This window comes from Nocardia sp. CY41, from assembly GCF_009829325.1.
In the GTDB taxonomy this organism is placed as follows: Bacteria; Actinomycetota; Actinomycetes; order Mycobacteriales; family Mycobacteriaceae; genus Nocardia.
Genome location: NZ_VUOS01000010.1, coordinates 1 through 115,343 on the forward strand (window position 1 = coordinate 1; position 115,343 = coordinate 115,343).

A 115,343-nucleotide genomic window follows, 5' to 3' on the forward strand; every position below is an offset into this window, starting at 1 on the left:
CACCAGTACCGCCGCCTGGCCACCCGCTGGGAACGACGCACCGACATCCACCAAGGATTCCTCGACCTCGCCGCCGCCCTCATCTGCTGGCGAAGACTCCGCAACCGAACCTGATAGGCGCTCTAAGCAGTATGGTCCCTACCCCCGACAGTGTTGAATTCCAGCGCCTGCGGCGCTGGGTGTTCGCGGCCCCCTCATGGCTCGCGTCCGAGCGACCGCCGCTGGCGACTTCGTCGCGGACGCGGCGGCCGCTCGAACGCGAGCCGGGCCGCGAACGGCGCATGCTCGGTCTCGCTCCGCTCGAAACCGGGAGTTCAGGTGGGTGGTTGCGTCAGGTGGTAATCGTGCATCCAGCGCAGGGCAGGAGGGGACGTGAGATATCTGGCCGGATCGCTCGGGACAGAAGTTCGGTCGACCGGCGGTGATGCCACTTCGGCAGGTGCGGAGGACGGAGGTCGCACTACCCTCGCAGCTGACACCGAGGACCCGATAGGGTAGCGACAAAGCGTGTGACATGGGCGGACGGGCTTCCCCGGCGTCGTACTGCCATGGCGAACCAGCATGACGGAGGGCCTTCGATGGGGTTGTTCACGAAGCGCAAGCGGCGGCCGAGCCGCAGGGCCGAGGCGAAAGCCCTCAAGCACAAGGCCGCGATCGAGGCCAAGCTCGCCGCGAAGAACGACCGCAAGGCACGCCGCGCCGAGGCCCGTACCCAGCGCAGGGTGGCCAAGGCGCAGATCGCGGCCTTCCAGGCGGAGGAGAAGGCCGCGCTGAAGGTGGCCGCCAAGGCCGAACGCGATCCGTTCAGCGCCGGTCAGGTGAAGAAGTATCTCGGCGTGGCGCGGGTGCTCATCCCGGTGCTCGCCCCCCTCGCCTACCGCGGGGCCACCTTCCTGCGCGGGCAGTTGGACACCCGCCGCGCCCAGCAACTCGGCGTGGGCATCGACCAGCTCGGCGACTTCAGCGGACACGGAGCCAAGCTGCAGGCGCGCATCACGAATGCCGAAGCGGCCCTGGCGAAGATCGGCGCGCAGGACGGCAAGGACAAGGGCGAGACGCAGAAGTTCGTCACCGCCACCAAAGACCGTCTCGGCAGCCTGACGGCGGCGGTGCACACCTCCGACCAGATGCCGGCCAACCGCCGCCGGTCGGTGCACGCGTCCATCTCCCACGAACTGTCCGGGATCGAGTCCGACATCCTGGCGCGGCTCGGCGTGCGCTGAGCGTTCCCGGCCCGATGTCCCCGCACCCGATCACCGGCCACCTGCGTGGTGGCCTGGTCGGCGTGCTGGTGGGCGTCCTGGCCGTGGCGGCGCACGGGGCGGCGGGCGGAGGCGCGCCCGGCACCACCGAACTGACGTTGCTGTTGCTGATCGCCGCCGGGTTCGGTTCGGTCGCGGGAACCGTGCGGGCGCACCCGTCCGTCGTGGCCGGGTTACTCGGCGCCGGTCAGCTGCTGAGCCACGTCGCGCTGTCGGTCCTGCTCGGCCACGACCACGCCGGAACCGGCTCCGGCGCACCATCATCCCCCTTGCCGACGGGAGGGATGCTGTTCGCGCACATCGCCGCGACGATCGGCTGCGCGGCGCTGATCGCACTGACCGAGCGGCTCTACGCCGCCGCCTCCGGCGCACTCCGCGCGATACTCGCGCCGCCGCGGCGCGCGCGGATCGTCGGCGCGCCGCTCTGGCCGTATTCCGGCCTCCCGCCCTATCGCTGTGCTCCACTCGGTGCGCTCGGCCCGCGCGCGCCGCCGGTGTCGGCCTGACCGCCCGACACCCCTTTCCCTTCGCACAGGAAGCTTCAGCATGCACAGCTCTCTTTCGCGCGCCGTCGGAACGACCTGCACCACAACGGCACTTGTCCTGTTCGCGGCCGGCACCGCCGCGGCCCACGTCACGGTGGACGCTCCCGGCGCGACCCAAGGCGGATACGCCGTCGCCACCTTCCGGGTGCCCACCGAATCGGACACCGCGGGCACCACAGCGCTCACCGTCACCCTGCCCAACCTGAAATCGGCGCGGACCGAGCCGATTCCCGGATGGTCGGCCAAGGTCGAACGCAACGACAAGAAGGAGATCACCGCGATCACCTGGACCGCCGATCCCGGCGCGCCGGGTATCCCGCCCGGCCAGTTCCAGCGCTTCGCGGTGTCCGTCGGCCCGCTGCCCGCGCAGGATTCGGTGAGCTTCCCCGCCAAGCAGACCTATTCCGACGGCAAGGTGGTCAGCTGGGACCAACCGGTCGAGAAGGACGGCGACGAACCGGAGCATCCGGCCCCGTCCATCACCCTGGCCGCCGGGAAAGAGGATTCGGACGGGCACAAAGTGAGCAGCGAAGCCGCGGACGAGGACTCCGAGCACGAGGACGAGACAGCCCGCTGGCTCGGCGGGATCGGTCTCGCGCTCGGCCTGCTCGGTGTCGCGCTGGGCGTCGGCACTGTCATTCGAGGACGTCGCGCATGAACCGCCGACTCCTCGTCGCCCTCGTCGCCGGCCTGTTCCTGCTCGGGTTCGGTATCGCCGCAACCGGCGTCGCCACCGCGCACTCCGCGGCCACCGGAAGCGTCCCGGACGACAACGCGACAGTGGACGCCGGGCCCGAGCGCGCCAGCGTGACGTTCAACGAGGCACTGCAGCCGAGTTTTCCGTCGCTCACCGTCGTCGGGCCCGACGGCAACCTCTGGTCCAAGGGTGATCCCGTGGTCGAAGGCAATACGGTGAGCGTCGTCTTGGGCGAGTTGGGGCCGACCGGCGAATACACCATCGCCTACCGGGTGACCTCGGCCGACGGACACCCCGTCAGTGGCAAACGGCACTTCACGCTCAGCAAGCCGGGCAACGGCACGCCGGGACCGAAACCGAATGCGAAGGCTCACGACAGCTCCGACGGCTCGGACGGAATTCCGCTGTGGGTGTTCGTCGCCGGGGCGGTGGTGCTGTTCGGTGGCGGACTCGCGTTCGCGTTGTTCGGCGGCAGGAGCCGCGACCAGAAGCGGTGAGCGACGTGAAGACCGGCGGCCGAGGCGGCGCGCGCCGCGCCCCCGGCCGGATGCCATGGCCCGCTCTGCTCCTGGCCTTCCCGGCCGGGTTGCTCGGGGTAGCGCTCGCCTGGGTGCTGATCCTGCCCGGCCCGCTGCCCGGCGAGGCCGTGGTGCGGGTGGTGGCCGACGGCGTCGGGGCGACCGCACTCGGATTGGCGGCGCTGCCCAAGGTGACGCCGCGGTTGACGACACCGTGGCGGCTGCTCGCGGTGCTCGCCGGAATCTGGGCGGTCGCGGAATTCGCCGTGCTGATCTTCGAGGCAGCCGAGGTGGTCGGCGTTCCGGTGCGCGAACTCGGCGCCGAAGAGTTCGCCACCTATCTGGTCGAGGTCAGCGGCGGGCAGATCGGGATCGCGATCCTGGTCGGCGTCGTGACGGTGGCCTGCGGGGCGGCACTCGCCTTCCGGCGGCCCGGGTCCGCCTCCGCGGATCTGGTGCTGGTATTCGCCGCGGTCGCACTGGCGTTGCGGCCGATCACCGGACACATGTCGCAGCAGGCGTTCGGGTCGGTGCTCGCCGCGGTGCACGCGCTGGCGGCGGGCGCCTGGTTGGGGTTGCTGATCGCGCTGGCACTGGTCGTGCGGACCCGCGGCGAGTGGGCGGTGGCACTGCCGAGATATTCGGCGGTGGCGCTGCCCTTGGTGGCGATCGTGGCGGTGACCGGCCTGCTCAACGGGCTGATCCGGGTGGGAGGGATAGCTCCGTTCGTCAGCACCGGCTACGGCCGGATCCTGCTCGCGAAGACCGTGGTGCTGCTCGGCTTGCTCGCTCTCGGCTGGTGGTGGCGGCGCAGCTGGGTGCCGAAAGCGGCCGACCACCGGATGGATGCCGACGAGTCGTTACGCCGCGCGGTAGCCGAGGTGATCGTGATGGCGCTCGCCTTCGGCCTCGCCGCCACCCTGGCGGTGACAGCCTGAGCCGGATCGTCGCGCCCCGGTTAGGGTCTGCTCATGACCGAAGTGAAGATCGTCGAGGATTGCGTGGCCTCGGCCGAGTCAGCGTTCGCCTACGTGAACGATTACCGGAACCTGGCGCGATTCCTGCACGGCATCCAGTCCTTCACTCCGGTCGGCGAGCAGACCGAAGGGGTCGGCGCCACATTCGACGGGCACATGAAGCTGGGTCCCGCCTCGCTGAAATCGCGGATCCGGGTGATCCGGTGGGAGGAGAACTTCGCGATCGGCGTCGAGTCGATCAAGGGTTTCGACGTCGAATCCACGTTCCTGTTCCACGCCAAGGGCGAGGACTTGTGCACCGTCGACGCGATCGTGGACTTCCGAGTGCCCGGCGGCCTGGCGGGCCGAGCCCTCGGTAAGACCATCGAACCGTTCGTGAAGATCGCCGTGCAGCACACGACGCACAACCTGGTGACGCAGATCGCCGCGTTCCACGCGGGCTCTGTCAACTAGCCGCGACTTCGTCGCGGCGTGTCCGCGGCACCTTTCATGGCTCGAAACCGGGAGTTGGGGTCCGCTGGGCGCGTCAGGGTTCGATCATCGGCCCTCCGCACGCGGTTCAGCATGGCCGGCAGGGCGAGCAGTTGCGCCAGTAGGTGTCGCGTGCCAGGCCGCGCTATCGATCCGCTGTCCGTCGGCCGCCATGAGGCGGGATCGTGGCCGCGACTTGTGCGGTTCCTCGAAGCGAATGGGCGTAGTTGCGCCGGTGGTGGCGGTATCGCGATGCTGGAGGCGTGAGCGCTACCCCCTCGTTCGGACAAAAGGTCGGCTACATCTTCGGCCGCACCCTGCCGGAATCGATGTCCGACTGGGTGCGCGAGGACCTGGTCGGGCCCGGGGCCACGCGGCGCTATCTGCTGCGATTCCTGGTGCCCGTGCTTCCGGTGCTCATGCTCTTCCTGCTGCTGCCCGGCCCGTTGTGGATGGGTCTGGCGATGATGGCGCTGCTGTACATTCCGCTGATCTACTTCACGGTGGCGCTGCTGTACGTCTACCGGCGCCATCGGCTGATCAAGCACGGTCTCGACCCCGCGCTCGCGGACGCCGACGCCCGCCGCCGGGACGAGCGCGAACGGCTCGACTACGAGCGCAGGCACGGACGCGGATGAGTCGCGCCGGAAACTAGCGGTGACTTATACCACAGGCATAGCCTTGTGGTATGGAAACCCCCACGTTCAGGCAGCGGGTCGCCTACGATCTGGGCCGCGAGCTCCCCGAAGAGCTGCACGAGTGGGTCACCCACGACCTCGTCGGGCACGGGGCCATGGAACGCTATCTCGTCCGTTTCCTCGGGCCGATCATCCCGTTCTTCGCCTTGGTGCTGCTGTTCCCCGGGCCGATGCCGCTGAAGATCGGCTTGATCGTGATGATGATCGTCCCGATGGTCGTCTTCACCGTCGCCCTCAGCTACGTGTGGCGCCGCTTCCGCTTGGTCCAGCACGGCCTGAACCCAGACCTGGTCGACCACGGCAAGTGCACCGAACACGACCGCGACCTGTACGAACTGCGCTACGGCCACCGATAACGCCGCCCACCGCCTCGCGCGCTGACAACCACGCGCGCCGCCTGTGCACGCCTACGGAACGAAGCCGATCCACCGGGTAGCGCCCACCCCATCCACCTCCGACGGCCCGGCAATCCGGACCGTGCCGGTCGCCTCCAGGACCACGCCCGAGCTCCCTGCTCCGCAACAAAGGAGCAAGCGACCGCCCTGCGCCACCGCAACAGGTGAGCCCGGGTAATGCGACAACAATCACACCCGACCTGACGAAAACACACCAGCTCCACCCCGAATTTCGCGCGCCGCGAGATCGAGCCTCCGCCCTCCGCGGCTTAGTCCACGTTCGACTGACCGCCACGGCGGATTTGCGACACCGATCAACCGCTACCGGCCCCAGCAAACTTCGGAAAGCCCGCTCACCGCCACATGCCACCACACCTGCTCACCCACCGGTTTCGCCTGAAGCAAGACAGAGCACCCACCGTTCACAGCCAGGCTTCCATTCGCGTTACTGCCGTGCAGGCGACGAAGCCAGGTGCGCCGGCCATGCTGAACCGCGTGCCAGGGCGCCGACTTCGAATCCTGACGGGCCCAGCGCACCACAACGACAGGTTTCGAGCGAAGCGAGACCGAGCATCCGCCGTTCGCGGCCCGGCTCGCGTTTCCGCGGCCGCCGCGTACGCGACGAAGGAGCAAGCGGCGGTCGCGCAAACGCGAGCCATAGAGGGGCCGCGAACACGCCGCGACGAAGTCGCGGCAAAATAGCCCAGTGACCGAATCGCAGAATGTAATCGCCACCGCCGACCTGGCCGACGAGATCGGCCCGGAGATCCGCAGCTGCGATACGCAGTTCATCCAGTTCGGCGGGCGGGCTGCGTTCTCCGGACGCATCACCACCATCCGCTGCTTCCAGGACAATCTCCTGGTGAAGCAGACGCTCGGTGAGCCGGGCGAGGGCAAGGTGCTGGTGGTCGACGGCGGCGCGAGCGTACACACGGCACTGGTCGGCGACATCATCGCCGGGCGCGGCGTCGAGAACGGCTGGGCGGGCGTCGTCGTCAACGGCGCGGTTCGCGACTCGGCCATTCTGCGGACCCTGGACATCGGTATCAAAGCGTTGGGCACCAATCCGCGCAAGAGCACGCAGACCGGCAGCGGGGACCGGGATGTGCCGGTGGAGTTCGGCGGAGTGACGTTCGTGCCCGGCGACATGCTCTACAGCGACCACGACGGCGTCGTGGTGCGCGCCGAGGACTGAGCCGGTGCGGCGGCGCGGCCGGGCCGCTCCGGCCGCCGCCGCGGGCCGTCAGGCGGACACGATCGCCTTGTGACCGGCGAGAGCCACCACGTCGCCGATCTGCAGTTGCCTCCCGCGCCGCAGTTCGACCTCGTCGTTCACCCGCACCAATCCTGCGGCGATCACCGTCTTCGCCTCCGAACCCGAGTCGATCAGGTTGGCCAGCTTCAGAAACTGGCCGAGCCGAATAACGTCGTCATCGATCGGTACTTCGACTGGTTCCGACATGGGGTAATACTTACTCCCTCACCCCAACTCGCCGAACACCGCCCCACACGCCCAGCGATCTCGGGGCAACTCGAGCCCGCACCGGCATCGCACCGAAATCCGGCCGCTCCTTCCGCAGGTATCGAAATTCACGCCGATTCGCTCGGTTCTGTCGCGCGGTCGGCGCGGAATCACGAAAGTTCGTGTTCGGCTCCGACCTGCGGCATACTCGTCGCGACGAAGTACCGCCCGCACAAACACCGCACAAACACGCGCTCCGCAGGCTTGGCAAATCCGACACACTCACGTACACACTGGTTCCGTGACCTCCACGCAAGCCCAGCAACACCTCGATACCGCACCACGCGCGGATAAACCGACTCCGCCGGTTCCCCACCGGGGTCACGGACGACTTTCGGAAGTGCCGCATATCGCGGGATTGACGCTCGGTGTATTCGCGGTGCTGTGCTTCCTCTGGAGCCTCTCGCCCGGCCTGCGTTTCCTGACCCAGGTGCCGCGCCGCTATATCGATACGTATTACTTCGACGCGCCGGACACGAACCTGATGTGGGCGTTGGTCGTCGGGCTGACGGCAGGCGCGATCGCCAGCCGCAAACGGATCGCCTGGTGGTTGCTGGTCGGCTATCTCGCGATCTACGCCGTGGTCAACGCCGTCACCTTCGCCGATCGGGGCAGTATTCACGCGCTGGTGGCGATGGTGCTGCACCTGGGCACGATCGGCGTGCTCGTCGCGGCCTGGCCGGAGTTCTACACCAAGGTGCGCCGTGGCGCCGGATGGAAGGCGCTCGGCGTGCTGGCCTGCGGTTTGGCCATCGGCGCGCTGCTCGGGTGGGGCTTGGTGGAATTGTTCCCCGGCAGCCTCCCGCAGGGCGTACAGCGACCGGGCTGGGCGGTCTATCGCGTGACCGCTGCCGTGCTGGCGGACAACGAGCACTTCGACGGGCATCCGCCGCCGTTCGTCAACTTCCTGCTCGGCCTGTTCGGCGCGGTCGCGCTGCTGGCCGCGGTGGTCATCCTGCTGCGCTCGCAGCGGGCGGCGAACGCCATGACCGGCACCGACGAGTCGGCCCTCCGCGGATTGCTGGAGCGCTCGGACGTGGAGGATTCCCTCGGCTACTTCGCCACCCGCCGGGACAAGGCGGTGGTGTTCGCACCCAGCGGCAAAGCGGCGGTGACCTATCGGGTAGAGCTGGGTGTGTGCCTGGCCAGTGGCGACCCGGTCGGCATCCGCGAGGCATGGCCGCAGGCGATCGATGCCTGGCTGCGCCTGGCCGATCGTTTCGGGTGGGCTCCCGCGGTGATGGGCGCGAGCGAACTCGGTGCGACGGCCTACCGCCGCGCGGGCCTGTCCGCGCTGCGCCTCGGCGACGAGGCCATTCTGGACACCAGGAACTTCTCGCTGGCGGGGCCGGAGATGAAGCCGGTGCGCCAGGCCGCGAACCGGCTGCGCAAACACGGCGTCATCGTCCGTATCCGCAGGCACCGCGACATCCCCGCGGAGGAGTTCGCCCGGATCATCGCCCGCGCCGACGCCTGGCGCGACACCGAGACCGAGCGCGGGTTCTCGATGGCGCTGGGCCGCTTGGGCGATGCGCTGGACGGCGACTGCTTGCTGGTCGAGGCCGTCAACCCGCAGGACCGGGTGCTCGGCATGTTGTCGTTGGTGCCGTGGGGCCGCACGGGTGCCTCGCTGGAGTTGATGCGCCGCGACCCCGGCGGGCCCAACGGCGTGATGGAGCTGATGATCTCGCAGCTCGCGCTGAACTCCGAGCAGTACGGCATCACCAAGGTGTCGCTCAATTTCGCCGTGTTCCGCTCGGTGTTCGAAGAAGGCGGGCGGATCGGGGCCGGTCCCGTGCTGCGCTTGTGGCGCGGCGTCCTGCTCTTCTTCTCCCGCTGGTGGCAGCTGGAGGCGCTGTATCGGTCGAACGTGAAATACCAGCCGTACTGGGCGCCGCGCTTCTTCCTGTTCGAAGAGCGCAGGCAGCTGCCGCGCGTCGCGGTGGCCAGCGCGCTGGCCGAGGGATTCCTGCCCCGGTTCGGCAAGGAACCCGACGCCGCCGCCCACACCGGTGAGCATGTCGCGGTGCCCGCCACCGTTACCGGGCTGCACGCCGACGGCAGTCCGCCGGATATCACCGAGGCGGAGGCCGAGGAGCAGCTGCCGCGCAGGCCCGAACAGGTCCGCGTGCGCATGGACAAACTGGCGCGCTTGGCCGATGCCGGTATCGATCCCTATCCGGTCGCCTATCCCCCGACGCACACCGTCGCCGACGCGCGGCGTTCGCCCCGGGGCACCACGGTGCGGGTCTGCGGCAGGCTGCTGCGCATCCGCGACTACGGCGGTGTGATCTTCGCCGTGGTCCGCGACTGGACCGACGACATCCAGCTGGTCATCGACCGCGACCGGGTGGGCGCCGCGCGCAGCACCGAGTTCGGCGAGTTCTTCGATCTCGGGGATCTGATCGAGGTGAGCGGGCAGATCGGGGCGAGCAGGCGCGGTGAGCTCTCGCTGCTGGCGGCGGACTGGCGGATGTTGGGCAAGTGCCTGCACCCGTTGCCGGACAAGTGGAAAGGGCTGGCCGATCCCGAGGCCAGGGTGCGGCAGCGCTATGTCGACATGGCGATCAACACCGAGATCCGCGAGGTGCTGGCCAAGCGGAGCGCGGTGGTGCGTTCGCTGCGGGACTCACTGAACTCGCTGGGTTTCCTGGAAGTGGAGACGCCGATCCTGCAGCAAGTGCACGGCGGCGCGAACGCCACGCCGTTCCTCACCCACATCAACGCCTACGATCTCGACCTGTACCTGCGCATCGCGCCGGAGCTGTATCTGAAGCGGCTGTGCGTCGGCGGTATGGAGAAGGTGTTCGAAATCGGGCGCACCTTCCGCAACGAGGGCGTCGATTTCAGCCACAACCCCGAGTTCACCATCCTGGAGGCCTACGAGGCGCACAGCGACTACGAGCGCATGATGCACACCTGCCGGAGGCTGATCCAGAATGCCGCGATCGCGGCAAACGGCGCCATGGTGGCCCTGCGGCCCAACGGCGACGGCACTTTCGAGGAGGTGGACATCTCCGGCGACTGGCGGGTGCAGACGGTGCACGGCGCGGTGTCGGAGGCGATCGGCGCCGAGATCACTCCCGAGACCGGTGTCGAGGAGCTGCGCGAGCTGTGCGAAAAGGCGGACGTGCCCTATCAGCACGGATGGGACGCCGGTCAGGTGGTGCTGGAGATGTACGAGCACCTGGTCGAATCCCGCACCCAGGAGCCGACGTTCTACATCGACTTCCCGACGTCGGTGTCCCCACTGACCAGGCAGCACCGCAGCATCCCCGGTGTCACCGAGCGGTGGGACCTGGTGGCCTGGGGCGTCGAACTCGGCACCGCCTACAGCGAACTCACCGATCCGGTAGAGCAGCGCCGCAGGCTCACCGAGCAGTCACTGCTCGCGGCCAACGGTGACCCGGAAGCGATGGAACTGGACGAGGATTTCCTGCAGGCGCTCGAGCACGCGATGCCGCCCACCGGCGGGCTGGGCATGGGCGTGGACCGGATCGTCATGCTGATCACCGGCCGCAGCATTCGCGAGACCTTGCCTTTCCCCTTGGTGAAGCCCCGCTGACCGTGCCTTCGCGTTGGAAGGGTTCTCATCGAGCGAACCGGACCGCTACCCTTGGAGATTCGGCTCCGGGAGGAGGCCGCTACACCAAAGGGGTTCGAATATGTACCTTGACCTGCTGACGAACGCGAGTCTGCTGGACCACACCGTATGGGCCAGCCCCGACACGTGGAACTCCGCGCTCGAGTTGGCCGCCAAAAAGAAGAAGAGCAGGGGCGGGGGCGGCCTCATCATCGGCGCGATCTGCTGCCTGCTGGTGGTCGCGCTGATCATCGGCGGCATCTATCTGCTGACCAAGCGCAAGAAGAACTCTTAGCGGCAGACGTCGACGGCCCGTCGGACGCGGCGCGACCCGGGCCGCCTCGTGTCCACGGCGTCGTGTTTCCGATGTCGACTGGACAAGCAGATCGGCGCGGTGGGGGCTCGGTGCGACCCACCTCATCTATCCATACCGGAGCGACCGGTTCAGATCCGGTCGATCTCGGTGAGGTCGACGTCGATATCGAACGGCACGGTCAGCTTCAGCCGATCGTGATGAATACCGGTGAGTGCGTATGCTTTCGTCGCCGGGTCCAGTTCGTAGACATACGCCACCGGTCGGCCGTCGACGTTCTCGACCCGCCAGAAATGCGCAATGCCCGCCCGGGCGTACAGCTGTGGTTTGCGCTCTCGATCACGTGTGCGCGACTCAGCGGACACGACCTCCACTGCCAGGACGACATCGTCGGCCTGATACGAGGTCAGCTCGGGACCACCGTCGCGATCGGCGTGAATCACTATCAGGTCCGGCTCCGGGCGCTGGTCCCGTCCCAGCGTCACGGTCATCTCCCGGCGCACCCGCAGGTGTTCCGGCGCGAGCCCGCGAAGCACGGAATCGAGCAACGTGACCGCCAGCATGTGGAACTTCGCCTGCGGACTCACGAAGACGAGACTTCCGTCGATCAACTCGGTGTGTGGGGGAAGGTCTGGCAGGCGATCGAGATCCTCGGCTACGAACCCGCCGGGCGGCGGACGCAGCCACTGCGGAAACGGCTCGACGGTCATGGCATCGAGTATCTCACCGCAGGTGGCCGTACACAGCGGTCGCACCGGGGCGAGCTGAGACCGGCCAGGCGGATGCGGCAGAGTGGGTGGGTGCAGTTGATTCTCGTTCGCCATGCCCAGCCGGTCCGGATGCTGAGTTCGGGTGGGCCCGCCGACCCGGAGCTGGCCCCGGTAGGCGTGGAGCAGGCCGAGCGGGTGCCTGCGGCGCTCGGCCATCACCGGGTGTCCCGTGTGGTGAGCAGCCCGCAGCGCCGGGCCAGGGAAACGGCGGCGCCGACCGCCGCGAAGTTGGGTCTCGGCGTCGATCTCATCGACGACCTCGCCGAATACGATCGCGATCTGCCTGCCTACATCCCCATCGAGGACGCCAAGGTCGAATTCCGCGACGCCTACGACCGGATCAAGGCCGGTCACCTGCCGGTGCAGGTGGACGGTGCCGCGTTCAAGGCCAGGGTCCACGCCGCCGTCTCCGATATCGTCGCGGCCGCCGACCCGGCGGACACTGTGGTCGCGTTCGCGCACGGCGGGGTGGTCAACGTGCTGCTGCAAGAGGTCCTCGGGCTGGAGAGACCGCTGACCTTCCCCATCGACTACTGCTCGATCACCAGGATCCTGTTCTCCCGCACCGGGCGGCGCACGGCCGCCACCGTGAACGAGAACGGCCACGTGTGGGATCTTCTGCCCCGCAATATCGGCCCGCGCTGAGCATTCCCAGCCGATTGCCAGGTCTGTCGCACCGGTGTCCCAGTGACGGAATCTTCGATAGGACCGGTGAGCCGCTTCCGACAGTGGTTCACGGTTCGAGAGAAAGGAATTCCGTGTCGCTCTCCAAAACCGCTACGCCGCTGCGGCGTCTGGCTCGGGTCGCCGTGGCCGGGTCGTTGATCGCCGTCCCGCTCGCCGCCCTCGCTGCGAACGCTTCCGCCGAAACCCCGTCCGTCCAGGACCAGGTCCAGTTGGTGGACGCGCCGCAGCAGGGCGCCGACATCGACGGCAGGCCTCGCCATTTCGAGCACCATGAACGGCACGACGGCCCGCGCCGTGGACCGGACGACCGGCCGGGTGACGGACCGTGGCGTGGTGGCCCGCCGCACCGGTTCCACCAGTTCCAGCAGTTCCTGCCGCCGACCGGTTCGAGCTAGCCGGCCGGCCACATCGAAAAGGGCCCACCTCCGAGTCCGGAGGTGGGCCCTGTGGTTTCGCTGCGGCTCAGGCCATTCCCGCGATCCAGTTGTGCATCCAGGAGATGGCGGTCTGACCGCCACCGACCGGGTAGCTGCCGTACAGGGTGTGGGCCTGCGACTTGTAGAAACGCTCCAGGTCCTTGGCGCGCTGCTGGTTGGCCGAGTCGGTCAGCTGCGCCTGCAGAGTCGGGACACCACCCGAGCTCATCAGGTCGCCGATGATGTTGCCCGCCTCGATCTGGTAACGCCACATGTTGGCGGGGTTGGCGTCCGACGCCTGGGCCAGGAACCCGGCGAACCGGGTGACGAAGTCCTCGGTCGCGGTCGCGCAGTAGAGGTCGTCGAGCGCGCAGATGGTGCGGGTGCGATCGCTGACCCAGCCGAAGCCGCCGACCCGCGGGCCGCCCGCGCCCGCACCGGGAGCGACCGGGCCGACCTGGATGTCGGTGGGCGAGCGACGCGGATCGGAGATCAGGCCGACGCCTGCGACGCGGTCGGCAGGCACGACACCGAGGCCGGTGCCGAGTTCGGCGGCGAGATCGCCTGCGGCGTCCGCGCCCTGGCTGTAGCCGACCAGGGCGATCTTGGTCGCGCCGCACTGCTGCGCCATGTTCGCGATCAGACCCCGGGCGTTGTCGACCGCCTCCTTCTTGGAGTTGCCGTAAACCTCACCCTCCCACGGGAAGGCGGTCGCGGCATAGGTCACGTAGTCGACCTCCGTGGAGGACGGGAGGCCGCGAGTGACGCCGGCCAGCATGCCGGGCTGCGGGGTCTTGTCCCGTCCGGTCTCCCAAGTACCCGGGATCGCCACCACGTACAGGCTCGGGCAACCGGGCGCGGCGCTCGCCGACGCACCCCCGAAAACCAAGCCGGACATCACGGTCGCGGACGCGCCCAGAGCCGCGACGACCTTCTTCCACTGCATACCGCTCCAAACCTCGCCCTCGTCGAACTTCCCGCCGAGTTGCCGCGTCCATGCTGAACTCACCGGATGTCGTTCCAGTGCACGCCGGGTGAACACCATCACCCGACCGGTATGACGTGCACCCAAAACCGCATCCCAAGATCAGCAGCACGCCGGAGATCACAATAAAGCCACGAACGCCGCAATGCCATTCGAACTCTGCAGTGTGTCGGATTTCCGTTCCCCGTGCGATTCGAAGCCCGCGGATCGAGGGGGCGGAACGTCCCGGGCACGCGAAAGGCGCCTGTGGACGAGTTGTCCACAGGCGCCTTCGTTTCCGCTCCGGTAAGAGAGGGGACCTAGCGCTGAGCCACCATGGTGGGGGTGATCGGCGCCGGAAGGGCGGTCTCGCCTTCCAGGTACCGGTCCACGCCCGCGGCCGCAGCGCGGCCCTCGGCGATGGCCCAGACGATGAGCGACTGGCCGCGGCCCATATCGCCGGCGACGAAGACGCCGGGAACGTTGGTCGCCCAGTTCTTGTCGCGCTGCACGTTGCCGCGCTGGTCGTAGCCGACGCCCAGATCGGTGAGCAGGCCCGGCTTCTCGGGACCGACGAAGCCCATGGCCAGCAGCACCAGGTCGGCCTCGAGGGTGAAGTCGGTGCCCTCCACCTTCTCGAACCGGCCGTTGACCATCTTGACCTCGTGCGCGTCCAGACCGGTCACCTTGCCGTCCGCGCCGACGAAGCGCTCGGTGTTCACCGAGAACACCCGCTCGCCGCCCTCTTCGTGCGCCGAGGAGACCCGGTACATCAGCGGGTAGGTCGGCCACGGGGTGGACGCGGCCCGCTCCTCCGGCGGACGCGGCATGATCTCGAACTGGTGCACGCTGGCCGCGCCCTGGCGGTGCGAGGTGCCCAGGCAGTCGGCGCCGGTGTCGCCACCGCCGATGATGACGACCTTCTTGCCCTTCGCATGGATGGGCGGCAGGCCCTTGTCGTCGGTGACGTCGTCGCCGAGCTGCACCCGGTTGGCCCAGGGCAGGAACTCCATCGCCTGGTGGATGCCGTCCAGGTCGCGGCCGGGGATAGGCAGGTCACGCGCCAGGGTGGCGCCACCGGCCAGCACGATCGCGTCGAACTTCTCGCGCAGCTGCTCGGCGGTGATGTCGACGCCCACGTTCACGCCGGTCTTGAAGATGGTGCCCTCGGCCTCCATCTGCGCGAGACGGCGGTCGATGAAGCGCTTCTCCATCTTGAATTCCGGGATGCCGTAGCGCAGCAGACCGCCGATGCGGTCGGCCCGCTCGAACACGGTCACGGTGTGCCCGGCGCGGGTCAGCTGCTGCGCCGCGGCCAGACCGGCCGGACCGGAACCGACCACGGCGACCTTCTTGCCGGTGAGGCGGGTCGGGTAGACCGGGGTCACCCAGCCCTCGTCGAAGGCGTTCTCGATGATCTCGACCTCGACCTGCTTGATCGTGACCGGATCCTGGTTGATGCCGAGCACGCAGGACGCCTCGCACGGCGCGGGGCACAACCGCCCGGTGAATTCCGGGAAGTTGTTGGTCGCGTGCAGCCGGTCGATGCCTTCGCGCCACCGGTCCTTGTAGACCAGGTCGTTCCACTCGGGGATCAGATTCCCCAGCGGACAACCGTTGTGGCAGAACGGGATACCGCAGTCCATGCAGCGGCTGGCCTGGGTCCGCAAGGTCTGGTGGGAGAAGTTCTCCTCGTAGACCTCTTTCCAGTCCATCAGGCGCAGCGGCACCGGCCGCCGCTTGGGCAGTTCCCGAGAAGTGTGCTTCAGAAAACCCTGGGGGTCAGCCACGTGCGGCCTCCATAATCGCCTCGTCCACGTCCTTGCCGCTCTTCTCAGCTTCGGAGATGGCGAGCAAAACCTTCTTGTATTCGCGCGGCATGACCTTCACGAAGTGGTTCACCTGCTGCGACCAATCGCTCAGGATGCGCTCGGCCACAGCGGAACCGGTCTGGTCACGGTGCTGGGTGATGATGTCGTGCAGCCAGGTGAAATCGTCACCGGCCAGCTGCTCGACGGCGTCGGCCTGCTCGGGGTTGAGCCGAGCGGCGAAGGTGCCGTTCGGGTCGAAGACGAACGCCACGCCGCCGGACATACCGGCGCCGAAGTTGCGGCCGGTCTCGCCGAGGATGACCACCCGGCCGCCGGTCATGTACTCGCAGCCGTGGTCGCCGACGCCCTCGACCACCGCGGTGGCGCCGGAGTTGCGCACGGCGAACCGCTCGCCGACCACACCGCTGAGGAACACCTGGCCGCTGGTCGCGCCGAACAGGATCACGTTGCCGGCGATGATGTTGCGCTCCGGGACGAACTCGCCGGGCGCGTTCAGCGACGGGCGCACCACCAGCCGGCCGCCGGACAGGCCCTTGCCGACATAGTCGTTCGCGTCACCCTGTACGCGCAGCGTGATACCCGCGGGCACGAAGGCGCCGAAGCTGTTGCCCGCCGAGCCGGTGAAGGTGATGTCGATGGTGTCGTCGGGCAGGCCCGCGCCGCCGTAGAGCTTGGTCACCTCGTGGCCGAGCATGGTGCCGACGGTGCGGTTGACGTTCGTGATCTTGGTCTCGAACTTCACCGCCTGACCCCGCTCCAGCGCGTCGCGGCTCTGCACGATCAGCTGCTGGTCCAGCGCCTTGTCCAGGCCGTGGTCCTGGGACTTGGTGCAGCGGCGGTCCTGGAACATGAACGCCGTCTCGACGTCGTCCAGGATCGGCGACAGGTCCAGCTTGCTGGCCTTCCAGTGCTGCTTGGCCCGCGAGGTGTCGAGCAGGTCGACGCGGCCGATGGCCTCGTCCAGCGTGCGGAAGCCCAGCTGCGCCAGCAGCTCCCTGACCTCCTCGGCGATGAACAGGAAGAAGTTCTCGACGAATTCCGGCTTGCCGGTGAACCGCTCGCGCAGCACCGGGTTCTGTGTCGCGACGCCGACCGGGCAGGTGTCCAGGTGGCATACCCGCATCATGATGCAGCCCGAGACCACCAGCGGCGCGGTGGCGAAGCCGTACTCCTCGGCGCCGAGCAGCGCCGCGATCATCACGTCGCGGCCGGTCTTCATCTGGCCGTCGACCTGCACGACGATGCGGTCGCGCAAGCCGTTGAGCAGCAGCGTCTGCTGGGTCTCGGCCAGGCCGAGCTCCCAGGGACCGCCCGCGTGCTTGAGCGAGGTGAGCGGCGAGGCGCCGGTGCCGCCGTCGTGACCGGAGATCAGCACGACGTCGGCGTGCGCCTTGGACACGCCCGCCGCGACGGTGCCGACGCCGGGCTCCGCGACCAGCTTCACGTGGATGCGCGCCTGCGGGTTGGCGTTCTTCAGGTCGTGGATCAGCTGCGCCAGATCCTCGATCGAGTAGATGTCGTGGTGCGGCGGCGGCGAGATGAGGCCGACGCCCGGCGTCGAGTGCCGCACCTCGGCGACCCACGGGTACACCTTGTGCGCCGGAAGCTGGCCGCCCTCACCGGGCTTGGCGCCCTGCGCCATCTTGATCTGGATGTCGGTGCAGTTGGTCAGGTAGTGCGCGGTCACGCCGAAGCGGCCCGAGGCCACCTGTTTGATGGCGCTGCGCCGCCAGTCGCCGTTCTCCTCCGGCTCGAAGCGCGACGGCGACTCGCCGCCCTCGCCCGAGTTCGACCGGCCGCCGAGGCGGTTCATCGCGATCGCCAGGGTCTCGTGCGCCTCGGCCGAGATGGAGCCGTAGCTCATCGCGCCGGTGGAGAACCGCTTCACGATCTCCGAGGCCGGCTCGACCTCCTCGATCGGGATCGGGCTGCGCGCCTTGTGCTTGAACTTGAACAGGCCGCGCAGCGATGCCAGCCGCTCGGACTGGTCGTCGACCAGCTTGGTGTACTCCTTGAAGATCGAGTACTGGCCGGAGCGGGTGGCGTGCTGCAGCTTGAACACCGTGTCCGGGTTGAACAGGTGGTATTCGCCCTCGCGCCGCCACTGGTACTCACCGCCCACCTCGAGTTCGCGGTGCGCGCGCTCGTTGCGGTTCTCCAGGAAAGCGACCCGGTGCCGCTGCGCGACGTCCTCGGCGATCTCGTCCAGGCCGATGCCGTCCAGGTGCGAGCGCAGGCCGGTGAAGTACTCGTTCACCAGCTCCTGCGACAGGCCGATCACCTGGAACAGCTGGGCGCCGTTGTAGGAGGCCAGCGTGGAGATGCCCATCTTGGACATCACCTTGAGCACGCCCTTGCCCGCGGCCTTGTTGTAGTTGGCGACCGCCTTGCGGTAGTCGGCGGCCAGGTCACCGGTGCTGCCCGGCATCTCGAGCGCACCGCGCTCGAGCATGTCCTCGATGGTCTCGAAGGCCATGTAGGGGTTGATCGCGGCGGCGCCGAAGCCGACCAGCGTGGCCATGTGGTGCACCTCGCGGGCGTCACCGGCCTCCACGACCAGGCCGACCATGGTGCGGGTGCGCTCGCGCACCAGGTGGTGGTGCACCGAGGAGGTCAGCAGCAGCGACGGGATCGGCGCCAGCTTCTCGTTGGACTCGCGGTCGGACAGCACGATGATCCGCGCTCCACCGTCGATGGCGGCCGACACCTGGGTGTTGATCGCCTCCAGCGCCTTGCGCAGGCCCTTGCCGCCCTTCTTCACCGGGTACAGGCCGCGCACGACCACCGAGCGCAACTCGGGGTGCGATCCGTCGTCATTGATGTGCACGAGCTTGGCCAGCTCGTCGTTGTCCAGGATCGGCTGCTCCAGCGCGATCATGTTGCAGGACTCCGGTCCCGGGTGCAGCAGGTCGGCCTCCGGGCCGATGTTGCGCTTGAGGCTGGTGACCACCTCTTCCCGGATCGCGTCCAGCGGCGGGTTGGTGACCTGCGCGAACAGCTGGGAGAAGTAGTCGAACAGCAGCCGCGGGCGGGACGAGAGCACCGCGATCGGAGTGTCGGTGCCCATCGAGCCGAGCGCTTCGCCGCCGGTCTTGGCCATCGGCGAGATCAGGAGGTTGAGCTCCTCGGTGGTGTATCCGAAGATCTGCTGGCGGATCAGCACGCGGTCGTGCGACATGTGCACGTGCGGGCGGTCGGGCAGGTCGGCCAGGCGGGAGACGCCCGCGTCCAGCCACTGCTGGTACGGCTGCTCCGCGGCGAGCTGGGACTTGATCTCCTCGTCGCCGACGATGCGGCCCTGGGCGGTGTCGACCAGGAACATGCGGCCCGGCTGCAGGCGCGCCTTCTGGACCACCTTGGACGGGTCGATGTCGAGCACGCCGACCTCGGAGGCCATCACGACCAGGCCGTCGTCGGTCACCCAGATACGGCTCGGCCGCAGGCCGTTGCGATCGAGCACGGCGCCGACGACGGTGCCGTCGGTGAAGCACACCGACGCGGGGCCGTCCCACGGCTCCATCAGCATCGAGTGGTACTCGTAGAAGGCCCGCCGCTGCGGGTCCATGGTCTCGTTGCGTTCCCAGGCCTCGGGAATCATCATCAGCACGGCGTGGGGCAAGCTGCGGCCACCGAGGTGCAGCAGTTCCAGCACCTCGTCGAACCGGGCGGTGTCGCTCGCCCCCGGGGTACAGACGGGGAAGATCTTCTCCAGCCGGTTCTTGCCCGCGGAGTCGACGCCGAAGACGTCGCTGCGCAGCAGCGCCTCGCGGGCGCGCATCCAGTTCTCGTTGCCGGTGACGGTGTTGATCTCACCGTTGTGCGCCACCCGGCGGAACGGGTGCGCCAACGGCCAGGACGGGAAGGTGTTGGTGGAGAACCGGGAGTGCACGATGCCCAGGGCGCTCTCCACGCGGGAGTCCTGCAGGTCCAGGTAGAACGCGCGCAGCTGCGGCGTGGTGAACATGCCCTTGTAGACGAAGGTCTGCCCGGACAGGCTCGGGAAGTAGACCGACTCCCTGCCGACCGCGCCCTCACCCGCACCGGCCGACCCCAGTTCGCGCTCGACCCGCTTGCGCACCACGTAGGCGCGACGCTCCAGATCCATCTCCGACAGCGGATCGGAAGCGTTCTTCGGCGAGGCGATGAAGATCTGCCGGAAGCTCGGCATGGCGTCGCGCGCCAGCGCGCCCAGCGACGACTCGTCGATCGGCACCTCGCGCCAGCCGAGGACCTCGAGGCCCTCTTCCTTGACGATCTTCTCCACGCCGTAGGCGGCGCGCGCGGCTTCGCGACGGGCCTGCGGCAGGAAGGCGATGCCGGTGGCGTAGGAGCCCTCCGGCGGCAACTCGAAGTCCACGCTGGCGCGGAAGAAACGGTCCGGGACCTGGATCAGGATGCCCGCGCCGTCACCGCTGTTGGGCTCGGCGCCCGCGGCGCCACGGTGCTCCAGGTTCAACAGAGCCGTAATAGCCTTGTCGACGATGTCGCGGCTGCGTCGGCCGTGCATGTCGACGACGAATGCGACGCCGCAGGCGTCGTGCTCGTTCGCCGGGTCGTAGAGCCCGATGGGTCCAGGTGACCGGTGGCCAGGAAGTTGCGTCATGCCTCTGCCTTCAGGAAAGTCGGCCTTCGAAGAAAACGGCCTTTCGTCGAACGCCTCCGTACAAGACTGCGCCCGTACGTTCCGAAGCCAGCCGCGCTGATGGTCTTCGGCGTGCAGTCAGGTCTGCAGTTTTTTTCCACCCGCTTCTGTGACGTAGTGGGTGCCCTTCGGTAACGGATCCCTAACAAGATCCTTACCTCCGAGCGGGTGCTCGCCCGCTACGCTGAGCACCTGGCTAGGGCTGCCCGAGCGGGCGAGGTAGCCGAACGTTCTGTGTTCGGCGTAAGAGCAAACGATAAGTCAGGTCCAGGGCCCAACCAACTTAGGTAGTGCTAATAACCAGGTTTAGCTGGGCTTCTGCATTAGGTCCTCCACGTGTGCGCGTCGTCCAGTGTAAAGCAGCGAGTACCGTGCGATCGATCCCCATGGCACCCGGTGCCACCTGGGAATACCGGCGCGCGACACCCATCCGAGACCTTCCTCACAAAGCCCGGAAACCGCCCTCACCTGCGTCGAAGTGGATTTCCCCGGTTCGCCGCGCGGCAAACCAAGCGGCAGCGGCTAACTCGACGATCGGGTCGTTGAGATATTTCCGACACGGGCGTGACAAGCCATGAATGTGATCCGACCGTCCGGCCTCTTTTGTCCGCTGTGTCATTCAGCACATAATCAGCAAATATCGGAGAGTGGTGTTGGACACAGTGTTCGCCGTAGTGCCGACGAGCGGCCGGCGATTCGGTCTAAGCGGGGCAGAGGGATACGGCGGCCCGCACCAGCGCCGCTCGATGCAGGGCGTCGCCGTGCCCCGTGGTGAATACGCCGAAGACGCTGCGCGCCAACCGTTCCGCGCAATCCGGCGCGGTCAGCTCGGCTCGGCGCAGATCGAGCTGGTCGAGAATCTCGACGTTCACCCGGTCGATGACCGGACGCACGGAGGCGAGCCCCTCGGGCGCGGTGGGCGCCGCGGCCGGGTCGAAGCGCCACTGCAGCATCAGTCCGCGTTGCACCGTCTTGTTGGCCTCGATCTGCCCGAAGAAAACCTGTCGCACCCAGTTCTCCGGCAGGTCACGGCCATTGCCGAGACGAGCCATCGCGTCGTAGACGGTCGCTTCCCGCACCGGATCGTCGATGGCGGGCTCCGTGCCGAGTTCGCCCGCCGCCACCCACTTCGCCGCGGCGACGGCGTCCGCGGTGTCCAGCCGCTCCAGCACCAGGGCGACCAGCCGGTCCAGCGACCGGTCGTCCGGCGCCGCACCCGCGCTAGCCGGCCACATCAGCAGCGCCGCGGCCAGCAGCGTCAACCCGATTCTGCGCACGCCGCGACCTCCTCGGATCCCTCGCACGGAAACGAATCACCGCGTCAGCGTAGGCACACGCGCCTCCGGAGCCGTAGACGACGTTCGGACGACCTGTGAGCCTGGCCACATCCGGCCTTCCCTGCTCGCTGCGCCCCCGGGGAGCCTGTCACGCTGTCACAACGAATCCGTGACAGTTTCGTCGCGCCCGTGTCAGCGCCTGGGACGTAGAGGATGTGCCTTCCGATGACCGTCACCAGCTTGTTCACCTGGCTCGGCGGGGGCAGGAACAGCGCGATCACCGATCGTCACGAGCGTGCGGGATACACCGTCACGGGGGCGGTCGTGCTGTTGTTCGGGGTGATCTCCGGTGTGGTCGCCGCCCTGGCCGCGGGCTCCGCATGGCCGTGGTGGGCGGCGCTGTCGGCAGGCGTCGTGGTCGCCGCACTGACCGGCGCGCTCGCCAGGGCTCTGACTACGCCCCGGCCCAGTGGCGGGCCGGATCGGCTCGGCCTGATCGCGCGTCTCGTGGTCGCGGTGCTGGCGGGCGGATTGCTCGCCGAGCTCGCCGCGATCGTGCTGTTCAGCGGATCCGTCGACCGGCTGCTGGACGAGAAGGCGCAGCGTTCGCTCGATTCGGCGCCGCGCGTCGTCGCGGCGCAGACGGAACTCGACCGGGCGAAAGCCGACCGGGCCGCGCTCGAACAAGCGATCGGCATGGCGCAGAACGATATCGATCACGCCTTGGTGATCGCCCGCTGCGAGATCAACCCGACTCCGGAGTGCCCGCGCACCAGGATCACCGGCGTGCCAGGACGCGGGCCGGAGGCGCAGACGGCCAACGACATGCTCGACGACGCCCGCAAGCAGCTCGCCACCGCGCAAGGCCGGGTCGATGCCGCGGACCGCCGGATCGACGCGGGCCAAGCCGCCCTGTCGACCGCGCGGACCGCCGCGTTCGACGACGCCGACCGCGGGCTCGGCGCGCGCTGGCAGGCGATGAACGACTACACGGTGCGCGACGCGCTGCCGCTGCGCGTGCTCACCATCGTGGCGTTCGTCGCGCTGGCCCTGCTGCCGTTGGTCCTGCGCTGGTGGCGCGGCGAGACATCGTTCGACCGGCACAACGCGGCCCGCACGGTGCACGACCGCGCCGAGCGGGAAGCCGACGCGGTGATCGCGCTCAAGCAGGCCGAAGTGCGCGCCGAGACGGAAACCCTGCGCGCCGAGCAGGAACTCACCGCCGCCCGCCTCGCCGTCGAGGCGGACACGGCCATCGACCGGGAGCGCCAGCGCACCCGCATCATCGCGGCCATCGGCGGCATCGAGATCGGCATCACCGAGCCGCCGCGCCGCCCCGAACTTCCCGCCGTCGCGGCGGACGACCGAAAGGACAGCGCCGTGCCCGACGAGGCGACGCACCTACCCGCTCCCGCCGCCGCGCATCCGCCGGTGCCCGCCGTCGCACCCGCACCGGCCGTGCCGAGCGGTGGAGGCGGCCTCGAGCTGCCGCTGATCGGCACGGTCCCGTTCACCGACACCGCGGCGCGTTTCATCCGGCCGCTGGTTCCGTCGTTCGTCGCCAACGCGATCGACACGGCGACGCATCCGTTGCGCACCGCGCGGCAGGCGTTCGAAGAGGTCGAGGAGATCACCTTCACGCTGCGGCGCACCCGCAAGGTCACCGTCGACGGCCAGACCTCGCATCCGCAGGCCGTCGGCTATCAGCTGCAGCCGGGCACGCCCGACATCGCGCACGCCCAGCACATTGCCTCCACCGTCGTGGACGCCCACTACTCCGCGCCGCCCACCCCCCGCTACTCCTCGCTTCCCCCCACCGGCGCCGCCGGCTACGGTCTGCCCACCGGCGCCCACCGGGACGAGCTGCCGGGCCACCACCGCCCCGAACTTCCGGAGGCCATCCGCCGCGAACTGCCGCCGGGGCGCTGACCGCACCGCGCCGACAAGCGGTCAGCCTGATCGAAAAGCGGCCGTAGTAGCGCTGGCGCGGCTGCTCCGATTGCCGTCGAGCAGCGGGCCGGGTCGATCGGCGCGGGCACCGCTGTCTCCGGCGACTCGACCACCGGCAGCGCACCAGACCGTAGGCCGGCCGGACGCCGCCGACTCCGAGTCGAGCAAATGGGCGTCGAGCAGGTGGGCTTTTGTGCGGTCGCCACACGGTCGGGCGCGTGATCCCGCGCGCGCGTCGCCGAAGCGGTCCGCGCGATCCGCGCCGGATGCGGACCGGTCGAACGCGCCCTGGACCGGGCGCCGGTCGCCCATGTGCGTGGCCGCGACCTGCGGCAGTGAGCCTCGTCTCCGCATACGCTGCACCCATGCAACACAGGGAGGTGACGCTCGCCGCGGCGCCGTGGGGGTCACGATTGCTCGGGACCGCCGAGGAGTCGTCGGGGCTGCGGCGCATCCGCATCCAGCTGTTGCTCACTGTGCCGACCCTGCTGGGGAACCTGACGGGCATGGTGGTGTCGATCGCGCTGGTCGGCTTCGTCTTGCCGGGGCCGTCGGTGTTCACCCGGGATCTTTTGCTGCTCGACGTGCTCGCCGCACCGCTGTACGCGACCTGCGCGCTGCTGCTCGGGCTGTGGTGGGGCACGACTCGCGGGCTGCGGGCGCTGCGGTGGGCCACCGATCCGCTGCATGTACCCACCGAGGAGGAGCAGGCCGCGGCCACCGCGACGCCGCGCAGGCTGGTGCGTAACCAAGCGCTGCTGTGGTTCGGCGGACTGGTCTTGCTGACCACGCTGTACGGCATGGCCGAACCGCGGCTGATCCCGAAGGTGGCCTTCGGCATCGCGCTCAGCGCCATCGTGGTGTGCGCGAACAGCTACCTGATCATCGAGTTCGCGTTGCGACCCGTCACCGCACGGGTGCTGGAAGCCGCGGCTTCCGGTCGACGTCGCGGCATCGGCGTCTTCGGACGCTCGCTGGTGGTCTGGGTGGTCGGTTCGGGCGTACCCGTCGCCGGGATGATGGTGCTGGCGGTGCTCGCGCTCGCCATGGACGACGTCACCAAGGCTCGGCTGGCGGTCTGCGTGCTCTCCCTCGGCGGGGCGACATTGATCTTCGGTCTGCTGCTGATGACGCAGACCCTGGCCGCGACCGTCGCGCCCATCCTCGGCGTGCGCCGTGCGATGCGTCAGGTGGAGGACGGCGATCTCGATGTGGCGCTGGCGGTGTACGACGGCACCGAACTGGGTGAGCTGCAGAGCGGTTTCAACCACATGGTCGAGGGACTGCGCGAGCGGGAGCAGATCAGGGACCTGTTCGGCAGACACGTCGGGCGCGAGGTAGCCGCCGCCGCGCTGGCGGGTGATCCGACGCTCGGAGGCGTGGAGACCGAGGCGGCGGCCCTGTTCATCGACATCGTCGGCTCGACGACCATGGCCGCGACCATCCCGGCACCGGAGATGGTCGCTCTGCTCAACCGGTTCTTCGGCATCGTGGTGGACGAGGTGGAGCGCCACGGCGGGCTGGTCAACAAGTTCGAGGGCGACGCCGCCCTCGCCGTCTTCGGCACGCCCGCACCACTGGCCGACGCCGCGGGCGCGGCGCTGGCCACGGCCCGCGCGATCCGGCCCCGGCTCGACGCCACCGCGACCGATTTCGTCGCGGCCATCGGCGTGGCCGCGGGCCGGGTGGTGGCCGGCAATGTCGGCGCGCATCAGCGCTACGAGTTCACCGTCATCGGCGACGCGGTCAACGAGGCCGCCCGCCTGTGCGAACTGGCCAAGCAGGAGGGCCTGCTGCTCGCCTCCGGCGCCACGATCGACGCCGCGGACGCGCTCGAAGCCGGACACTGGCAACTCGGCGCATCCGTCACCCTCCGCGGCCGCCTCACACCGACCCGGCTGGCCCGTCCCACCTAGATCTTGTCCCGGCACGTCGCGATGCGGTACGCGCAACGCCCGCTACCGCCGCCCACGCTGCCGCCGTCGCGGCTGACCGGTTGGAGCGGCGGCTACCTCGGCGGCGGCAGCCGACCCGAACGCGCCCACATGTCTCCTAGACCTTTGCACGTCGCGATGCGGTATGCGCAACGCCCGCTACCGCCGCCCACGCTGCCGCCGTCGTGGCTGACCGGTTGAGCGGCGGTTACCTCGGCGGCCGCCGCCGGTCCGAACGCGCCCACATGTCTCCCAAGACCTTCGCACGTCGCGAGGCGGTATGCGCAACGCCCACTACCGCCGCCCGCGCTCGCGCTGCCACCGTCGCGGCTGACCGGTTGAGCGGCGGCTACCTCGGCGGCGGCAGCCGACCCGAACGCGCCCACATGTCTCGCGCGGCTCCACGGCGACGTTCAGTGCCCGGGCCGTGACGCCACCGAGTTCGAAGTGGTTCCCGGTCCACCGAGACCGGGGGCGACCGATGATCACGGGCAGTCGGCAGCACCGGCACCGATCGCATGGCGCCGGATGAACGAGAGGTCATCCCCTCGTGCCGGGCGCACGAGCGCGGCGCGCCCGGCAGGAACTCCGGTCCGGTCCGCTAGCCCGCGAGAACGGGGTCGACAGGCAGCTGCGAGTGCCTCACCGACCGCCGTGACACCGGCGCGGAACGGCATGGTCGCCCAGCCAGGGGACGGCCCCTGCCCGCGCCGCCGCAACTACGACTTCGCGCGGAAGCGTCCGGAACCGGCGATCACGCACGGGCGCCGCGCAACCGGAACGCCACCAGCGCGGCCAGCAACAGGATCGAGGTGGTGCCGATCGCCGCGAAGTGGATGCCGGAGACGAACGCTTCGTGCACGGAGGCGAGGAACGCGTTCCCGGCGGCCTCCGGCAGTTCCCCGGCGAAGGCCGTGGCCGCGCCGAGGGATTCGGAGGCGACGTCCGCCTGATCGCCCGGCACCTGACTCAGGTCGAGACCATTGCGGAAGATCGCCATGACCACGCTACCGAGAATCGCGACGCCCAGCGCGACGCCGGTTTCGTACGCGGTCTCCGACACCGCGGCGGCCGCGCCCGCGCGAGCGGCCGGCGCCGAGCCCACCACCAGGTCCGACGACACCGTCAGCGCGACCCCGACCCCCGCCCCGATGAACAGGAAGCCGAGCACGAACGGCGTCGTGCTGGTGGCCGCGTCCGTACTCAGCCGGCCGAACAGCGTCGCACCCGCCGCCGCCGTGATCAGCGCGCCGCCGAGCACCGCGCCGGGCCGGAACCGCCGCATCAACCAGGCCGCGACGAGCGAGGCGATCATCCCGGCCAGCAGGCCCGGCAGCAGCAGCAAGCCGGCCTGCGTCGGCGAGCGGCCGAGCACCAGCTGAAGGTACTGCGAGCCGAAGAACAGCACGCCGGCCAGCGCGAACACCGCAAGCAAGTTGGTCAGCACCGCCGTGCGGAACTTCGGCAGGGTGAACAGCGCCAGATCCAGCATCGGCTGCGCGAGGCGGCGCTGCCGGTGCACGAAGCCCACGCCCGCGAGCAGGCCGACCGCACCGACCGCGACCGCTCGCGTATCCGGACCGTGTGCCGCGAACTCCTTCACCGCGTACACGATGGGTACCAGCGCGAGCATCGACAGCAGCGCACTCGGCAGGTCGAAGCGACCGGGCTTCGGATCGCGCGATTCCGGGATCAGCATCGGACCCAGCCCGAGCAGCACCAGCATGACCGGCAGGTTCACCAGGAACACCGAACCCCACCAGTAGTGCTCGAGCAGCCAGCCGCCCAGCAGCGGTCCGGCCGCGGCGCCACCACCCGCCATCGCGCTCCAGACCGCGATCGCGACGGTGCGCTGCCGAGGGTCGAGGAACATCGACCTGATCAGCGCGAGCGTCGCGGGCATCAGCGTCGCACCCGCGACACCTTGCAGCACGCGGGCCGCGATGAGCATTTCCGGTGTCACCGACCAGGCCGCCAGCACGGAGGCGACACCGAATCCGGCCGCGCCGAGCAGCAGCAGTCTGCGCCGCCCGATCCGGTCGCCGAGGTTGCCCATGACGACGAGCAACCCGGCCAGCACGAACGAGTAGACGTCGATGATCCACAGCAGCTGCGGCGTGGTGGGCGCGAGATCGGCGCTGATCGCGGGCACGGCCAGATCCAGCACCGTCGCGTCGACGGCGAGCAGGAGCAGGGCGAGCGCGAGCACCGACAATCCCGCCCACTCGCGCGCTCCCGCGCGGGGGGTGGTGGCCGTTCGTATGGCCTGGGGGGTCATGACTTTCTCGACTTCCGTCGTCCGTTTTACCGTCCAGACGGTATAGTACCAATCTAACCGTCCGGACGGTATAGTCGGCGGTGTGACAGCTGACACCCGCGACCGCATCTTGGACGCGCTCGAGACCTTGCTGCTGGAGAAAGGCATGTCGCATGTGACCCTGGAAAACGTCGCGGCCACCGCGGGCGTCTCCAAGGGCGGCTTGCTCTACCACTTCAAGAGCAAGGACGCGCTGCTCGCGGGCTTGGTCCGCAGGCTGGCCGACCGTGCGGGCAGGCAATTGGACACCGCGGTCGCCAGGGGCGGTTCGGTAGCCGAGTGGTACCTGCAGACGCCGAACCCGGACAACGCGGCGGAAGCGGTCGAACTCGAGCTCTACCGGTCCATGCTCGCGACCATGCGCACCATCGACGCCACCCCGGAACCCGACGAGGTGCAGCAGGCGCTCGTCGAGATGATGAACTCCTGGTCGGACGGTCTGGACGAGGAGGTCTCCGACCCGGTACAGGCCGACCTCATCCGGTTGGTCGGTGACGGTGTGTACCTGCGCGCGTTGCTCGGCCTCCCACCCATCGATCCGGTTCGCTACCGGCACGTGGTGGACCGCCTACTACGGCGCTGAGGGCTAGACTCGGCCCGTGCTGCCAGCCGCCGAACCGGCCGGCGCCGTCGGGGCGGGAACAGATCCGGTACCGGGGTCTCCTGGAACGACGGTGCCGATCCGACCGCTGAGTTTTCGCGAACTGCTCGATGTGCCGTTCGCGCTGATCCAGGCGAACGTCCGCGCCTTGGCCGGGCTGAGCGTGACGGGCCTCGTCCTCGCCGAGACCGTGGTCGTCGCGGTGACCGCGGGCGTCTCCGAGCTGACCGACGGCTCCGACCCGGGCACCGCCTGGGCGGCGATCCTGTCCACCGCGGCTTGTGCGTGGTTGCTGCGGTTCGTGTTACGCGGCGCCACCGCTGCCCTCGGCCTCGCGACCGTCGGCGGCGCGCCGATCGGCCGCCGGACCGCGCTGCGCCGATTCGGTGCGACGCTCGGCCCGTTGCTGATGTTCCAGTTGTTGTTCACCGTGGTGGGCGTCGCCGTGCTGGCGGTGGGCAGCGTGCTGATCGTGACGCTGCCGCTCGCGGCGATCTGGCTGGGCCGGCTGCGCGCCGGCCGTTGGGTCGCCGTGCCGGTGCTGTTCGTCGAGCGCACTTCGCACCGGGACGGTATCGCACGGGCGAAACTGCTCGCCGAGGGCGCGGAGTGGTCCACCACCGGGCTGTGGATCCTCCAGCGCGCCTTGTTCGCGCTGCTGGCGGTCCCGCTGCTGGCCATTCCGCTGTTCGTCTCGGACTTCTCCGGCACCCACCGGTGGCCGGTGATCGTGCTGACCACGTCGGCGGTGCTGCTGCTGACGGCGTTCGGCGAAGTGGTCGAGAGTTCTTCGCGGGTGGTGTGCTACGTCGACCGCCGGTGCCGCCGGGAAGGATTGGACATCCTTATCCGCAGGCAGGAGGCGCGATGAGCGCCCCAGTGCCGCCGGAGGTCCCGTCGGCTCAGCAGTCGGCCGAAGTCACGCCTGCCGAAGGCGCGCCGAACGACACGGTACCCGGCATGCCGCGGCTCGGCGCCGCCGCCGATCATCGCGCCGCCGCCGAATCGGCCGCGCAGCACAGGGATTTCGACCGGGCCCTGCGCGAACGGTTCCGTGCGGTGCTGCGCGGCCTGGAACAGGGCGGTGTGCTGGAGGTGCGACGGTCCCGCACCGCGCGGGAAACCGCCGACGACGTGACCACCGCCTTACCGCTCGAGACCGCCACCGAGATCCAGCCCGCCGCGCGCAGTTTCGACGAGGTGGTCTACGGCGGACGCCGCGCCACCGAGGACGAATACCGCAGGCTGGAGTACGCCGACCGGTTCTCCGCTTCCGCGCCGCCGCCCGCGCCGGAACCGGTGGAGATCGCGGCGGTGGAGAAAAGACCGCGCGTCAAGCGCAGACTGCCACCGCTGCCGAAACTGCTGCGCGACCCGCGGTTCTGGGCGGCACTCGCCGCGGCGGCCGCCTTGCTGCTGCTGGTCTACGGCGCCCTGCAATCCTGCGGCGCGCCGACCGCTCCTCCGGCGCCGCCGCCGCAAACGCCTCCGGATCTGCCCGATGTCCCGCCGCCGGACGCCCCCGGCTTCGGAGCGGGGGACGACCCGATCTGGGACCGGCTGCCCGCGCCGGTCTTCTACGGCGGCGTGCAATTCCTGATCGCCGCAGCGCTGGTGGTGTGGTGGCGTGCCCGCAGGCGGGGGGCCCTGGTGCGTGAGCCTCGGCCCGTCGAGGTGGCGGCCGACGAACTGCTCGCCGGACAGGCCGCCCTCTACCGCCGCTCGAAAGACCACGATCACGTCGCCGGGAAGCTGCGGGCGGCCACGCTGCGCCGCATTCGCACCCCGCTCGGCATCACGGCCGACACCCCGCCGGACCGGGTCGTCGCCGCGGTCGCCGCGCGCATCGGAGCCCACCCCGCCCAGATCGGCGCGGCCTTGTTCGGCCCGGTGCCCGACCCGGGAACGCTGCAGGTGGTGGCCGCCCAACTCGAATGGATCGAATCGGAGGTCGGATGAGACGCCTTTGCCCAATCCTCCCCCGGCCCACGGCATGCGGGAACACCCGCGAACCACAGGAGATCGAATGACCAGCACCGAGACCACCCCGACAGCCGAGCAGGCGGGCGCCGCGTTCCACGCCCTGCGCGCCGAAATCGGCAAGGCGGTGGTCGGCAACGACAACGCGGTCATGTATTTGGTGCTCGCGCTGCTGTGCCGCGGCCATGTGCTGCTCGAAGGCGTGCCCGGTGTGGCGAAGACACTGCTCGTGCGGGCGCTGGCCACGGCGCTGGACCTCGACCACGCCCGGGTGCAGTTCACTCCGGACCTGATGCCCGGTGACGTCACCGGCTCGCAGATCTACGACCCGCACTCCGCGGAGTTCACTTTCCGGCAGGGTCCGGTGTTCACCAACCTGCTGCTCGCCGACGAGATCAACCGCACGCCGCCGAAAACCCAGTCGGCGCTGCTGGAATCGATGGAGGAACGGCAGGTCTCGGTGGACGGGAAGCCGCAGCCGCTGCCCGATCCGTTCGTCGTCGTCGCCACCCAGAACCCGATCGAGCAGGAGGGTACCTACCCGCTGCCGGAGGCGCAGCTGGATCGGTTCCTGTTCAAAGTGGACATCCACCTGCCCGGCCGGGACGACGAGTTCCGCATCCTGCAACGGCACGCGGAGGGCTTCGATCCGCGCGACCTGACCGCCGCGGGCCTGCGTCCCGTCGCGGGCGCGGCGCACATCACCGCCGCCCGCGCCGCGATCGCCCGGACGACGATCACGCCCGAGGTGCTCGCCTACACCGTCGACGTGTGCCGGGCCACCCGCACCTCGCCCGCCGTGCAGCACGGCGCGTCGACCCGCGGCGCGACGGCGCTGATGGCGGCCGCCCGCGCCTTCGCCTGGCTCAGCGGGCGCGGGTTCGTCACGCCGGACGACGTGAAGACCGTCGCCGTCGCGGTGCTGCGGCACCGCCTGCATCTGCGCCCGGAGGCCGAACTGGACGGCGTGACCACCGAGAGCGTGCTGTCGTCGCTGCTGTTGTCGGTTCCGGTTCCGGTGTAGCGCATGGTCGTCACCGGTCGGCTGGCCGCCGCGGCAGGCGTGGCGGCCCTGTTCGTCACCCTGGTCCTGCCGTCCTCGGCCGGCGTGGCGGTGGTGACCTGTGTCCTCGTGGCCGGGCTGCTCATCGACCTCGGGGCGGTGGGACGGGCGCGCGATCTCGCGCTCTCCCGCGAAGCGCTCACCACGGTACGGCTCGGGCGCTCCGCCGAAGTGGAACTCGTCGCGGTCAACACCGGAGCCCAGGTGCTGCGCGGCACGGTCTGGACGACTGGCCCGACAGCGCGCGCCCCGAGCACCGGACGCACCGGCTCGACCTCGCCCCTGGCACCAAGGTCCGATTCCGCACCACGCTCACCCCCACCTACCGTGGCGATCGAGTCGCGGGCCAGGTCACGGTGCGACTGCTCGGCCCGCTCGGACTGGCGGGGCGGCAGACCAGGCGCGTCGTGCCCGCACGAGTCCGCGCGCTGCCCGCATTCCGCGCCGAACGGCTGTTGCGCTCGAAAGTGAAGAGGCTGCAGCACCTGGAGGGCAGCAACGTGGCCAATCTGCGCGGACAGGGCACCGAATTCGATTCGTTCCGCGAGTACGTCGCCGGGGACGACGTGCGCGCCATCGACTGGCGCGCCACCGCCCGCGCCACCGACGTCCTGGTCCGCACCAGGCGCCCGGAGCGCAACCGGCACATGCTGATGTTGCTGGACACCGGCCGGATCAGCGCGGGCCGGGTCGGTGACGGTACCCGCCTGGACGCGAGCATCGAGGCGGCACTGCTGCTCGGCGGTCTGGCCGCCGCCGCGGGGGACACCGTCGATCTGCTCGCCTTCGACCGCCGACCGCGCGCCGAGGTCCGCGGGGTCGGCGGGAAAGGATTGCAGCTGAAGCTGATGCACGCGATGGCAGGCATCACCCCCGCCCTCGTCGACACCGACAGCGCCGGACTCGTGCGGGCGGCTGTTCAGCGCACCCGCCGCCGCAGCCTGGTCGTCTGGTTCACCAGCCTCGACGGCGCCGCGGTCGAGGAGAATCTGCTGCCCGTGCTGCCGGTGCTGGCGCAGCGGCACCGGGTGCTGATCGTCTCGGTGACCGACCCCGAGATCGCCGCGGCCGCCACCCGCCGCGATCGCCTCCTCGACCTGTACGCCGCGGCCGCCGCCGAATCCGTGCTCGCCGAGCGCGCGCTGGTCCAGGAGTCGCTGCGCCGCACCGGTATCGCGGTGGTAGCCGCGTCCCCGGAACGGTTGCCCGAGGCGCTCGCGGACGAGTACCTGGAACTGAAACAGTCCGGGGCGCTCTGAGTTCCGGCCGTGGACTTGCCGAAGGGCGTCCTCGCGGGGCCGCCGAGGAGGATCATGACCCCATGGCCTCAGATCTCGCCGCCTTCGTCCGTGGACTGCCCAAGGCGGAGCTGCACCTGCATCTGGAAGGGACGCTGGAGCCGGAGCTGAAGTTCCGCCTCGCTCGGCGCAACGGCATCGAGCTGCCGGAGAAAAGCGTGGACGAGGTGCGGCAGACCTATCGCTTCCACGACCTGACGTCGTTCCTGCAGGTCTACTACCCCGCGATGCGCGTGCTGCAGCGCCCGGAGGACTTCCACGACCTCGCCTACGACTATCTGCGCCGGGCGCACGGTCAAGGCGTGCGCCATGTCGAGCTGTTCTTCGATCCGCAAGCGCACACCGGGCGCGGGGTCCCGTTCACCACGGTGATCAGCGGATACCGCTCGGCGATCGCGCGGGCGCGGCGGGAGCTGGGGATATCCGCCGAGCTGATCCTGTGCTTCCTGCGCGATCATTCCGCGGAGTACGCCATGGCGACGTTGCTGGAAGCGCTGCCGTACAAGAGCTGGATCCTCGGCGTCGGCTTGGATTCCGACGAGCGCGGCAACCCGCCGAGCAAGTTCGCCGCCGTCTTCGAGCGCGCCCGGGCGGAGGGTTTCCTGCTGACCATGCACTGCGACATCGATCAGCCGGATTCGATCGAGCACATCCGCCAAGCGCTGGAGGACATCGCCGTCGACCGCCTCGACCACGGCACGAACATCGTGGCGGACGACCGTCTGGTCGAGCTGGCCAAGTCCAAAGGCATCGCGCTCACCTGCTGTCCGGTGTCGAACTCCTTCGTCACCGCCGAGATGAAGTCCGAGGAGATCGTCGGCCTGCTCGATCGCGGGCTGACGGTGACCGTCAACAGTGACGATCCCGCCTACTTCGGGGGCATACGTGGCCGACAACTACCTCGCGCTCGCCGAGCAGGCTGGGCTCGGCGTCGATCGACTGGCCGAGCTGGCCCGGAATTCGTTCCGCGCTTCTTGGCTGACGCCGGCCCGGCAGGACGCTTTCCTCCGTGAAGTGGACGACTACGTCGCGGCGAACGGCTGACCGGGGCGCGATGGCATCGGCGGGAACACCGGGAACAGCGGCGGCGGCAGCACCCGGCGCTGTCGTTCGGCGATGACCGCACCGAGAATCTGCGGCGGGGGGTAACCGGCCGGCGGCGCGACGCGCAGCCGCCCGCACACCTGCGCCACGAGTTCGGTGCCCAGCTGGTGTTGCGCCACGGGAGTCAAGGTTCGCAAGCGCGTCAGATACTGCCGCACGGACAACGCGAGATCCTCCGGCAGTCCGGACAGATCGAGTTGCGCACTCCAACCGGTCAGCCACGGCGGCGCGAGCGCGAGCGCGGGCGGCGGCAGGGAGCGTTGCGCGTGCACGACCACGGTGCCCGCGAGCACGTCACCGATCCGCCGCGCCTGCGGTGAGCACATCGAGGTGAGCACCGCGATGGCGCCGAACCCGCCGAGCATCCAGAAATCGACGATCGCGCCCGCCAGGCCGCGTGTGAGCGCGTGCCGGAAGTCGATCGGCCCGCCGTCCTCGCGCACCACGCGCAGCCCGAGCATCAGCTTGCCCAGCGTGCGGCCGCGCCAGACGGTCTCACAGGTCACCGGATAGCCGACCAGCACGGTCACGACGATGACCAGCATCACCACGTCGAGCCAGGCCGAGTCCACGCCCGCGGGCAGCAGCAGCGTGACGACGGCGAACAGCAGCACGAACCCGAGCGTGCACTGCGCCAGCACGTCGATCAGGAACGCGGTGGCCCTCGTGGGGATCCGGGCGATCGGCAGTTCCAGGGCCACTGCTTCGCCGGTGGTGAACTCAGCCATGTCGATAGCATTCTTGCGACCGGTGGGAGTGGGAGGCAACCGAATGGACGTGGACGCATACAGCCTGGCGCACCGCAGGGCGTGGGACCGGCTCGACTACTTGTCCAAGCGGAGCAAGCTGACCGGCGCGGAGGCCGACGAACTGGTCCTGCTCTATCGCCGCACCTCCCAGCAGCTTGCCCGGTTGCAGGCGCACAGCCCGGATCCGGAGCTGATCGCCGGACTGAGCGCGCTGCTGGCGCGTGCGCGCGGCCGGGTGCTCGGCACGCGCGCCGACACCTGGCAGGAGATCGGCCGGTTCTTCAGCCACCGCTTCCCGGCGGCGCTCTACCGGTCGTGGCCGTGGTGGGTCGGCGTCGCCGCGGTGTTCCTGTGCGTATCGGCCGGCTTGGCCGTCTGGGTGGAGCGGTTCGACTCCGCCCGCGACATCCTCGGAATCCCTTCCGACACAGGCAGTCTCACCGCACCGGGCGGCGCGTTCGAGACGTATTACTCGGAACACCCGCAGGGCGCCTTCGCAGCCCAGGTATGGACGAACAACGCCTGGGTGACCGCGATCGCCCTGTTCACCGGCGTATTGATCCTGCCTGCGGTCTACCTGCTGTTCATGAACGCCCTCAATCTGGGCGTCACCGCGGGGCTGATGTCCGAGGCGGGGCGGCTGGATTCGTTCTTCGGCTTCATCCTTCCGCACGGCACGCTGGAGCTGACCGCGGTGTTCGTGGCGGGCGGCGTCGGCCTGAAACTCGGGTGGACGCTGATCGATCCCGGACGGCTCAGCCGGGCGGAGGCCGTGGCCAGGCAAGGGCGGGCGACCGCGACGGTCGCGCTCGGACTGGTCGGAGTGTTGCTGGTGTGTGGCTTCATCGAAGGATTCGTGACACCGAGCCCGCTGCCCACCCCGATCCGCCTCGCGATCGGGTTCACCGCCGAGACGTTGTTCCTGGTCTATGTGTTCGTCGTGGGCCGCCGCGCGGTCACGGAACCGGGGAACTCGAGTGCCGAGGCGGCCGGCGATCAGGCAGACAGTGTGACGCAGCCAACATTCAGCACACGTACCGCGGTGGGATCGGGATAATCGGCAGCTAAGCGGCGCCGGATCGGTTCGAAACTCCCCCAATTGAGTTCCGCTGGCCGCAGCGAGTCGCTGCTCTAGCTGCGGCCAGCGTTACCGTCAACTCTACACAATCGTTATCCCTACGCAACCCTCCCCGCCGAGGTCAAGCGTATAAAGCAGCGGGCCAGCAAACCCTCGGGACACCCGCCTGGCACCCGCATCCAGCTAACCGCTTGCGACCCGCGCGACCGAAGTTTCGGGAACCCGGCAGTACTCCGGCGACACCGCCGGAATACGCTCCCGGAGCCTCGTCCGGCAATGGATCCCAGCGCTCTCGCGGCGTTAGCCGAGCTATTGGATAGACCCCTCCATGGTTTGCTGAGACCGGTCCCCACCTGCACGTTCATTTGCACGAAAGATCAGTTGCTGACCCTCCAGCAATAGAAAGAGACCACAAGTTTGTTTACGCGGTAATAAACCGGGTAAAGACATAGCGGCACGCGAGGAAGACCGGGCAGTTCCCCGACAGGCTCCGCATTAACCGGGGAGCGAAAAGCCTCCGGTTCACCTGTCCGGACCCCTCGATTCAGCACCTGGGCCGCAACCATTACGAGCCATGTGATCTTCGCCTCACCTGCTGCTCCAGGGCCGCGCGCCGCGCGAAAACGATGCCGCGACATGCCACTTGGAGAGACGCACGTCACAGACAAGAGGACTCAACCGACGCGCAATATCCCCGTGATGGTGCCTTGCAGCAGACGACCGGAATGCGTGATCAGCGGAGCGGTTTGCAAAGGGTCGTCGATGATGGTGCCGGGGAGGGGTTGGGAAGCGGTGACCGTACCGGTTTCGGGATCGATGACGGTGGAGGCATACCCGTCCAGGGGGGTGGTCTGGTCGAGACCGACTCGCGCGACCGTGTAGAGCGCGCCGTCGGCGGTGGACAGACGTGGTACGGCCGCACTGCGAACCCGGTTCTCCCACACGACATGACATCCGTCGTCGGCCACATCGACGCGCGTCATCCCGCCGGTGAACGGCGCGCTCGGCGGCACCGCCGGTCCCGCACCTTCGGGCAGCGCCGGATACGGATAGCCGTAGGTGCTCGCCACGAAGACCGAGCGGCCGATCGCGACCGGCGAATTCTCGCTTCCCGGTCCGCCTTCGCCGAGCACCGGAACCGCGCACATCAATTCGCCTGTGCCCGTGCGGTAGACCAAGGCATGCACCTGTTCGTCGGCATTGTCGACGATGGTCAGATAGTCCGCGCCGGTCGCGGGGCCGAAATAGGTGGGTGTCGAGCCCGTGCCCCAGCTGAGCTGTCCGGGCTTACGGGCCGATCCCCGGTCGTAGACCGCGCGCCACGCGATCTCCGGGGCACCGGCCGCACCGACCCGCAGTTCGTACAGCGCATGCGTCGTCGCCACCGCGACCTGCCCGCCCGGGGCAGCCGAGATGCTGTTCGCCACCTGCTCCCCCGGCGGCAACGTCGTCTCGGCGATCCGCCCGGCAGCCGTGACGAACCCGACCACTCCCCGGCCGGTCGCGAACCACACATTGCCCGACCAGTCCGGCACGAGTCCCGTCACGTTGTCCCCTGGTGGGATCACCGACTCCAGATCGGCGGCCGCTTCGCTGATCAGCCGCCAGGTTCCCGCCGCGTCACGCTCGTGCCGCACGCGGAGCAACCGGTCCGAACCGTCGACTACCACCAGGCGGTCGTCCTGGTCGAGATAGGCGTACACGCCACCGAGCAAACTGCCTTTGGTCAACGGCAGTGCGGCGAGCGATCGCGCCGACGGACCCGGGGCCGCCGGATCGAGCAGATGCACCGTCGGCGTCTGCCCCGCGATCGCGGTGCACAACGCGACCACGAGACGGTCCGATCCTTCCAGCAGCGTCGGGCACGCCGAAGCCAGCGGGTACGCGGCGACCGCCGCGGCACCGGTGCCAGGACCGGCGAGCGGGGTCACGTCCGACGACCCCGCGTCGCCGTGCATGGTGGCGGTGCCGGTGGGGCCGAGGAAGGGATTCGGCGAGGCGATCGGCCCCCACGGCCCGGCTGCCGAGGCGGGCTGAGCGGGCAGCAATGTCAGCGCGCAGGCGGCGAGGAGGGTCATCGGTCGGCGCATCGCGGATGGTCCTTCGCTAGACGACGCGGTATCCGAACGGACACCGGGGAAACAGTATTCGGACCTTCGCCGCGCCGCCCGGAAGGCCCGGCTCGATACGATGACGCGCATGAACTCCGTCCGAGCCCGCCTGTTGTCCACGCTCGCCGGTCAGCTCGGGAATCCGCACGGCGTGCTCGGCAAAGGCGTCGCCTTCGTGCTCAATCGCAGCAACAGGGCCGCCATCACCGGGGCGGTGGCGGCGGCGTGCCTCGCGCCGGGCGGCGCTGCGGCCGACGTGGGCTTCGGTGGTGGAGCGGGGCTGCCCCTGCTGCTCGACCGCGTGGGCGCGGGTGGGGTCGTGTACGGCGTGGAGATCTCCCCCGACATGCTGGCGCGCGCCCGCGCGAGTCACCGTGGCGACCTCGATGCCGGAAGACTCCGGCTGCTCGAGGGTTCGCTCACCGCGCTGCCGTTGCCGGACGACAGTCTCGACGCCGCGATCACCGTCAACACCGTCTACTTCGTGCCGGACCTGGCGGCGGCCTGCGCGGAACTCGCGCGGGTGGTCCGGCCGGGCGGCCGCTTGGTGATCGGCATCGGTGATCCCGGCGCGATGGCGAAGCTTCCGTTCACGTCGTACGGCTTCACCCTGCGCCCGGTGCCGGACGTGATCGCGGCGCTGGAGCAGGCGGGCTGCGCGGTCGAGCATCGACGGTTGGCCGGCACGCCGATCCCGCACCATCTGCTGGTGGCCACGCCGCGCTGACTACATCAGCGCGCCGCCGTCGACCCTGATCTCGGTGCCGGTCATGTATTTGCCGTCATCGGAGGCGACCATGGCGACCACCCCGGCGATGTCCTCCGGAGAACCGAGCGCGCCCTTGTTGAGCCAGCCGGTCATCCGCGAGAACAGCTGCGGGTCGAAGCCCTCGGGCTGGTCCAGGATGGATTTCGTGGTGATGCCGCTGGTGATGCCTGCCGGGACGATGTTCACCGCGCGCAGACCCTGCTTGGCGTACTCCAGGGCGATGGCGTGCGTGAAGGCGTTCACGCCGCCTTTGGACGCCGCGTACGAGGCGAGGTAGGGCGCCGCGCTGAAGGCCGCGGTCGAGGAGAGATTGACCACCACCCCGCGCCCGGTATCCAGCAAGGCGGGCAGCGCGGCCTGGGTCATCAGGAAGGTGCCGGTGAGATTCACCCGGATCACCCGGTCCCACACCTCGAGCGGCATTTCGTGGGTGCGCGCGGGCCGGAGGATGCCCGCGGCGTTGACCAGCACGTCCAGCCCGCCGAGGAATTCGAGCGCCGTCGCGAGCGCGGTGCGCACCGATTCCGGATCGGCGATGTCGACCTCGACCGTTCGCAGTCGTTCGGCGCCGTCGCCCGCCTTTTCCGCGGTGGTCGCCAGACCCGCCACATCGATGTCGGCGGCGACCAGCTGCGCCCCTTCGTCCAGCAGCCGCAGGGCGATGCCCTGACCGATGCCGGATCCCGCTCCCGTCACCACCACGCGGCGGCCGTCAAATCTGCGCATGCCAAAAATTAGAACACGTTCTCATCGAGCGTCAAGGGACTTCGCCGCTTCCGGCGATCCGCAACACCATGGCCGCCGCCGCCGCGCCGTACGCCCGACTGGCCGACGCCGGACGACTCGCCGGGTAGTTGGAGCGATGCGTGACCACGACGCCGTTGGGCAGCGTGACGGTCCGGTCCGGCACGGTCGCGACGCAATTACCACCCGACTTGGCCACCAAGTCCACGATCACGGTTCCCGGCCCGAGCAGGTCGAGCTCCGCCCGCCCGAGCAGGCGGGGCGCGGGCGATCCGCGATGCACGGCGGTGCAGACGACGAGGTCGGGCGGCATGGCGGCGAGAGTCTCCAGCAGCGCCGCGTTGTCGTCCTGATTCGGCACGAATCGTCCGGCGCCGGCCGCGACCGCGGCTGCCCGCTGTTCGAGACGGTTGCCGATCGCGGTCGGCTGCTCGTCGACGAACGTACGCGCGGCCGAGATCGCGGCGAGCCCGGCGGCCCCGCACCCCAGCACGAGAGCGCGGACCGGGCGAGTGAACCGTCCGGAGGCGAGTAGTCGCCTGCCTTCGGCGTAACCCTCCGCGCCCGCGATCCGGCTCATGGTCGACAGCGCATCGATCTCGGTGGTCGTGTCGTCGCGCGGCACCTCGTCGAAGGCGACCGATTCGACGCCACGGCGACGCAACCGGTCGATCTCGTCACGACGGTAGTGCGGATCCTGGAAGCCGACCAGCGTCGTTCCCGCGCGCAGCGGCATCGAGTCCAGATCGAATGCGGGCGGTTTCACCCAGACGACGATGTCCGCGCGCTCGAAGACCGTCGTGCCGTCTGCGACCACGACCGCCCCGGAAGCGCTGTACGCGGCGTCGGCGTAACCCGCGCCGCGACCGGCGCCTTCCTCCACCAGAACTCGAAGACCCCCCGTGGAAAGTGTGCGCACGCCGTCGGGAGTGAGTGCCACACGAGTCTCCCGCGGCGCGGTCTCGCGCAGCACGCCGACGATCACCGGGCGGCCTTGCGCCCGGGCACCAGGGCGGTCAGGCCGCGATCGGCGAGCGCGTCGCGATAGGTCAGCCCGTCGGCGATGTCGCGGATCAATCGCTCGAGCCGGTCGAAAAGCTCCTCGATCAAAGCGGGCGATTCGTGGCGGGGAGCTTTGCGCGGAGCGAGGACGTTCAAACGGACGCCGGGACGCAGCGAGCCGGTCCGGTCCAGCGCGACGCTGTCGACGCCGGCCACGGCCAGCAACAGGTCCTCCACCTGGGCACTCGTGCGCACCCCCGCCCTCTCGAGCAGCGCGCGATCGAAAACCACGGAGACGAACATTCCCTCGGGGTGGCCCAACGGCCGCAGCACGTCGGCCCCGAGCCGGGTGTTGATCGCGGCGATATGCGCACAAGCCCGCTCGATCTGCGCACGCATCAGCGCGTGGTTGCGGTCGAAGTAGTCGTCGGGGGTGTGCTCGAGGATCGCGCGAGCCAGATGGGTGGTCTCGCGCTGGAACGAGATGGTGAGTCTTTCCCGGATCCGCTCCAGCCACGCGCTGTCACCGGTGCACGCCGCACCCATCTTGCAGGGGCCGAAAGCGTTGTAGGCCTTGGAGTTACCCGTGACGGTCAGCATCACGTCGTACAGCCGCCGGACGCCGCGCTCGGTCGCCACGTGCAGCGCGGCGATCGGGATGTGCGAGGCCACCAGCCGGTCGAAGGCCATGTCGCAGATGACCGGAACACCGCAGTCGAGCAGTACCCGCCCGATCTCCGCCAGCTCGGTCGCGGTGTAGTCCGCCACCACCGGATTGCCCGGCAGCGTGAGCAGCACGCCGCACAGCTCGCCGGTCGCACGCAGCCCGTCGAGGCAGCGGGCCAGCCGGGCGGGATCGATCTTGAACGCATCGTCCGAGCCCACCGGGCACGGCACGATCCGCAGACCGAACTTCTCCACATGAATGCTGGAACTCTTGTAGAAGCCCTCCGGGCAGACGATCACCCCGCCCGGCCTTGCCAGCGTGGCCACCGCCTCCTCCAGCAGCATCGTGCTCGAGTACGGGCAGACGATCACCTCCTCCGCGCGCACCCGGACGCCGGGCACCCCTTCCACCGGATGCGACAGGCGCTCGAACAGCTTGCGTGCTGCCAGCTCGCGCAGGATCAACGGCTGCCGCTTGTCGTAGAGGCGGCCGTCGAGATACTCCGCGGGGGGCGCGATGTGCAGACTCTCCCGCCACGCCCGGTCCAGCGCCGCGACGGCGTGCGCGTCCGGGGCCCGGCCGGTTTCCCCGTGGTAGGCGTCGATGACGCCCGAGTAGCGACGGCCGCCGGTCCCGGCGAACCACGCGTCCCGCGAAATCCGCTCGCGCACTTCCCGTTTCCTGGCCTCGGAGCGGTTGGTCAGCGTCGCCAGGTCGGCGAGCGGATGGGTGAGCACGTGGCTCTGGGTCACGGAACCTCGCCTTCTGAAGAGTCTCCCGGTGCGGGCATGGTGTTCCATTTCTCCTGGAGTGCGGCGCGGAACAGCCTGCGGCAGTCGCCCTCGGCGAGTCGTTCGAACTCCGCCAGGGGCGGTTGAGCGACGATCTGGTCGACCACGATGGCCGAACCGGCGCGCCGCAGGTCGTACAGTTTCTCGAACCGCCGGACCGCGAACGCGACATCGTGCTTCAGCGCGGAGAAGCGCGTCGCGACCCTGGCCTGGCGCGAGTAGTCGTACTCGCCCACCGCGACGTAGCGGTCGTCGACCACGAGCATGCTCTGTGCGTTGCGGGCGTATTCGCGTTTGACCAGCACGCTCTCCACGCCGGAGCGAGCCTGTTTCCATAGTTTGTCGTCATAGGGCCAGACATCCGAGATGTCATCGAGCACATACATCCGGCGCACATCGATCTTCGGCGGATGAGCGTTGTCGGCCAGGCGCAGGATCGCCGCGTGATAGTCGTCGCCGACGTCCCCGCCGATCGTGCCCAGATCGGCGGTATGGATCGCGCGGACCGACGTGGTGGCCTGTTCCAGGATGGTCAGCCAGTCGGTGACCGTGTTCCATTCCCATACCGTGGCGCTGCGCGACGGAATCTGCGCGAGGATCTCCTCGGCGCGTTCCAATTGCCGATCGGCGACCAGGCGCAGCGGCTCGATTTCCGCTCGCGCGCCGGAGGCGTCGATCAGGCTCTGCGCGATACCCAATGCGCGCGCGACCAATTCGGGGTCCTTGCCCAGCAGAACGTTGAATCGCATCCGCAGGTCGTAGTAGGCGCTGCTGGTCGGATCGGTCGCGGGATCGGCGCTGCCGTCGGTGGGCAGTTCGGCGCCGAGGGCGAGGCTCAGGCGTTCCCGCAGCGCGAGCGGCGGAATACGGCTGCCGTTCTCGATCTGCTGAATCAGACTGCGGGAGCAGCCCGCTCTGGTAGCGAGCGCGGCCTGGGTGTAACCACGTTCTAGTCGTAGCCTGCGGACCAGGTTGCCGACCTGCTCATGCGAGCCCGAGTCAGCCATCCCGTGCCTCCCATCCTGCGCCGTGCATACGCATGCTCACGGAGTGTCACGATGTGACATTCTAATCATCAAATGTCAAGAGGCAGGCGATCAATCGCGCTCACGGAATTTCGTTGTGCACCGGAGATCCAACCGCCTGATCACTCTTGCGAAGGAAGACTGCCACATGCGCTCAGAAACGTGCTACGCGAGTGTCAACCGGCATCGAGAATGGATGACCGTGCGGAGTTGCCGTGCAGTTTGGGCAATTTGATTATTTTCGATCATCAAAGCTGTTCTCATATCATCACGAAGCGTTAAAGCTTCGTTGACAGCACGCCGTGGCCGTACCTAGCCTGGTTCTCGAAGCCACCGCAATTCGGTATCGGCGCAAAGGTTTTCCTCCTTGCCGACCTCGGTGGACCGATAACTCTAGGAGGTGCCGGATACGGATACCTCGTCATGGCGCGGTCCGGGCCGCATCCACTGCGGCAGGGTGCCCCTCCCACCCATCACCCATCGCGCCGACCTCCCGACGATTCGGGCACCGAACCATCCAGGCACGGACGAATCCACCGCGTTCGGGCCATGACCGAGCACGGTCAGCGCACCGGCGGCGGGTCCGCGTCATCCCGAACAGAGTGAATGAGAGCGGATCATGGCACTCGACATCACCGATTCGATCATCACCAGCGACATCACCCCGGAAATCGCACGGCTGCTTCCCTCTTCCTCCGGCGCGGCTTGGGAGCTCAGCTGGCTGCCCACCGTCATCCTGACCCGCGAGCAAGCGGTGAGCGGGATGGTGCTCGACGAAATGCTCAGCGATCCGGGCACCATCACCAGCGATCTCGCCCTCGAACTGGCCGCCATCCATGCGGCGGAACTGGGCGTCACCCTGCGCGACGTGCTGATCCGGTTGTACGTCCGCATCACCGAACGCGACAACGAAGCCGCCTGCTGCGCGCATACTCCCCTGCCCGCCTGACCCGGCGTAGACGGCTCGCCGCGTGGTGCCGGACGCGTCACCCACCGTCGCGCTTTCTCGACCACGTCCCGGCCTTGCATGCGGCTACCGGTCGGCGAACGATGGACTTGCGCCGGCCGCGCTCGCGGGCCGTGCGGTGTCCCGCGCTCGGTGGACCACGAGGTGACGGCCCGGCGACAAGCGGAGCGATCGCTCCGTCAGAGGAGGAACCGATGTTCATCCAAGTAATACAAGGCAAGGCCGCCGACCCGGCCCGGCTGCGTCGATGCATGGATCGGTGGAACGAGGAACTGCAGCCGGGAGCCGTCGGCTATCTCGGCACCACGAGCGGACTGTGCGACGACGGCACGTTCATCGCGCTGGCCCGGTTCGAATCCGCGGAAGCCGCTCGCCGCAACAGCGAGCGCCCGGAACAGAGCGCCTGGTGGCGGGAGACCGAGCAATGCTTCGAGGGGCCGGTCACGTTCATGGACTGCGCCGAAGTCACGCAGTGGATGGGTGGCGGCTCCGACCGCGCCGGTTTCGTGCAGGTCATGGAGGGCCACACGCGGGACGCCGGACGGATGCGCGAGATCCTGGCCCAGTCGGGCGATCGGGTGCACCAGGTGCGCCCGGAAATCCTCGGCGGCACGCTGGCGACCTACGGCGACGACGGATTCGTCGAGACCGTCTACTTCACCTCCGAAGCCGAAGCCCGCGAACACGAGAAGGTGGCGATACCGGACGATCTGCGGTCGCTGTTCGAAGAGGAGAACGCGCTCATGGGTGACGTCGCCTACTTCAACCTGCATCAGCCGATGCTGAGTTCACCCAGGAACTAGCGGCTTGCGGACCCCCTTCGAATCATTCCCAGCCTCGAGAAGAGACCACACGGGGCTGGGAACGATCCCAGAGGACAATGTCTTCTCTCGGTGTCGTAGACGCAGGGTGAAGGGTTTGCCGGGACATGGGTCGAGCGTTGCGGGTGGATACCGACCTGCTGCGGGCCCTCACCCCGGAACTCGCCGCCATCGCCGACACGGCGCATGAGGAACTCACGCGCCTGAAGCAAAGGCTCGCCGCGGAGGGCGAGTGCTGGGGTGACGACGAACCGGGCCGCGTCTTCGGCGACAGCTACGAGCCCGCGGCCGAGAAGGGAGTCACCGGGTTCGAGAACCTGGTCCACAATCTGCGCGGAATGAGCAGCAGCGTCGCGGACAGTGGCGAAGTCCTGCAGGAGCAAGACCAGAACATCGGCTCCCAACTGCGTAACCAGGACCCGTTCCGCTCCGATCCGGTCGGCAGCGGTCCGTTCGACCACCCGCGATGGCAGAGCCCGGCACCGTATCGACCCGTCTCCACACCGAATGCCGCCGATTCCGATCCCGCGCGGAACACAGCTTCGCCCACCTCGGCGCACGACCCGACCGCTGCGGCGAACAATCCCACCGCTGCGGCGGATGACCCGACGGCCGCGCAGCCGAACGAGCAGCCCGGCTACCGACCCGCGTCCAACCCGGCCGCGCCTGGTCGACCGAATCCTGGCGACTACAGGCCGACCGACGATCCAGGGGCCACCGGGCACCCGAACTCCAACCCGACGCCATCGGTTCCGGACCGAGCGACGCCGATCGCGCGGGGTTCCGCGCCCGCCGCGCGAACCCCGGCGGCTCCCGCTCCTGCCACCCCTTCGACCGCCGAGTCACCCTCTTCGGCGGCACCCAAATCCGGCGCGGCCCAGCCCTCGGCAGGCCACCGCACACCGGAAACCCGGTGGACGAGACCACCTACCGATTCACCCTGGATGCGAAACGCTCCCGGCACGCCGTGGTCGCGCGGTGCCGGTGGTCCGTCCCAGGGCCAAGCCTTTCCGCCGCGGCGCAAAGGTCCCCAGCCCGTCGGGGCGACATCGGGGAAACCGGGCAAGGACGCGAAACCGCGCAAGAAGTCGGTGCCGACGGAGGCGAAGCGCTCCCGGGTACGCACCGACCCCAGCGCGGTGGCCGCCGCACGGGAACTCGCCCTCCGCCACGGTCTCCGGATCACGGGATTCGACACCTCCGGCGTGCGGCGGCCGACCGTCGACCAGATCGCGGCGGCCATCGACGGCATCCTCGGCAAATATCCCTTCATCGAGCTGGCCGGGATCGAGATCACCGATCTGCGCGACGGCGCGGTGTCTCGCGTGGAGTTGGATCGCGCGGGCGACGAGGGAAACGAGCAGATCACCGGCGGATGGATCCTGCTCGACCGGGTGACGCTGGCGAATCCGGCGCTGCTGGCCGAAAAGGTCGAGACCGCGGTTCGAGCGGGGGAGCGGGTAGCCGGATCGGCGGAGCGGCCGATGTATTCGACGATCGTGCGCGACCTCGGCCGGATACTCGAAGCGGGATCCGCTCCTCGTGTCCGGCGGTCGGCGCACCGATCGCTGCTGATGGAGTACCAGCGCGTCAGCGGGCCGTGGGACCGCGGGGACACGCTGGCCGCGATCGTCCGCGGCTTCCGGAAGTGGCGCGCCCAGCTGATCCGCGCCTGCTTCCGAGGCGACCGTTTCGACCCTCGAGCGGCAATCGCAGAAGCCTTCACCGAAGTCGAATTGCGCGGTGAAGGAGCCTGCGGGCCCGCGAAAGTGCTGCACCGCCTGGTCGTCGAGCATGCGCGCGGGCGGTCGAGCGCCTGATGGTGGCCATTCCGGACTATTTCCCCGACTGGCTGACCACCCTGGTGCTGGGGCACTTTCCGGAGGGAGATCCGGAGGCGATGCGGCGCACCGCCGACGCGTGGTCGGACGCCGCGAACGCGCTCCTGCCGGTACTGCATCGGCTCGAAGCGGCGTTGGAGCAGTTGGGCAAGGCGGTCGAGGGCGAGACCGGTACGGCGATGCGGGAGCAGTACCGCAAGATCATCGACCAGATCCAGGCGCAGATCGATTTCAACAACGCCGTGGCCCGGCAGTTGTACGACAACGCGACGGCCATCGAGTACCAGCAGTACGTCATCATCGGCATCGCGGGAGCGCTGCTGGCCCAGGTGATCATCGACATGGCGATGCCACCGCCCGGCAGCATCGTGAAGGCCGTCGCCGACCGGGCCGAGGCCAGGGCGGGGATGGAACTGGCCAAGCGCGACTTGGTGCTGTCCATGCTGGCCAAGGCGGCGCGGTTCGTCGCGGAGCACCCCCGGCTGATGCTGGCCACGAAGGGCGTGTTCTTCGGGACCGCGATCGGCGGCGGTGTCCCGTATGTCGCGCAGCGTGTGCAGATCGCCCAAGGCCACCGGGAGAAGGTGGATTGGCAGCAGGTCCGGATCGGAGCGGCCGCCGGTGCCGTCGGTGGTCTCGTCGGTGTCGAGGTCGGGCGGCGCGTCGCACCCGTGGCGATCCGGGCGGGTGGGCGGGTGCTCGGCACCGTGGCCGCCGGCGGCGTGGGCGGTATGGCCGGCGGCCTGGCGGGCGGGCTGACCGCGTGGGGTCTGACAGGCGGCCAAATGCGGGGCAAAGACCTGGCCACCATGGTGTGGACCGGGTTCGGCTCCGGACTGGTCGGGTCGGTCGGGGCTTCGGTGCGGGCCGCGCGCGCCGGGGCATATTCCGGTGTACCCGAACCGATGGCGTCCGCGGATTCGGGTCCACCGCCCGACGCCGCGCCACCGGCCAGGATTTCCGCTCCCGGGGACGGTCAGCCGCCCCGGACTCAGACGGCGACTCCGGAACCCATATCCACCACCAGTGAGGTGGACGCGCCGCAAGCGAGGCGGCCCGGGCCCGAGTCGGGCGATGGTTCCACGGACCGGCCGGACGACCTGACCCCGGAGATGATGGCGGAGGGCGATCAGATCCTCCGCGATATGGTCGACGACGCCCTCGCCCGAATTCTGGGAGGCGATGGCCCTGGTCAGCTGTCGGACGGCAGCGGTGGAACGACACCCGGGATCGGCCCAGACCATCCCTCAGGGGGGTCAGCGCCCTCCTCGTCACGAGGTGGTGGCACCGGATGGTCCGGGTGGCAGATGACCGAGCCCACAAGGGGCGGGGTCGCCGTGACCACACATCCCGAAGGCGGTTCGGCCACGCCGATGCCGACCCGCCAATTCCGGATCAGCGATCCTCAGGTGCGTCCGGACCAGCAGGGAATCAATGTGATCACCGAGGGGACGGTTACCCATCCGGACAGCCCCGCGATGGGCACCGAGGTCCTTTTCGACGACGGCAGCAGTTCATACTCCCCCGTCGTGATCGAGCACGGACCTGCTGGGGAGATGTACTTGCTCGCGCCGGAACAGCCTGCATCCCAGGACACGACGACGGGACCTCCACCGGCCGGTGAAACGCTCGACCAAGGGGCCACCACCCAACAGGGACAACCTCTTCACAAAGTCGATTTCGACGCGGAAATCGCTCAGCTGGAAGCCGAACTGGCGCAGACCTCCCCATTGGCGACCGCGGATCCGACGGCGCTATCGGTGACAGCACCGGACGCCACACCGACGCCCGCTGCCCATATCGGAACGGACAACGTCGTCGCGGGGCACGCGCAGTCGGCTCCGGATGCCCCGCCCGCAGTGTCCGCCGGGACCGATACGCCCGATCCCGGCGCACAGGCCAGTGCGGCGATACCGCAGACCGGCGCCGCACCCGCGGGACACGCCTCCGCCGCGCCCGACTCGCGAAACCCCGTCATCCCACCGACCGCCGCGACCCCGGCAGCGGCCGCACCGGCAGCGACAAGCGGCACTTCGCACACCGGCGGCCCGAAACCGCCCCTGGGCCCCCCACCGCCCACGGGCTCACAAAGCACCGGGCCACTGGCGGGTCGGACACCTGATGCCCACGGCCATGCCGCCTACCCGAATGGGCCGACGACATCGGCTTCGGCCAGCCCCCATGCCGCCCCGGCACCAGCGGCTCCAATCGACGCAACCGGCCGACCCGGCACAGACGACGAACCCGACGCCGATCCGGAAGAGTTCCCAACCCCACCGGGAACCGTCGTGGACGACCCTCGGGAGCACAACGTCCAGAAAGACCCCCGGGAACACAGCGTCCAGCAAGACCCCCGGGAACACAGCGTCCAGAAAAAGCCGTCCGGAGATTACGTCGTCATCCCCGGCGTCTCCTACCCGCTGGAGGACGAACCACCTGCCGACGCCATCCCGGTTATTCCGCGGACCCCCGCTCTGACTCCCCTGCCCAACGATTCCGTAAGCCTGGGCCGCGCCTTCGAGAATCCGGACAACCCCGAGAACACCCCGGGTCCCACCTCGCCGCGCGCTCCAGACATAGCCAACCCTCTGTCGGATCGCCATTCGGCCGCACCGGAAACCAATCTGGATGCCGGGCTCGGCAAACCGCCCGATTCACTGGCGATGCCGTCCAGGTACGCGACCGAACCGAACCCCGAAACCCCTGGTGCTCCCCAGGAACCCGGGGCCCCGCAACTCAACCCGCACTCCCTCGAGTACAACGAGGACCCCAGCCGCCTTCCCGCTATCGGTGGAGTGCCACACCTCTCACCCGCCCCACAACCGAAGAAGAGGGAAGGAAAGCGCCTGGTCGCCCGAATGGGTGCCGAGCCGGAGGACAAACCCAAACGCCGCAAGAAACAGCCGCCGCCCCCACCTCCGCCACCGCCGCAAGACGTGGCCGAGACGCCGATCTCGGTGCCGACGCCGGGCGTGCGGTCCGACGCGAAGAATTCGGGCAACCGCTCCAGCCTGCTACGCGACCCGAACCAGCCGGGGCAGGACACTTCCCACAAAACCGCCGGCACTCCTCGCGACTTCACTCGAATAAGGGATGGGATCACCGCCGCCTACCGGCAAACCGAGGGTGCGGGCGAGCTTCACCCGGTGAGCCAGGCGCTGGGCCGGATGGAGCCACTCGATCTGATCATTCTCAACGAGTTGAGCCCGCTGGTGCGCAGGCGCGTCCTCGACGTCGTAACCGCGGTCGAGAAGGGCCAGGAACTCTCACCCTTGCAGGGCGACGCGATCAAGGCATTCGTCCGTTTGCTGCCGATGGAGCCGCTCGACAGCACCGGCACGCTGACCGACCTCGAGTTCACCGAACTCCGGCTGGTCGCGGAGGACAAATCGCTCCGGGAAATCGGCGTGTTGATCGGGTTGAAGGAAACCACGGTCCGGGCTCACCTCGTCCGCATCGAACGCAAACTCAGCGCAGAAGACCGAGTAACGGCGGTAGTGGCGGCGATACGCAAAGGCATTCTGCCGCTAACGCTCGACGAGCGCGCGGATCGAGCCCGCTCCCCCATGCTGACCCCGCGCGAGACCGAGGCCCTCGCTCTGGTCGCGGAGGGCAAATCCAGCCCGGAGATCGCCACGCAGCTGGGCGTCTCCGTGGCCGCGGTGGATTCTCTGGTGGAACGCGCCGGTGAGAAGCTCGGCTCACCCACCAGGGCGGGGATGGTCGCCGTGGCCGTCAGCACGGACGTCCTCCCTCGTACCACACCGGGAGGCGATTCCGGCCACGCGCCTCCTGAGCTCACTCCACGCGAGATCGAGGTGCTCACCCTCATCGCGAAAGGCAAAACCAGCGCCGGGATAGCCGACGACCTCGGACTGACCCCGCAGACTGTGGAGTCCTATGCGTCGAGGATCAACCGAAAGCTAGGAGTAGGCACCCGAGCCGGGTCGGTGGCGATCGTCATCCGCACCGGCATCATTCCCCCGATCGCAGCGAATGCGTCAGATGGCGCCGCCACGCCCGAGCTGACGCCTCGGGAACGAGAAGTGCTCGGCCTGGTCGCGAAAGGCGCGAATGACAACGAGATAGCCGCTGCGCTGGGCCTGACCCGACAGAGCGCAAAAACGTACGTCTCCAATATCAACGACAAGTTCGGCACTCATCACCGCGCCGGGATGGCCGCTTTCGCACTACGCACAGGCAACCTTCCGCTGATGGATGCTCCCCCGGTCGCCGATGCCGAGAAGACAGGAAGCGGCGGCGGTTCCCCGATCGGACGCAGGCCCCGGGTCGGGACTGACGATGGGAAGAGCCACCTCGAGCGACCGAAGCGGTCCGGTGGCGGCGGGCCGCCATCGGGCCCAGTGGTGTCCTTCCGGCCCAGTGATCCGTTCGCGACCGAACACCCTCGTAAGCCGCATCGCCGCCTCAGCAGAGGGATGGTCGACGACGGGCTGGACCCCGGTGTATTCAACTACCGCAACCCGGTGACCGGCCAGTTCTCCGGCGTGGACGAACCGCCCGACGGACAGACCGGCAAGCAGAGCCCTGCATCACCGCCGGCGGTCACCGATGCGGAATCGGCGCCGCTGGAGTATCGCGGTACTCCGGACGATGCTCTGGACACTCCACCCGGGCGCGCGGCCCGCAGCGACGGCGCCCCGGTACCGGCGACGCCATTCACCAAAGGTGCGCCGATAGAGGGGCAGCTGACCTTCCACACGCCACCCGGTGACGTACCAGGCGTTGGTCGAGGCACGTCGGAGGGCGGCCTCGATGCCATCGCCCGACTGCGCGCCGCCGTCGATACCGGCCAACTGGGGTTGGTGATCGAGGGGGTCCAGGCGGAACGCGAAGCCGCGGCGGTGGGCGTGCCCACGGAGGTGGAACCGGTCGAGCGGATCGACCAGATGCTTGCCGGGCTCTACGAGCTGCGCGCCGCGATGAGTCAACCGAACGTGCAGGTCCCGCCGACGCGGTTCCAGACACTGGTACAGCTCTACCACGCGGTGATGGAGCGGCTGGCGGCATTGACGGACGCGGACAATCTCACCACCGCGAACCGCCCTCCCACAGGCGGAGTTCAACAGGTTTTCGACCTTCGCGACCGCAACCAGCGGGTCGCCGAAGCCAGGCAGCGGTTCGCCGAAGCCGACAGCCGGGTCGATCAGCTCGCGGCGAAGTTGGACGCGGCCCCGACCAGCGCACCGGCGAGCGCCGGAGACCGGGGTCTGCTGGAGACTGTCGATATCGGTCTGCTGCGGACGTTGCATGCTCACCTCCAGGCGGCAAGCGATGCCGCGAGGGTGGATCCGCGTATGGCGACACCGGCGCAGATAGCGAGATATCAGAAACTCCGCGGCATGTTCCACCGGGTCGATGAACTGCTGAGGACAGCGGACGACCCGGAGGCGGAGATCGCCGATGACCGCGTGCGGAACCTGGTCTTCCACTTCCACGCCGCGACGGAGTGGGTGGCTTTCGAGAACGCGAACGACGCCGACGCGACGAACGTCAGGAACGTCTACGTGCGGGGCCGAGAGGACCTGGTCAGGGCAGCGGTCGACCGCTTCCGCAATGCCGACGAGCGTGTTCGCTCGCTGACGCATGCCCTGTACCCGAGCACGCCTGACGGTGCGCCCGCCGGGCCGGCTACCGCACAGCCGGGGAGGTCATCCGAACTACCGGCACCAGGACCCGTCGTGGCGCCGCAGGCAGGAAGCGAAGCAGCTCTCGACACACCGCAGCTACTCGATGCACTCCGGCAGATGTTTCCGAACGCCTCGTTCGACGACATCGTGGCGTTGCGCGAACTCTCCTTCCAGCGAAATGGGACGAGCGCACCCGACCGTTCCCGCGAGAGTTTGGAAATCCTGCTGCGCAAAGCTTGGGAGAGGCGAGCGGAGATCGGTACGCCGTTCCAGATCTACTCCATACAGATCGGCTACGGGGAAGGTGTTTCCACCTTTGATCCCGTCTCCTATCTCCGCGAGCTGGTGGAAATCCTCGAACATCGCTCTCCGGAGAACAGGGTCGCCTACTCGCAAACTTCTGCCGGCGAGCTCGAGGTGCGCCTCGGCGACCTGGCTGCCGTGACCGGGGATCCTGCCGCACTTCCCTTTCTGAGATTCTCCCGCCCCAGCGAACCGCGGATGCGCGGCTTCCGCGTCTATATTCATCCGGCTCCGGACACCGCGCCCGGTCTGATGCGCGACTTCGTGCGGGAGGTCATCGACCAACCGGATCGGTTCCCCGGTGTCCGCAGCGCGAAGATCGCCGGACCGGTTGTACCCAGGAATGACGGCATCGTCACCAACGTGAACACCCTGGCGGACGCCGTCCGGGTCCTCAACTGGCTGCGTGATTATCAGCAAGCCCATCCTGACTCGTTCCTGTGGTCCGTACCGGCGATGACTTTTCAGGTGCTGCCCGGCGTGAGCCTCGGTGCGGAACCGGTTTATCCGCTGAGCTTCGGCGAGGTGCGCTCGCAAGCCATCTTCGTCGCGCTTCGATCTACTCGGGAAGCCGACGGAGATTTCGCCGCATTCCGGCAGCAGGCACTCACCACACTGGCCGCGGCCGACGTGGATCCCGATCATCCCTGGCTGCCTGCGGGCTCGCCCGCGTGGCGCGACCATCACGAGGTCGATCTGATCTCGGCAGCCGGTGTGACCGACCGGGGCGGCCAGGTCGGTGAGCGGCACGACGGGAACGAGGATTCCTTCGGGCTCACGACAGCCCGAGTCGGCGACGAGCAGTGGACCGCGGCGGCGGTTGCCGACGGTGTGTCCGCTCAAGGACACAGCGAAGAGGCCTCGGAGGCGGCCACCCAAGCTGCCACGGCAGTGCTGCATACGGAGGCAGCCCGGGTCACACGCGGTGAAAGGCCGGATCCCGAGGCAACCGCGAAGAGAGCGTTCGAGGCTGCCGAGCGTGCCGTTCACGAGCTGATATCGACGAAATACGCTGATTCCGAACTACCGCCGGCCACCACGCTGATGCTCACCATCGCCACTCCCGCAAAGCTCATCACACTGTCCCGCGGTGATTCACCCGCGTTCTGGATTCCTCGCGACGGCGGCCCCGCGATCCCGTTGACCGAGGTCGACCCGGCCATGATCGAATTGGCCGAGAGTCTCGGTATGAGTGTCGACGAGCTCAGACACTCCTGGCTGGCGTCGAGCGTGCGGGGCTACCTCGGTAAGGACAGCGAATCGGGCGAGCTGAATCCCCTCGTCCATGACGTCACCGAGCACGGATTCGTAGCACTGTTCTCGGACGGCGCCGTGAACATCTACTACGAAAACGAGTCGAGCGCGGACACTCCCGAGCAGAGGATCGCCGACACGCTCCGCCAGAAGCTGGCGGAATCGTCGGGCAACCTGCTCGGTGCGGCGAGAGCGTTCGTGCAGCACGCCATCGATGCGCAGGAGCACGACAACGTCACAGCCGTGCTGATCGACAGTCCTTTCCAGAACTCCGGTACCGCGAATTCCCCACCCACCGCGACCGAAAGTGGCGAGCCACTCGCCGCACATGTTTCTGGAACGTCCGATGCCCTGCAGCGCATGGCGAAAGGGGGAAGGGATGTCGGCGAGCGTTACGAGATCGCGGATCGTCCCGCGAGCGCGGCTGCTCAGGACAGCGAATTGTCAGCCGACCTCGCTGCTCAGGAAGGCCCACCACAAACCGACGTACCGCGCGAACGTCTGGCCGCGTATATCCAGCTAGGGGAACTCCAGCCCGGGACACCCGAGCATGAGCGCTTGGCCGCCGATATAGCTCGACGCGACGCACTGGCCCACCGTTGGCTCACGCTGGCACTGGGCATGTTCGCCTTGGAACACCAGTTGGCCGCACCGGATCTCTCGCCGGCCACCGCGACCGAGCTGGCTCGCCGACGCGACGAGCTGCGTACCGAAGTCGAACGCGCCGGCCGGGCGCTGGCCCCCGGACACACCGATCCGGCCGCGCTGCTGGGGACGCCGCCTGACGCGCGTCTCCAGTCGATCATGCAGCCGGAGGAAGCACGACTGGCGTTTCAGGTGGTCAACGACCGGTACGGACGCCAGGTGGTCCCCATCCCCACCGGTGTGCGAACGGCCCTCATCTATTCCCGGGGAGATCTCACGCGGGCTGTGGGTGACGACAACCTGCATGAGTTCACCTCTTTGACCGGAGCTTTCGACCTCATCGACCAGATGCCCGCCGAAGCGACAGCGATCGTGCGAACGCTGTCCAACTTCAATACCGACAACGTGGCGGTGTACACCAAGGACAGCGGCGGCCCGGTCATCGAAATCAGCCCCCCGATAGCCCGCATGAAGCCGATCGACCGCTCCACGGGTGCTGCGAAATACGATTCGGTCGTCCGCAAAGTCTGGGTCGCGCTCTACGACGAGAACGGCGTGCTGATTCCCCCTCCGGCGCCGCACACCGACGCCCCCTCGAGCAATCCCGCGCAACAAAAGCGCCCTGGAGGCGGCAGTCCGTCCCCCGGCCCGGTGGTGTCCTTCCAAGCCGTCGATCCGTTCGCCCCCGAGCGTCCCGCCCGCAAGCGTCATCGCACGTTGACCGGCATCCTCGGACCCGACGGACTCGAGTGGGGCGTAGTCAACTACAAGAATCCCGTAACCGGCCAGCTCTCGGGTATGGGCGAACCCGAGGAACCCGCCGACAACTCGAACTCGGAAAGCGCCGCGACCACACCACCTCCCGACACACACGACAAGCCGGTCGAACCCTCACACCGTTCGGACGATCAGCCGATAACCGACAGCCGCATACCGGCACAACCGGGTCGGGGCGCAGACAACACGGCACGAACCTCGAGCGCGCCGTGGAGCGGTCATCCCGACGCGGCGACTACCGAGGCTTCGCGAACCACACCGTGGAATCCTGCTGCGGAGAGCAAGCCGGCAGCGGATCCGGCACTCGCAGGCGGCGAAGCATCCCGGACCTCCACCGACACGAATCCGATCGAGGTATCGGGATCCATCGTCGTCCGGATGCTGGGCGAGGGAACAACAACAGCCGAGTTTTCGAAACGGTCCACGATCAGCGGCCTCGTTACGGCGGTCGGGCCGGGAACCGATTCCACCCCGACAACGGCGATCGATGAAACCGGAGCGCGCCGGACGACCGCGACGCTGGTATTGCACGCGGTCGAAGCGCCGGAGATGAGCCATCCGACGCTCGCCGCCGAAGTCGGCGGCTTCGTTCCCATCTCCATCACAAGCGGTGATCTCACCGCGCAGGTCATGATCATCTATCGGGTTTTCCAATCGAGGCGACCTGTCGAAGCGATGGTCATCTACGTTTCTCCGGTACAGGACAATGTCAACTTCGGCACCGTACGTGGGCTCATCGATGCCGCTTTGATGGATCGCTTTCCAGCCACCACAATCGCGATCAAAGAGCTCCATCAGGACGGCACAGGCGAAGCTGTCGAGCGCGAATTGCTTCCGCATGCGGAGCGGGTCGTTCCACCCACGACGCTCGGAATGACGCAGACCGACTCCCAAAGCGTCGCCGAATCCCTGCGCACCTCGAGCGCCGCACCGGAGCCCCCCGATCTCCACAACGCCGACTATGCCGATCTTCATGCCTGGGCCGCGGCGCTTTCCGCCGACGATGTGCGCACGCTGCTCACCCGCATGCACGCCGAAACCATCGGGCATCTGGAGGCAGCCGATCGTGGCGCACCACCGCCTGCGCCCGAAGTCGTGGCGACCGCACGAGCGCTCAATGTCCTGGTGTGGGAGCAAGCCCACCGGCTCCAGGCAGACACGCACTCCGGTCCGATCGACGACTACGCGACGCTGTTCGCCGTCAGCCGCCGGCTTGCGGCCCAGCTGCCTGCTGTCCGAGAACTGGCCGCGGCGGCCGACACCACCTTCACGGTGGCCGGAACATTGGCTCTTCACCGCCCCGGCACGGCTGCGGCGCACCTCTCGCCGGCGGACCCGAGCTTCAATTTCATGCACCGATTTCCCGAGCATCTCGGCCGGTCGATCGCCAAGATCGAGCGGTCTTTCGATTCGGTGCCTTGGTCCGAGGAGTCGTCGCTCACGCCGCGAACTGTGTCGGAGTACGAACATGTCGGACTCACGAATGCGGCGGTTCAGCAGATAGTCGAACTCCGCCGGCATTTCGATGAAGTCCTCGATTCGCAGGGCAGAGACTGGTCCGCGATCATCGACAGCCACTTGATGTCGGTCACCGGACTCGGATTCGATCCCGGGCTGACCCGCGCCGTTGCGTCACTCTCGACGGAAGCGGCGGCTTTCGGTCGCGCGCGAACCGGACCGGAGCAGGATTTCGCCCGCGCCGCGGCATCCTATCTGCCTGTCCTGACCACGGCGCTCACGCATTATCTGACGTGGACGCGCGATGCCGCTCTCGCGCTCGACTTGCTCGAACAGGCCGACCGAGCCTTCGCCGAGACCGCCCGCCGCCTGCACCACTGGCAACCCGCGCAGGACGCCGCGCGACGAATCGCGGTGCTGCGCAAGTCCGTCGACGGTTGGCGACAGAACCTGCCCGATTACGAACTGCCGAGGAAGATGCGGGAAAATGCGCTGATCATCTTCGCCGAGCAGACGGCCTTCTTCCCGGCACTCGAGCAGACGCTGCAGGAGCTGCGCCGCATAGGTAGTTCGAGCACCGACGCGAGCCAGCCGTTGCCTCCGGCCGACTACAACCTGCCGCGTCGTCCGCGCGCCGACTGGTTCCGGCTGACCGAGGAACGCCGCACCCACATTCTGGACGGCGACGCGACCGGCGGCGGCCACCGGTACGGCACCGGCAAGGCGGGCAAGACCGAGTTTCCGGAGAGCTGGGGCGATGAGAAGATCATCGAAGTCACCTTCACCGTCGCCCGAAATTGGGCGAACCCGGTGCTGCGCGAGTCCGTGGACGGGAGAACCGGTGATACGCACTTCTGGCAGCTCGAGGAAGTCGTCGACGAGGTGCGAGTCGTCGTCCGGGTGGGCATGGACGGACGCATCCTCACGGCGTGGCCGGCGAGTGGAGTCGGAGTCGTCCGCAATCCTGCGGTACCGCAGCCGGCCGCTCAGCCGCCGGCGAAAATCCGGGTGAGCGGCCGCACCATTCGCAAAGTGCTGACCAGCCGGGGCCCGGATAGTAGAGCGCCCGGTATGGCCAAGTTCCCGGCCGACTGGGCCGAGAATGTGGACACGTTCCTGGCCATCATCACCGACGCGGGCGGGCGAGCCCTCCAGGACAACGCGATCACCGTTCACCCGGATCGGCCGAATCGTCAGTGGTTGGTGCGGTGCGAGTACGACGGTGTCGCCTTCACCCTCGACGTCGACGCCGAGGGGCGAGTGCGATACATGTGGCCGGACAGCGGCCCGGGGGTCACCTACAACGCACCGCACCCATTCGCCTCGACCGGTGAGTCCGCCCCGCGGGCACAACAGCGAAGCGATGCCGAGACGTCCACTGGGCAGCAGGCCCCGGCGGCTGAAAGTAATGCGCCATCCACCAATCCGGCTCGGCAGTCCAGCATGCGCGCCGGGCATCCGGGAGCAATGGCGGACCATCCCACTCGGTTCGGACCGGAAACTCCCGGGGACGTAGGGGCGGTGCCGCCGCCACGCGGACAGAGATTCGACCCGGGCTCGGTCCATGCGATCGGCCCGAACCCGGAAGGATGGGCGGTCGGTGGACGCGGTCGCCAGCCCGAACCCTCATCCACGGGCGCCCGCGAGTCGAATGCCACCGGCGAGACCACTACCGACGGGACCGCGTCGGTCTCCCAGCACCACGCCGACGATCCGCTGGGCCGCCCCTACGATCCGGGCGTACCGCATCGAGACAATGGCGAATTCGCGCACGACAGGACCACCCCGGGTGCGCCGGACAGTGCTGACCCACCGGCCGGGCGGCAAGTCGGGGGCGGTGCGACGCCATCTCCACGCGAGCAACCGCATTTCTACGACGACGTCGACCCGCACGCGGTACTCGATACCCCCGCCCGAAACCGGCGCATAGGACGCCGAGCCGGACCCGACCCCCGCGTCTTCCATCACGACGAGAACGATCAGCTGGGCCGCCCCTATGGGCACGCCGTACCACCTACCCCGCCCGATGCGGGCGAACCGTCACCCACCGCCCCGGCCCACGGAACCGAAGGCTCCGCACACCCGGGAAGCGACGATCCGCCGATACCACGACCGTTGGAGCCGGACCACGCCGGCGAAAAGGCTGCGCATCAACGGCACACGCCCGACCGAGCAGTCACACCTGCAACACAGGGCCGGACATCGAGCAAGGCGCCTGCCGCTGCCGGCCAGGCTCCGGATTTCCGCAGGCCGAGCGATGAGGCGGTGGAACTGTTCCATCGGATACTCGACGCGGAGCAGGCCGATGACCCGCGTGCACCCGAACTCCGGGCAGAGGCCGAACGGCGCATCCCGGATGACGGGGAGCGTGCCTACGTCGAGCGTTACGTCGGCAATGAACGCAGGGCCGCGGCGTTGGCGGCGGAGCTGGGAATTACGCCGGAGCAGCTGCGTGTGTCGATGACCGAGGAGCTGACGCAGGCATTCAGCGGGGAAATCGTTATTCGCACCAGGGCCGTCACTCTGGGGCGCATTCTCGAGAGCGGTAGATTCAAAACCATTTTCGAGACTGCGGCTAAAAGCCTCTTGGGGCGAGCGCAGTTGGCACGTAGAGCGGAGATCGAACAGGAGCTGTTCGGATACGCACGCGATCTGGCGGCGATACTACGGCCGGTATATGCCCGCGTTCGTACGACCCAGGGCTCGTGGGATCACGAAGGCGATATCGCCAAAGACCACGGCGACGTGGACGTCATACTCGAATCGACTGTGGTACACCGGACAACAGCGAGCGTCGGTGACCCATGGGGCGTGAAGGCGATCCCGAGCAGCATCACCGACCCGCAGCCCGAGTCTTTCGCGGCCACCCCGAGCAACCATCGCGAACTCTCCTACTTCGGGCTCGAAGGCATCGGCCGCGATTATGGCGGGGAGAGGTTTCTCCGCAACAGCTATATCGAGGCCCAAATTCACGGTGGTGTCTCGGTCGCCGATATCGCCCACGTCGTCTTCCATCGAGAGCCTCCGGACAGGGCATTACAGGCAGCGCTTGCTGACAACGGCATCCCATGGTCGATGGCCTCCGATTACTCGAGCAACCCGCGACAGCCGTCCGACGGTCGACCGCCGGACAGCCCGGATCGCCATCCGGGTGCCGCCGAAGCTGGCTCAGCTACTACATCGCCGCCCGTCCACGGGGCCGTACCGGCTTACGGTTCGACGGACGGCAACGCCGCCACACCGGAACCGACATCCCTCTCGAGCACCCCATGGGGCAGTCATCCCACCGCGGCGACTACGCGCGGCTCGGACGAGGTACAGACGGAGCAGGCGAGCACCGACGACGGCGGCTCAGCGACCACCGCACTCGATTCCAGCGCTCAGGCCGCTGCAGCTCCCGCAACGCACCCTTGGAATCGAGCCGGGCAAGCGAACACCGCAGACAGGGCGCCGAATCCGCGAGACCGCGAACCAGAACCTGCACGCGACGCATCGGGGACCGCCGGCACTTCCAATCGACAGGACACTGGCACTCGGTCGCAGAGCACCGGCGCCACGCACACACCGACTTCCACCACGACCCCGTGGGCTGTCGGTACCGCTGCTGGAAGCGATCACCGACCTGCACCTAGCGACTCGCCCGACGCCAGTGCGGTGTCGGAGATCGCGCAAACCCAGCCCGCCGAGCCGACGCCGCAGCACCGCACGACCGCGCGCACCACCCCATGGAACCGTCGCGCACGCACGGCGCGCGAGACAGATGCGATCTCGGCGCAGACATCGAGCGGCACGCGCACAGGCGAAGTCGAGTCCGAAGACCAAGGCGCCGTTGTCGATCCGGACGGCACACAGGACAGCAGCGGAGCGCGTGGTTCCGAGAGCGGCGACAGGGCCGAGGGCGACGGTCGAGCCCAAGCGCCCCGGGATCTGAGCGCGCTATCCGACACCGGCGCGGCCGACGCCGACTCGTCGCCGCAGGCTCCTCTTTACGGTTGGGATGATAATGGTGGCTACATCGAATTCGAGCTCGATGACATCTGGATCATCCCGGTGTCTTCGTCCGACGGGAAGATCTCTGGCGCGGGATTCCCAGGGGACGAGCAAACTGCCGATGATATACGAGCGTGGGGCCTGACGGACAACAGACCGGGAAACCGAGAATTCATACCCGTATGGCCGGTGTCGGATGTGGCAACAAGAATGCCGGATATAGCTCCGACATCGCAGTGGGCTGATGACCCGCAGCCCGAGACAGCGCCGTACTTCGATTCGGAAACAAATTCCGAGCCCATCGTCGTGTTCGCGCACGCGGAAGAAGACGCCTATCTGATCAAGATCGAAGATCGGCAGACCGGGCAGCATCGAGGAGTTCTTGTCGACGGGATCGTGTTCGGCCGGATTGTTTGGTCCAGTGATTACTTCCGAACCGCTTCTGCCCAACACCCGGGAAGTCAGTTGCTGCTGGTCGGATGCAGTGCGGCGGCCGGAGACGCACACCGGTTGCTGTCTAACTATTTGCACGAACAAGGTTTCACAGGGGATGTCTGGAGCGGTCGAGACATCATGCTCACCAGCGATGAGGGGCATGTTTGTATTCGCATCGAAGTGGCCCCGGACGGCACCATGGTTCCGCCATTCGACGTTATCCGTGCTCCCGGATCTCCTCGGGAGGAAGCTCCGGCAGAGTTGCCGCCTCGGCAGGCGGCACAGCCGGAGGTGCGTCCGCCCAGCCAGGGGGCTGAATCGTCAACCACCCCGGGCGGACTCCCACCTAATCCGCTACCCCCGGGGATAGAACTCTTCCACCATGTCGACCCCAACCCTATCGACGCCCACTTCCCACACCGCCCACACGGGATCGGAGTTAACAAGCAACGAAACCTCAACCAACACCTTCTCGAATTCCACCACCATGGCAACGGCGATGACCGATTCTGGGATCAACCACATCCGGAGAACGCCATGCGTCGTGCGCTCGAGGCCGCCGAGAATGGGGATGAAACGGTGGCGGCCGGAACCCGGCCTACGCTCGACAAGAGCGCTCTGCCCAAGGTGAAGGCGGCCTTCGAAGCCGCGCTCGTCGCGGCGGACGAGGGTGACGACACGAAACTCGAACAGTTGCGGGCTGCCCTCGGCCGGGTCCGCAACGAAGACCAACGGATGGTTCTCGGGCTCAGGTACCTCCAGCATCTGACCTTCGCTCAGATCGGCGACGAAACCGGCGGATTCCGTAGCGAGAACGCGATCAAACACTTGCACCATCGGGGTGTGCAAGCGCTGGCCAAGATCCTCGACGAAGAGGCTGATCCGGAAAGCAAGCGGCTGACTCCCGCCGAAATGGTCGAGGTCTTCTCGGTGACTTGGACCGATGAGCGATCGGCGCCGAGCGGCGTCCGCGGGTCGCGGAACACAGTGGTCGCCAAGTTACGTCAAGCGATCCTTTCGGGGAGGTTGGCCGAAGGACGGACGCTGCCGCCTGCGAGCGATCTCGCGGCAGAACTGGGCGCGTCGTCGCCATCTGCCGTGGCGGCCGCGTACCAGCAGTTGGCCGCGGAAGGGTATCTGGTAAGCCGCCGGAAGGCAGGCACCCGGATCACCAGTCGAGATAAGTGGCCCGTCCATACCGCCGCCGTGCCTGATGCCGATTCCATCGAGCCGGGCGTTACGGACACGGGTTCGCTCCGCTACGTAGTGCCTGACGACGTGGTCACGGCCGAAGTCGCCGGGAGCGAGCATAGTTCCGCACTGAATCTCCGGCTCTGCATGGACCGTGCGTTGGAGGCACTGGGCCGTATCGGAGTGGCGATTCCGCCCGGACCCGACGGCGAACCACGGCTACCCGGCGACTTGGTCGTGGCCACCGTGCAGACAGGACACTTCACCGGCGTCGCCCTCGGCGAGGCACGAACAATTCGGGCCATCGGTCTGGACGCGAAGCGGCATGTCGCTCTCCGGAGCGACCTGCTGCTCAGGATGACACAGCGGGAAGAACGCTCTCGCATGCGCGAGCTGATGCTCACGCTGCCCGCCGTGCACTGGGATCAGATGCACATCTCCGCCAAGGAAAACGTCCTCGGCATGCACGCGAAGCTGACCGGACACCAGTTGCGGCACAACCAGGTGGAAGTCACGTTCCACCCCGATGCCGGTGACGAAACGACCGGGACGTTCGAGGCCGCGGCGGCAGTCGGCACGGGGTATCAGGGCCGCTTCCACATACAGGACGGAACGATTGTCACCGCAATCACGCTGCGAAACGGCGGCGATGCATCCGATCAGGCACACGGTCCGGACGATTCCGGTCAACCGGCGTCACCGGACGTGACCGTCCAACCGCGAGAAGCCGATCCTCATGCGGGCGGCGGCGGTCCTGCCCGTGGCAACCAATCCGGTCCGGCAACGACGGAACCGATGGCATCGGACAGCGAACAGGTGACCAGCATCGGCGATCGCGATGCCGTCTCAGGCATGGCGACAACGCTGGATCTCGTTTCATCGACGAGCCCGCAGCTGATCGAACTGCTCGATAGTGGCCGGATCACCAGCGTGCAATTGACCCAGTTGTGTCTGCACCGGATCGAAGCGCTCTCGGCGTTGAACGCTGTGATCGGCATCAACCCGCGGGCGCTCGAGGAGGCCGCCCGCGCCGACGAACTGCGGCGTACCGGCGCCGCGCACGGCCCGCTGCTGGGGATGCCGGTCCTGATCAAAGGCAACATCGACATCGCGGGCATGCCGACCACCGCGGGTTCGGTGGCGCTGGCGGACTCGTACCCTGCCGCGGATGCCACGCTGGTGGCGCAATTGCGTGCGGCGGGCGCGGTGATCCTCGGCCACAGTAATCTCACCGAGTTCGCGTTCTATCTGAGCAGCACGTTGCCTCGCGGATACAGCTCCTACGGCGGCCAGACCATCAATCCATTCGACGCCGCTCTCGTGCCGGGCGGCTCCAGCTCAGGATCCGCCGTCGGTGTCGCAGCCGGGTTTGTGCCATTCGCCATCGGCACCCAAACAACCGGGTCGATTCTGGAACCGTGTAACTACAACTCGATAGTCGGACTGAAGCCCACTGTCGGTGCTGTTTCTCGCGCGGGCGTCGTGCCCATCGCAACCACCCGTGACACCGCAGGAGTGATGACCCCGGACGTCAGCGGCGCCGCGATGTTGTTTACAGCGGTCGTCGGCGTCGATCCGCAAGACCCTGCGACCGCGCACAATCCCTTGGCGGGCCATGATTTCACAGCGGACTTGAACCCGGAAGCTCTTCGCGGGGCCCGGATCGGCGTTATGACGACGGGAATCCCGTCGGAGGATGCCGCACAGCGACCCTTGTGGGATGCGGCGCTGAATACGCTGTCAGCTCAGGGCGCCACCCTGATCACCGTCGACCTGGACAGCTCGCACAGCTTCCAAGACGCCGACCCCGACTGGTCGAGTGTGTTCTCCTACGAATTCAAGCGCGACCTGAACGCATACCTTTCGCGGCTGCCGGCCGACGCCCCCATGAAGACACTGGCCGACATCATCGCCTACAACAGCGCCCACCCCGAAACCGCCTTGAAGTACGGCCAAGATCGTGCCCTTTCCGCAGAGGCGATGGACCTCGACCCGGACAGCCCCGACACGGCGAAATACCTCGCAGACCTTCAATTGGACATCGCCGAAAGCAAGACACGGATCGACGCGGTGATGGCCGAGCACAACCTCACCGCATTGGTCTCCGTCTACAACTACGGAACAATAATGGGCGATAAGGCCGGATATCCGTGCATCATCGTGCCGGCGGGCCGCACTCCGCCTGACTCCGAGCATCCAGCCGGAGAGCATGTCAATGTGACCTTCCGGGCCGGGGCATGGAGCGAACCCCTGCTGATCGGCTACGCCTACGCATTCGAACAAGCCCTCGCGGTGCCCCGGTCGCGGCCCCAGTTCGCGGATCAGCTGTACCGCCAGGCGACAGCCGAAAACGTGGAAACGGCGGTGGCCACCGAAGGCGTCACCGATTCCGACATCCAGCGACGATCTCCCACGAAGGACGGTGAAGCGGACGCGGGGCGGGGACCCGCATCGGCCCACGGAACCGCCGCCGCGATCCGCAATCCTGCCGCTACGCGGCGCGTCGGCCTGATCGGCGGAGTTCCTGACCTCGTCGACCCCTTCGACGATCGCGGCGCTCCGTGGGACCGTGGCGGCCCGGTGCCCCGGCACCAACGACTCAGCAGGATGGTCGAACCCCACGGGGACGGCGGTGGATTCGCCCGCGGTAAGGAGCGAGACGAGCCGGTGGGGACGGAGCCCGTGGCTCCGCCCGAAACCGCGGAACGTCCCGGATGGCGACCACGGCGGATGGGGGTCGAGGTCGAACTGGGCAACACCGCGCAGGGCGATGGACCCGCGAGTTACCGCCCCGGCGGCATTCGCATGGTTCCCGCCGGCTTGATAGTGCCCGCCGACCCGACCAACAGCCTGATCGTTCCTGCAGCGCATGTGGTCCCCGCAGATCCATCGCTCGAAGAACTCATGGAACGGTTGCGCCCGTGGAAGGAGATCTTCTGGTACTTCTGGCAATTCCCGATGCCGCGGGAGGGTGAGTTATCCGGCCGGGAGTGGATCGAAAGCAGTGAGCGAAAAGCTTGGATGAGGAGGCGGGCAATCCTACGGACCCCGCTCTATGCCGGGGTCGACGCGGCCGTACGGCTGACACTCGGAGCCGAAAGGCGCCTGGGGGCGCCCCATGCGACTCCTGGACCCGCGACGCTCCGGCAACGACGGGTCATCCCGGGCCGTGGGGAAACCGAGGCCGAGAAGAAACGGACACTGCGGGCCGACGCGCCGGTTCGCGAGTCGAATCGTGCCGATCTGGTCGAGATGACGGCGTTCGAGAGGTTCTGGCGGGGCGTGTCGGGGGATGAGATCCCCCAGACCAAGCAGATTCGCCAGGGAGAAATGGCCTACGTCGGGGGACGCCTGCTACGCGCCGAGGGTCACAATCTCATGGTGGCGGGGCGCTATTCCGAAGACTACGAGCTGATGGTCGCGGGACGCGACCCCGTTCTCACTCCGGAAGAGTACGCACTGTGGCTGATGTTCAGTCACGACGCGCTGTGGACCGTGCACTATCCCGGCTGCCGAGAACTGGAACCGCAGTCCCCCGAGTTCCTGCTCACGCGCTACCTGACGGTCGCCATATTCGACAAGATCGCCTCCAAGCCGCTCGAGGTGCAGTATTTGAATGATGTCGTCCGTCCGTATCTGCGCCGTCAGGGTGCGGCAGCCGGCCGGGTATTGCTCCACGAACTTTCCCATCACCTGCTGGATTCATCCCGATCGACCCTCGAGCAACTCGGCATGCGGGCACGAAGGAGACTCGGCCGAAAGGGAGGAGCCGACGTCGAAGAGGTTCCGGACAACTGTGCGGCCTGCCGTGACTCCGCTGCCACACTCCCGGGAGCAAGCAGCCTGGGTGGCCGCGAACTGGACGACCCAGACGAACCGAGTCCGACCATCGCGCCGGGAGACGATGCCTCCGCCGCGTATGACGAGCGGGCGCCGCACGATGTTTCGGAGCCGCAGCAGTCACCATCGGCCGCGGCCGAACAGCCACATACGGAAACACTCGAACCGAATCCGGAGGTAGCCCAGCGGATCAGCAGCCTCACGACGCGACTTACGGAATTGAACCTGATGACCGTGCGACGCTTTCGCGAAGGCAAACCGGTCAGCGCGGACAGGGTGAATCGGGCCCACGACCAGATCGCGGCTGAACTGGTGCGTCTGAGAAGTTCCGGAACGCTGATCGCCGACGTGCCGGTGGTCGCCGACTCGGATCACCAGCTGGCGCTGGACTCGGTGTTCGAGCCGGAACGCGCATACCAGCAGACCTTCCGTTACGCCATGAGCATACTGCTCGGCTATCCCTTCGCCCGGGCGAACCTGGCGCCGGACGAAGCGCGCGATCAGCTGGCCCATATACGACGGGCGATCGACCGCGTGGCAGAACTCGCCGCTGCTACCGGCGGCAATGCGGAATCCGATGAAATCGAGGTTCTCGTCACCGCTTTCGAATGGACCGAGCAAGCTGCCGCAGGCGGGCGACCCATTCCCCTCGATGAGGAACCGGCCGGTCCGCGGGATCGCGCTTTTCCCTCGATGACCGCGCCCAGACAACCACTCGAACCGGCCGACAACGCGGGCGCGGCTCCGGTAAACGCCTCCCGGCAGTCGGATCGGCAGGATGATTCGATCGAGATGCGCCGCGACCGAGGCAGTCGGTTCGGCCACCAGGCGGCACTGCCGGACGGCGCCGTCCACGCGGTCCCCGAGCCCGAGGAAACCGCCGACCTGGGCCTCGTTTCGAAACTCTATGCCGCACGCATGCCGGACGGCAGAACCGTACACTTCCGCCTGCTGGGCAACCCTTACGGCTACCCGGTCCTGCTTTCGCCCGGCACACCGGTCGGAGTCGACGGCCCGCTGCCGGATCACTGGGCGCTCTACAACCGTGGATTCGCGGTCGTTGTTGTGGAAAGACCCGGTTATGGCGACTCGGATCCGCTGCCGGGACGCACCGTAGCCGATTGTGCCCGCGACATCATTCACATCGCGACCGAGCTCTTCGCATTCGACCACTACTCCGTACTCGGGCGATCCGGCGGTGGATCGGTGGCGATCGCGGTCGGCGCGCTGGACCCCGACCATGTCGACCGGGTCGTCTCCCTCGTGGGTACCGCCCCGCGACTCGACGATATGGGTGAGTGGATGGCAGGCATGGCCGAGGCGAACCAGCGGATCTACGCCAGGCCCGACGTCGAAGCCATGGCCGCGACGCTCACCGAAATGGCGGAGCACATCGCTCAGGATGGGGAATGGTTGCTCCGCTACAACCAGGATGCCTTCACCGTGGTCGACCACATGTGGGTGGGCACACACCGCAAACAGCTGTCCCGGGGGTATCAGCGCGCTCTGCGCAACTATCCGCGAGCATGGGCCGACGACGCCATCCAGCTGACCGGGAACTGGGGAATCCGGTTCGACAACTACCGCGTCCCGGTCGACCTCGTGCACGGCGCCGCCGACCAATTCTCGCCTGTCGACCACAGCCGCGACAACGCCAGACTCATCCCGACATCGAAGCTGTATCTCTTCCGCGGCGTCTCCCACATGATGGGCATGGACGCGCTGCCCGTCATCGCGAGCCACTTCCGCGCCGAGCGGGATGCGTTCTACAGCGCCCGGCGCGACGACCGGCACCTCCGGGAGATTCAGCGCGCCGAATCCGACCCGCTGCCATTCCCGCGGTGGATGCACTGGACACGCGGCCGATGGGACTCGGTACCGGACTACGTGGACGACAGCCCGGCGCTGGACCTTCCACCGCAGCGCGCCCGCGGTCTGGATGGGCTGGGCTTGGGTCCGCCGGCCACAGTCGCGGATCCCTTCCGGGGGGTGCCGCGCGGCGCGCCGCCCGGTGCGGTGGCGCATGCCGCCGACCCGAACCGCCGAGGCGACGGAGCCTTCGCGGCCACCGCTTATACCCCAGCGCCCCCGGTCGACGAGGGTGACGACAGTCGCGGCGATGTTGCCGCACAACGTCCGCAGGGCCTGAGTGATAGCACTGCTGCGTCCGGTAGCCTTCCCGCGCGCCCGCTCGATTTGCGAGAGGTGTACGCCCCGCCGGCTGCCCGGCGGGCGCAAGCGATTCGTACCGGCACCGATTCGCTCTCCGATCCGGCTCTGGTGCTTGATCTTCCGCCCCATCGCGTCCGTGGCCTCGATGGCATCGGCTTCGATCCGCCGCAGGCAGTGGCGCATCACCTCGGCGGCGTGCCGCGGGGTTTGCCCGACGGCGTGGTGGCCCATGCCGCGAATGCGGAGGACCCGCATGGCGGCGCGTTCGGCGGTGGGCGAAGCGAAGCCGAGCGCATCGCCAACGCTGCGCTGTCGACCTTTCGGGTCGAGGCCACATTCGACAACCTGTGGAACTGGGCCGCACGCCTCTCCGATGACTCCCTCCACCACCTGTTGATCGGCTTCACCCACCGAGTCACCGGACAGCTGTCGGCCATTCATCGCGGCAAACCGCCATCGGTGACCGACCGCGTGACGAATCCGGCCCGCTTACTGGGCGCGATCGTGGCGGAATCGGCCAGCCGTTTCGGCGACAGCGTTCCTTCCGACACGCCGACCACCTACCGGGATTTGTCCGCTCTCGCGTCCTGGCTGCGGGCGAACCGAAACACCGTCACCGATCTGCACGCCGGCATGACCGCCGTGCTCGACGCCGCGTTCGCTGTGGCCCGTACGGCCGCAGGCCACCGCTGGTCGGTGGGTGCCATGCACCACACGGTCCCCGCGCATGTCCAGGAGATAGCACGCCATATCGAAGAAGCCGGGCAGCACCGAATCTGGCTCGAGCAGGATGCATTCCCGCCGGATGGCGCCCTCGATGCGGAACGTGTGCGGCTTGCGCGGTCCGTCGTGCTGGACGATGTGCGCATCCCGACGATGGCTCAGATGGTCGCGCGGTGGGCCGATGTCATGGACACGCTGCTACGGTTGCGATCCGGCGAGGACTTCTCGCCGAGGTACGCGACGATCTTCCAGTCGCTGCCCATCCACGCCCTTGCGCTCGATCGGGCGCGAACCGGCTCCGACCGGCTGTTCGCCGCGACGGCCGCGACTGCTCTGCCGCATCTGCTCGATGCGGCGTTCTACCTGCTCCCCACCAACAACTCCGCCTTGGGGCTGGACTACCTGCGTCAGGTCGACGACCTGCTGAGCGAGGCCACCACGCGCTTCACGGATAACATTGCAATCTACTCGCTCCAAGAAGCCGCCGACGACATACACAGGCTCTACGAAGACATCATTGCCGCGAACTCCCGCCGATCGCCCGAGGTCCGGGCGCGGCGCATTCACGACACGTTATCGGACTTTTTCAGCATCGGATCGGAGCCGCACCTACACCGGACATTTCATTGGGCAGTGCGGGCGCTGTGGGGACTGGGTAGCCAGCGTCCGGGGATCGAATACGCGACTCGGGAGCACCGGCTGGACCCCGTCCTGCCGTGGGACTGGGATATCACCGACGACGAGCGTGCCCTCGCCGCAACCGCAGCGGACTTGCTGCACAGCCTGTGGCGACCGGAGGCCGGCATCTCGTCATTGCTAGGCCACAGCGGTTCTCGGGATCTGTTCGAGGACACCTTCGACAGCGTCTCGAGGAACATGCGATGGTGGAGAAAACTCGGAATATGGACCGGCGGGCACACAACGATCGGTTCCCTGCTGGCGGGAGCCACGGGTTTTTCGGTGTCGCAGATGCAGTTGGCGGTGCTGAGACAGTATCCCCACATCATCGGAGCCGCCGCCGGCATCGAATACCGGGCGCGGGATCTGGCGAATAGGCTATCGCTCGCACGCGATCTCGAATCCCCCGGGCTCGCCCCCGAAATCCGGCATGAGCTCGCCGCGCTGCGCGAGCGACTGGCAGAGGTCAGACACCGCGCCTTCGGGCTCCGCAGCCCCGGCTCCGGCCCGGCACCGGTGCTGCTGATCTCCTACGATCCCATCGCCGAAGGCGGCACCGGCAGAGCTGTCATCTCGATCGGCGAAGCCGACAGCGCATCCTTCATGGCGTTCAACGTCACCGGAACCGACACGCTCGTCACCGGTCCGTCGAATTGGTCGGATATCGCCTGCCGGCAGTACGAGGAAGCGCAGCAGCATGCGCCGCCCGACGCCCGCGTAGCGATCATGTTCACTGTCGGCCTACCGGGTGGGAGCGGTGCACCTACGCACACCGCACGGCCGGACACCATGCCGATGGACAACGTCATCGAAGCCCGAGACGTAGCCGGGGAGATCGTGGCGAGAGAACTCATGACCTACGACGCAACCCGCGAATTGGCCCTCGACAGCAGCGACGAGAGTTGGTCGCGAATGGTACGACTATCCACCGCGATCGGGCACGGCGACGGTATCGGTGTGCTGCGCGCGGCCGCTAATACCCTGTGGCTCGGTCGAGCTGTGGACCAGATCGTTCTCGCTCCCGGTTCGGCAGACGACCGGCTCCCAACCGCCAGTCAGCTCGATATCGGCACCGAGCATGTGTACACGCTCAATCCCCACCGCGACCGGAACGGCGATCCGAACACCATCGGGCTGATCATGGTCGGACGCGGCGGCGATATCGAATCCGCACCCGACGCCGCCGGTCGATCAGCCGCTCCGCTGATCGAGACGCCCACCACCGTCCGCGATCTCTCTCAGCTGCTCTCTGCGCACGAATACCGTCCCCTCGACGGCAGCCGGGGGTACGCCATGACTGACGACGAGGGCCTGACGGTGTACCGAGCAGCACAACCACTGCTCCATGACGCCCTGCGGGGAACCTACAACACGACCGTCCTCCTCGACGACCTCGGTTTGGTTCTGCGCATCGGTCGACCCGATACCGGCAGCTACGACCCACGTTTCGGACCCGAGCACAGAACCCTCCCGGTCATCTCCCGATACGTTCGAAGCGCACCGCAACTACTGAAAGTCATCACCGGTCGCATGCCGGACGGGCGCGTCATCGACGAATCAGCGCCGATTCTGATCGAAAGGCTCGCGCGGGGACAGAATCTCGCGGAGACATTCCGGCGAGCCGACCGGAGAACGATCCGGTCCCACCAGGGCCTGATACTGCGCGCCTTCGCGAGCATCCACGAGCAGCTGCGTGCGATGCCGGAGGACCATCCGCTGCTGGATCAACTGACACCACCAGGCGTCGCGAAGGGCGACACCGGCGGGTGGTACCTGAACCATATCGATTGGTACACCGCGAATTTCTATCTGCGGCACCTCGAGCGCTTCGGTCACTTGTTCGACGAGTTCGGCCTGCTCCGCGGCAATCCTTTCGAACCGTTGATCGATGAGGCTCGGTCGATGCGGGAGTCCCGCCACCACATCCTGCATGCCGACCCGAACGAGGGAAACTTCCTCATCAGTAACGAGCTACGCGTGACCCTGCTCGACTGGGAGCTCGCCGTCAACGGTCCGAGCGCCTACGACTGGGCCCGGCTGGGCCATCTCATTCCCGGGATCGAGGTGCCCCGCGAACTCGGCGGCCCGGACATGGTGAAATTCGCTCGGCTCGAGAAGTTCAAACGGGTCATGAACGACACGGTCAAACTGGCACCGCTGGCTGCCGCCGGACAACTCACCCCGCAACTGATCGAATTCATCGACACCGAATTCAGCGAGGCCGTGATCCAGGTGCGTCAGCTATCCGGTCACACCGACCTACTGCCGCCACGGGCGGAACTCAAGATTCTCCGGTCATGGCGACCGTGAAACCCCAGCGGGTACTGCTCACTCCCCGGTGTGCGGCGAGCTCAGCGACCAGATATCGATACGGAGGACGACGTGGTAGACGCACCGAGTGGGTTGACCATGGAACACCCACTCCCTCGTGCGCTGGCGGAGCACGCGCCGGCCGGGTGGGAACGGGTGGACGCGGTGTTCGCGGTCACGGTGGTGGCCGAGATCGCCCAACTCGTGTATGCCGTCGGCCGGCAGGCGGTGTCGGTGAACCCGCCGGAGCCGGTGCTTGCTCTCGTCCGGGAGCACCGTGCGATCGCGGCCGGCTCCGGCGCGGCCCCGTGGTGGCGAATGATGATCGCGATGACGAGCTCCGGCCGGATCGAGGTCGCCTACGACTACGGTGACGAACCCTTCCCGGACGGTCAACTGTTCGTGCCGGAGGCGTATCGCGCCGATCTCGAGGCGTATCCGCGCGAAAAGGTGCCGGTGTGGTTGGCCGCCTACATCGGGCACGGCGACCGGCAGCGGCGTACTCCACAGCAGGCCGCCGCCCAGGCCCGCGCCGACCGGGCCGAACAGGTGTGGGCGGTCCTCGCGGAGAACGAGTTCCCCCCGTTCCCGCAGATGTGGGCCCGCTGGACGACGATCTCGGCGGCCTTCGTGGCGGCGAAGTCGGAATGGGGCCCTCGGATGCTGCCCTGGGTCGGGGTCTTCGAAGGCACTGCGCGCGGTGGCTCCACGTTGCACGCGCTTCCGGCCGGACGCGCCGTGTTGTCCGGTGGCGTATGGAACGCGCCGACCCTGGACGCCGTGTACAACGCCGGCGCACCGATGCCCGAGCTGTACGGCGGCGCGCCGGACTGGGTCGCCGACCCCGTCTTGAATCCGCGGGCCGCTTCCGGCCTGCTGTCGTTCTGCTACTGGTGGGAAGCCGGGCGGTGGTATCGCGGGCAGTCGCCGTCGGCCCAGGAGTGCGCGCCCGCGGTGCCGGGCGTCTGGACGCGCGAGACGGCGACGAAGATCGTCGCCGGGACGCTCGGGGATCGTTCGGGCGAGGACGCGATCGAGGCGATAGGAGCGTTGTTGTCCGCCGCCGAGGCGGGGAGAGTGACAAGAGCCACGCTGGCCGCCGTCTTCGCCGACGACGGCCGCTTCGACATCGACGGGGCGCTCTATCAGTTCTCGGTGGCCGGGCTGCTGTCCACGGCGCCCGAGCCGCTGCCTGCCGAAGCGGCGATCAGCCGGGTACGGGACTATGTGACCGGACGGCAGCTCGACACCAGCGGGTATCCGCTGTCGCAGCTGACCGCCGAGCGCTTCCGCTTCGGCTGGATGGTGCACGTGCCCGAGAACCCGCGGTCGGAACGGGCGATCTTCTATATCGCCGACGACGGCGAGTTCGTGCACTCGTCCTCGGCCGTCGATCCGGCGCGCTTCATCGCCGCGTTCGAGCAGCGCTTCCTCGACCGCCACGGCCCGGCGGACTGAGCGTGCGGCGCGAGGACCTTTCCTGATCGTTCGCTACCAAGCTGTATCCGTTTTCTGAGCAGCGTTGTCAGAGGTTGCTGCCCGCGCGGTGCGACACTCGGGTAAACGACGGCCGTTAGCCGCCCCGGCACCCGAGAGGAAAGGTCGGTCATGTCGCTGGAAGCCAACAAGGCGCTGGTCCGCCGGTTCTACGCGGAGATCGACGCGGGGAACGTCGACGCCATGGATGACCTCGTCGCCGAGGATTACATGGATCACTCGCCGCCGCCGTTTCCCGGCCTTTCCCCGGGTCGCGAGGGCCTCAAACAGGCGTTTCGCATGTTTTGGGACGCCACTCCAGGCCGGCACGTGATCGAAGACCAGTTGGCGGAAGGCGACCGGGTCGTCACCCGGCTCACCGCGTACGGCCGCCACACCGGGGACCTGCCGGGGATACCGGCGACCGGGAACGAATTGACGATGACCGGCACAGCGATCCACCGGATCGCGGACGGCAAGATCGCGGAGAAGTGGTCCGACAAGGATGTGCTCGGATTCTTGCAGCAACTGGGAGTACTGCCCGCCGTGGAAGGGCACTGACGCACCCGACATCGGTCACCGGCGATTCGAAACCCGAAAATAGGGAAAGCCGCGTATCAGAATGAACCTGAAACACGGCTTCCCGTCTGTGGGCGAAGGGGGACTTGAACCCCCACGTCCCGAAGGACACTGGCACCTGAAGCCAGCGCGTCTGCCATTCCGCCACTCGCCCGAGCGACTGGGAGACAGTATCACGGCCGCGCGGCTGATACGAAATCGCCATTTCAGAGGCCTGACTGGGGGCCTGAACGGGCCCGGGAACCCAGGGCCGTCGCCAAGAGTTACAGGTGTGGACGATCGTGGATATCATGCAATGAACGTGGTCGATTAACGACACGCCATACACGCGTGTCGTTGTTACGAATCAGGAAGAGACGCGCACCGAAGGGAGGCCGAGATGGGCATCGTTTCGCGCTTCGAGCGTCGCCTGCAAGGCGCCGTCGGTGACGTGTTCGCCCGAGTGTTCGGCGGCAGTGTCGTACCCCAGGAGGTGGAGACGGCGCTGCAACGCGAGGCCGCCGACCACGTCCAGGACCTGGGCGGCGGGCATCTGCTTGCGCCCAACAGCTATGTGATCACGATCAACACCTCCGATCACCAGCAGTTGGATGCCGACCACGACCTCACCACCCGCGCGTTCGCCAAACACCTCCAGGACTACATCCGCGACCAAGGCTGGCAGACCTACGGCGAAGTACACGTGGCGTTCGAGGCATCACCTACGCTGCACACCGGACAGTTCAGGGCGAGTGGCCGCGTCGATCCCGACGTCGGACACAGAGCCAGCGCGGCTCGCGGCCCCGAATCACCGCCACAACGACCTGCAAACCCGCAACCAGGAGCTGGCCCCATGACGCAGAACTCAGGCTACGACCCGAGCCGTGAGCCCGCGGAGTCCGATCCACGCAACCGCGGGTACGCTCCACCGCCTGCCGGTCGCGGCGGTGCGCAGAACGGCGCGTACCGCGACGACTACGGCCGCGGCGGCGCGTACGGGGCGGATTACCAGGCTCCGGACGCGCAGCAGGGTTACGGCGACTACCAGAACGGCTACGACTACCCGCAGGGTGGCCAGGGCTACGGCCAGCAGGGCGGTTACGGCGAGTCCGGCTACGGCCAGCAAGGCGGCTACGGAGAATCCGGCTACGGCCAGCAGGGCGGGTACGCCGACCGCGGCTACGGCCAGCAGCCGGGCTACGGCGAGCAGGGTTACGGCCAGCAGGGCTACGCCGACCAGGGTTACGGCCAGCCGGGCTACGGCGAGCAGGGTTACGGCCAGCAGGGCTACGCCGACCAGGGTTACGGCCAGCCGGGCTACAGTCAGCCCGGGTACGGCCAGTCCGGATACACCGACCCGAGCTACGGCGATCAGAACTACGCCGACCAGGGCGGCTATGGCCAGGAGGAGCAGGGCGGCTACGGCCAGGCATACTCTCAGCAACCGGGGTACGGCGCGCCGCAAGGCTACGCGGGCGGAGCAGGCTACGGCGCTGCGCCGCAGGCGGGCTCGGGCTATTCGGCGACCCTCCAGCTGGATGACGGCAGTGGCCGGACTTACCAGCTGCGGGAAGGCAGCAACATCATCGGCCGCGGCCAGGACGCGCACTTCCGCCTGCCCGACACGGGCGTCTCGCGCAGGCACATCGAGGTGCGCTGGGACGGCCAGACCGCGATGTTGTCCGACCTCGGCTCCACCAACGGCACCCTGGTGAACGGTTCCCCCGTGCAGGATTGGCAGCTCGCCGACGGCGACGTCATCCGTGCCGGGCACTCCGAGATCCTGATCCGCATCGTCTGATCCCGTAAGCTCGCGGTGCAGGTCACGAGATGGCTCTCGAGGGATTCGTGGGTCGTATCGTGATCGAAATCGACCGACGGCCCTATGATGCTGCCAACACACGCGCGGCGCCGACATCGGGGCCGGCAAGACCAGCAGGCTGGTGGGGGTGGTCGAACCGCACCTACGGCACCGACGTACACGGTCGAACAGGAGGTGGAGCGCCGTGCAGGGACTGATCCTGCAACTGACCCGTGCGGGGTTCCTGCTGCTGTTGTGGTTGTTCGTGTGGGCTGTGCTGCGCACGTTGCGCAGCGACATCTACGCGGCATCCGGCATTCGGATCCAGCCCAAGGCCCCACGCGGTGCCGCGGTGCTGCCGTCTTTCAGCCGGGGCCAGAAGGGCGCCAAATTTCTTGTGGTGACTCAGGGTTCACTCGCCGGCACCCGCATCTCGCTCGGCACCCAACCGGTGCTGATCGGGCGTGCGGACGATTCCACGCTGGTGCTCACCGATGATTACGCCTCGACCAGGCATGCGCGACTGTCTCCGCGTGGTGACGACTGGTACGTGGAAGACCTCGGCTCGACGAACGGCACCTACCTCGATCGCGCGAAAGTCACCACCGCCGTCCGTGTTCCACTCGGCACGCCCGTCCGTGTCGGCAAGACAGTGATCGAGCTGCGATCGTGACACTTGTTCTCCGCTACGCAGCGCGCAGCGACCGCGGTCTCGTCCGAGGCAACAACGAAGACTCCGTGTACGCGGGCGCCCGGCTGCTCGCACTCGCCGACGGTATGGGTGGCCATGCCGCGGGAGAAGTCGCGTCCCAGTTGATGATCGCCGCGCTCGCCCATCTCGACGACGACGAACCCGGCGACGATCTGCTCGGCAAGCTCGACGCGGCGACCCGGGAAGGCAACGCTGCCATCGCCGATCAGGTCGAGGAGGAGCCCGAGCTCGACGGCATGGGCACCACGCTCACCGCAATCCTGTTCGCGGGCAGGAAACTCGGCCTCGTGCACATCGGCGACTCGCGCGCCTACCTGTTGCGCGGCGGCGAGCTCACCCAGATCACCCGCGACGACACGTTCGTCCAGTCGCTGGTCGACGAGGGCAGGATCACACCGGAGCAGGCGCACACGCATCCGCAGCGTTCGCTGATCATGCGCGCGCTCACCGGCAACGAGATCGAGCCGACGCTGATCATGCGCGAATCGCGCGCCGGTGACCGCTACCTGTTGTGCTCCGACGGCCTCTCCGACGTGGTCAGCGACGAGACCATCGCGAACACGATGCGCGAAGGCAGCACCGACGAGTGCGCCGACCGGCTCATCGAGCTGGCGTTGCGCAGCGGAGGCCCGGACAACGTCACCGTCGTCGTGGCCGACGTCATCGATCTCGACTACGGCCAGAGCCACCCGATCGTGGCGGGCGCCGCCTCCGGCGTCGACGAGGACACCCCTCCGCCGAATACCGCCGCGGGCCGTGCCTCCGCCTTGCGCCCGCCGCGCGCCGCTCCGCGCCGGGCCGCCGCCGCGCCCGAGCCGCCCGCGAAGAAGTCGCACCGCTTGCGCTGGATCGTGCTCGCGCTGGCGCTCGTCGTCGCCGTCTGCGTGGGCCTCGTGGTCGGCTACAAGATGATCCGCAGCAACTACTACGTCGGCGCCGACGACGGCTCGGTGGTGATCCTGCGCGGGCTGCCGGGGTCGATCCTCGGCTACTCGATCCATGACGTGAACCTGGTCGGGTGCGTCACCCGCAACGGCGAACTCACCCTGACCGAGCCCGGCGCGGATGTCCCTTCCGCGTGCAAGCCGCTGAAGGTCGACGATCTGAAGCAGACCGGCCGCGACCAGGTGGACAAGGGATTGCCGCCGGGTTCGCTGGACAAGGCCAGGGACTCGATGACCTACCTCGCCCAGCGAGAACTGCTGCCGCCGTGCCCGGTCAAGGAAGCGGCGCCGCAGCCCGGGGTCGTCCCGCCGGTCGAGACCGCACCGCCCGCGCCCAACGGCGCTCCGCCCGCACCTGCCACCGCCGCTCCAGCGCCGGCTCCGGCGCCGGCGCCGGAACAGGGTGATGCCAGGGGCACCGAGATCAAGACACCGACGAAGTCGGAGGCTCCGGCCGCGCCGTCGAGCACCACGTCACCCAACCCCCAGACCGCGGGGGAGAACTGCCGGGTGACGGACTGATGTCCGCGCCGGCACCGCCGTCGGCTGGAGCTTTTCCCAGTCCCCCGGGCGGCTTCGCTCCCGCGCCACCGCCGAGCACAAGACGAAACGTCGAACTGTTGCTGCTCGCGGCGGCGGCGGTGATCACCACTGTGTCCCTCTTCCTGGTCGAGGCCAGTCAAGAACAGTCGCTCACCTGGGATATCGCCAAGTACGGCCTGGCCTACCTGGCGCTGTTCGCGGTAGCGCACCTGGCGGTGCGGCGGTTCGCTCCCTTCGCCGATCCGCTGCTGCTGCCGATCGTCGCGTTGCTCAACGGACTCGGTCTCGTGCTGATCCACCGGCTGGATCTGGCCGACCAGCAGACCGCCGCCTACAACTCGTGGGCGACCCCGTCACCCGACGCCACCCAGCAGATCCTGTGGACCGCGCTGGGCACGCTCGTGTTCATCACGCTCCTGATCGCGCTGCGCGACTACCGCACCCTGGCCCGCTACAGCTACACCCTGGGTCTGGTCGGTCTGGTCGCCCTGGCCATCCCGGCGCTGCTGCCCAGCAAGTTCTCCGAGACCAACGGCGCGAAGATCTGGATCCGGCTGCCCGGGTTCAGCGTGCAGCCGGGTGAGTTCGCGAAGATTCTGCTGATCATCTTCTTCGCCTCGGTGCTGGTCGCCAAGCGCGAGCTCTTCACCGCCGCCGGTCGCCACGTGCTGGGCATGGAGTTCCCGCGCGGTCGCGACCTCGGTCCGATCCTGGCCGTCTGGATCGTCTGCATCGGCGTGCTGGTGTTCGAGAAGGACCTCGGCACCTCGTTGCTGATCTTCAGCACGGTGCTCGTCATGCTCTACATCGCCACCGAACGGGTCGGCTGGCTGGTCATCGGCGGCGGGCTGCTCGCCCTCGGTTTCGTTTTCGCCTACCAACTGTTCGGCCACGTGCGGGTCCGGGTGGAGACCTGGCTGCACCCGTTCGACGACTACAACAACACCGGCTACCAGATCTCCCAGTCGCTGTTCGGTCTGGCCACCGGCGGACTCGCCGGGACCGGCTTGGGCAGCGGCAGGCCCAGCCAGGTGCCCTTCGCCAAGACCGACTTCATCGTGACCACCATCGGCGAGGAACTCGGGCTGATCGGGCTCGCCGCGGTCCTGGTGCTGTTCCTCGTTTTCGTGGTACGCGGCCTGCGCACCGCCCTCGCGGTGCGCGACAGCTTCGGCAAGCTGCTCGCCGCCGGACTCGCGTTCACCATCGCGGTTCAGCTGTTCGTCGTGGTCGGGGGTGTGACCAAGCTGATTCCGCTGACCGGTCTCACCACCCCCTTCATGTCCTACGGCGGCTCTTCGCTGCTGGCCAATTACGCATTGCTGGCGTTGCTGATCAAGGTCTCCGACGCCGCCCGCGCACCCGCCCCGGTGCGCAAGAAAGAACCGGCGCCGATCGCCGACGCGCAGACGGAGCTGCTGCGGCGCGACGGCGGACGGCCCGAGGCGGGGCAGCTGACATGAACACTCCACTACGCCGAGTCGCGATCGCGGTGATGGTGATGGTCGTCGCGCTGCTGGCCAACGCCACCTACGTCCAGGTGATCAAGGCCGACGACCTGCGCTCCGATCCGCGCAACTCCCGGGTTCTGCTGGACGAGTACGCCCGCCAGCGCGGGCAGATCTCGGCGGGCGGCACCGTGCTGGCCAGTTCCATCGCCACCGACGACCGCTACAAGTACCTGCGCGCCTATCCGACCGAGCCGGAGGCGTATGCCCCCGCCACCGGTTTCTACTCGATGCAGTACGGCAGCACCGGATTGGAACGATCCGAGGACTCGGTACTCAACGGCTCCGACAGTCAGCTGTTCGGCAGTCGCCTCGTCGACCTCATCTCCGGCCGGGACCCGCGCGGCGGCAACGTGCTCACCACGCTCAATCCGCTGATGCAGCAGGTCGCCTACGACCAGATGACCCGCAAGGGCTACACCGGCTCGGTGGTGGCGATCGAGCCGAGCACCGGCAAGATCCTGACCATGGTGTCCACGCCGAGCTACGACCCGAACCTGCTGTCCGGCCACGACGGCGCGCGCGGCACCCAGGCCTGGGAAACGCTGAGCGCGGATCCGAACCATCCCATGCTCAATCGCGCCATCTCGCAGACCTATCCGCCCGGGTCCACGTTCAAGGTCGTGGTCACCGCCGCCGCGCTGGCCAACGGCGTCGCGACTCCCGACGACCAGTTCACCGCCGCGCCGACCTTCACCCCGCCGGGCACCAGCACCCCGATGGAGAACTACAACGGCACCACGTGCGGTCCGAACCCGACCGCTTCGCTGCTCGAGGCATTCCGGCGCTCGTGCAACACCGCTTTCGCCGAACTCGGCATCAAGGTTGGCGCTTCAACCCTCAAGGACGAAGCGGCCGCGTTCGGCGTCGGCCCGCACCGGGGTATCCCGATGCCGGTGGCGGAGAGCACCGTCGGCCCGATCTCCGACGACGCCGCCCTGGCCCAGAGCAGCATCGGGCAGCGCGACGTGGCGTTGACCCCGCTGCAGAACGCGGTCGTCGCGGCGACCATCGCCAACGGCGGTGTCCGGATGGAGCCCTACCTGGTCGATCAGCTGCAGGGCCCGGATCTGAGCGAGCTGTCGAAGACCAAGCCGGTCTCGGTCGGCCAAGCCGTCAGCGCCGATGTAGCGTCGACCGTGACCAACCTGATGATCGCGTCGGAGGGCAACACGGCTGGAGGTAACCAGACCCCTTATCAGATCGCGTCCAAGACCGGCACCGCGGAGCACGGGACCAACCCGCGCAACACGCCGCCGCATGCTTGGTATATCGCGTTCGCCCCCGCGCAGAACCCGAAGATCGCCATCGCGGTGATCGTGGAGAACGGTGGGGACCGGGCGCTTGCCGCGACCGGTGGCTCGGTCGCCGCGCCGGTGGCTCGCGCGGTTCTCGACGCCGGTCTTCGAGGGGGCTGAACGATATGGATGTGCGAGTGAAGGTACGGGGACCTCGATGCTGAACAACGGTGCGATGATCGCCGACCGGTACCGGCTGAAGCGACTGATCGCGACCGGCGGCATGGGCCAGGTCTGGGAAGCGCTGGACACCAGGTTGGACCGCAGGGTCGCGGTCAAGGTGCTGAAATCGGAGTTCTCGGCCGATCCGACGTTCCGGCATCGATTCCGCACCGAGGCGAAGACCACCGCCCAGCTGAATCACCCCGGTATCGCGGGGATCTACGACTACGGCGAGACGATCGACCCGCAGGGCAGCGAGATCGCCTACCTGGTCATGGAATTCGTCCAGGGCGAACCGCTGAACACGGTGCTCAACCGCCTGGGCAGGCTGTCGGTCGCCCAGGGCCTCGACCTGCTCGAGCAGACCGGGCGGGCGCTGGAGGTGGCGCACCGCGCGGGTGTGGTGCATCGCGACGTGAAACCGGGCAACATCCTGGTCACCCCGACCGGACAGGCGAAGATCACCGATTTCGGTATCGCCAAGGCGGTGGACGCGTCCCCGGTGACCAAGACCGGCATGGTGATGGGCACCGCGCAGTACATCGCACCGGAACAGGCGGTCGGCGAGGACGCCTCCGCGGCCAGCGACGTGTATTCGCTGGCCGTGGTCGGCTACGAGGCGCTGTCCGGACAGCGGCCGTTCACCGGCGACGGCGCGCTCACCGTCGCGATGAAGCATGTGCGCGAGACGCCGCCCCCGATGCCGGCCGATCTGCCCGGCAATGTGCGCGAGCTGATCGAGATCACGATGGAGAAGGATCCGGGGCGCCGCTACGCCAGCGGCGGCGAGTTCGCCGACGCGGTCGCCGCGGTGCGCGCGGGCCGACGTCCGCCGCCGCCGAGCGGCGCCCACCCCGCCGCGCCCTTGACCGGCGCCACGCGAGTTCTCCCGCCCGGCCCGACCGCCGTGATCCCCTCCACCCCATCCGACTTCGACGGTGCGACGGTGCGCTACTCGACGCCCGCGGCAGGCGCGGTGAACGCGGCGAATCGCGCCGGCACGGTCGCCGCCCCGGCCACCGTGCTCAGCCGTGGCGCTGCGGCGGGCGGTCCGCCGCCCCGCGACGACAAGCGGTTCACCTCGACCCAGAAGTGGTTGGCGGGTCTGGGTATCGGCGCCGTGCTGCTCGGCGCGCTGACGGTCTTCTTGCTGTTCGGCGGCGACACCAACCCGGATTCGACACCGTCGCCCACCACGACATTCGCGCCGAACCCCAAGCCCGCGCCGCCGGTGGCCACCACGACCACCCCCAAGCCCGCGCCCGCGCCGGTGGAGACCGAGACCTACGAGCCGACCACCACCGAGCCGAAGACCACGACACCGGAGCCGACGACGACCACCCCGCCGACCACCACCACGGCACCGAGCACCACCAAGCCGACCACCACCGCGCCGACCACCACCACCACCCGGCCGCGCGTCCCCACCCTCGATCTACCGTTCCCCGAGATTCCCGGTGCCCGGGGGCCGTCGGCCACCCGTAACGGAACCGCCACTCCTCCGCAAGGACTGCCATGACGACCCCGAAGAATCTCTCGTCTCGCTACGAGCTGGGCGAGATCATCGGGTTCGGCGGTATGTCCGAGGTGCACAAGGCGCGCGACGTCCGGCTGAGCCGGGACGTGGCGATCAAGGTGCTGCGGGCGGACCTGGCCCGCGACCCCACGTTCTACCTGCGGTTCAAGCGCGAAGCGCAGAACGCCGCCGCGCTCAACCATCCGGCCATCGTCGCGGTCTACGACACCGGCGAGGCCGAGGTGGACGGCGGCCCGCTGCCCTACATCGTGATGGAGTACGTCGACGGCGACACGCTGCGCGACATCGTGCGCGGCAAGGGACCGCTCCCGCCGCGCCGCGCGATGGAGGTCGTCGCGGATGTCTGCGCCGCTTTGGATTTCAGCCACAAGGCCGGGATCGTGCACCGCGACATGAAGCCTGCGAACATCATGATCAACCGAGCGGGCGCGGTGAAGGTGATGGACTTCGGCATCGCGCGCGCGATCGCCGACAGTTCCAACCCGATGACCCAGACCGCGGCGGTAATCGGCACGGCGCAGTATCTCTCGCCGGAACAGGCCCGCGGCGAAACGGTGGACGCGCGCTCGGACGTCTACTCCGTCGGCTGTGTGCTGTTCGAGATCCTCACCGGCGAGCCACCTTTCACGGGTGACTCACCGGTCGCGGTCGCCTACCAGCACGTCCGGGAGGATCCGCGGCTGCCCTCGCACGTGTACTCGGGCGTCCCGCGCGAGCTGGACTCGGTCGTGCTCAAGGCGATGAGCAAGAATCCGGCCAACCGCTACCAGACCGCGGCGGAGATGCGTGCCGACCTGATCCGGGTGCTCGGCGGTCAGAAGCCCAGCGCTCCCATGGTGATGACCGACGAGGATCGCACCACCTTCATGGGCCAGGACGAGCCCCCGCCGCGCACCTACCGCACGGTCGAGCGGCACGACGATACCGCGGAACAGGATCCGGCCGAGCCGAACGGCCGACGTCGGACCACCTATATCGCGCTCGGCGTCGCCGCGGCTGTCGCCGTGGCGTTCGCGCTGTTCTGGGTGCTGCTCGGCCCGGGTAGCCGCCCGGATCAAGTGGCCGTTCCCGACCTGTCCAACAAGTCCTCGCAGCAAGCGCAGGACGCGTTGCAGAAGCTCGGCTTCACGGTGGCGGTCCAGCAGAAGCCCGACAGCAAGGTCGCGACGGGCAACGTGATCGCCACCCAGCCCCTCGGCGGCTCGCGGATCGACGAGGGCAGCACGGTCACCGTCCAGGTGTCCTCCGGTCCCGCGCAGGTCCAGGTGCCGAAGCTGACGGGGCTGACCCAGGAGCAGGCCGAGCAGGTGCTGAACTCCAAGGGGCTGCGGATCAACCCGAACATCGAGCGCAAGCCGTCGAGCACCGCCGAGAAGGATCAGGTGATCGAGCAGAACCCGTCGCCGGGTTCGAAGGTGGACGTCGACTGGGAAGTCGTCGTCACGGTCGGTACCGGTCCGGAATCCGTGCGGGTGCCCTACGTCGTCGGCCAGTCGATCGATGTGGCCCAGCCGAACATCGAGGGCAACGGCTTCAAGGTCGTCGTCCAAGAGGTGCAGTCCTCCAAACCCAAGGGCGAGGTGGTCGCTTCCAGTCCGTCCGGCGGCAGCAACGCGGAGAAGGGTTCCACGGTCACCGTCCAGGTGTCCGCGGGTGATCTCAGGATGCCGTCACTGATCGGCCTCACCGTCTCGCAGGCGGTGGAGAAGCTGCGCGCGGAAGGCTGGTCGGGTAGCACCAGCCAGATCAGCCAGTCGCCGCAGGGCACCTTCGACGCGGGCAATGTCGGGCGCATCCTCAGCCAGCAACCGTCCGCGGGCAGTTCCATCCAGAAGAACAGCGCCATCCTGGTCGGTGTGGGGGTGCTCGGCCCGCCGTGATCGGCGCCGCCGCTGGTATCCAGAAAACGAGACCATCCGGTGTGAATTGCGGGAGAATGATGCTGCTCCATCCCAATCAGCGCAGCTGAGCACGAGGAGGTAGCTCATGACCACTGCCAGGGACATCATGAAACCGGGCGTTCAGTGGATCTCGAAGGACACGACCATCCAGCAGGCCGCGCGCACCATGGCCGAGCTCAACGTCGGGTCCTTGATCATCTCGGACGAGAACGAGCGGATGTGCGGCATCGTGACCGACCGCGACATCGTGGTGAAGTGCATCGCCCAGGACAAGGCGCCGGCGGATTGCCGCGTCGACGAACTGTGCGAAGCGACGCCACGGTGGGTCGACGCCAACGCCGACATCGAGGAAGTTCTCGATGAGATGGAAAGCAACCGCGTCAAGCGCATGCCGGTGATCGAGAACAAACGGCTGGTCGGCATGATCAGCGAGGCGGATCTGGCCAGGCACCTGGACGACAACCAGCTCGGCGAGTTCGTGACCGCCGTCTACGGGCGTCCCTAGGTCCCGGAAGCAGGTCACCGCGCCTTCCGCGGGCACTTCGACACCGAGCTGCCGTGGTGCCGCATCGAGGCTGAACCCGCTCGGCGACAGCGCTCCTGAGGTCCGGCACTCGGCACGAAGGCGATGCAGGCTTGAACCGCGGACGGCCTAACCGTCGTCCGCGGTTCACGCGCTCGTAGCAGTGGCGCACGACGTCGATCGTTGAACGCGGCAGCGGCGTCAGATCGGCTCGGCCTTCGGTAGATATCGCAACACGGCGACATCGCCGACTTGCGTCACGCCCGCCAAGCGCATCCTGCGGTGTGGCGCCCCGGGAAAGTCGGCCGGATCGACAAAACGCGGCGCGGCGGCGTCGCCGACCAGGATGGGGGCGATCGCCAAGTGCAGTTCGTCGGCCAGATCGGCAGCGAGAAACGCGGTGTGGATGCGGGTGCCGCCCTCCACCATGAGGCGCTCGACACCGCGTCGGCCGAGGTCGTCCAACAGCGCACCGAAGTCGAGGTCGACACCCAGATCCACGACTTCGGCCAGTCCCGCCAGCCGGGCGGTGAGTTTCGGCGCGCCCGCCGTGGTGGTGTAGACGAGCTTGTCGCCGCCGTGGTGCCAGAACCGCAGTCCGGGATCCAGTTCGCCGCTCGCCGAGAGCGTGACCTTCAACGGGTACTCGGTTCTGCCCGCCGCGACGCGGGCTGCCCTGCGGTCGGCGCTGTCGACGAGCAACCGCGGATTGTCGCTGCGCAAGGTCTGCGCGCCGACCAGGATGGCGTCGGAGTCCGCGCGGACCTGGTCGACCCGATCGAAGTCGGCGGCGCCGGACAAGCGCAGCCGCTCGGGACTCGCGTCGTCGATGTACCCGTCGACGCTCACCGCGACCGACAGCAGCACATGCGGACGGGTCACTGCAACACCAGCGCGGCGACCTCCGCCTCCAGCGCCTGCACCAAGCCCTCCGCGGGCCGCTTCCCGCACACGCCGAGCCAGTTCGCCAGCATCCGATGCCCACCCTGGGTCAGCACCGATTCCGGATGGAACTGCACACCGTGAATCGGCAGGGTCCGATGACGCATGGCCATCACGATCCCGCTCTCGGTGCGTCCGAGTACCTCGATCTCCTCCGGGAGGGTCTCCTCGAGCACGGTGAGCGAGTGGTATCGCGTGGCGGTGAACGGGTCGGGCAGACCGGCCAGCACGCCGGCGCCGATGTGGAACACCTCGCTGGTCTTCCCGTGCAACAACTCGGGAGCCCTGGTGACGGTGGCGCCGAACGCCTCGCCGATCGCCTGGTGCCCGAGGCATACGCCGAGCAGCGGGACACTCTGCTCCGCGCAGGCGCGCACGAGCGGAATGCTGGCGCCCGCACGATCCGGGGTGCCGGGGCCGGGGCTGATCAGAATGCCGTCGAAGTCGCGCACAACCGCGCCGACGTCGGCCAGATTCGGATCGTCGTTACGCCACACGACAGCGTCGACACCGAGCTGGCCGAGGTATTGCACCAGGTTGAAGACGAAGCTGTCGTAATTGTCGACGACCAGAACACGCATGGCATCGAGATTACGTCGCCGCACGGCACCGCGTCGCATCCATTACCTGTTGGGATAGCCTAGAGACCACGACCTGCCGCCGAATACGAGGACGTCATGCCCAAGTCGAAGGTCCGTAAGAAGACCGACTACACGATCAACCCCGCCAGCCGGACCCCGGTGAAGGTGAAGGCCGGCCCCTCTCCGGTCTGGTACGTCGCCATCATGCTCGGGTTCATGCTCGCCGGGCTGGTGTGGCTGCTCGTCTACTACTTGGCAGCCGAGCAGATCAGCTGGATGAACGACCTCAACGCCTGGAACTTCCTGATCGGCTTCGGCCTGATGGTGGTGGGCTTGATCATGACGATGCGCTGGCGCTGAGCCGGCGACATCGACCCGGATTACAGACGTGTCATTCATGCACACCTGTGGATGAGCCTGTGGACAACTCGAGGAGCGATTGGGGAGTGTCGTGAGTCCGGAGCGCTCCGTCCCCGGCCCACCGGATCGTGACGAGCCGAGCCTGGCCTGGACCACACCGACGCCCGCGCTCGTCGCCGTCACAGTCGGCGGCATCGCCTTGGCCGTTGCCGCGGTGGTGACCACCGAGGCGGCGAGCCGCCTGCTCGTCGGGCTGGCAGCCGTCGGCCTGCTCGCGCTCGCCGGGCTCGGATTTCGGCAACGCCCGCGGCTGTCCGTGGTAACCGGCGAGCGACCACGCATGGTGGTCCGCACGCTGACGGGACCGGACGAGTACGCCCCGGAACAGATCGTTCGCGCCCGGGTGGTGAGCTACCGGCGTCTCGGACGCAAGATGCCGATGCTGGAACTCGACGTCCTGCACGACGGCGCGGAGCGGCTGCTGATCTTCGGCCGCTGGGATCTGGGCGCCAACCCGGAGCTCGTCTACCAAGACCTGGTCGGAGCGCTGCGGCTTACCGAGGACAAGACCCGCTGACGAGACATCCGGCGACTCTGCCGACCGAATGTTTCACGTGAAGCCAATCCCGCTGTCAGACAGTCGAAGTGATAGCGCTCACAGTCACCGCGGCCAATGCCGCGACCGCGACCAGAGCCACCGCCACCCAGCCGACGGTCCGCGCCGCTTGCGGAGTCCGCACGCGCAGCCAGCCCGGCAGGAACAGGATGCCCAGGGTCGCGAGCGTGCCCGCGGCCAGTCCGCCTAGGTGACCCCAGAGCGAGATGCCGGGCAGCGACAGACTGATGAACACATTGATGCCGATGATGATGAGCATCTGATTCGGGTTCTGTCGCAGACGGATCAGAATGACCGTGATCGCACCGAACATGCCGTACACCGCACCGGACGCACCCGCCGTGAGGCTGTTCTGCGCGAACAGCATGACCCCGGCGGACCCGCCGAGCAGCGAGACCAGGTACACCGCCAGGTAGCGCGATCGCCCGAGCACCAGCTCGGCATCTCGGCCCACCACGTACAGGGCGAACATGTTGAGCAGCAGATGGATCGGGCCGTAGTGCAGGAATCCGGAGCCGAGCACCCGCCACCATTCGCCGTCCGCGACCGCCGGTGCGTACAAGACCCAGTCGATGAACAGCGCGGAGCCCAGCTGGTTGTCCATCAAGCTCTTGGCCTGGGCCGCGGTGATCGCGTAGATCGCGACGTTGATCGCGATCAGCGCGTAGGTGACATAGGGAGCGGACGCTCGAGCCGCCGCGCCCGAGACTGTCCGCACCGGCGCGGCGCTGCGCTGATCCGCACGCAGACAGTCGACACAGTGCTGGCCGACGGCCGCGGGGCGCAGGCACTCCGCACAGGACGGCCGCCCGCACCGCGTGCAGGCCAGGCCGGTAGGGCGGTTCGGATGGCGGACGCACGTGGGTGCGGGCGGCTGGGGATTCATAGTCTCATTCGATCGTGATCTTGGTGATGACGACGGGCTCCAGCGGCCGGTCGTTGCGGTCGGTCCTGGTGGCGGCGATCGTGTCGACGACCTTCCGGGAATCCGGGTCCACCACCTCACCGAAGATCGTGTGCTTGCGGTTGAGATGCGGCTGCGGGCCGACGGTGATGAAGAACTGCGAGCCGTTGGTGCCCGGCCCCGCGTTGGCCATCGCCAGCAGGTAGCCCCGGTCGAAGCGCAGCTCGGGGTGGAACTCGTCACCGAATTCGTAGCCGGGGCCGCCGCGCCCGGTGCCGGTGGGATCACCACCCTGGATCATGAAGCCGGCCATCACGCGATGGAACAGGGCGCCGTCGTAGAACGGGCCGGTGTTGCCTCCACTCGCGTTCGCGGTGGTGTACGGCGCCGAACCATCGGCGAGACCTAGGAAATTGCGGACCGTCTTGGGCGCGTGGTTACCGAAGAGCGAGAGCTTGATATCGCCGTGATTCGTGTGCAGCGTTGCCACGGATGTCTGATTCGGTGAGGTCACGCCGCCCATCGTGCCACGGTCCGCGACAGGGCCGCGGAACTGGGCCGGACCGGCTTGTGAGCTGGGCCTCCTGCGCGAATCGCCGGGCTGTGCATACAGTGGTCCCATGACCTCGGGGCGCCTGCATGTCTCTTCGCGTTCACGTAACCGGCTCATCCTCGCGGCCGCCGTCGCGCTGACGGGTGGCGTGGCCTATCTGGTCCGCACCCGGCGGCCGCAGCAGCCGGAGCCCGCCCCCGCGCCGCCGCGCATCGGATACTCCCGCAACGGCTCCGCACCGACCCCGGTGGCGGGAGCCGGCGCGGAGCACGAGCACTGACCCGCACCCGGCAGATCAGCGACTGACGGTCTTCTTGTACTGACGCAGGGCCAGCGGCACGAATACCACCAGGATCACCACCACCCAGGCCAGGGAGGTGATCACCGGGTGCCGCAGCGACCAGGCGTCCGATGTCGGCGCGAGCGGACTGGTGTTGCCGAACAGGTCACGCGTCGCCTGAGTGAGCGCGGATACGGGGTTCCATTCCGCGATCACGCGCAGGGCGGTGGGCAGCTTGTCGCTGGGGACGAAGGTGTTGGCGATGAAGGTGAGCGGGAAGATCACCATGAAACTCGCGTTGTTGAAGACCTCCGGCGCCCGCACCAGCAGGCCCACCACGGCCATGATCCAGGACACCGCGTAGGCGAACAGCAGCAACAGGATGTAGGCCAGCACCGCGTCCAGGAACGAGCCGCGAATCCGCCAGCCGACGAGCAGACCGGTCAATGACATGACCGTCAGGCTGACCACGTTGATCACCACGTCGCTGACCGTGCGGCCGACCAGTACCGCCGACGAGGCCATCGGCAGGGAACGGAATCGGTCGATGATGCCCTTCTGCATGTCCTCGGCCAGACCCGCACCGGTGAAGGTCGCGCCGAACACCACGGTCTGCGCGAAGATGCCCGCGATGAGGAACTCGCGGTATCCACCGGACAGACCGGGCACATCGATGGCCGCGCCGAAGACGTAAGCGAACAGCAACACGAACATGATCGGCGACAACGTGGAGAAGATCAGCACGTCGGGCACCCGTTTGATCTTGATGACGTTGCGTTTCGCGATGGTCACGCTGTCGCTGACCACTATGGACAGTCGCGCGCCCAGCGAGGGCCGTGCCGGGACCGAAGCCGTCGCGGTCATCGGGTCGTTCCTTCCGTAGCTTCCACCTGGGCCTGCGACGCGCTGTCGGCGGCGAACGTCTCCGCTTCGTGGCCGGTGAGGGTGAGGAAAACGTCGTCAAGGGACGGACGGCGCAGACCGACATCGTGGATCTGCACGCTGTGCTCGGCCAGCCGCCCGACCGCCTCCACCAAGGCTTGGGATCCGTCGGCGACCGGAACGATGATCCGGCGCAACCCCGGCTCGAGATGGATCTCGCCGTCGGCCAGGCTCTTCAGTGCGGCCTCGGCCGTCGCGAGATTGTCGGCGCGGTCGACGGTCAGCTCGATGCGATCACCGCCCACCATGGTCTTGAGTTCGTCCGCGGTGCCCTTGGCGATCACCTTGCCGCGGTCGATCACCGCGATGGAATCGGCGAGCCGATCCGCCTCCTCCATGTACTGCGTGGTGAGCAGCAACGTGGTCCCGCTCGCGACCAGTTCCTCGATGACGTCCCACAGGTCGAGGCGGGCACGGGGATCCAGCCCGGTGGTCGGCTCGTCGAGGAACAGGACGGGTGGATTGGCGACCAGCGCACCCGCGAGGTCGAGGCGACGGCGCATACCGCCGGAGTAGCCCTTGACCGGCCGGTCCGCGGCTTCGGTGAGTCGGAATCGCTCGAGCAATTCGCGCGCGCGTGCCTTACTCCGTTGCACGCCCATGTGATAAAGACGTCCCACCATTTCCAGATTCTCGAAACCGGTGAGATATTCGTCGACTGCGGCGTATTGCCCCGACGCCCCGATGCGGGATCGCAGTGTCTGCGGATCACGCAGCACATCGATTCCCGCGACCGTCGCGTGCCCGGCATCCGGTATGAGCAGGGTGGTGAGCACCCGGACGGTGGTGGTCTTACCTGCGCCGTTGGGTCCGAGCAAGGCGGTGACGGTGCCTTCCGGGACTCGCAGGTCGAGTCCGTCGAGGGCCACCAGCCGGCCGTATCTCTTGACCAACCCCTCGGCGACTATTGCGTCGGGCATGATTCTCCTGAGGTTGCTGCGTTCGATGCGCTTGCGTGCGCCGCCGAGCGCCGATCGTTGCGTTGGATCGGGTGACCGGCCGATACCGAGCCAGTATTGTCCGGGCCGCCGACAAATTCATCCGAATTGTTTCCGCCCCGATCGGACGGCTCGGGCCACGCGAGAAGGCCGCATTCCGATCCAGTGGTGCTCGGGGGTACCGGATCGAAATGCGACCGGTTCGATGATCTCGTGGGCCGGGCAGCGGAGCGCGCGTAGCGCACTACCCGAATCGAGCGGAGCTCGTACTCGGACCGCGAGGATTCGAACGCGGGCTCTCGCGCCGAGCGGTTTCGCTCGGCGCGAACGATCGAGTCGATGGACACGAACGCATGTTCGCATCGGGGTACGACACAGTTCGGTCGTCGCACGGAGACCGGCGACACGCGGCGCAGCCGTGACCGGCGTGCCGACACGCCCGGAAGCATTGTCGATTCGTTGCGCGGCGACTGGTCGGCATGTTCCACGCCGCCCCACCCCTTGGCAGGTCAAAGGGGCAGCACTGCACGGAAGCGGTTGTTCGACAAGGATTTTGGCAAACAACAAGACAACAGCCGCCCGCAGCACGGACCACTGGTCGGCTCACCGCGACCGCCCCGAGTCGGCCATAAGTAAGCCAACCCGAAAAAACTTGGAACGTGGCCGTCCCCACGCACACACAATCGCAGATCATCGAGTAGCATCGTTCTCGTCGGCCCCTCCCCCCCGGGCCGACCCTACGCGGGCCTCGGCTAACTCCCCCCCTTCGCCGAGGCCCGCTCCCCATTTCCGGGACAGTCGAGCGCCTATTCCGCCCGATCTCCTCCTGCTTCCACCGCTCGCCACGCCGCGATGAGCCGCTGCTCACGCGCCCGCCCGGCGGTCGCGAGCAACGGACGGTCCCGCTCCCACCGCTGCCGGATCACCGGGTCCGCGGTCTGCCACAACAGCTCCAGCTCGGTCGACAGCGCAGCGAAGGACGCGAAGACGCCGCCGAGGGCGATGTGCACGCCCGGAGAAGTCGGCGCATCGATGTCCAGGCCCCGCACGGCGGCCACCAGGGTCAGCAGCCGTTGCAGGCTCTCGCGCGGCCAGGCCGACGCCCGCGCCACCCGCACCAGCCAGCCGAGCGTGGCGGCCAGCACGTGAATGTCCTCGATCGTCCGGAACGGCTTCAGGTAGTCGAGATACCCGTCACCTGGGAGCACCAGCGCGGGCACGTCGGTCAGCACGACCGAGGCATGGGGAACCTCGGGCGCGAACGCGAGCGGGGGATGATCGGTCAGACGCACCCCGGCTTCGCCGGCCTGGATCAAGCAGGCGCGCAGGCGATTCCGTCCGTCCGCGGCCGTACCGACGCTGGCGATCACGACCAGTTGCCGCGCGAAAGAGCCCATGGTCGCGAACGACTTCGCACCGTCGACCAGCCAGACCCCGTCTCGCTCGGTGAGCCCGGTGCGGATCGCCGAGGGGTGACCGCCGCCCTCCTCCGTGGCGCACATCGCGACCAGCTCGTCGTCCGGCAGATCCGGAATCAGCGTCCGCAGCGCCTCCTGATAGCCGGACAGGAAGGCGAAACCGAGCCGGTCGGCGCCGAAGCCGCCTGCGATCGCGACCTCGACCGGTTGATCGAATCGGTTCGCGGCCACCCGATGCCGCGTCCAGGCCGCGGCGACATCGTCCAGCGGCGCGGCCGCCACCGGCTCGGTCAGCAGGAAGTCGAGCAGAGTATCCACCTCAGCACGGTAACCGAGCGGCCGCGCGGACGGCTCGCTACGCCCATGCGGGGGCCTGCCGGTTTCGGCAAGCAAATGGCAACCGTCGGTGCTGCGTGGACGAATTCCACCGAGAAGCCTGATTCACTGGCGGTGTCGCCTCGTATCGGAAGGAGCTCGGACTGTGCCGGAGCTGGAAGAAAGTCGCAAGAAGGCGCTTTTCGACAGCGAGGCCAGACTGTCCTGGGTACTCGCCGCGCTCGCCGGTCTTATCGGCGCGGCGGCGTTCATGCATACGGCCGGCTATTTCGTCACCTTCATGACGGGCAATACCGAACGAGCCATCCTCGGGTACTTCCACGACGAGCCGGACATGGGTTTGGCCGCGGCCGGGTTGCTCGGGTCGTTCCTGTCGGGGGTCGTGGTGGCTTCGTGGTGCCGCAGGCGCTACTGGTCCGGACATCCGCACGGACCCACCCTGCTCACCACCGTCTGCCTGGCCGTGGCCTCGGCCGTCGACATCCTCGAGTACCAGGCCTCCGACGAGCCGATCGGTCTGCTGCCGATCATGTTCGTCGCCTTCGGCGTCGGCGCGTTGAACACGTCGTTCGTGCAGAACGGTGAAGTGTCGGTGCCGCTCAGCTACGTCACCGGGACGCTGGTCAAGATGGGTCAGGGCATCGAACGCCATCTCAGCGGCGGCGATTACGCGGACTGGCTCGGATATTTCCTGCTCTACGCCGGTTTCGCGCTCGGCGCGCTGCTCGGCGGACTGCTGAGCCTGCTGGTCGCGGGCTGGGCGATGCTGATCACCGCGACCGTGGTGTGCCTGCTCGTCACCGGATTCACCTATCTGCACCTGGACCGGCACGGTCCCCTCAGCGAGTAAGCCGCCGCCGGACGTCGGTCGGCGATCACGACTACGGTGGCCGCGTGCAGAACATCGAAGACGAAGCCACCGCGTTCGCCGCGCTCGTGATGCGACAGCTGTCCACGCTGGGCGAGACCGACGTCGAATACCAGCCCGACGAGTTCGCGATACGCGCGGGAGATCTGATTCTCGATCTGCACAACATCTTTCACGAAACTCGTGAGCTCGATATTGCGGAACGCGAGGCCAGGGTGGCACAACACTGCGATGCCTTGAGCGAGCTACGCGCCCCCGCCCCGGACTGGCCTGCGGTTCGATCCATGCTGCGACCTGTTCTGCGTCCCAACAGCTTCGGCGTAGGAATCGAACCCGAGTCGCGACCGGTCGCGCGCCCCGCCTTTCCGTTCGTGGACGAGATGGTCGCCATCGATATGCCCCATACCCGATCGATCGTCACCTACGCGTCGTTGCAGGAGTGGGGCGTGAGCCCGGACGAGGTGTTCACGGTCGCGCGCGAGAATCTCGGCGAGATCGTGAATTTCGCCGGTATCGAAGAAGACGGCATCCTGCATTTCGTCGACGACGGCAACGGCTACTGCTCCTCCTGGCCGCTGCTGCTCGGCCGGCTCGCCGGGACCGGGACGTCCTCCGTGGCGTTCATGCCCGATGTCGACACACTGATCGTCGCCTCCGGCGTCACCGATCTCGATCCTATTTTCGAGGCGGTGGAAGAGCAGTACCGTGACGCGCCTCGCCCGATCTCGCCGCAGGGGTACCTCGTGGACGACAGCGGAGCGGTGATTCCGCTCGATCGTTCGCCGGCTCATCGCCACCTGCCCGCCGTGCAGCGCGCCCGATGCGGTCTGGCGGTTACCGAATACGACGCGCAAGCGCAGATTCTCAATGAGATCGTCGAGACCGACATGGAGTTCACGCCCTACGCCATCGAGCCCGCCTACGTCGGTTCCGTCATGTACGGCCATGGCGACAACGGTCCCTACACGATCACCGTCTGGGGCGAGGGTGTCGACTACCTGCTGCCGGAGGCCGACTACGTCGCCTTCTGCCGTGACGACCGAGGGGAGCTGGAGCGCCTGTTCGAGGTTCCGTTCGAGGCTGTCGTCGCGCTGACCGGCATCGACCCGGTCCCTCATCTCGCACCTCGTCGCTACGAGATTCGCCACTGGCCGGATACCGAGACGTTGGCGAGGCTGGAAGCTGCGGCAGTCTCTGTCTGACCGGGAACGGCCGGTGCGGATTTCGCGGCGGAAGTCAGAAGCGGCGGGCGCCGGTCACCGGCATCGAGGAGAGCGGGGAAGTGGTCACTCCCGTGCCGTACGTCGAGGCGTGGATGACTTTGCCATCGCCCGCGTAGAGGGCGGAATGACTTCCGCCGTAGAACGACACCATGTCGCCGGGGCGCAGGTCGTCCAGCGGTATCGGCGTTCCGGCGGCGAGCTGGTCGTAGCTGGTGCGCGGCAGTTCGACGCCGGCCTGCTCATAGGACCACTGCACCAGTCCGGAGCAATCGAAGGTGTCGGGGCCGACCGCGCCGTAGCTGTAATCGGATCCGATCTTGGTCCGGGCCGCGTCGACCGCCATTTCGCCTGCGGTCTTCTGCGGTATCACTGCCGCGGGCGGGGTGGGCGCCCGCGGCATGATCTGCGGGATGTCGCCCAGGAAGGGGAGCTCGATCTCAGGAAGCAGGCCGAGCAGCGGGATGTCGATGGCCGGAACGATCGTCGGCACCGGCAGCTCGATCACGGGGACGGCCACCGAAATCGGGAACTCGATCGCCGGGCCGAGCGTGGCCGGCGCGATTTCGATTTGCGGCACCGAGGCTCCTGCGATGGCCTCTATTTCCGTGAATTCACCGGTGACGGGCGACTCGGTGACGGGAAGTATGGCGTTGTTCCGGAAAAGCTTCTCCGGCGATTCGGGAAGCGGAATATCGTCGGAGATCTCGAACGTTCCCACGCCCGGGATGGTCACCGGCTGGGCCGATGCCTCCCCGGCGTTGCACCACATGCCCAGGAGGGCGGCCGCTCCGGCGGCGAACGCCCACAGCAGCGCACGTCGCAGGTAGCGGGTATATCGGACGTCGGTCGATGATGCCATGATGCGGTCCTCCGATGCTCATATCGCCGGCCATCGGTGGGCCATCCGCCGTAGTTCATGGCGCGAGGGACCTCACCTGAGACCTCGAATTGATTCGAAAACCATCACGGTGCTTCGTCAGTCCAGCGGATCCGATCCGAGCGTTCACCTTTCGGCATAGCGTGCACGACGTAAAGCACAACACGCGTTTATTTCCGTAACAAAACAATAACTCGTTCCGTGCGGGGCCCGGCAATATATATTTCGCGCCACGAAATGCAATCCTCCGGGACACAAAGCACCCCGCAGGGAAACGTTTCCGCTGCGGGGCGCAATGCAGGTCCGTGCGTCACGCGGTGATCTGCTCTTCGATCTGTTTCGCGATCGTCCGGAGCTTCGCCGCGAATTCGCGGGCCGCGCGCGGGTCGTCGTTCGAACCTTTGACGACGCGTTTCGTCAGCGCGGCGAGCCGGGACTCCATGGCGGTGAAGATGTCGGCGGCGCGATCGTTCGGGTCGTCCGGCAGTTCGCCGCGCAGCCACGCTTGCAGACGCTCGACCACCACTTCTTCGTCATAGCGTTCGGGCAGCAGCGCCACCGCTTGCCGGAGTTTCCCCGCGGTCACCTTCACCCCCGTGCCCGCCGCCACGGTGGTGTACACGGTGATCGCGGCCTCTTCGCCGTATTCGGCCACCACCGGCAGCAGTTCACGCACCTGGCCCTCGTTGATCGCGGGCGCCATCGGGTGCAGCCGCGCGGCGAGCGGCCAAGCCCGGATGAGCTTGTGCGCGTAGGACCGTTGCATGTCCCACCGCTGCTCCACGTACTCGTCGAACGTCTCGTGGCTGTCGCGGTAGAGCCGGCCGTCCCGGACGATCTGCAGGGCGCGCCCGGCCGCCCAGAACGCGATGCGCAACGTGTCGATCGACGACTCGCACGCCGTCAACTGCGCACGTTCCCCATCACTCAGCGGACCGTCGCCGGCATCCGGCACCGGCATGGTCAAGACATTCGGGCTCACGGCCGCCTTCGGCCGCCGCCACTCGGCATCGCGCAGCGGTGACACCGGCGGTGTGTGTTCGGCGCCGTCGGATAGCGGATTGCTGCCACCGATCGAACCCTTCCTGCGTTGCGGAGGCATCAGGCCGGCACCTCCATCAGGGCCCGGTACGAATTCACCAGCTCGTCGCCCACCCGGCGGTACTCTCCCAAATCCTCGATCGGGTTCTCGGCGCCCTCCCCGACCTCCCCGTCGGCCGCCTCCCGATACCATTTCCAGGCGCTCAGGTAGGAATCGAATACGTCGTACCCCGCGCTTTCCAAATGGCCGCGCTGAGCGCGGTATTCGGTCGAGACGTTGACGCCTTTCTTCATGATCACCGGCACTTTGGTCATCAGCACCCGCACCCGGATTTCCCGGTCGGTATCGGCCGCCGCCTCCTCGGCGGCTTTGAAAGTGCTGGGCACGCGTTTGACTTCCGACGGACTCACACTGGTCAGCAGCAGGAGCTCGTCGCTCTCGGGAACAGCCGCCTTGAAGATGTCGGCCGACTCGCCCCCGGCGTCCACGATGATGACGTCGAAATCGGTGGAATTGTCGGTGATGCAGTCGCCGACATGCCGCGACGGGAACGCGACCAGTTCGAACGGCACGTCGATGCCCCCCTTGACCAGCCGCCGGTACCAGGAGTATCCGGTCTGGCTGAGCGGGTCGGCATCGATCACCAGCACCCGCAGTTCGTGAACCGAAGCGAAGTAGCTCGCCAAGAAGAACGCTGATGTCGTTTTGCCGACACCGCCCTTGAGATTCCCCAGCGTGATGACCAGAGGTTCGGGCAATTCGAGTGGCGCAACAGAATTCGTCATAGACGGTCCTCCGAGGATGAGGAGTGCATTACTGTGCGTGGCCAGTCTGGCACAGTACGCGCGAATACCGCCTGATTGCGACGCCTTGTTCCGGCTGTGCCGCCACCGCCGCTGTGTCCAATTGGACACAGCACGACGGTGTCCGAGATGCTTATTCTGTGGAGCCTAGGGGAATCGAACCCCTAACCCCTGCCTTGCAAAGGCAGTGCTCTGCCAATTGAGCTAAGGCCCCGGAGATCAGCGGCTGGTGACCTCGTGCCACATGTCCGCCTCGCTGCGCCGGCGCAACTTGGAGATGCCGAACAGAACCAGGACCACGACACCGGCGGTGCAGAGAAGTTTCATGGCTTCCACCCTACTGCGCCACCGGGACGCCGCCCAGGACCAGCCGAGTCCGGTGCACCGGCACGACCGGCCTCCTGACCGGCCAGGAAACAAGGCATCGCCGCGCAAGTGCACGGGCGGTGCGCTGCACGACGCCAGCGCCGCGGTTCGCTCCCTGGAGCTGCCATCACCAGCTCCGCCCCGCGCTCGCGGATCCGGGTGTGCTCCGCCGATGAGGGCTCGATCGTGGTGACGATGACGTACCGGCCCGCGACGACGTCGTCGTAACGACGGCCGTCGGCCAGCAACCAAGCTACGCTGATGACTTCGTCATGACTGAGTACTAGCGGCTACGATGGTCGGGCACCGACAGGGAGAGGAGCGGGCATGACCGATCGCACCGGGACGGCGGAACCCAACCGTTTGGAGCGCCGCAAGGCCCGTACCCGCGCCGCCCTGATCACTGCGGCCCAGGCGTTCATCGCGACCGGCAGATCGAACGCACCGATCCTGGAGATCACCCAGGCCGCCGACGTGGGCATGGGGTCGTTCTACAACCACTTCCAGAGCCGGGAGGACCTGCTCCGGGCGGCGGTGGAGGAAGCGCTGGAGATGCACGGCGCCGTGCTCGACACCTTGACCGAGGGCATCGAGGATCCGGCCGAGGTCTTCGCGCAGAGCTTCCGGTTGACCGGTCGTATGCATCGGAGAATCCCCACCTCGAGCAAGGTGCTCCTGAACAATGGGCTGATCTTGATCGGCTCCGAGAAGGGACTCGCCCCGCGCGCTCGTCGCGATATCGAGGCCGCCGCTCGCGCGGGCCGGTTCCGGACCAGCGATGCGGAGTTGTCCATGACCATCGTGGCCGGCGCCGCCCTGTGCCTGGGCCAACTGCTGCACGATCATCCCGACCGCGACGACGCGGCCGCCACTGATCAGGTCACCGAGGACCTGCTGCGGATGTTCGGCCTCTCCGCCGACGAGGCGCGCGACATCTGCTCGCGTCCCCTACCGTCCCTCGATGACGTGTTCGCGCGCGGCGACGCCGCCTGATCGCGCGATGACCACCTGCCGTTTTGACCATGTCAACGGCGAGAAGGTACCGTTTTCGAGGCGTCTGTGCATGCGGACGCAGATGGGGCCTTAGCTCAATTGGCAGAGCACTGCCTTTGCAAGGCAGGGGTTAGGGGTTCGATTCCCCTAGGCTCCACTCCTCGGAGGCTCATGCTCGTAGGGAGCATGAGCCTTCGTCGTTTCCGCGTTTGCGGGGAGCGAGCCCCACACCCCGGCGTTGCGTCGAGTGGGCATCGTTCGAGTAAGTGCCGGGCAGATCCGCCAAGTCGGTGTCAGCGGCGCGAGCGTCCCGCGTCGACCGAGAGAGTTCTCCTGTCCGCTGAGGACAATCGCGACCGCGGGATCAGCAGTGCCAGTGATTCGAATGGTCAACGACCGAATGAGGTGAAGGGAGTGGGCCTAGGAGGACTTGAACCTCCGTGCCTCACGACCGCCGAAACTGCTGGTCAGGGCTTCAAAACGCTACTCCAACAGCGAATTTGAACCCCAACTCGCGACGTTTGGGTACATTTCAGTACGTAAACATACACGTTCCTGGTGACGGCGAACACTCATCATGGTTGTGCTGGGTCAATTCTGGCGCCGTTTGTCGGTGAATCGGTCAGCGTGGCGGCCGCAGCCGGCACGGGCCATCAGTGGCGCGCGAGCCCCATCGATCTCGGCCCTCACGAACGCCGCAGTTCGTGACGGTATTTGCCGTGACCCCAGGACTTTCGGGGCGACCTCGCGTCCATGCGCTGCGGTATCTTCCATGCGATCGCCGCACCTGGTCGGCGCGCACAGGAAGCACACACCACATGTTCAACAAGTTCTTTGCGGCCGCCGCGCTCTCGGTGAGCGCCGCTGCCGTCCTCGCGGCACCGCCCGCCGCCGCCGACCCGGTCAACTGGGGCGCCGTTTCCCTCAGCGTGTGGGGCAATGTCTACGCGTTTTCGGTCAACCACCCAACGGAAGCCGACGCCATTCAAGCCGCCGACCGAGCGTGCAAGGGTCAAGGCATCATCGACTGCCGGATGATGGTGACGTTCGCGAACGGCTGCGGTGCAGTCGTGACGAGTCCGCTCGCGATCGTCGCAGGGTTCCCGATCGTGGGCTTCGGTAAAGGGGCGACCCCAGGGGAGGCATACGCGGACGCCACCCGCAACCTCCCCACCGGCACCGGAAGCGCCGGCTCGTTCAATCGCGACCACGCCTGCACCCGGCCTTGATCTAGTTCCCGCACGGTCCTCGGTAAAATGTCGGGCTGGCCTCCGCGCGAGGGCATTCAGCCGGCGCAACGCGGGCTGCCATCCCCTCTTGTGAAAGTTGCCCGCGGTCATCGGCGTGTCGTTGACGGTGTGGAACAGCGGCTCGTCGCCGGGACGATCGAGATCGAGCCGGTCGAGTGTCTCCAGCGGGACGTGTACCGCACGCACGCCGCGTTTCGTCTTGGGCTTGCCGAGCTCGAGGCGGCTGCCGCCGTCTTTCCACGCCTTGCTGATGCGCACCGCACCCGTGTGGGGCTCGATGTCACCCACAAGTAGGGCGAAGATCTCACTGGGCCGGGCCATGGAGACCAGGCCGAACTCCGCCAGCGCCCGCCAGCGCTGCCCGAGCAGCTGTTCGAACAGTTCCCACTCGTAGTTGTCGAAGATGTCGAGTTCGGGCGCGTCGTGGCGGGCAGCCGCGTGCCCGTGCACGGGTTGTAGGCGATCAGTGGTTCCGGTCGTTCCAGCGTGGCCGCCCGCAGCCCGCCCGACAGGAAGCCGTGCTTGTTGTGGATGGTCTTCGGTGCGTTGCCCTTCTCCTGCTCCAGGTACACGATCCACGCGGCGTCGAGGTCCTGGGTGACGGCGTCGACGGTGGTGTCGCCGAAGAACGGCGCGATGTCGTTGCGGATGTAGGCGTGGTACTTGCGCCGGACAGGCTCGGACACGCCGCGCAACCGCTCGGTGCAGCGGGTCAGCCAGTCGGTCAGGCGGACGCCGCTGCCGTCACGGCGCTGGACTTCCAGCACTTTCAAAGCCTCGTGGACGCCGATGCGGTCGACGAGTCCGGCCCAGCGTTCCGCGGGCGCGAAGTCGTCGAAGGTTTCCTAGGAGCGGCGACGAACGCCGTCCTCGTCGTCGTACTCGAACTGGACCTGCCAGGCGATAGAACCGTCGGAGCGGCGCCGGGGGCGTGGAGTGAACAGTGAAGGTGTCTCCTGGGTCGGAAACGCCTCGAGATGCGGGTCAAAAGCCTGCTGTGACACCATGTGACATGACCTAGGTGCCTGGAGCGGCGAATGTGGTCCTGACCTGAAGGTTCGTGGGTGGGCCTAGGAGGACTTGAACCTCCGACCTCTTCGTTATCAGCGAAGCGCTCTAACCGCCTGAGCTATAGGCCCGTAGTCGTGTTGTCCGCGGTAACAACAACGTGTAGAGACTACACAACACTCGTCTACTGAACCAAAACGGCTGGTAGAGGCACTACTGCGGCTCATTCAGAGCAAGCGAGCGGCCTCCGCGGCGACAGCGTGCACCCGCGCTTCATGAAGGGTAATACGAACGAAAACGGCCGGTACCCCACCTTGCGGTGGCTGGTACCGGCCGTTCGGGCGCTGGATGACTAGTCGGGGTCGGCCAGGGTGACCTGGATACCGCCGACGAGGTCACAGCACTGGTTGTAGATGAACGTGCCGACGGTGCCGAGTGCGGTGAACAGCACGACGTTGATCAGGCCGATCACGCCCGCGTAGCCGAACACGGTGCCCGCGTCGATCAAGCCCACCGAGCCGCTGTCCTGCGACACCATGTCGGTGAACGTGTTGTTCAGCCGCTCCCACACACCCATGCCCTCCAGCACGATGTACAGCAGGCCGACCGCGAGCATCCACACGAAGAACATCGCCACGCTGATCACCAGCGAGATCTTCAGCGTCGACCAGGGATCGATGCGACGGATCTGCACAGTGGCCCGCAGCGGCTCTCCGGAGGCCACCGCTGCCACCGCGACCGGGACCGCGGGCGACACCGGCCCGGGCTGCGGGGCGGCGGCTTCGGTGGGCGGCAGCGGATGGCGGATCTCGGACAGGTCGGGCATGTCCTTGATCAGCTCCGGCCGCGCGATGCTGCGGGTGGGCCCGTCGATGCCGACCGACTTCACCATGGCCGCTTCCTTACGCGCCGCCTTGGCCGCCAGGTCGGCGGTGGTGCGGGCGTTGGACGTGCCGCCGCCGAGACCGCCGCCACCGCCGGAGTTCGGGCGTCCGGTGACCGGCGCCTGCCCGGGGCGGTACAGGTTCGACTGCGGCTCCCGCTGCGGCAGTTGTGCCCACCCGTCCTGGTACGGCGACTGCGGACCGCCGTTGGCGGCGGCACCGACCGGTTGCTTGTCCTCGCTCTCGGGCGCGGAATGCGGGGCCTGGCTGTTGATCCGCGTCGTCTTCTGATCGAAGCGGTCGTGGCCGTCGCCGCCGGGCGCCTGGTCCGGCGCGCCCTGCGGAGCGAAATCACCCTGCTGATCGCGGATCTCGTGCGGCTGAGCATTCGGCTGGTTGCCGCCGGGCTGGTTCGCCGGCGGCCCGCCCGGATGTCCGCCGGACTGCGGCCCGTTCGGCTGGCCCTGGTGACCACCCGGCTGCGCGCCACCGGGGTGACCGCCGCCAGGGTGACCGCCCGGCTGACCGCCGCTCTGCTGGCCGCCGCCGGGCTGACCGTTCTCGGCCGAGGCGACCGGCCGTGGGATCGGCCGCGGCGGGATCGGTGACGGTGCGATCCGCTCGGTCACGCCGTTCGTCTGGTGCCGCTCGTCATTCGGCTGATTCGGAGTGGTCAATGGGAATCCTTGGGTCCGTTCGTTGCCGCCGCTGTTGGATTACTGCTAGGAGACGGTGTCGCCGCCACCGGAGACCTGATCGGGATCGGGCTCGTCGGCGTTGCGCGCGATCGCAAGCAAGGTATCGCCCTCCGCCAGGTTCATCAATCGCACACCCTTGGTCTGTCGTCCGGCCTTGCGAACCTGCTTCGCCGCCGTCCGGATGACGCCGCCACCGGAGGTGATCGCGTACAACTCGTCGTCGTCGTCGACGATGAGCGCCCCGACCAGGGTGCCACGTTTCGCGTCGAACTGGATGGTCAATACGCCTTTACCCCCGCGACCCTGCGGGGTGTACTCCTCGATCGCGGTGCGCTTGGCGTAGCCGCCGGACGTGGCGACCAGCAGATATGTGCCGTCGCGAACCACATTGAGGGACAGGAGTTCATCGCTGTCGTTGAACCGCATGCCCTGCACGCCGGAGGTGGCGCGTCCCATCGGACGCAGCGCCTCGTCGGTCGCCGAGAAGCGAATCGACTGACCGAGCGCGGAAACCAACAGCAGGTCGTCGTCGGACGAGCAGAGCACGGCGCCGACCAACTCGTCCTCGTCGCGCAGATTCACCGCGACGATGCCGCCGCTGCGGTTGGAGTCGAAGTCGGTCAGCTTCGACTTCTTCACCAGGCCGTTCTTGGTGGCGAGCACCAGATACGGCGCGTCGTCGTAGGACTTGATCTGGATGATCTGGGCGATCTTCTCGTCCGGCTGGAAGGCCAGCAGGTTCGCCACGTGCTGGCCGCGCGCGGTGCGGTTGGCCTCGGGCAGCTCGTAGGCCTTCGCCCGGTAGACCCGCCCCTTGTTCGTGAAGAACAGCAGCCAGTCGTGCGTCGAGGAGATGAAGAAGTGCTTGACGATGTCGTCCTGCTTGAGACCCGCGCCCTGCACGCCCTTGCCGCCGCGCTTCTGGCTGCGGTAGAGGTCGGTCTTGGTGCGCTTGGCGTAGCCGGTCTCGGTGATCGTGACGACCACGTCCTCCCGGGCGATCAGATCCTCGTCGGCCACGTCGCCGTCCGCGGAGACGATCTGGGTGCGCCGGTCGTCGCCGTACTTGTCCACGATCTCGGCCAGCTCGTCACGCACGATCGCGCGCTGACGCTCCGGCTTGTCGAGAATGTCCTTGTAGTCGGCGATTTCGGCTTCGATCTTGGTCAGATCGTCGATGATCCGCTGCCGCTCCAGCGCCGAGAGCCTGCGCAGCTGCATGTCCAGGATCGCGGTCGCCTGGATCTCGTCGATGTCGAGCAGCTGCATCAGGCCGGTGCGCGCGGTGTCGGTGTTGGCCGAGCGGCGGATCAGCGCGATGACCTCGTCGAGCGCGTCGAGCGCCTTGACCAGGCCGCGCAGGATGTGGGCCCGCTCCTCGGCCTTGCGCAGCAGGTACCTGGTGCGCCGGATGATGACGTCCAACTGGTGGTTGACGTAGAACCGGATCATCTGGTCCAGCCGCAGCGTGCGCGGCACGCCGTCGACGATGGACAGCATGTTGGCGCCGAAGCTGGTCTGCAGCTGGGTGTGCTTGTACAGGTTGTTCAGCACGACCTTGGCCACGGCGTCGCGCTTGACCGTCACCACGATGCGCAGGCCCACGCGGTCGGAGGATTCGTCGTGGATGTCGGCGATGCCCGCGATCTTGCCGTCCTTGACCTGCTCGGCGATCGCGTTGATGAAGTTGTCGGTGTTGACCTGGTAGGGCAGCTCGGTGATGACGATCGTGGTGCGGCCGCGATTGTCCTCTTCGATCTCGACGACGCCGCGCATCTTGATGGAGCCGCGGCCGGTGGTGTACGCGTCGTGGATGCCCTGGGTGCCGACGATCAGACCCGCGGTCGGGAAGTCCGGGCCCTTGATCCGCTCCATGCACGCGGCGAGGGTGGTCTCCTCGTCGGCGTCGTGGTTGTCCAGCGCCCAGTAGATCGCGTTGGCCAGCTCGGTCAGGTTGTGCGGCGGGATGTTGGTCGCCATCCCGACCGCGATGCCGTTGCTGCCGTTCATCAGCATGTTCGGCACGCGGCTCGGCAGGACCACCGGTTCCTGCGTCTTGCCGTCGTAGTTGGGGATGAAATCGACCGTCTCGTGGTCGATCTCGCGCAGCATCTCCATCGCCAGCGGCGTGAGGCGGCACTCGGTGTAGCGCATGGCCGCGGCGCCGTCGTTACCGCGGCTGCCGAAGTTGCCCTGCCCGTCGACCAGCGGGTAGCGCATCGCCCACGGCTGGGCCATGCGCACCAACGTGTCGTAGATCGCCGAGTCGCCGTGCGGGTGATAGTTGCCCATCGTGTCCGAGACCGGACGCGCGGACTTCACATAGCCGCGATCGGGCCGGTACCCGTTGTCGTACATGGCGTAGAGGATGCGGCGATGCACCGGCTTGAGGCCGTCGCGCACTTCGGGCAGTGCGCGGCCGACGATCACGCTCATGGCGTAATCGATGTAGCTGTTCTGCATCTCCAGCTGGATGTCGACCGGTTCGACGCGGTCGCCCGCCCCGTCCGGCGGCAGGGTGATGTCGGTCATGAAGAAGTCTCCTTAACGGGCTGACGTGCGCAGACTGCCGGGCGCCACCGGGACCGGCGGCGCCTCGGGCGGATCACACGTCGAGGAAGCGGACGTCCTTGGCGTTGCGGGTGATGAAGCTGCGGCGGGCCTCCACGTCCTCGCCCATCAGCACGCTGAACAGCTCGTCGGCCGCGGCCGCGTCGTCCAGCGTCACTTGACGAAGCACCCGGACACTGGGATCCATCGTGGTCTCCCAGAGCTCCTTGGGATTCATCTCGCCCAGACCCTTGTAGCGCTGGATGCCGTCGTCCTTGTTGATCTTCTTGCCCGCGGCAAGGCCACGCTCGAGCAGGCCGTCGCGCTCTCGATCGGAGTAGGCGAACTCCGGCTCACTGCGCTGCCACTTCAACTTGTACAGCGGCGGCTGCGCCAGGTAGACGTGCCCGTGCTCGACCAGCGGGCGCATGAACCGGAACAGCAAGGTCAGCAGCAGCGTGGAGATGTGCTGGCCGTCGACGTCGGCGTCGGCCATCAGCACGATCTTGTGATAGCGCAGTTTGCCGATGTCGAACTCGTCGTGGATACCGGTGCCGAACGCGGTGATGATCGACTGGACCTCGTTGTTCTTGAGGACCCTGTCGATGCGCGCCTTCTCGACGTTGATGATCTTGCCGCGCAGCGGGAGGATCGCCTGGTACATCGAGTCCCGCCCGGACTTGGCAGAGCCGCCGGCGGAGTCACCCTCCACGATGTAGATCTCGGACTTGCTCGGATCCTTGGACCGGCAATCGGCCAGCTTGCCCGGCAGGCCGCCCAGGTCGGTGGCGGACTTGCGCCGTACCAGCTCACGCGCCTTGCGCGCGGCGACACGGGCCTGTGCCGAGGAGACCGCCTTGTTGACGATGGTCTTGGCGTCGGCCGGGTTGGCCTCGAACCAGTGGGTGAGGTGCTCGTTGCAGGTGCGCTGCACGAACGACTTCACCTCGGTGTTGCCGAGCTTGGTCTTGGTCTGACCCTCGAACTGCGGCTCGCCGACCTTGACGCTCACGATGGCGGCCAGGCCCTCCCGGATGTCGTCACCGGTGAGGTTGCCGTCCTTCTCCTTGATGAGCTTCTTGTCCTTCGCGTACTTGTTGACCACCGTGGTCAGCGCCGCGCGGAAGCCCTCTTCGTGCGTGCCACCCTCATGGGTGTTGATGGTGTTGGCGAAGGTGTGCACCGACTCCGAGTAGCCGGAGTTCCACTGCATCGCGACCTCGAGTTCGTGGCCGGTGCCCTTGCCGGTGAACGCGACGACCGAGTTGTGGATCGGCTGCTTGGTCCGGTTGATGTGGCGGACGAAATCCTCCAGGCCACCGGGGTAGTGGTAGGTCCGCGACTTCACCTTGTGCTCGGCAGGCGCGGCACCTTCTTCGGCGTGCTTGGGCGCCTCGGCCGTCTCGCTGACCACCTCGTCGGTGATCTCGGTGTCGCTGACGCGCTCGTCGTTGAGGACGATGGTCAGGCCCTTGTTCAGGAACGCCATCTCCTGCAACCGGCGCGCGACGGTCTCGAAGTTGAAGGTGGTGGTCTCGAAGATCTCCGGATCCGGCCAGAACCGGATGGTGGTGCCGGTCCGCTTCGTCGGGTCGCCCTGGATGAGCTTGCCGGGCTTCGCGTCCTTGTACTCCTGGGTCCAGTGATGGCCGCCGGTGTCGATCTCGGCTTGCAGCCGCGTCGACAGCGCGTTGACCACGGAGATGCCGACGCCGTGCAGACCACCGGACACCGCATAGGACTCGGAGTCGAACTTGCCGCCCGCGTGCAGCTGGGTCATGACGACCTCGATGGTCGGGATGCCCTGCGCGTGCATCTCCACGGGGATGCCCCGGCCGTCGTCGATTACTTCGACACCGCCGTCGGCCAGCAGGGTGACCTCGACCTTCGTCGCGTATCCGGCCATCGCCTCATCGACGGAGTTGTCGACGACCTCCCAGATCAGGTGGTGCAGACCGCGTTCACCGGTGGAGCCGATGTACATGCCCGGACGCTTGCGAACCGCCTCGAGTCCTTCGAGAACCGTGATGGAGGAGGCACCGTAGTCCTGCTTCCCGGTCGCTTTGGTCGAACCCGATGCGTTGGAGTCTTTGGCAGCCACTGGTCGGTAGCTCTCCTTACTTGCTGATCCCGGCATAGAGCGATCGGACAGCACACGTGAGGCCCTGGTTCATGTCTGGCTCGAGAATTAGGGTCCGGCCGTGGACTGTGTGGAACGCGCCGAAGGTATCGCCGCTAGTTACGTAACCATCCTACTGGTACACCCAACTTACAACCCACCTCCGACACCCCTCACAGCGCCGTGGATGCGAGAAATCGAATTCCGCCGACTCCGTTGCGCCTGACGGCGGTTTTGATCCAGCAGAAGTGGGCTCAGAGATGCGTTGCCCGATCGCGCTCGCACGCTCCGGGAGCGCCGTCGATCCGGGCGACGAAGGCGGCGGTATGACGCGCCAGCTCCGCTGGGTGTGAGATCGGCGACCAGTGGCGCGCCGGGATCTCCACCCGGGTCAGGCGCGGCACCCACCGATCTGCCTCGGCGTTCGCCACGGGCCGCACGGCGCGGTCCCGCGTGGCGACGATCAGCTGAACGGGTACCTCGATCGGACGGGGCCGCGGACGACGCAGATGGGAACGAATGTTCGCGCGGTAGAGCTTCAGGTTGTTCAGCATATCGGTGCGCAGTGTCGGCGCCGTCTCCACCAATGCGGGGTCGAGCCCGTCGAAGAAGGCGAGGAATCGCGGCCACCGGCCGGAGAGAATCCGCAGCACCGGGTCCGGCAACCCGGGGATCTGAAAGGCGACGGTATAGGCCGAAGCGACGGCCTGGGCCAGCGCGCCACGCAGCCGCGCCGGAGTGAGCGGCCCACGCAGATAGGCGCCGAGGAAGTCCAGGTTCGGGCCGGACACCGAAGTGAAGGATGCGATCGACGATCCGGCGTCCTCGGCCGCGACCGCCTCCCATCCGATCACCGACCCCCAATCGTGTCCGAGGACGTGCACCCGCTCGCCGGGCGAGACCGCGGTGATGACCGCACGCACGTCGGCCGCGAGTTCCTCGATCCGATAGGCCTCGACCGCGGACGGCGCGGAACTGCTGCCCGCGCCCCGGTTGTCGAAGGCGATCACACGATGGCGGCCGCCGAGCAGAGCCGCCACCCGGCTCCACAGCAGATGGGTATCGGGCCACCCGTGGATCAGCAGTACCGGCACACCCTCGGGGTTGCCGCATTCGTAGACCGCGAGCTCGACGCCGTCTCGGCGAACCGTCCGGGTCGCCGTCGCCGGAAACGGACCCACCGCCGTGGTGATCGTCATCGAGGTTCCTTCTGCCCAGTCGGTTCCGATCCGACGTCGCAGGCTTCCGGTGCGGACGTCGAACCGGGGCGTTCCACGTGAAACGCCGCTTCGGAATAAACGTAACACCAAGTATCAGATACTGCCCGGCATGGTCATCCGTACGTATCGCGCGGTCCGCGACCTTTGATATGACGCTCGCCCTTGCGCCAGCTCGGTGCGGCAGGTCCGGAGATCTTCAGCGAGGTCACCACACCCTGACCGACCGCGGCGTTGATCTTCGCGAGGATCTGGCCTTGCAGCATCCGCAACTGGGTTGCCCAGGCGGTCGACTCCGCGGAGATGCTCAGCACGCCGTCCTTCAAGGTGACCGGCGTGGCATGCGCGGCGATGTCCTCGCCGACCACGCCCGCCCAACGGCCGAAGACCATGCCTTCGGCCACCTTGGCCGACCACCCGCGATTCTTGGCGAGGGAGCCGGCCAACTTCGACAACAGCTGTGGATCGCGATCGTCCGGGCCCGCGCCCGACCATCCGGTGCGCCTGCGCGCTCCGGTCCGCAGCCTGCGCTGAGGCGAGGAACGCCCCTGACCGACGGACTTGCCGCTCGCCCGTGCCGCGGCGCGCGCTTCCTCCAAGGCTCGCCGGGCCAGGTCGATCCCGCGCAATTCGGGTTCCGGTCCTGCGGATTCGGGCTCCGTGGGTCGATCGCTCAGCGCCCTTCTCCCTCCGCGTCCCGTGGTCTGTCCCCAGTTTCGATCAAGTTGTCCCCAGCCTCCGCCCACGGTTGCCAGCACCGGGAATCACGCACGCCGCATACCGAGCCGGCCGATCGAACACTCTGTTTCCCGCCCAGAACGCCGGATTCGTCAGCCAGGTCAGCTGCTTGCTCAGCTGTTGCTGCGGCGAACTTCACGGGAGCGGTCACCCATGACCGAGCAAGTTTTCCACAGGTGTTGACGAATCGGTGCCTGCTGTTGAGAACTCGATCGTCGTTCCCGACGACTGGTCACTGTAGTGGACCGGAACGGCTGAGGGCGAGGCCGGGACCTCCGGTGCATTCCACCTGTGGATGGCTAGGGCGTCCGCGACTCCGTCGACCCGGTGACCGGGTCACGTTCGCCCTCGGTCGCCGAGTGGGTGGCGTCGTCGTTCCGCCGTTCGCCGCCGAAACCGCCACTCTCGGACCGGTCTTCGGCGGCGATCCGGGAAACGCGGCCGCCGGGGCCGCCGGCGGTTTCCACTCGCAGCGGCACGGCGGCGAGTTCGGCGGGCACGTCCTCCGGCACGGCCGCGGTGATCAGCACTTGCTCCGCGTCCGCGGCGACGGCCGCCAGCGCGGCGCGGCGGCGGCGATCGAGTTCGGCGAACACGTCGTCGAGCAGCAGCACCGGTTCGGGGCCGGTGGTGCGCAGCAGTTCGAACGCACCCAACCGCAAAGCCAAGGCGAACGACCACGACTCGCCATGGCTGGCGAAGCCCTTGGCGGGCGAATCTCCCAGCACGAGGTCCAGGTCGTCGCGGTGCGGACCCACCAGGCACACCCCGCGCTCGAGTTCCTTCGGTCGGGCGGCGGCGAGTTCGGTCAGCACGAGCGCCTCCAGTTCCGCCGCGTCCTCCGGGAGCGGCGATCTGGCCGGATCCAGGAACTCCGGGGGTAGCGCGGAGCTGCGGTAGACGATCGACGCGGGCCGCGATTCCGGGGCGATCGACGCGTAGGACTGCGCCAGATACGGCGCGAGATCGTGCACCAGACGCAGCCGCTGCGCGAGCAGGACGGACGCGTGTGCGGCGAGATGCCCGTCCCACACGTCGAGGGTGCTCAGATCGGTCTTCGACCTGGCTTGCCGCCCGGCGGTTTTCAGCAGCGCCGAGCGCTGGCGCAGCACCCGGTCGTAGTCGCTGCGGACCGCGGCCAGCCTGGGGAGGCGAGTTGTGCACAACTCGTCCATGAAGCGGCGGCGCTCCCCGGGATCGCCGCGCACCAACGCGAGATCTTCCGGGGCGAACAACACCGTCTGCAGGATCCCCAGGATCTCCCGAGGTCGGCGCACCGGTGAGCGGTTGATCTGTGCGCGATTCGCGCTGCCCTGGTTCAACTCGACATCGATGCGCAACTCGCGCCCGGTGTTGACCACCGTGGCGCCGATCCGGGCTCGCTCGGTCCCGGTCCGGATCAATGGGGCGTCCGTGGCGACCCGATGTGACCCGAGGGTGGCCAAGTAGCCGATCGCTTCCAGCAGATTTGTCTTGCCGTTGCCGTTCGATCCCAAGAAAACGGTTCGACCTGGGGATAATTCGACTTCCGCATGCTCCCACGAGCGGAAGTCGCGCAGCGACAGAGCACGGACGAACATCCGCTACCGTGCCCCTGCCTGGGCCGAAGCGGACATTCCTGCCGATCGATGCCCCAGCACCGTGGCGAACGGGCGCGGTGCGGTTCGCCGGACCCCTGTGGAAGACCTGTGGATAAACCAGGGCCCTGGGTGCTGCGGCACCGGTTTCTCCGACGTCGCTGGGGAGTTTCCAGCAGCGTCACCGCTCGGCCGCGCTGGATCACGCGGCGCGGATCCGTTCGACATCAGGTCAGGCACAGGCGATCAGCCCGGAAGCCGGACCGGCATCAACAGATAGATGTACGGGCTCGACAATGCGGCGAACGTTCCGGAGTCCAGCACTTCGGGCTCCTCCTCGGACGCAGGCAGCAGCACGGCGGGCCTGCTGGGCGTGGTGAAGCCGAAGGTGACCCGATCGGCGTGCAGGGCGGACAAGCCGTCGATGAGATATCCCGGGTTGAACGCGATGGTGAGCGATTCGCCCCGGAAATCGGCCTCCAGCCATTCCTCGGCGCGGCCCGCGTCGTCGCCGCCCGCGGACAGCAGCAGGCCGTCTGCGGAGAACTCCAGCCGCACCTGCGCGCCTCGTTCGGCGACCAGGGCGACGCGCTTGATGGCCTCGGTCAGCGCGGCGACGGCGAGGGTGGCGATCGAGGTGTGCTCCTTGGGGAGCAATTGCCGGAACTTGGGGAATTCCGCGTCGAGCAGGCGCGTGGTGGTCCGGCGGCCGGCGTTCACGATGCCGAGCAGGCCGTCCGACCCCCCACCGGAGCCGAGGGACAGCTGGACGGGGGCGTCGGAGGGTCCGAGCGTCTTGGCGGCCTCGGACAGCGTCCTGGCCGGGATGAGCACCGACGTCTCGATATCGGCGCGCGCGGGCTGCCATTCGATGTGCCGCACGGCGAGGCGGAACCGATCGGTCGCCGCGAGCACGACCTGGGACCCCTCGATCTCCACCCGGATACCGGTGAGCATGGGCAGTGTGTCGTCGCGGCCCGCGGCGACGGCGACCTGGCCGACGGCCTCCGCGAAGACATCCACACTCAATTCACCGGTCTGCTGCGGCACCTCGGGCAGCTGGGGATAGTCCTCGACCGGCATGGTCGGCAGCGAGAACTTCGCGCTGCCGCAGGTGATCAGCACGCGGGTGCCGTCCACCGAGACGTCGACCGGCTTGTTCGACAGCGCCTTGGTGATATCGGCCAGCAGACGACCGGAGACGAGCACCTGACCGGGCCCAGCGACCTCGGCCGCGACCCGCACCTGCGCGGAGACCTCGTAGTCGAAGCCGGAGACGGTCAGCCCGTCTTCGTCGGCGACCAGCAGCACGCCGCCGAGCACCGGTACCGGAGGCCGGGAGGGAAGACTGCGCGCCACCCAGGCGACGGACTCGGCGAAATCCTCGCGGGCGACCCGAAACTTCATGCTTGCAAGCTCCATCGCCCGATCTGTCCTCTCCCGGTTCCGTGATCTGTTGTCGGCTCGTCAGTGTCGGTGCTCGAAAGGGTCCTGCCGAATCGGCCGCCTTCGCAGTCTGGCACAGGCGACCGACATAGAACCGTACCCGCGGAGGGGACGTGCACCTAGCCCGACCCTCCGGCATCACAGATGACCGCCCTCGGATGGGAGCACGGCCGGGGCGGGGCGATGTGGGATGAGCCGCGCGCGGACTGCTTACGCCGATTCGCGATGGGGACCGGTGATCCCTCTGTCGTCCTTGCTGTGAACGGGGAGCGGCTGCGAAGGGGACGCTGCCGTGCCGACTTTCCACACACCCTGTTTTGAAGAGAGATCTCTAATGAGAAGAACTGAAGTAGTAGTAGGCGCTGTGGATTCTGTGGACTGCGGCCGAATCCGCTGTTCAGGGGGCGTGGTGCCGTGGGGATGGCCAGGGGGTGTCTCGAGGATGAACACCCGGCGTCTGTGGAGGCTCTTCGGTTGTCCACGATTCATCCTCGAGCGCTCCTCGAGTTGTTCCACTGGATTCACCCGGTTGTTCACACATGTGCACGAAATCGTGGACAGCTCGAGGAATCCTCGAGGACTCCACACGAACTCCTCGAGGATTCCACAACGCCTGATCCGGACACCGCGCTGGTCAACGGCTGTGCGCAACCATGCCTGGGGAAACTGTGTAATTCGCCCTGTGAGGGAACTCGCGGAGGCGCCTACCCCGACCTGTGCACGGATCGGTGGACAAACCGGTGGATTCCTCGAGGACTCCACAAGGATTCCTCGAGGAATCCACAGCCCACAAAAAAGCACCGCCCCTGGTCAGGGGCGGTGCTCAGCTGTGGATGCCGCTCAGCGCGAGCGTTGCTTGATCCGGGCTGTGAGTTCCTGCACCTGGTCGTAGACCCGGCGCCGCTCGGTCATCTCCTTGCGTACCTTCTTCTCCGCGTACATCACCGTGGTGTGGTCGCGGCCGAACGCCTGGCCGATCTTCGGCAGGGACAGGTCGGTCAGTTCGCGGCACAGATACATGGCGATCTGTCTGGCCTGAGCCAGCGGCCGCGCCTTGCCGGGACCGGTGAGCTCTTCCAACGTCGTGTTGAAGTACTCCGCAGTGACGGCCATGATCGTGGCCGCGTTGATCTCCAGCGCCGCGGTGTCGGGCATCAGGTCGCGCAGCACCACCTCGGCCAGCGGAAGATCCAGCGGCTGGCCGTTCAGCGACGCGAACGCGGTCACCCGGATCAGCGCGCCCTCCAGTTCCCGGATGTTGCGCTCCACCCGGCTGGCGATCAGCTCCAGCACGTCGTGGGGCACGTCGAGCCGGTCCATCCGCGCCTTCTTGCGCAGGATCGCGATGCGCGTTTCCAGCTCCGGCGGCTGCACGTCGGTGATCAGGCCCCATTCGAATCGCGTGCGCAGCCGCTCTTCCAGCGTCGCCAGTTGCTTGGGCGGGCGATCCGAGGAGACGACGATCTGTTTGTTCGCGTTGTGCAGGGTGTTGAAGGTGTGGAAGAACTCCTCCTGGATGCCTTCCTTGCCCTCGATGAACTGGATGTCGTCGACCAGCAGGATGTCGGTCTCGCGGTAGCGGCGCTTGAACGCGACCTTGCGGTCGTCGCGCAGGCTGTTGATGAAGTCGTTGGTGAACTCTTCGGTCGACACGTACTTGACTCGCATGCCCGGGAAGAGACGCTGCGCGTAATGACCCGCCGCGTGCAGCAGGTGTGTCTTGCCCAGGCCCGAAGCTCCCCAGACGAACAACGGGTTGTAGGCGCGAGCAGGCGCTTCGGCGATGGCGACCGCCGCGGCGTGCGCGAAGCGGTTGGACGCGCCGATGACGAAGGTTTCGAAGGTGTACTTCGCGTTCAGGCTGGCCGAAGACGTCGCAGGCGCGGGCGATTCCTGCGACTTGGCGAAGTAGGTTGGCCAGGAGTTGCGTACGTTCACCACGGGCTCGTCGTCGTGATCACCGCGCGGATGGTCGCCGATCGGTTCCCGGACCGGATCGTGCGCCAGGCCCGTGTCGTCGTCGGCGGTCTCGCGCAGCGGAGCACGGAGCGGGCCGCGCGCACCGCCCGGCGACGACGGTTCCGGAGTGAACAATGACTCCTGGCCCGGCGGGATGGCCGGCTCCCTGCGGGGCGGCAGGCCGGGTTCGCGACGGGGCGTGACGTCCGCCCCGGGCATCATGGGCAGCTCGCCGGTCGCGGAATACTCGCCGCGCGGCGGATAGTCGGCGTGGGCGTACTCCGATTGGCGGTACTCCTCCGGCGGGGCGAAGTCCTGCCCGTATTCCGCGCCGGGGTAATCGGAGCCGTCGTTGTACGGAGACGCTGCCGGGAATTCGGCCGGCTGTGCATAACGCGGCCCGGGGTAGGCGTCGCGGCCGGGGAATTCCGAGCCGGGGTAGGCGGCGGGAGCCCGGCCCTCTCGACTCCGTTCGGGCCTGCTCGTCATCCGCGCGTGCCGGGGGGTATTGCTCTGCCGGTCGACGGTAGGGGTGGTCGGGGCGGCGATGCGGACGCCGAGTCCTTCCACTTGGGGACCGAGCCTGCGGCCGAGGGACCGGAGGATGGGTTCGCGCAGGTCGCGTTCGATGGCCTCCTGCGCAAGCGACGAAGGCACGGAGAGCAGGGCGAACCCCTGTGCGACCGTCAGCGGCTTGACCAGTTTCAGCCACGCCTGCTGTGCTCGGGTGACCGGAGGAATAGCGCCGTCCGGTGACCCGGTGGTGAGCTCGGTGACAACCTCGGGCCACACCCTGGCCAGCACGTTCTGCTCGTCGTCCATGCAGTTTCCTCCCCGGAGTAGGTCGATAGGAGCAGACGGCCGGGGCACGCGTGGAGTGTGCTGCTCGGGGGTGGTCCCGGGATCCGCTGCGTACGTCCGTAACCGGTTCGGACGCTGTCCGGGTCCCCCATCTGGACAGCGGCGTGGCACCGTCGGCCCTACGAATATGCCACTCCAGGGGTCTTTCCACACAATTATCCACAGATGTGGAGAACCCTGGGGAACTGTGGAACGCGCGCACGCGCGGGGAAGGCGAAGCTGC

Annotated in this window: 79 protein-coding genes and 4 tRNA genes; 49 read left to right on the forward strand and 34 right to left on the reverse strand. The window is 67.7% G+C overall.

The genetic code is table 11. The features are described from left to right. Window positions 1-578 precede the first annotated feature (578 nt). The 9 genes from GVY64_RS12510 (at window position 579) to rraA (ending at window position 6,758) form a co-directional block, all read left to right on the forward strand. A complete protein-coding gene (locus GVY64_RS12510) occupies window positions 579-1,223 on the forward strand; it encodes a DUF6474 family protein (RefSeq protein WP_159840848.1) in 645 nt (214 codons plus the stop codon). 14 nt (window positions 1,224-1,237) lie between these two features. Then, complete coding sequence (locus GVY64_RS12515; protein WP_159840850.1) at window positions 1,238-1,768, forward strand: hypothetical protein; 531 nt, start codon at window positions 1,238-1,240, stop codon at window positions 1,766-1,768. A 40-nt stretch (window positions 1,769-1,808) separates the two neighbouring features. Beyond that, window positions 1,809-2,465: a YcnI family copper-binding membrane protein gene (locus tag GVY64_RS12520; RefSeq protein WP_159840852.1), complete on the forward strand. Its 657-nt coding sequence runs from the start codon at window positions 1,809-1,811 to the stop codon at window positions 2,463-2,465. Then, window positions 2,462-3,001 (forward strand): copper resistance CopC family protein, encoded by a 540-nt coding sequence (locus tag GVY64_RS12525; RefSeq protein WP_159840854.1) that lies wholly within the window; start codon window positions 2,462-2,464, stop codon window positions 2,999-3,001. Before GVY64_RS12520 ends, GVY64_RS12525 begins: the two co-directional genes overlap by 4 nt. Window positions 3,002-3,006: 5 nt before the next feature. Continuing rightward, window positions 3,007-3,960 carry a CopD family protein gene (locus GVY64_RS12530; protein ID WP_442939573.1) on the forward strand — a complete coding sequence of 318 codons (954 nt, stop codon included), beginning with the start codon at window positions 3,007-3,009 and terminating at the stop codon, window positions 3,958-3,960. A 33-nt stretch (window positions 3,961-3,993) separates the two neighbouring features. Continuing rightward, a complete protein-coding gene (locus GVY64_RS12535) occupies window positions 3,994-4,452 on the forward strand; it encodes an SRPBCC family protein (RefSeq protein WP_159840856.1) in 459 nt (152 codons plus the stop codon). Window positions 4,453-4,733: 281 nt separating this feature from the next. After that, a complete protein-coding gene (locus GVY64_RS12540; protein WP_159840858.1) occupies window positions 4,734-5,108 on the forward strand; it encodes a DUF5313 family protein in 375 nt (124 codons plus the stop codon). Window positions 5,109-5,158: 50 nt separating this feature from the next. Beyond that, window positions 5,159-5,524 (forward strand): DUF5313 family protein, encoded by a 366-nt coding sequence (locus tag GVY64_RS12545; protein ID WP_159840860.1) that lies wholly within the window; start codon window positions 5,159-5,161, stop codon window positions 5,522-5,524. A 745-nt stretch (window positions 5,525-6,269) separates the two neighbouring features. After that, on the forward strand, window positions 6,270-6,758 hold the full coding sequence (rraA, locus tag GVY64_RS12550) for a ribonuclease E activity regulator RraA (RefSeq protein WP_159840862.1): 489 nt from the start codon (window positions 6,270-6,272) through the stop codon (window positions 6,756-6,758). Window positions 6,759-6,806: 48 nt separating this feature from the next. Here the strand turns inward: rraA and GVY64_RS12555 are convergent, their stop codons facing one another. Beyond that, window positions 6,807-7,025, reverse strand: a complete 219-nt coding sequence (locus GVY64_RS12555; RefSeq protein ID WP_159840864.1) for an RNA-binding S4 domain-containing protein — start codon at window positions 7,023-7,025, stop codon at window positions 6,807-6,809. Window positions 7,026-7,326: 301 nt separating this feature from the next. Between GVY64_RS12555 and lysX the strand changes: the two genes are divergently transcribed. Together lysX and GVY64_RS12565 are read left to right on the forward strand one after the other, a co-directional pair. Continuing rightward, window positions 7,327-10,650, forward strand: coding sequence for a bifunctional lysylphosphatidylglycerol synthetase/lysine--tRNA ligase LysX (lysX, locus tag GVY64_RS12560; RefSeq protein WP_159840866.1), 3,324 nt, complete (start codon window positions 7,327-7,329; stop codon window positions 10,648-10,650). Window positions 10,651-10,750: 100 nt separating this feature from the next. Beyond that, window positions 10,751-10,963 carry a hypothetical protein gene (locus GVY64_RS12565; protein ID WP_201297999.1) on the forward strand — a complete coding sequence of 71 codons (213 nt, stop codon included), beginning with the start codon at window positions 10,751-10,753 and terminating at the stop codon, window positions 10,961-10,963. 149 nt (window positions 10,964-11,112) lie between these two features. Here GVY64_RS12565 and GVY64_RS12570 read toward each other — a convergent pair whose 3' ends face one another. After that, entirely contained in the window at window positions 11,113-11,691 is a 579-nt protein-coding gene (locus GVY64_RS12570) for a Uma2 family endonuclease (protein WP_159840868.1), read from the reverse strand. A 90-nt stretch (window positions 11,692-11,781) separates the two neighbouring features. Between GVY64_RS12570 and GVY64_RS12575 the strand changes: the two genes are divergently transcribed. After that, a complete protein-coding gene (locus GVY64_RS12575; RefSeq protein WP_159840869.1) occupies window positions 11,782-12,396 on the forward strand; it encodes a histidine phosphatase family protein in 615 nt (204 codons plus the stop codon). A gap of 113 nt (window positions 12,397-12,509) precedes the next feature. After that, on the forward strand, window positions 12,510-12,833 hold the full coding sequence (locus tag GVY64_RS12580; RefSeq protein WP_236566787.1) for a hypothetical protein: 324 nt from the start codon (window positions 12,510-12,512) through the stop codon (window positions 12,831-12,833). A gap of 67 nt (window positions 12,834-12,900) precedes the next feature. Here the strand turns inward: GVY64_RS12580 and GVY64_RS12585 are convergent, their stop codons facing one another. From GVY64_RS12585 to GVY64_RS12600, 4 genes are all read right to left on the reverse strand, one after another. After that, the gene (locus GVY64_RS12585; protein ID WP_159841134.1) at window positions 12,901-13,800 is read right to left on the reverse strand and encodes a cutinase family protein; all 900 of its coding nucleotides are present in this window, start codon (window positions 13,798-13,800) and stop codon (window positions 12,901-12,903) included. A gap of 338 nt (window positions 13,801-14,138) precedes the next feature. Next, window positions 14,139-15,608 (reverse strand): glutamate synthase subunit beta, encoded by a 1,470-nt coding sequence (locus tag GVY64_RS12590; protein WP_159840871.1) that lies wholly within the window; start codon window positions 15,606-15,608, stop codon window positions 14,139-14,141. After that, on the reverse strand, window positions 15,601-20,253 hold the full coding sequence (gene gltB / locus GVY64_RS12595) for a glutamate synthase large subunit (protein WP_159840873.1): 4,653 nt from the start codon (window positions 20,251-20,253) through the stop codon (window positions 15,601-15,603). The genes GVY64_RS12590 and gltB overlap by 8 nt, the downstream gene beginning before the upstream one ends. A gap of 740 nt (window positions 20,254-20,993) precedes the next feature. After that, on the reverse strand, window positions 20,994-21,569 hold the full coding sequence (locus GVY64_RS12600) for a chorismate mutase (RefSeq protein WP_159840875.1): 576 nt from the start codon (window positions 21,567-21,569) through the stop codon (window positions 20,994-20,996). 225 nt (window positions 21,570-21,794) lie between these two features. On the opposite strand from GVY64_RS12600, the gene GVY64_RS12605 reads away from it, so the two are divergent. From GVY64_RS12605 to GVY64_RS12615, 3 genes are all read left to right on the forward strand, one after another. Further along, window positions 21,795-23,498: a DUF4407 domain-containing protein gene (locus GVY64_RS12605; RefSeq protein ID WP_159840877.1), complete on the forward strand. Its 1,704-nt coding sequence runs from the start codon at window positions 21,795-21,797 to the stop codon at window positions 23,496-23,498. 386 nt (window positions 23,499-23,884) lie between these two features. After that, a complete protein-coding gene (locus GVY64_RS12610; RefSeq protein ID WP_159840879.1) occupies window positions 23,885-25,435 on the forward strand; it encodes an adenylate/guanylate cyclase domain-containing protein in 1,551 nt (516 codons plus the stop codon). 3 nt (window positions 25,436-25,438) lie between these two features. Continuing rightward, window positions 25,439-25,654 carry a hypothetical protein gene (locus tag GVY64_RS12615; protein WP_159840881.1) on the forward strand — a complete coding sequence of 72 codons (216 nt, stop codon included), beginning with the start codon at window positions 25,439-25,441 and terminating at the stop codon, window positions 25,652-25,654. Between the two features lie 553 nt (window positions 25,655-26,207). On the opposite strand, the gene GVY64_RS12620 is transcribed toward GVY64_RS12615, so the two are convergent. After that, window positions 26,208-27,731 (reverse strand): MFS transporter, encoded by a 1,524-nt coding sequence (locus GVY64_RS12620; protein ID WP_159840883.1) that lies wholly within the window; start codon window positions 27,729-27,731, stop codon window positions 26,208-26,210. 82 nt (window positions 27,732-27,813) lie between these two features. On the opposite strand from GVY64_RS12620, the gene GVY64_RS12625 reads away from it, so the two are divergent. The 7 genes from GVY64_RS12625 (at window position 27,814) to add (ending at window position 33,725) form a co-directional block, all read left to right on the forward strand. Continuing rightward, complete coding sequence (locus tag GVY64_RS12625) at window positions 27,814-28,353, forward strand: TetR/AcrR family transcriptional regulator (protein WP_159840885.1); 540 nt, start codon at window positions 27,814-27,816, stop codon at window positions 28,351-28,353. A gap of 91 nt (window positions 28,354-28,444) precedes the next feature. Beyond that, on the forward strand, window positions 28,445-29,242 hold the full coding sequence (locus GVY64_RS12630) for a hypothetical protein (RefSeq protein ID WP_236566788.1): 798 nt from the start codon (window positions 28,445-28,447) through the stop codon (window positions 29,240-29,242). Beyond that, window positions 29,239-30,330: a DUF4129 domain-containing protein gene (locus GVY64_RS12635; RefSeq protein ID WP_236566789.1), complete on the forward strand. Its 1,092-nt coding sequence runs from the start codon at window positions 29,239-29,241 to the stop codon at window positions 30,328-30,330. Before GVY64_RS12630 ends, GVY64_RS12635 begins: the two co-directional genes overlap by 4 nt. Before the next feature lie 67 nt (window positions 30,331-30,397). Next, entirely contained in the window at window positions 30,398-31,375 is a 978-nt protein-coding gene (locus GVY64_RS12640; RefSeq protein ID WP_159840887.1) for an AAA family ATPase, read from the forward strand. Between the two features lie 3 nt (window positions 31,376-31,378). Then, complete coding sequence (locus GVY64_RS37820) at window positions 31,379-31,885, forward strand: hypothetical protein (RefSeq protein WP_236566790.1); 507 nt, start codon at window positions 31,379-31,381, stop codon at window positions 31,883-31,885. Then, window positions 31,822-32,673 carry a DUF58 domain-containing protein gene (locus GVY64_RS12645; RefSeq protein WP_236566791.1) on the forward strand — a complete coding sequence of 284 codons (852 nt, stop codon included), beginning with the start codon at window positions 31,822-31,824 and terminating at the stop codon, window positions 32,671-32,673. The genes GVY64_RS37820 and GVY64_RS12645 overlap by 64 nt, the downstream gene beginning before the upstream one ends. 62 nt (window positions 32,674-32,735) lie before the next feature. Continuing rightward, on the forward strand, window positions 32,736-33,725 hold the full coding sequence (gene add / locus GVY64_RS12650) for an adenosine deaminase (protein ID WP_201298000.1): 990 nt from the start codon (window positions 32,736-32,738) through the stop codon (window positions 33,723-33,725). A 9-nt stretch (window positions 33,726-33,734) separates the two neighbouring features. Here the strand turns inward: add and GVY64_RS12655 are convergent, their stop codons facing one another. Beyond that, complete coding sequence (locus tag GVY64_RS12655; RefSeq protein ID WP_159840889.1) at window positions 33,735-34,544, reverse strand: RDD family protein; 810 nt, start codon at window positions 34,542-34,544, stop codon at window positions 33,735-33,737. 43 nt (window positions 34,545-34,587) lie between these two features. Between GVY64_RS12655 and GVY64_RS12660 the strand changes: the two genes are divergently transcribed. After that, the gene (locus GVY64_RS12660; RefSeq protein ID WP_159840891.1) at window positions 34,588-35,622 is read left to right on the forward strand and encodes a stage II sporulation protein M; all 1,035 of its coding nucleotides are present in this window, start codon (window positions 34,588-34,590) and stop codon (window positions 35,620-35,622) included. A gap of 695 nt (window positions 35,623-36,317) precedes the next feature. Here the strand turns inward: GVY64_RS12660 and GVY64_RS12665 are convergent. Further along, the gene (locus tag GVY64_RS12665) at window positions 36,318-37,733 is read right to left on the reverse strand and encodes a hypothetical protein (RefSeq protein WP_159840893.1); all 1,416 of its coding nucleotides are present in this window, start codon (window positions 37,731-37,733) and stop codon (window positions 36,318-36,320) included. A 109-nt stretch (window positions 37,734-37,842) separates the two neighbouring features. On the opposite strand from GVY64_RS12665, the gene GVY64_RS12670 reads away from it, so the two are divergent. Next, window positions 37,843-38,481, forward strand: coding sequence for a class I SAM-dependent methyltransferase (locus GVY64_RS12670; RefSeq protein ID WP_159840895.1), 639 nt, complete (start codon window positions 37,843-37,845; stop codon window positions 38,479-38,481). Here the strand turns inward: GVY64_RS12670 and GVY64_RS12675 are convergent, their stop codons facing one another. The 4 genes from GVY64_RS12675 to GVY64_RS12690 are packed head-to-tail and all read right to left on the reverse strand — an operon-like array spanning window position 38,482 to window position 42,734. Beyond that, window positions 38,482-39,249: an SDR family NAD(P)-dependent oxidoreductase gene (locus GVY64_RS12675; RefSeq protein ID WP_159840897.1), complete on the reverse strand. Its 768-nt coding sequence runs from the start codon at window positions 39,247-39,249 to the stop codon at window positions 38,482-38,484. Window positions 39,250-39,280: 31 nt separating this feature from the next. Continuing rightward, complete coding sequence (locus tag GVY64_RS12680) at window positions 39,281-40,252, reverse strand: hypothetical protein (protein WP_159840899.1); 972 nt, start codon at window positions 40,250-40,252, stop codon at window positions 39,281-39,283. Beyond that, the gene (locus GVY64_RS12685; RefSeq protein ID WP_159840901.1) at window positions 40,249-41,688 is read right to left on the reverse strand and encodes a pyridoxal phosphate-dependent aminotransferase; all 1,440 of its coding nucleotides are present in this window, start codon (window positions 41,686-41,688) and stop codon (window positions 40,249-40,251) included. The genes GVY64_RS12680 and GVY64_RS12685 overlap by 4 nt, the downstream gene beginning before the upstream one ends. Beyond that, complete coding sequence (locus tag GVY64_RS12690; protein ID WP_159840903.1) at window positions 41,685-42,734, reverse strand: helix-turn-helix transcriptional regulator; 1,050 nt, start codon at window positions 42,732-42,734, stop codon at window positions 41,685-41,687. Before GVY64_RS12690 ends, GVY64_RS12685 begins: the two co-directional genes overlap by 4 nt. Before the next feature lie 637 nt (window positions 42,735-43,371). Between GVY64_RS12690 and GVY64_RS12695 the strand changes: the two genes are divergently transcribed. The 6 genes from GVY64_RS12695 (at window position 43,372) to GVY64_RS12720 (ending at window position 73,845) form a co-directional block, all read left to right on the forward strand. Beyond that, on the forward strand, window positions 43,372-43,701 hold the full coding sequence (locus GVY64_RS12695; protein ID WP_159840905.1) for a hypothetical protein: 330 nt from the start codon (window positions 43,372-43,374) through the stop codon (window positions 43,699-43,701). A gap of 212 nt (window positions 43,702-43,913) precedes the next feature. Next, complete coding sequence (locus GVY64_RS12700; RefSeq protein ID WP_159840907.1) at window positions 43,914-44,522, forward strand: hypothetical protein; 609 nt, start codon at window positions 43,914-43,916, stop codon at window positions 44,520-44,522. Window positions 44,523-44,647: 125 nt separating this feature from the next. Further along, a complete protein-coding gene (locus tag GVY64_RS12705) occupies window positions 44,648-46,360 on the forward strand; it encodes a WXG100 family type VII secretion target (RefSeq protein WP_159840909.1) in 1,713 nt (570 codons plus the stop codon). After that, window positions 46,360-71,808, forward strand: a complete 25,449-nt coding sequence (locus tag GVY64_RS12710; RefSeq protein WP_159840911.1) for an alpha/beta fold hydrolase — start codon at window positions 46,360-46,362, stop codon at window positions 71,806-71,808. The genes GVY64_RS12705 and GVY64_RS12710 overlap by 1 nt, the downstream gene beginning before the upstream one ends. Before the next feature lie 99 nt (window positions 71,809-71,907). Beyond that, window positions 71,908-73,266: a hypothetical protein gene (locus GVY64_RS12715; protein WP_159840913.1), complete on the forward strand. Its 1,359-nt coding sequence runs from the start codon at window positions 71,908-71,910 to the stop codon at window positions 73,264-73,266. A gap of 150 nt (window positions 73,267-73,416) precedes the next feature. Further along, window positions 73,417-73,845, forward strand: coding sequence for an ester cyclase (locus tag GVY64_RS12720; protein ID WP_159840915.1), 429 nt, complete (start codon window positions 73,417-73,419; stop codon window positions 73,843-73,845). Window positions 73,846-73,934: 89 nt separating this feature from the next. Here the strand turns inward: GVY64_RS12720 and GVY64_RS12725 are convergent. Beyond that, a tRNA-Leu gene (locus tag GVY64_RS12725) sits at window positions 73,935-74,017 on the reverse strand. A 225-nt stretch (window positions 74,018-74,242) separates the two neighbouring features. Between GVY64_RS12725 and GVY64_RS12730 the strand changes: the two genes are divergently transcribed. The 8 genes from GVY64_RS12730 (at window position 74,243) to GVY64_RS12765 (ending at window position 84,753) form a co-directional block, all read left to right on the forward strand. After that, window positions 74,243-75,643: an FhaA domain-containing protein gene (locus GVY64_RS12730; protein ID WP_159840917.1), complete on the forward strand. Its 1,401-nt coding sequence runs from the start codon at window positions 74,243-74,245 to the stop codon at window positions 75,641-75,643. 205 nt (window positions 75,644-75,848) lie between these two features. Continuing rightward, window positions 75,849-76,316 (forward strand): FHA domain-containing protein FhaB/FipA, encoded by a 468-nt coding sequence (locus tag GVY64_RS12735; RefSeq protein ID WP_063017079.1) that lies wholly within the window; start codon window positions 75,849-75,851, stop codon window positions 76,314-76,316. Continuing rightward, entirely contained in the window at window positions 76,313-77,821 is a 1,509-nt protein-coding gene (locus tag GVY64_RS12740; protein ID WP_159840918.1) for a PP2C family protein-serine/threonine phosphatase, read from the forward strand. The genes GVY64_RS12735 and GVY64_RS12740 overlap by 4 nt, the downstream gene beginning before the upstream one ends. Beyond that, window positions 77,821-79,305, forward strand: a complete 1,485-nt coding sequence (locus GVY64_RS12745) for an FtsW/RodA/SpoVE family cell cycle protein (protein WP_159840920.1) — start codon at window positions 77,821-77,823, stop codon at window positions 79,303-79,305. Before GVY64_RS12740 ends, GVY64_RS12745 begins: the two co-directional genes overlap by 1 nt. Further along, complete coding sequence (locus GVY64_RS12750) at window positions 79,302-80,768, forward strand: peptidoglycan D,D-transpeptidase FtsI family protein (RefSeq protein ID WP_159840922.1); 1,467 nt, start codon at window positions 79,302-79,304, stop codon at window positions 80,766-80,768. The genes GVY64_RS12745 and GVY64_RS12750 overlap by 4 nt, the downstream gene beginning before the upstream one ends. Before the next feature lie 37 nt (window positions 80,769-80,805). Further along, on the forward strand, window positions 80,806-82,329 hold the full coding sequence (locus GVY64_RS12755; protein WP_159840924.1) for a protein kinase domain-containing protein: 1,524 nt from the start codon (window positions 80,806-80,808) through the stop codon (window positions 82,327-82,329). Beyond that, window positions 82,326-84,227 carry a Stk1 family PASTA domain-containing Ser/Thr kinase gene (gene pknB / locus GVY64_RS12760; protein ID WP_159840926.1) on the forward strand — a complete coding sequence of 634 codons (1,902 nt, stop codon included), beginning with the start codon at window positions 82,326-82,328 and terminating at the stop codon, window positions 84,225-84,227. Before GVY64_RS12755 ends, pknB begins: the two co-directional genes overlap by 4 nt. Before the next feature lie 106 nt (window positions 84,228-84,333). Continuing rightward, complete coding sequence (locus GVY64_RS12765; protein ID WP_159840928.1) at window positions 84,334-84,753, forward strand: CBS domain-containing protein; 420 nt, start codon at window positions 84,334-84,336, stop codon at window positions 84,751-84,753. 219 nt (window positions 84,754-84,972) lie between these two features. On the opposite strand, the gene GVY64_RS12770 is transcribed toward GVY64_RS12765, so the two are convergent. Both GVY64_RS12770 and GVY64_RS12775 read right to left on the reverse strand, forming a co-directional pair. Then, window positions 84,973-85,653 (reverse strand): RibD family protein, encoded by a 681-nt coding sequence (locus tag GVY64_RS12770; RefSeq protein ID WP_159840930.1) that lies wholly within the window; start codon window positions 85,651-85,653, stop codon window positions 84,973-84,975. Beyond that, on the reverse strand, window positions 85,650-86,294 hold the full coding sequence (locus GVY64_RS12775; RefSeq protein WP_159840932.1) for an aminodeoxychorismate/anthranilate synthase component II: 645 nt from the start codon (window positions 86,292-86,294) through the stop codon (window positions 85,650-85,652). The genes GVY64_RS12770 and GVY64_RS12775 overlap by 4 nt, the downstream gene beginning before the upstream one ends. A gap of 96 nt (window positions 86,295-86,390) precedes the next feature. Between GVY64_RS12775 and crgA the strand changes: the two genes are divergently transcribed. Beyond that, complete coding sequence (crgA, locus tag GVY64_RS12780) at window positions 86,391-86,654, forward strand: cell division protein CrgA (RefSeq protein ID WP_040871406.1); 264 nt, start codon at window positions 86,391-86,393, stop codon at window positions 86,652-86,654. A 91-nt stretch (window positions 86,655-86,745) separates the two neighbouring features. Further along, window positions 86,746-87,231, forward strand: coding sequence for a PH domain-containing protein (locus tag GVY64_RS12785; protein ID WP_159840934.1), 486 nt, complete (start codon window positions 86,746-86,748; stop codon window positions 87,229-87,231). A gap of 55 nt (window positions 87,232-87,286) precedes the next feature. Here GVY64_RS12785 and GVY64_RS12790 read toward each other — a convergent pair whose 3' ends face one another. Continuing rightward, window positions 87,287-88,156 carry a rhomboid family intramembrane serine protease gene (locus GVY64_RS12790; RefSeq protein ID WP_159840936.1) on the reverse strand — a complete coding sequence of 290 codons (870 nt, stop codon included), beginning with the start codon at window positions 88,154-88,156 and terminating at the stop codon, window positions 87,287-87,289. Between the two features lie 4 nt (window positions 88,157-88,160). Further along, window positions 88,161-88,688 (reverse strand): peptidylprolyl isomerase, encoded by a 528-nt coding sequence (locus GVY64_RS12795; RefSeq protein WP_324198123.1) that lies wholly within the window; start codon window positions 88,686-88,688, stop codon window positions 88,161-88,163. 106 nt (window positions 88,689-88,794) lie between these two features. Between GVY64_RS12795 and GVY64_RS12800 the strand changes: the two genes are divergently transcribed. Beyond that, window positions 88,795-89,007, forward strand: coding sequence for a hypothetical protein (locus GVY64_RS12800; protein ID WP_159840940.1), 213 nt, complete (start codon window positions 88,795-88,797; stop codon window positions 89,005-89,007). 15 nt (window positions 89,008-89,022) lie between these two features. Here the strand turns inward: GVY64_RS12800 and GVY64_RS12805 are convergent, their stop codons facing one another. From GVY64_RS12805 to GVY64_RS12815, 3 genes are all read right to left on the reverse strand, one after another. After that, window positions 89,023-89,871 carry an ABC transporter permease gene (locus GVY64_RS12805; protein ID WP_159840942.1) on the reverse strand — a complete coding sequence of 283 codons (849 nt, stop codon included), beginning with the start codon at window positions 89,869-89,871 and terminating at the stop codon, window positions 89,023-89,025. Beyond that, entirely contained in the window at window positions 89,868-90,869 is a 1,002-nt protein-coding gene (locus GVY64_RS12810) for an ATP-binding cassette domain-containing protein (protein WP_159840944.1), read from the reverse strand. Before GVY64_RS12810 ends, GVY64_RS12805 begins: the two co-directional genes overlap by 4 nt. Window positions 90,870-91,693: 824 nt before the next feature. Next, window positions 91,694-92,623: an acyl-CoA dehydrogenase family protein gene (locus tag GVY64_RS12815; RefSeq protein WP_159840946.1), complete on the reverse strand. Its 930-nt coding sequence runs from the start codon at window positions 92,621-92,623 to the stop codon at window positions 91,694-91,696. Between the two features lie 163 nt (window positions 92,624-92,786). Between GVY64_RS12815 and GVY64_RS12820 the strand changes: the two genes are divergently transcribed. Continuing rightward, window positions 92,787-93,491: a YoaK family protein gene (locus GVY64_RS12820; RefSeq protein ID WP_159840948.1), complete on the forward strand. Its 705-nt coding sequence runs from the start codon at window positions 92,787-92,789 to the stop codon at window positions 93,489-93,491. Window positions 93,492-93,535: 44 nt separating this feature from the next. Then, complete coding sequence (locus tag GVY64_RS12825) at window positions 93,536-94,711, forward strand: hypothetical protein (protein WP_159840950.1); 1,176 nt, start codon at window positions 93,536-93,538, stop codon at window positions 94,709-94,711. 34 nt (window positions 94,712-94,745) lie between these two features. On the opposite strand, the gene GVY64_RS12830 is transcribed toward GVY64_RS12825, so the two are convergent. From GVY64_RS12830 to GVY64_RS12845, 4 genes are all read right to left on the reverse strand, one after another. After that, window positions 94,746-95,267, reverse strand: a complete 522-nt coding sequence (locus GVY64_RS12830) for a C40 family peptidase (RefSeq protein WP_442939574.1) — start codon at window positions 95,265-95,267, stop codon at window positions 94,746-94,748. 652 nt (window positions 95,268-95,919) lie between these two features. Beyond that, window positions 95,920-96,711: a hypothetical protein gene (locus tag GVY64_RS12835; RefSeq protein ID WP_159840952.1), complete on the reverse strand. Its 792-nt coding sequence runs from the start codon at window positions 96,709-96,711 to the stop codon at window positions 95,920-95,922. Continuing rightward, window positions 96,711-97,436 (reverse strand): ParA family protein, encoded by a 726-nt coding sequence (locus GVY64_RS12840; RefSeq protein WP_159840954.1) that lies wholly within the window; start codon window positions 97,434-97,436, stop codon window positions 96,711-96,713. Before GVY64_RS12840 ends, GVY64_RS12835 begins: the two co-directional genes overlap by 1 nt. A gap of 159 nt (window positions 97,437-97,595) precedes the next feature. Next, window positions 97,596-97,668: transfer RNA gene (locus tag GVY64_RS12845), tRNA-Ala, on the reverse strand. Window positions 97,669-98,147: 479 nt separating this feature from the next. Between GVY64_RS12845 and GVY64_RS12850 the strand changes: the two genes are divergently transcribed. From GVY64_RS12850 to GVY64_RS12870, 5 genes are all read left to right on the forward strand, one after another. Continuing rightward, a complete protein-coding gene (locus GVY64_RS12850; RefSeq protein WP_159840956.1) occupies window positions 98,148-98,813 on the forward strand; it encodes a TetR/AcrR family transcriptional regulator in 666 nt (221 codons plus the stop codon). Between the two features lie 84 nt (window positions 98,814-98,897). After that, window positions 98,898-98,970, forward strand: a tRNA-Ala gene (locus GVY64_RS12855). A gap of 661 nt (window positions 98,971-99,631) precedes the next feature. Next, window positions 99,632-100,042, forward strand: coding sequence for a DUF4189 domain-containing protein (locus GVY64_RS12860; protein WP_159840958.1), 411 nt, complete (start codon window positions 99,632-99,634; stop codon window positions 100,040-100,042). Window positions 100,043-100,171: 129 nt separating this feature from the next. After that, the gene (locus tag GVY64_RS12865; RefSeq protein ID WP_159840960.1) at window positions 100,172-100,357 is read left to right on the forward strand and encodes a hypothetical protein; all 186 of its coding nucleotides are present in this window, start codon (window positions 100,172-100,174) and stop codon (window positions 100,355-100,357) included. Window positions 100,358-100,581: 224 nt separating this feature from the next. Continuing rightward, a complete protein-coding gene (locus GVY64_RS12870; RefSeq protein WP_159840962.1) occupies window positions 100,582-101,010 on the forward strand; it encodes a hypothetical protein in 429 nt (142 codons plus the stop codon). Window positions 101,011-101,128: 118 nt separating this feature from the next. On the opposite strand, the gene GVY64_RS12875 is transcribed toward GVY64_RS12870, so the two are convergent. The 9 genes from GVY64_RS12875 to dnaA form a co-directional block, all read right to left on the reverse strand. After that, window positions 101,129-101,202, reverse strand: a tRNA-Ile gene (locus GVY64_RS12875). Window positions 101,203-101,423: 221 nt separating this feature from the next. Next, a complete protein-coding gene (locus GVY64_RS12880) occupies window positions 101,424-102,632 on the reverse strand; it encodes a DUF3566 domain-containing protein (protein ID WP_236566792.1) in 1,209 nt (402 codons plus the stop codon). 45 nt (window positions 102,633-102,677) lie between these two features. Beyond that, the gene (gene gyrA, locus GVY64_RS12885) at window positions 102,678-105,185 is read right to left on the reverse strand and encodes a DNA gyrase subunit A (RefSeq protein WP_159840964.1); all 2,508 of its coding nucleotides are present in this window, start codon (window positions 105,183-105,185) and stop codon (window positions 102,678-102,680) included. Window positions 105,186-105,258: 73 nt separating this feature from the next. Then, window positions 105,259-107,304: a DNA topoisomerase (ATP-hydrolyzing) subunit B gene (gene gyrB, locus GVY64_RS12890; protein WP_159840966.1), complete on the reverse strand. Its 2,046-nt coding sequence runs from the start codon at window positions 107,302-107,304 to the stop codon at window positions 105,259-105,261. Window positions 107,305-107,576: 272 nt separating this feature from the next. Continuing rightward, complete coding sequence (locus tag GVY64_RS12895; protein WP_159840968.1) at window positions 107,577-108,521, reverse strand: alpha/beta fold hydrolase; 945 nt, start codon at window positions 108,519-108,521, stop codon at window positions 107,577-107,579. A 134-nt stretch (window positions 108,522-108,655) separates the two neighbouring features. Further along, window positions 108,656-109,216, reverse strand: a complete 561-nt coding sequence (locus GVY64_RS12900; protein WP_159841144.1) for a DUF721 family protein — start codon at window positions 109,214-109,216, stop codon at window positions 108,656-108,658. Between the two features lie 360 nt (window positions 109,217-109,576). Next, the gene (gene recF / locus GVY64_RS12905) at window positions 109,577-110,857 is read right to left on the reverse strand and encodes a DNA replication/repair protein RecF (protein WP_159840970.1); all 1,281 of its coding nucleotides are present in this window, start codon (window positions 110,855-110,857) and stop codon (window positions 109,577-109,579) included. Between the two features lie 243 nt (window positions 110,858-111,100). Next, the gene (gene dnaN / locus GVY64_RS12910; RefSeq protein WP_159840972.1) at window positions 111,101-112,276 is read right to left on the reverse strand and encodes a DNA polymerase III subunit beta; all 1,176 of its coding nucleotides are present in this window, start codon (window positions 112,274-112,276) and stop codon (window positions 111,101-111,103) included. Between the two features lie 864 nt (window positions 112,277-113,140). Next, a complete protein-coding gene (gene dnaA, locus GVY64_RS12915) occupies window positions 113,141-115,081 on the reverse strand; it encodes a chromosomal replication initiator protein DnaA (protein WP_159840974.1) in 1,941 nt (646 codons plus the stop codon). Window positions 115,082-115,343: the final 262 nt, after the last annotated feature.

Excerpts from the sequence above, each read along its gene's own strand:
- GVY64_RS12510 (WP_159840848.1), top strand. The coding sequence starts at position 579 with ATGGGGTTGTTCACGAAGCGCAAGCGGCGGCCGAGCCGCAGGGCCGAG.
- GVY64_RS12515 (WP_159840850.1), top strand. The coding sequence starts at position 1,238 with ATGTCCCCGCACCCGATCACCGGCCACCTGCGTGGTGGCCTGGTCGGC.
- GVY64_RS12520 (WP_159840852.1), top strand. The coding sequence starts at position 1,809 with ATGCACAGCTCTCTTTCGCGCGCCGTCGGAACGACCTGCACCACAACG.
- GVY64_RS12525 (WP_159840854.1), top strand. The coding sequence starts at position 2,462 with ATGAACCGCCGACTCCTCGTCGCCCTCGTCGCCGGCCTGTTCCTGCTC.
- GVY64_RS12535 (WP_159840856.1), top strand. The coding sequence starts at position 3,994 with ATGACCGAAGTGAAGATCGTCGAGGATTGCGTGGCCTCGGCCGAGTCA.
- GVY64_RS12545 (WP_159840860.1), top strand. The coding sequence starts at position 5,159 with ATGGAAACCCCCACGTTCAGGCAGCGGGTCGCCTACGATCTGGGCCGC.
- GVY64_RS12555 (WP_159840864.1), bottom strand. The coding sequence starts at position 7,025 with ATGTCGGAACCAGTCGAAGTACCGATCGATGACGACGTTATTCGGCTC.
- GVY64_RS12565 (WP_201297999.1), top strand. The coding sequence starts at position 10,751 with ATGTACCTTGACCTGCTGACGAACGCGAGTCTGCTGGACCACACCGTA.
- GVY64_RS12570 (WP_159840868.1), bottom strand. The coding sequence starts at position 11,691 with ATGACCGTCGAGCCGTTTCCGCAGTGGCTGCGTCCGCCGCCCGGCGGG.
- GVY64_RS12585 (WP_159841134.1), bottom strand. The coding sequence starts at position 13,800 with ATGCAGTGGAAGAAGGTCGTCGCGGCTCTGGGCGCGTCCGCGACCGTG.
- gltB (WP_159840873.1), bottom strand. The coding sequence starts at position 20,253 with ATGACGCAACTTCCTGGCCACCGGTCACCTGGACCCATCGGGCTCTAC.
- GVY64_RS12605 (WP_159840877.1), top strand. The coding sequence starts at position 21,795 with ATGACCGTCACCAGCTTGTTCACCTGGCTCGGCGGGGGCAGGAACAGC.
- GVY64_RS12610 (WP_159840879.1), top strand. The coding sequence starts at position 23,885 with ATGCAACACAGGGAGGTGACGCTCGCCGCGGCGCCGTGGGGGTCACGA.
- GVY64_RS12620 (WP_159840883.1), bottom strand. The coding sequence starts at position 27,731 with ATGACCCCCCAGGCCATACGAACGGCCACCACCCCCCGCGCGGGAGCG.
- GVY64_RS12635 (WP_236566789.1), top strand. The coding sequence starts at position 29,239 with ATGAGCGCCCCAGTGCCGCCGGAGGTCCCGTCGGCTCAGCAGTCGGCC.
- GVY64_RS12640 (WP_159840887.1), top strand. The coding sequence starts at position 30,398 with ATGACCAGCACCGAGACCACCCCGACAGCCGAGCAGGCGGGCGCCGCG.
- GVY64_RS37820 (WP_236566790.1), top strand. The coding sequence starts at position 31,379 with ATGGTCGTCACCGGTCGGCTGGCCGCCGCGGCAGGCGTGGCGGCCCTG.
- add (WP_201298000.1), top strand. The coding sequence starts at position 32,736 with ATGGCCTCAGATCTCGCCGCCTTCGTCCGTGGACTGCCCAAGGCGGAG.
- GVY64_RS12655 (WP_159840889.1), bottom strand. The coding sequence starts at position 34,544 with ATGGCTGAGTTCACCACCGGCGAAGCAGTGGCCCTGGAACTGCCGATC.
- GVY64_RS12660 (WP_159840891.1), top strand. The coding sequence starts at position 34,588 with ATGGACGTGGACGCATACAGCCTGGCGCACCGCAGGGCGTGGGACCGG.
- GVY64_RS12665 (WP_159840893.1), bottom strand. The coding sequence starts at position 37,733 with ATGCGCCGACCGATGACCCTCCTCGCCGCCTGCGCGCTGACATTGCTG.
- GVY64_RS12670 (WP_159840895.1), top strand. The coding sequence starts at position 37,843 with ATGAACTCCGTCCGAGCCCGCCTGTTGTCCACGCTCGCCGGTCAGCTC.
- GVY64_RS12675 (WP_159840897.1), bottom strand. The coding sequence starts at position 39,249 with ATGCGCAGATTTGACGGCCGCCGCGTGGTGGTGACGGGAGCGGGATCC.
- GVY64_RS12690 (WP_159840903.1), bottom strand. The coding sequence starts at position 42,734 with ATGGCTGACTCGGGCTCGCATGAGCAGGTCGGCAACCTGGTCCGCAGG.
- GVY64_RS12695 (WP_159840905.1), top strand. The coding sequence starts at position 43,372 with ATGGCACTCGACATCACCGATTCGATCATCACCAGCGACATCACCCCG.
- GVY64_RS12700 (WP_159840907.1), top strand. The coding sequence starts at position 43,914 with ATGTTCATCCAAGTAATACAAGGCAAGGCCGCCGACCCGGCCCGGCTG.
- GVY64_RS12705 (WP_159840909.1), top strand. The coding sequence starts at position 44,648 with ATGGGTCGAGCGTTGCGGGTGGATACCGACCTGCTGCGGGCCCTCACC.
- GVY64_RS12710 (WP_159840911.1), top strand. The coding sequence starts at position 46,360 with ATGGTGGCCATTCCGGACTATTTCCCCGACTGGCTGACCACCCTGGTG.
- GVY64_RS12715 (WP_159840913.1), top strand. The coding sequence starts at position 71,908 with ATGGAACACCCACTCCCTCGTGCGCTGGCGGAGCACGCGCCGGCCGGG.
- GVY64_RS12720 (WP_159840915.1), top strand. The coding sequence starts at position 73,417 with ATGTCGCTGGAAGCCAACAAGGCGCTGGTCCGCCGGTTCTACGCGGAG.
- GVY64_RS12730 (WP_159840917.1), top strand. The coding sequence starts at position 74,243 with ATGGGCATCGTTTCGCGCTTCGAGCGTCGCCTGCAAGGCGCCGTCGGT.
- GVY64_RS12745 (WP_159840920.1), top strand. The coding sequence starts at position 77,821 with ATGTCCGCGCCGGCACCGCCGTCGGCTGGAGCTTTTCCCAGTCCCCCG.
- GVY64_RS12750 (WP_159840922.1), top strand. The coding sequence starts at position 79,302 with ATGAACACTCCACTACGCCGAGTCGCGATCGCGGTGATGGTGATGGTC.
- GVY64_RS12755 (WP_159840924.1), top strand. The coding sequence starts at position 80,806 with ATGCTGAACAACGGTGCGATGATCGCCGACCGGTACCGGCTGAAGCGA.
- pknB (WP_159840926.1), top strand. The coding sequence starts at position 82,326 with ATGACGACCCCGAAGAATCTCTCGTCTCGCTACGAGCTGGGCGAGATC.
- GVY64_RS12765 (WP_159840928.1), top strand. The coding sequence starts at position 84,334 with ATGACCACTGCCAGGGACATCATGAAACCGGGCGTTCAGTGGATCTCG.
- GVY64_RS12775 (WP_159840932.1), bottom strand. The coding sequence starts at position 86,294 with ATGCGTGTTCTGGTCGTCGACAATTACGACAGCTTCGTCTTCAACCTG.
- crgA (WP_040871406.1), top strand. The coding sequence starts at position 86,391 with ATGCCCAAGTCGAAGGTCCGTAAGAAGACCGACTACACGATCAACCCC.
- GVY64_RS12790 (WP_159840936.1), bottom strand. The coding sequence starts at position 88,156 with ATGAATCCCCAGCCGCCCGCACCCACGTGCGTCCGCCATCCGAACCGC.
- GVY64_RS12800 (WP_159840940.1), top strand. The coding sequence starts at position 88,795 with ATGACCTCGGGGCGCCTGCATGTCTCTTCGCGTTCACGTAACCGGCTC.
- GVY64_RS12805 (WP_159840942.1), bottom strand. The coding sequence starts at position 89,871 with ATGACCGCGACGGCTTCGGTCCCGGCACGGCCCTCGCTGGGCGCGCGA.
- GVY64_RS12810 (WP_159840944.1), bottom strand. The coding sequence starts at position 90,869 with ATGCCCGACGCAATAGTCGCCGAGGGGTTGGTCAAGAGATACGGCCGG.
- GVY64_RS12835 (WP_159840952.1), bottom strand. The coding sequence starts at position 96,711 with ATGCCTCCGCAACGCAGGAAGGGTTCGATCGGTGGCAGCAATCCGCTA.
- GVY64_RS12840 (WP_159840954.1), bottom strand. The coding sequence starts at position 97,436 with ATGACGAATTCTGTTGCGCCACTCGAATTGCCCGAACCTCTGGTCATC.
- GVY64_RS12850 (WP_159840956.1), top strand. The coding sequence starts at position 98,148 with ATGACCGATCGCACCGGGACGGCGGAACCCAACCGTTTGGAGCGCCGC.
- GVY64_RS12860 (WP_159840958.1), top strand. The coding sequence starts at position 99,632 with ATGTTCAACAAGTTCTTTGCGGCCGCCGCGCTCTCGGTGAGCGCCGCT.
- gyrA (WP_159840964.1), bottom strand. The coding sequence starts at position 105,185 with ATGACCGACATCACCCTGCCGCCGGACGGGGCGGGCGACCGCGTCGAA.
- GVY64_RS12895 (WP_159840968.1), bottom strand. The coding sequence starts at position 108,521 with ATGACGATCACCACGGCGGTGGGTCCGTTTCCGGCGACGGCGACCCGG.
- recF (WP_159840970.1), bottom strand. The coding sequence starts at position 110,857 with ATGTTCGTCCGTGCTCTGTCGCTGCGCGACTTCCGCTCGTGGGAGCAT.
- dnaN (WP_159840972.1), bottom strand. The coding sequence starts at position 112,276 with ATGGAGCTTGCAAGCATGAAGTTTCGGGTCGCCCGCGAGGATTTCGCC.
- dnaA (WP_159840974.1), bottom strand. The coding sequence starts at position 115,081 with ATGGACGACGAGCAGAACGTGCTGGCCAGGGTGTGGCCCGAGGTTGTC.